The sequence below is a fragment of the Bradyrhizobium sp. CAR08 genome (assembly GCF_052871955.1).
In genome coordinates this window covers 212,570-319,638 of record NZ_JBIXJX010000004.1, presented here as the reverse complement: position 1 = coordinate 319,638, position 107,069 = coordinate 212,570, and the positions used below count along the sequence as shown (strand labels likewise).

The window sequence follows — 107,069 nt, the reverse complement described above, 5'->3', positions numbered from 1 at the left end:
TTCCGATTTCTCAACGGCTTAATCGCATGGCCTGCATAGACGGGTGAAGACCGGATTTCACTTCGTGGCCACCTTAGGGTCGGTTGCGGAATGGGTTTGGTTCGGACCTCGACACGCCGTGGGCTCTAATGGGCTCTCGGAGGGCAGGCTTTGAATTGTCGTCTTGCCCGGCGTGTCCGATGGGTTTGGCCCTGAGGTTCAGGTTTGGGCGGGACGATGGGTGCAACCCGGCGGTCCCGCTTTCGCGATGACCGCCAACCGGAAAGAGCTTGCTGTGGAACGAGCGGCAAAAAAGGAAGCGGTCGAACAGCTCAATGGGGTCTTCAAGACCACGAGCGTCGCGGTCGTTGCCCAATATTCCGGCCTGACCGTTGCCCAGATGCAGAAGCTGCGCTCGCAGATGAAGCAGGCTGGCGCCTCGGTGAAGGTCTCGAAGAACCGTCTCGCCAAAATTGCTCTTGAAGGCACTGACGTCGTTGCCATCGGCCCCATGCTGAAGGGACCGACCGTGATCGCCACTTCGGACGATCCGGTAGCGGCGCCAAAGGTCGCCGTCGAATTCGCCAAGGCGAACGAAAAGTTCGTCATCATTGGCGGCTCGATGGGAACGACCGTCCTGAATGTCGACGGCGTGAAGGCACTTGCCTCGCTGCCGTCGCTTGACGAACTGCGCGCCAAGATCGTCGGCCTGCTTGTGGCCCCGGCGACCAAGATCGCTCAGCTCGCCAACGCGCCCGCGGGCAAGCTCGCGCGTGTCATTCAGGCTTATGCCTCAAAGAGCGAAGCGGCCTGACGCCCTTCGCAAAACTCAAACCCGAACCAGACTTACATTCAAGGAAACTGAACAATGGCTGACCTGCAGAAGATCGTTGACGACCTCTCGAGCCTCACCGTGCTCGAAGCTGCCGAACTCGCGAAGCTCCTCGAAGAGAAGTGGGGCGTTTCGGCTGCCGCGGCTGTCGCCGTGGCCGGCCCGGCTGGTGGTGGCGCTGCCGCCGCTCCGGCCGAAGAGAAGACCGAGTTCACGGTCGTTCTTGCCGCCGCCGGCGACAAGAAGATCGAGGTCATCAAGGAAGTCCGCGCCATCACCGGCCTGGGCCTGAAGGAAGCAAAGGACCTCGTCGAGGGCGCGCCGAAGCCTGTCAAGGAAGGCGTGAACAAGGACGAAGCCGAGAAGCTCAAGGCCCAGCTCGAGAAGGCTGGCGCGAAGGTCGAGCTCAAGTAAGCAGCGCTTACTGGCACGAGATCCCGGTCAGCATCATCGCAACCGGGGTCTCGGTCCGCTCTCCGAAAGGGCGGGCCGGATGCAAAAGGCGTGCGACGGAACGACCCGACGCAGGCCGAACACGAAAAAGTGTGGGGATTTGAGGGTTTGTCCCTCGAATCTGCACTAATGTCGCCCCATATCGGGTCGGCAGCACGAAAGCGCGGTGGGCAGGGATGCCGCATTCCCTGTAAGCCGTTGGGAGAGCAAGCTATTTCGGGCTTTTGCAGTCCGTGAAGAGGTTGGTTGTGACGGGCGGGCGCGCTCCTGCGCCCCGCGCGTCGTTTTGCGTTTTGAAGGTCTGAAGAACAGATTCAGGACATTCCTGCCTGAAACTGAGTCTCCGGCCCCCAAGACGGGTTCGAAAAATTCAACCCGGGGAGCGGCGGTCGCCGCGTTCCGGAGGGCGCGCCCAAATCGGGCGACGAAAATGAGAGGCCACGATGGCGCAGCAGACATTCACCGGTCGCAAACGCGTTCGCAAGTTCTTCGGACACATCAAGGAAGTGGCCGAGATGCCGAACCTCATCGAGGTTCAGAAGGCGTCCTATGACCAGTTCCTGATGGTCGACGAGCCCCAGGGCGGTCGATCGGACGAGGGCTTGCAGGCGGTGTTCCGCTCGGTGTTCCCGATCTCCGACTTCTCGGGCACCTCGATGCTGGAATTCGTCCGCTACGAGTTCGAGCCGCCGAAATACGACGTCGACGAGTGCCGCCAGCGCGGCATGACCTTCGCGGCCCCCCTCAAGGTGACGCTACGCCTCATCGTGTTCGATATCGACGAGGAAACCGGCGCGAAGTCCGTCAAGGACATCAAGGAGCAGGACGTCTACATGGGCGACATCCCGCTCATGACGATGAACGGCACCTTCATCGTCAACGGCACCGAGCGCGTCATCGTCTCGCAGATGCACCGTTCGCCGGGCGTGTTCTTCGACCACGACAAGGGCAAGACCCATTCGTCGGGCAAGCTGCTGTTCGCCGCTCGCGTGATCCCGTATCGCGGCTCCTGGCTCGACATCGAGTTCGACGCCAAGGACATCGTCTATGCGCGTATCGACCGTCGCCGCAAGCTTCCGGTGACGTCGCTGATGTTCGCGCTTGGTCTCGACGGCGAGGCGATCCTCAGCACCTTCTACAAGAAGATCCAGTACAAGCGGATCAAGGAAGGCTGGCGCGTTCCGTTCGACGCCAATCGTTTCCGCGGCTACTCGACCATTAACGACCTGATCGATGCCGATACCGGCAAGGTCGTGCTCGAAGCCGGCAAGAAGCTCACCGTGCGCGGTGCGCGTCAGATGCAGGAGAAGGGGCTGAAGGCGCTGCGCCTCTCGGATGCTGAGCTCGTCGGCAACTACATCGCCGAGGACCTCGTCAATCCCAAGACCGGCGAGATCCACGCGGAAGCCGGTGAAGAGATCACCGACAAGTCGATCAAGGTTCTCAACGAGCACGGCTACAAGGAGCTGCCGCTGCTCGACATCGACCACGTCAATGTCGGCGCCTACATCCGCAACACCCTCGCGGCCGACAAGAACATGACGCGCGAGGACGCGCTGTTCGACATCTACCGCGTGATGCGTCCCGGCGAGCCGCCGACGCTGGATTCGGCGCAGGCAATGTTCCAGTCACTGTTCTTCGACGCCGAGCGCTACGACCTCTCGGCGGTCGGTCGCGTCAAGATGAACATGCGCCTCGACCTCGATGCGCCCGACACCCAGCGCACGCTACGCAAGGAAGACATCCTCTCCGTCATCAAGACGCTGGTGGATTTGCGCGACGGCAAGGGCGAGATCGACGACATCGACCATCTCGGCAACCGCCGTGTGCGTTCGGTCGGCGAGCTCATGGAGAACCAGTACCGCATCGGCTTGCTCCGCATGGAGCGCGCGATCAAGGAGCGCATGTCTTCGGTCGACATCGACACGGTCATGCCGCAGGACCTGATCAACGCCAAGCCGGCGGCCGCCGCCGTGCGCGAGTTCTTCGGCTCCTCGCAGCTCTCGCAGTTCATGGACCAGACCAACCCGCTGTCGGAGATCACCCACAAGCGCCGCCTGTCGGCACTTGGACCGGGCGGTCTGACCCGCGAGCGCGCCGGCTTCGAGGTCCGCGACGTGCATCCGACGCATTACGGCCGCATCTGCCCGATCGAGACGCCGGAAGGTCCGAACATCGGCCTGATCAACTCGCTCGCGACCTTCGCGCGCGTGAACAAGTACGGCTTCGTCGAGACGCCTTACCGCAAGGTCAAGGACGGCCGCGTCACCGACGAGGTCGTGTACCTCTCGGCGATGGAAGAGGGCCGCTATACGGTCGCGCAGGCCAACGTGCCGCTCGATCCGAAGGGCCGCTTCACCGAAGATCTCGTGGTCTGCCGTCACGCCGGCGAAGTCTTGCCGGTGACCCCGGACAAGGTCGACTACATGGACGTGTCGCCGAAGCAGCTCGTTTCGGTCGCGGCCGCGCTGATCCCGTTCCTCGAGAACGACGACGCCAACCGCGCGCTGATGGGCTCGAACATGCAGCGCCAGGCGGTGCCGCTGGTTCGCGCCGAAGCGCCGTTCGTCGGCACCGGCATGGAAGGCGTGGTTGCGCGTGACTCGGGTGCTGCGATCGCGGCGCGCCGTTCGGGCGTGATCGACCAGATCGACGCCACCCGCGTCGTGATCCGCGCCACGGAAGATCTCGATCCGACCAAGTCGGGCGTCGATATCTACCGGCTGATGAAGTACCAGCGCTCCAACCAGTCGACCTGCATCAACCAGCGTCCGCTGGTGAAGGTCGGCGACATCGTCAAGAAGGGCGACATCATCGCCGACGGTCCGTCGACCGATCTCGGCGAGCTCGCGCTCGGCCGGAACGTGCTCGTCGCGTTCATGCCGTGGAACGGCTACAACTTCGAAGACTCGATCCTGCTCTCCGAGCGGATCGTGAAGGAAGACGTGTTTACCTCAATTCATATCGAAGAATTCGAGGTGATGGCCCGCGACACCAAGCTCGGACCCGAGGAAATCACCCGCGACATTCCGAACGTCTCGGAAGAAGCGCTGAAGAACCTCGACGAAGCCGGCATCGTGTACATCGGCGCGGAAGTACGCGCCGGCGACATCCTGGTCGGCAAGATCACGCCGAAGGGCGAAAGCCCGATGACGCCGGAAGAAAAGCTCCTGCGCGCCATCTTCGGCGAGAAGGCTTCCGACGTCCGCGACACCTCGCTGCGCGTTCCTCCGGGCGTGCAGGGCACCATCGTCGAAGTGCGCGTGTTCAACCGGCACGGCGTCGACAAGGACGAGCGTGCGCTGGCGATCGAGCGGGAAGAGATCGAGCGTCTGGCCAAGGACCGCGACGACGAGCAGGCGATCCTGGACCGCAACGTCTACAACCGTCTTGCCGAGCTGCTCGAAGGACGGCAGGGCATCGCCGGTCCGAAGGGCTTCAAGAAGGACACCAAGATCACCCGTGCGGTGCTCGAGGAGTACCCGAAGTCGCAGTGGTGGCTGTTCGCTTCGCCGAACGACAAGCTGATGGCCGAGATCGAGGCCATGCGGAAGCAGTACGACGAGTCGAAGAAGGGGCTGGAACAGCGCTTCCTCGACAAGGTCGAAAAGCTTCAGCGCGGTGACGAATTGCCGCCCGGCGTGATGAAGATGGTCAAGGTCTTCGTCGCGGTGAAGCGCAAGATCCAGCCCGGCGACAAGATGGCCGGCCGCCACGGCAACAAGGGCGTGGTGTCGAAGATCGTGCCGATCGAGGACATGCCGTTCCTCGAAGACGGTACGCATGCCGACATCGTGCTCAATCCGCTCGGCGTGCCTTCGCGCATGAACGTCGGACAGATCCTCGAGACCCATCTTGGCTGGGCCTGCGCCGGCCTCGGCAAGCGTATCGGCCAGACAGTCGATGCCTATTTGTCGAAGCAGGACATCAGGCCGCTGAAGGAAACCTTGAAGAAGGTCTACGGCGAGGACGAGACGATCAAGTCGCTCAACGACAACGAATTGATCGAGCTCGGCCACAATCTGAGCCGCGGCGTTCCGATCGCGACGCCGGTGTTCGACGGCGCCAAGGAAGCCGACATCGAGGAGATGCTGAAGCTTGCCGGTCTCGACGCTTCGGGTCAGTCGACCGTCTATGACGGCCGCACCGGCGATGCCTTCGATCGCAAGGTGACGGTGGGCTACATCTACATGCTCAAGCTGCACCATCTCGTCGACGACAAGATCCACGCGCGTTCGATCGGTCCGTACTCGCTCGTTACCCAGCAACCGCTGGGTGGCAAGGCGCAGTTCGGCGGCCAGCGCTTCGGCGAAATGGAAGTGTGGGCGCTCGAGGCTTACGGCGCGGCGTACACGCTCCAGGAGATGCTGACCGTGAAGTCGGACGACGTCGCCGGCCGTACCAAGGTGTACGAGGCGATCGTGCGTGGCGACGACACCTTCGAGGCCGGTATTCCGGAATCGTTCAACGTGCTGGTCAAGGAAATGCGCTCGCTCGGCCTCAACGTCGATCTGCACAATTCCAAGGTCGGACCGGGGACGGCGGAAGCGGCCGAGTAATACGACCCTCATGCCCGGCCTGAATGGCCGGGCATCGGCGCCCAGTCCTGGAATCGCAAGGGCAGGGTGCCCCGCATAGTGATTTTCGAATTTGCTGCCGGAGGCGACCGGCACGCGAGGAGAAGACGATGAACCAAGAAATTATGAATCTCTTTAATCCGACGACGCCGGCTCAGGTCTTCGACCAGATCCGGATCTCGATCGCGAGCCCCGAGAAGATTCTGTCCTGGTCGTACGGCGAGATCAAGAAGCCGGAAACCATCAACTACCGTACCTTCAAGCCCGAGCGCGACGGCCTGTTCTGCGCCCGCATCTTCGGGCCGATCAAGGACTACGAGTGCTTGTGCGGCAAGTACAAGCGCATGAAGTACAAGGGCATCATCTGCGAGAAGTGCTCGGTCGAGGTCACGCTGTCGCGCGTCCGGCGCGAGCGCATGGGCCATATCGAGCTCGCGGCCCCCGTCGCCCACATCTGGTTCCTGAAGTCGCTGCCCTCGCGCATCGGCCTCCTGCTCGACATGACGTTGAAGGATCTCGAGCGGATCCTCTACTTCGAATATTACGTGGTGCTCGAGCCGGGCCTCACCGCGCTGAAGGACCGTCAGCTCTTGTCGGAAGACGAGTATCTGAAGGCGCAGGACGAATACGGCCAGGATTCCTTCACCGCCATGATCGGCGCGGAAGCGATTCGCGAGCTGCTCAAGGGCATGGACCTCGAGAAGCTCGAGCTGACCTTGCGTGCGGAGATGCAGGAGACCGACTCCGACATCAAGCACAAGAAGCTCGCCAAGCGCCTGAAGATCGTGGAAGCGTTCCGCCACTCCGGCAACAAGCCGGAATGGATGATCATGACGGTGGTTCCGGTGATTCCGCCGGACCTGCGTCCGCTGGTGCCGCTGGATGGCGGCCGCTTCGCGACCTCGGACCTCAACGATCTCTACCGCCGCGTCATTAACCGCAACAACCGCCTGAAGCGGCTGATGGAGCTGCGCGCGCCGGACATCATCATCCGCAACGAGAAGCGCATGCTTCAGGAGGCCGTCGACGCGCTGTTCGACAACGGCCGCCGCGGCCGCGTCATCACCGGTGCCAACAAGCGTCCGCTGAAGTCGCTCGCCGACATGCTCAAAGGCAAGCAGGGCCGGTTCCGTCAGAACCTGCTCGGCAAGCGCGTCGACTATTCGGGCCGTTCGGTGATCGTGGTCGGTCCCGAGCTGCGCCTGCATCAGTGCGGTCTGCCGAAGAAGATGGCGCTCGAACTGTTCAAGCCGTTCATCTACTCGCGGCTTGACGCCAAGGGCCTGTCCACCACCGTGAAGCAGGCCAAGAAGCTGGTCGAGAAGGAGCGGCCCGAGGTCTGGGACATCCTGGACGAGGTCATCCGCGAGCATCCCGTGCTGCTCAACCGCGCACCGACGCTGCATCGCCTCGGCATCCAGGCGTTCGAGCCCGTGCTGATCGAGGGCAAGGCGATCCAGCTCCACCCGCTGGTCTGCGCCGCGTTCAACGCCGACTTCGACGGCGACCAGATGGCCGTGCACGTTCCGCTGTCGCTGGAAGCGCAGCTGGAAGCGCGCGTCCTGATGATGTCGACCAACAACATCCTGCATCCGGCGAACGGCCAGCCGATCATCGTGCCGTCGCAGGACATCGTGCTCGGTCTCTACTACGTCTCCATCATGCGCGAAGGCCTGCCCGGCGAGGGCAAGATCTTCGGCGAGATGGCGGAGCTCGAGCACGCGCTGCACGCGAAGGTCATCCACCTCCACACCAAGATCAAGTACCGGTGGGAAGGCATCGACGAGACCGGCAAGATCTCCAGGCGCTGGATCGAGACCACCGCCGGCCGCGTAATGCTGGGCAATTTGCTGCCGAAGAACCCGCGCGTTCCGTACGAGATCATCAACAAGCTGATGACCAAGCGCGAGATCTCCGGCGTCATCGACCAGGTCTACCGCCACTGCGGCCAGAAGGAGACGGTGATCTTCTGCGACCGCATCATGGCGCTCGGCTTCTACAACGCGTTCAAGGCCGGCATCTCGTTCGGCAAGGACGACATGGTCGTGCCGCACTCCAAGTGGAAGATCGTCGACGCTACCCGTACGCTGGCGAAGGATTTCGAGCAGCAGTACAACGACGGTCTGATTACCCATGGCGAGAAGTACAACAAGGTCGTCGACGCCTGGTCGAAGGCCACGGAAGAAATCGCCAAGGCGATGATGAAGGAGATCTCCTCGACCAAGAAGACGGCGAGTGGGGCGGATGCCGACATCAACTCGATCTACATGATGGCTCACTCCGGTGCCCGCGGTTCGCCGGCCCAGATGCGCCAGCTCGCCGGCATGCGCGGCCTGATGGCCAAGCCGTCGGGCGAGATCATCGAGACGCCGATCATCTCGAACTTCAAGGAAGGCCTCTCGGTGCTCGAGTACTTCAACTCGACCCACGGCGCCCGCAAGGGCCTCGCGGACACCGCGTTGAAGACCGCGAACTCCGGCTATCTGACCCGTCGTCTCGTCGACGTCGCGCAGGATTGCATCATCACGCAGGACGATTGCGGCACCAAGCTCGGCATCAAGATGCGCGCCATCGTCGATGCCGGCACCGTGGTCGCTTCGCTCGGCTCGCGCATCCTCGGACGCACGGCCTGCGAAGACGTGCGTGACAGCACGGGCAAGGTGATCTTCAAGCGCGGTACGCTGATGGAAGAGAGCCATCTGGATGCCATCCATCAGGGCGGCGTCCAGGAGGTGAAGATCCGCTCGGCGCTGACCTGCGAGCTCGTCAACGGCATCTGCGGCAAGTGCTACGGCCGCGATCTCGCTCGCGGCACGCCGGTCAACCACGGCGAAGCGGTCGGGGTCATCGCGGCCCAGTCGATCGGCGAGCCGGGCACCCAGCTCACCATGCGCACCTTCCACATCGGCGGTGCGGCGCAGCTGAACGAGCAATCTTTCGTCGAATCCAACTTCGACGGCAAGATCGTGATCAGGAACAAGGCCATCGCCCGCAATAGCGAAGGCCACCTGGTCGCGATGGTTCGCAACATGGTGATCGCGATCGTCGATGCCGACGGCACCGAGCGTGCGACGCACCGTATTCAGTACGGTTCGCGCCTGCACGTCGACGAGGGCGACATGGTCAAGCGTGGCCAGCGTATCGTGGAATGGGATCCCTACACCCGTCCGCTCCTCACCGAGGTCGAAGGTACTATCGGCTTCGAGGATCTGGTCGAGGGACAGTCGATCTCGGAAACGCTCGACGAGGCCACCGGTATTGCCAAGCGCGTGGTCATCGACTGGCGCTCGATGCGCGGCGGCGGGGACCTGCGTCCCGCCATCGTGATCAAGGGCAAGGACGGCAAGGTGCTCAAGCTCGCCCGTGGCGGCGATGCCCGCTACATGCTGTCGGTCGATGCCATTCTGTCGGTCGATGTCGGCGCCAAGGTCCAGGCGGGCGACATTCTCGCCCGTGTCTCGACCGAAAGCGCCAAGACGCGCGACATCACCGGCGGTCTGCCGCGGGTGGCGGAACTGTTCGAGGCTCGGCGTCCGAAGGATGCGGCGATCATCGCCGAAATCGCGGGCACCATCCGGTTTGGGCGCGACTACAAGAACAAGCGTCGCATCTCGATCGAGCCGATGGACAAGACCGAAGAGGCGCGCGAGTACCTGATCCCGAAGGGCAAGCACATCCACCTTCAGGACGGCGACGTCGTCGAAAAGGGCGACTTCATCGTGGAAGGCAATCCGGCGCCGCACGACATTTTGGCGGTCAAGGGCATCGAGGAACTCGCGGCCTATCTGGTCAACGAGATCCAGGAGGTCTATCGGCTCCAGGGCGTGCTCATCAACGATAAGCACATCGAGGTGATCGTCCGTCAGATGCTCCAGAAGGTGGAAGTCACCGACCAGGGCGACACGGACATGATCTCGGGCGAGCAGATCGACAAGATCGAGTTCGACCAGATCAACGCGAAGGCCAAGGAAGAGGGCAAGAAGATCGCCACGGGGACGCCGGTTCTGCTCGGCATCACCAAGGCGAGCCTTCAGACCCGCTCCTTCTTCTCGGCGGCCTCGTTCCAGGAGACCACCCGCGTCCTCACGGAAGCGGCGGTCAACGGCAAGGTCGATCCGCTCGAAGGCCTCAAGGAGAACGTCATCGTCGGCCGGCTGATTCCGGCAGGCACCGGCGCCTCCATGGCGAAGATCCGCGAAGTCGCTGTGAAGCGCGACAAGATGATCCTCGACGAGCGCGAGAAGCAGGCGGCGGTCGTGCCGCCGGCGCCGGAAGTGGAGCCGATGGCGCTGCCACCTGCGGAATGATCGTTCATCCGTAGGAATACCGAGGACACTGAAAAGGCCGGCGAAAGCCGGCCTTTTTGCTGCTTTGTTTCCCTGTTGCGGTGCAGGATCAACCTTTGTTCATCTTTCCTTCAGGCGCAAAAGCGCTTCTGCTAGGAGAGCTTAGACCGGTGGTCCCGTGAAGGGGGCGGGCCGGAGACCACGGAATTCTCATGCTTGATCTCGCAATCGTAGGCGGCGGCCCCGGCGGGCTGATGAGCGCTTGGTATCTGAAGCGCAAGCTTGGCGACCTCTGCCGCGTCACCATCTACGAGGCATCCGACCGGCTCGGCGGCAAGATCGTCACGCGCAAATTCGATTCCGCGCCCGCGATGTACGAGGCCGGCGTTGCCGAGATCTACGACTACTCGATGACCGGGCCGGATCCGTTGCGCGAGTTGATCCAGCATTTCGGCCTGCAGACCATTCCGATGGATGCCGAGCAGGTGCAGTTCGGCGGTGAGCTCCTCAACGACGTCGCGGGCATGCGCCGCAAATACGGTGCCAAGACCGCAGCCGCAATCGAGGCGTTCCGTAAGCGCTGCGCCGAGGCGATGACGCCGATCGAGTACTACGAGGGTGTCGGCGCGCACGACAACGAGAATCCCTGGGCCTACAAGACCGCCGAACAGGTGCTCGACGAGGAGGTCGAGGACGAGACCGCAAAGCGATTCTTCAAGGTGATGGCGCGCTCGGACCTCGCGACCGAGAGCCACAACACCAACGGGCTCAACGCGCTCAAGAACTACCTGATGGATGTCGACGGCTATATCGGCCTCTATTCCATCCAGAACGGCAACGAGCAGCTCATCGAGTGCCTCCAGTCGGAGGTCAATGCCGACATCCAGCTCAATCACCGAATCCTCACGGTCGGCAAGGCGCCGACCGGCCGCTATCAACTCAAGATGATGAACGGCAAGGGGCCGGAGACGCGCGACTTCGACCTTGTGCTGGTCTGTCTGCCGCATTCCTGGCTCGGGACCGTCGGCTGGGAAGGCGAACAGCTCCGCAAGTCGATGGTCAAGCACGTCGCGTACTTCGACCGTCCTGCGCACTATTTGCGTGTCTCGATCCTGTTCGACACGCCGTTCTGGGGCGACAAGATCGCCGGCGCCTGGTTCATGTCGGAAGCCTTTGGCGGTTGCTGCGTCTATAACGAGGGCGCCCGCCATGATGTGGGCAAGCACGGCGTGCTGAACTGGCTGATTCCGGGCTCCGATGCGCTGGCCTTTGCGAATCTCTCCGACCGGGAGCTGATCGATGCCGCGCTGAAATCGCTTCCGGCATCGCTCGGCGATGCACGCGCGCATTTCATAGAAGGCAAGATCCACCGCTGGCTGTCCTCGGTGAACGCGATTCCGGGCGGCTTGCCCGTGCGCGACGTCATGACCAACCACCGGCCCGAGCCGAAGGAACATCCCGGAATCGTGGTGGTCGGCGACTATCTGTTCGACTCGACGCTGAACGGCCTGCTCGATTCCTCGGACGCGGCGACCGACATCATCTTGACCGAGATGATGCGCTTGCGCCGCGAGCGTTCGCAGGACGACAAGCCGCTCTCGGACAAGATCGATCGTGCCTATTTTGACAATTATCGCGGCCAGGGCCCCTACAGCGAGGTGTGGCAACACTTCACGGATCCCGACTATCTCACAAAACTGATCGGCATCGTCTGGGGCAAGGCCAAAGGCACGAAGCTCTTGATCGCGGGCTCGGCCAGCGGCGAGCTTGTCGGCGCGCTACGTGATCGCGGCATCGATGCCTTCGGTATCGAGAACAACCGCACCATTCACGCCAGAACGCCGAAGGCGCTGAGGAAGTACAACAAGCTCGGTTCGATCACCGACATGCCGTTCAAGGACGGTGCGTTCGACTTCGTGTTCGAGACCAGCCTCTGCCATGTTTCCCCGAAGCAGGTGGTCCGTGCGATCAGGGAGCTGAACCGTGTGGTCAAGACCGGGCTCGTGTTCGGCTCGATCACCTCGGACATGGCGCCGGCACTGATCGACCGCTACGACCTTCTGCGCGGCGTCAAGAAGCTCGGCACCTGGTGGGAATGGTCCGAACTGTTCTTCGGCAACGGCTTCGAGCTGTCGATGCACCGCAAGGACTGCACCGACGCGCTCTGGGAGACCACGCTCGCCGCCAACAAGGGCCCGGGCCAGTGGTACGCCGACGCCGATTCCTTGCGCTATTCCTTTTTCGACAAGGTCGAGGATGAGGAAGACGACTAGCCGCCTGAAGCGGGCGCCTTCGCCAATTGTTTTGCCGAATTCATCTTGATCGCATAGAATCGATGCAGTAGCGGTTGGCGCTATTTCCTGCTTTCTCTGCGGTCATGCCGGCCGTCAGCATCGGTTGGTTTCATGGCGTCCAAGCCCCTCCCGCCCGACAAACAGAAGCTCGCCGCGGAAGAGGCGGCCGAGCTCGACGACAAGCTTGTCCCTACCGCCAAGCCGGACCTTGAAGACGACGAGGACGATGAAGACGAGGAGGATGGCGGGCTGGAGCTCGATGACGACGATGAGGACGAGGACCTCGTCGTCTTTACCGCGCGCGAGGCCGCCGGCGCGCTCGCGACCATCCTGGGTTTCGTCAAACCCTTCCTGTTCAACTACAAGCAGATGCTGTCCTTCGTGGCGTTCGGCGTCTTCGTCGAGACGCTCTTCAACGTCATCATGCCGCTCAGCCTGAAGTACCTGATCGACGACGCGCTCGGCGAGGAGGATTTTCAGGCGCTGTACAAGATCCTCGGCGTGCTCGCGGTCGCGGGCATATTCACCTCGATCGTCGCGGTCTGGTACGAGCGCTGGGATGCGCGGCTCGCGGCGTGCATCATTTCCGACGTCCGCAAACGGCTGTTCGAGCACGTCCAGGACCTGCCGGCGGCCTATTTCGGCCGCACCAAGCGCGGCGAGATCCTGTCGCGCTTCTCAGTCGACCTCGCGGCCTTCGAGGGTTCGGTCAAGACCTTCGCCAACAGCGCGGCATTGCCGTTCCTGGAGCTGATCGCGGGCATCATCCTGATGGTGTTCCTGAACTGGCAGCTCGCGGCGGTTGCGCTGCTGGTGTTCCCGATCACGCTGATCGGTCCCCGCATGCTGACGCCGAAGGCTGTCCAGGCGAATTACGAGCAGAAGCTCAATGAATCTGCGCTGCTCGGCATGGTGCAGGAGAACGTGGCGGCGCAGGCCGTGATCAAGGCGTTCAGCCTGCAACGCCGGATGTTCGGCTTCTTCAAATTCCGCAACGACGAGACGCGAAACAGGATGGCCTCGGCGGCGTTCCTGTCGACCATGGTGGAGCGGACGGTCACCATCTCGGTGCTGCTCTTGCATCTCGTCGTGCTCGCGATCGGCGCATATCTGGCGACGAAGGGGCAGATTACCATCGGCACCTTCGTCACCTTCGAGAGTGCGTTCTGGGAGGTGTCCTACAACATCGCCCATGTGATGCATTTCATCCCCGTGTCGATCTCCGCGGCAGCCGCGATCCGTCATATGCAGGAGTTGCTCGACGAGCCCACGCGCAGCGCCGATCGTGCCGGCGCGCCCGATCTGCCCCGCATCACCAACGACATCACCTTCGACCACGTGACGTTCCAGTACGAAGGCAGCCAGACGCCGGTGCTGGACAATCTCAGCCTCAAGCTCAATGTCGGCAAGCGCATTGCCATCGTCGGTCCGTCCGGCTCCGGCAAGAGCACGCTGCTGAATCTGATCCTGCGGCTCTATGTGCCGGACGAGGGGCGCGTCACCATCGACGGCGTCGACGTCCGCAAGGTGACGCTGGACTCCCTGCGCCGGAGCATGGCGGTGGTGTTCCAGGAGAATATGCTGTTCAACATGTCGATCCGGGAGAACATTCGGCTCGGCAAGGAGGGCGCGACCGATGAGGAGGTGGAGGAGGCGGCCAGGAAAGCCGAGATCCACCGTTACATCATGAGCCTGCCGCAACGATACGACACGCCGGTGGGCGAGCGCGGCGATACCTTGTCGGGCGGCCAGCGCCAGCGCATCGCGATCGCGCGCGCGGTCATCCGTAATCCTTCCGTGCTGCTGCTCGACGAAGCCACTTCGGCGCTCGACCAGACCACGGAAGCTGCGATCAACCGCACGCTGCTGAAGGTCGCCAAGGGCCGCACCATGATCTGGTCGACCCACCGCCTGACCTCGGTGGTCGAGATGGACGAGATCATCGTGATTTCAGGGGGCAGGGCGATCGAGCGCGGCTCGCATGCCGAGCTGCTCGCCAAGAACGGCACCTATCGCAAGCTGTGGAACGACCAGATCCACCAACCGCATGGCGCGCCGGCTCACGTCGACGAGGACAGCGACGAAGACGACGAGGATGAAGACGACCTCGACGAGGACGATGAGGAGGAGTGACCGAGGAAGTTCGGCTCCAGATCGAAGGCTGCTCCAAGCGGCCGCAATAGTCCCTGAACCGACCAGGCAATGAAGCGTGCCCAGCGCTGCGCCGTCCAATAAGGGCTTGTCGCAATGGAGACTGAGCGGAAATCGAAGGCCTTCGCGGCCGACCAATCGTCGCACTCCCGCTTGACCGGGTCTGCGTAGAAGGCGGCGATCTTGCTTGTATCCATCCCGTCGGAGGCCAGCCACTGCGGGATATAGACGTTGCAGAGCCGCTCGACGTCGGTGAAGACCTTGTCGCACCCGGTGCCGGCGGCCGGGCAGGAGGTCGAGAAGGCATCGCCCACCAGCACGAGACCCGGCTGGCCGCTGGCATCGTTCACATAGAGATCGACCGGACGGATTTTCAGCTCACTGGGAATGTCGAATGGTCCGGTGATGTGCTTGAGCCGTGGCAGCGCAGCGTTCAACGTCTCGGCCGGCGCGCGGCGCAGCTCACGCAGCCAGGGATCGTCGAAGCTGCGATAGACGAACAGATTGGCGCGCATCCGCGTCCCGATCGGAAAAAGCGTGAGGTAGGGGATGCGGTCGCTCGGCCGTTCCGAGAAATAGGTCAGCGCAGGGAAGTCGAACGAGTCCCGTCCCGCGGGCACCACGTCGAACCCGATCGAAATCGAATGGCAGGCACTGACGACTTTTCGGGCGATTCCCAGCTGGTGGCGCAGGCCGACATTGAGTCCGTTGGCGAGCACGACCAGCCGGGCGGAGACCATCGCGTCGTTGGAGAGAGTGACCTTCTGCCGCTCCGCACTCGTCTCGACCGAGACAGCCTTGGCGCAGATGCGCTCGACGCCGGCAGGAATTTCGTCGCGGACAGCGTTGACGAGGGAATCGTAGAGGATGTTGAACTGCCGGCTCGGCGCCTTGTCGAGAAGGCGGCCGAAGCGCGCGATCCAGTTCTCACCCACAAAGGTCGCGCGGTGCAACACCGATTCGGCGATTCCCGTCTGCAGGAATCGCCCGACCTGCACGTGACCGCTGAGTTTTTCGACCCGAAAGTCCGCCGAATAGCTCTCATGCGGATCGATCAGGATGGTCGAAATGCCGCTACGGCCGAGCATCGCGGCGGCGGTCGAGCCGGACAATCCCCCGCCGATAATGGCAATGTCGGTGTACCGCATGGCGCTAATCTCTGCCCAAGGCGGCACATTGGCGCTCCAACAGGAAAGAAAGCCTTAGCCAATAGTTATAAAAGTATATTTAGCCCGGGTATAAATAGGTTTCGGAGGTGGCGGGACGCGCTCTTCATTTCTATCTCACGAAGGCGCAGCGAGCGGCCCAAGAAGCGATTTCGGCAGGTGCGGGAAGCGCTTCTGACTGACGTTTCGCCTTGACTTGACCGACTCCCACTTATAGAACCCCCTCACTTAACGACAGGCGGTGAGCATCGCCAACGTCGGAACGGGCCACCTGTTTGATCCCCTGGGATCACCAAGACAGGCACCAACCTCGACGAATGCCGCTCAAACGCTGTCGATCATAGCTAGGCAATGCCAGTGCGATTTTAGTTCTCTTGAGCATGTTCTCTCGAGATCGAATTCGGATGCATGACCTCGGTGCGCGGGCCGCAGCTTCAAGCTGACCGGTTCAACTACTGCGGTCCTCTGTGGCGTCGAAGCGCTTTCCGCCCGTTGATGGGTGGTTGGCGCGATTTCGCTTTGTGCGGATTGTTCCGCGGAAGGCGGCCTCGTCGGGCGGGTAGCTCGAAAGAATTTGCGGACCCGGTGACGGGCCGCGGCAGAACACAAAGGGTAATGCCAGGATGCCGACGATCAACCAGCTGATCGCTCAACCGCGGGAAGTGCAGAAGTCGCGCAAGAAGGTGCCGGCGCTGCAGCAGTCGCCGCAGAAGCGCGGTGTTTGCACGCGCGTTTACACCACGACCCCGAAGAAGCCGAACTCGGCGCTTCGTAAGGTTGCCAAGGTGCGCCTGACCAACGGCTTCGAGGTGATCGGCTACATCCCCGGTGAGGGCCATAACCTCCAGGAGCACTCGGTGGTCATGATCCGCGGCGGTCGCGTCAAGGACTTGCCCGGCGTGCGCTACCACATCCTCCGCGGCGTTCTGGATACCCAGGGCGTCAAGAACCGTAAGCAGCGCCGTTCGAAGTACGGCGCCAAGCGTCCGAAGTAAGCGGGAACCAGGTCCATGTCTCGTCGCCATTCTGCCGAAAAGCGCGAAGTCCTTCCCGATCCGAAGTTCGGGAATATCATCGTCACGAAGTTCATGAATTCGGTGATGTACGCCGGAAAGAAGTCGGTCGCCGAAGGCATCGTCTACGGCGCGTTCGGCCTCATCGAAAGCAAGACCAAGCAGAACCCGCTCGGCGTGTTCGAGCAGGCACTCGAGAACGTCATGCCGACGATCGAAGTGCGCTCCCGCCGCGTCGGCGGCGCGACCTATCAGGTTCCGGTCGAAGTTCGCTCGGTGCGCCGTCAGGCGCTGGGCATTCGCTGGCTGATCTCGGCTGCGCGCGATCGCAACGAGAAGACGATGACCGAGCGGCTCTCTGCGGAGCTCCTGGATGCGTCGAACAACCGGGGTAACGCCGTCAAGAAGCGCGAAGACGTGCACCGGATGGCGGAAGCCAACCGCGCCTTCTCGCACTATCGCTGGTAACGGCGACACACGGAATCTAAGGAACACTCCATGCCCCGCGTTCATGCCATAGAGAATTACCGCAACTTCGGTATCATGGCGCATATCGATGCCGGCAAGACCACGACCACCGAGCGCATCCTCTATTACACCGGCAAGAGCCACAAAATCGGCGAAGTGCACGAAGGTGCCGCGACGATGGACTGGATGGAGCAGGAGCAGGAGCGCGGCATTACGATTACGTCGGCCGCGACCACCGCGTTCTGGGAAGGCAAGCGTCTCAACATCATCGACACTCCCGGCCACGTCGACTTCACCATCGAAGTCGAGCGCAGCCTGCGCGTGCTCGACGGCGCCGTGTGCGTGCTCGACTCGAACCAGGGCGTCGAGCCCCAGACCGAGACGGTCTGGCGCCAGGGCGACAAGTACAAAGTTCCGCGCATCGTCTTCGCCAACAAGATGGATAAGACCGGCGCTGACTTCTACAAGTGCATGCAGGACATCGTCGACCGCCTCGGCGCAAAGCCGATCGCGATCCAGCTTCCGATCGGCTCCGAGAACAACTTCAAGGGCCTGGTTGACCTCGTTCGCATGAAGGGCGTGGTCTGGGAAGAAGAGAAGCTCGACGCCAAGTTCGTGGACATCGATATTCCCGAGGACATGGTCGAGAAGGCCAAGGAATATCGCGAGAAGTTGTTGGAAGCCGCCGTCGAGCTCGACGACGAAGTTCTCGCCGCTTACCTCGACGGCAAGGAGCCCGATGAGCCGACGTTGAAGCGCTTGATCCGCAAGGCCGTGCTGACTGGCGCGTTCTTCCCGGTATTGTGCGGCTCGGCGTTCAAGAACAAGGGCGTGCAGCCTCTGCTCGACGCGGTCGTGGATTATCTGCCGTCGCCGGTTGACGTGCCCGCCATCAAGGGCGTCGATGAAGACGGCAACGAGGTCGTTCGCCTGCCGGACGACAAGGAGCCGCTGGCTCTGTTGGCCTTCAAGATCATGGACGACCCGTTCGTCGGCACCATCACCTTCTGCCGCATCTATTCCGGCACGCTGCTGTCGGGCACCGGCGTCATCAATTCGACGCGCGACCGCAAGGAGCGCATCGGCCGCATGTTGCTGATGCATGCGAACAACCGCGAAGACATCAAGGAAGCCTATGCCGGCGACATCGTCGCACTGGCTGGCCTGAAGGAAGCGCGCACCGGTGACACGCTGTGCGATCCCGACAAGGCGGTGATCCTCGAAAAGATGGAATTCCCCGAGCCCGTCATCGAGATCGCGATCGAGCCCAAGTCCAAGGCCGACCAGGAAAAGCTGGGCGTGGCGCTGGCGAAGCTCGCCGCGGAGGATCCGTCCTTCCGCGTGTCGACCGATCAGGAGTCCGGCCAGACCATCCTCAAGGGCATGGGCGAGCTCCATCTCGACATCAAGGTCGACATTCTCCGCCGCACCTACAAGGTCGATGCCAACATCGGCGCGCCGCAGGTGGCGTTCCGTGAGCGCGTCACCAAGAGGTCCGAAGTCAAGTACACCCACAAGAAGCAGACCGGCGGTACCGGACAGTTCGCGGAAGTGTCGATCATCGTGGAGCCGAACGAGCCCGGCAAGGGCTACGAGTTCGAGTCCAAGGTCGTCGGCGGTGCGGTGCCGAAGGAATACATCCCCGGCGTCGAGAAGGGCATCAACAGCGTGCTGAGTTCCGGCGTGGTCGCGGGCTTCCCCGTGGTCGACGTCAAGGTTCAGCTCGTCGACGGCAAGTATCACGACGTCGATTCGTCGGCGCTCGCCTTCGAAATCGCATCGCGTGCTGCATTCCGCGAAGCCTTGCAGAAGGGCAAGTCCGTCCTGCTCGAGCCGATCATGAAGGTCGAAGTGGTGACCCCGGAAGATTACACCGGCTCCGTCATCGGCGACCTGAATTCGCGGCGCGGTCAGATCCAGGGTCAGGACATGCGCGGCAACGCCAACGTCATCAACGCGATGGTGCCGCTCATGAACATGTTCGGTTACGTGAATAACCTGCGCTCGATGAGCCAGGGTCGCGCAACCTTCACCATGCAGTTCGACCACTACGCAGAAGCGCCGGCCAACGTGTCGGCAGAAGTCCAGAAGAAGTTTGCCTGATTGTCGTCGGTCTCGAACTGACGATTGAACGGAGAGTCAAATGGCCAAAGCAAAGTTTGAACGTAACAAGCCGCACTGCAACATCGGCACCATCGGTCACGTCGACCATGGCAAGACGTCGCTGACCGCGGCGATCACCAAGGTCCTCGCCGAAGCCGGCGGCGCGACGTTCACCGCGTACGACCAGATCGACAAGGCGCCGGAAGAGAAGGCGCGCGGCATCACGATCTCGACGGCGCACGTCGAATACGAGACCAAGAACCGCCACTACGCGCACGTCGACTGCCCCGGCCACGCCGACTACGTGAAGAACATGATCACCGGCGCCGCCCAGATGGACGGTGCGATCCTGGTCGTGTCGGCCGCCGACGGTCCGATGCCGCAGACCCGCGAGCACATCCTGCTCGCCCGCCAGGTCGGCGTTCCCGCGCTCGTCGTGTTCCTCAACAAGTGCGACATGGTCGACGATCCGGAACTGCTCGAGCTCGTCGAGCTCGAGGTCCGCGAGCTGCTCTCGAAGTACGAATTCCCGGGCGACACCATCCCGATCATCAAGGGCTCGGCGCTTGCCGCCCTCGAAGATTCCGATAAGACGCTCGGCCATGACGCCATCCTCGAGCTGATGAAGCAGGTCGACGCTTACATTCCGCAGCCGGAGCGTCCGGTCGATCTGCCGTTCCTGATGCCGGTTGAAGACGTGTTCTCGATCTCGGGCCGCGGCACCGTCGTGACCGGCCGTGTCGAGCGCGGTATCGTCAAGGTCGGCGAGGAAATCGAGATCGTCGGTCTGCGCGCCACGCAGAAGACCACGGTCACCGGTGTCGAAATGTTCCGCAAGCTGCTCGATCAAGGCCAGGCCGGCGACAACATCGGTGCGCTGCTTCGCGGTACCAAGCGCGAGGACGTCGAGCGCGGCCAGGTGCTGTGCAAGCCGGGTTCGGTCAAGCCGCACACCAAGTTCAAGGCTGAGGCCTACATCCTCACCAAGGAAGAGGGCGGCCGCCACACTCCCTTCTTCACCAACTACCGTCCGCAGTTCTACTTCCGCACCACCGACGTGACCGGTGTCGTGCATCTGCCGGAAGGCACCGAGATGGTGATGCCGGGCGACAACATCGCGATGGAAGTGCACCTGATCGTGCCGATCGCGATGGAAGAGAAGCTCCGCTTCGCGATCCGCGAAGGTGGCCGCACCGTCGGCGCCGGCGTCGTCGCCTCGATCATCGAGTAATTACGAGAATAGGGATCGGCGAATAGCGAATGTGACATTCGCTATTCGCTATTCGCCACCCCATTGAAGAAAGACCACGGCAATGAACGGCCAAAACATTCGCATCCGTCTCAAGGCGTTCGACCATCGTATCCTCGATACGTCGACCCGCGAGATCGTGAACACGGCGAAGCGCACCGGCGCGCAGGTCCGCGGACCCATTCCGCTGCCCACCCGCATCGAGAAGTTCACCGTCAACCGTTCGCCGCACGTCGACAAGAAGAGCCGCGAGCAGTTCGAGATGCGCACTCACAAGCGCCTGCTCGACATCGTCGATCCGACCCCGCAGACCGTCGATGCTTTGATGAAGCTCGACTTGGCCGCCGGTGTCGACGTCGAGATCAAGCTCTAAGATTTTTGGATCACGTTCGCCACTAGCGGACAGAAAGAACAGGAAGCACGCCGATGCGCTCCGGAGTGATCGCACAAAAGGTCGGGATGACGCGGGTCTTTACAGAGGCCGGCGAACATATCCCCGTGACCGTGCTGAAGCTCGGCAATTGCCAGGTCGTAGGCCACCGCACCGAAGAGAAAAACGGTTATGTCGCGCTCCAGCTTGGTTCTGGCAGCCGCAAGACCGTGTACATGCCCAAGGCGGAGCGCGGCCAGTTCGCGGTCGCCAAGGTCGAGCCGAAGCGGCAGGTCGAGGAATTCCGCGTCTCCGCGGATCAGATGATCCCCGTCGGTGCAGAGATCCTGGCCGACCACTTTGTCGTCGGTCAGTTCGTCGACGTCACCGGTACTTCGGTCGGTAAGGGTTTTGCCGGCGGTATGAAGCGCTGGAACTTCGGCGGTCTGCGCGCCACTCACGGCGTCTCGGTCTCGCACCGTTCGATCGGTTCGACCGGTGGCCGTCAGGACCCGGGCAAGACCTGGAAGAACAAGAAGATGCCCGGTCACATGGGCGTCGACCGCATCACCACGCTCAACCTTCGGGTCGTCCAGCTCGATGTCGAACGCGGTCTGATCCTCGTCGAAGGCGCCGTTCCCGGCTCCAAGGGCGGCTGGATCCGCGTGCGCGACGCCGTCAAGAAGCCGCTGCCTAAGGAAGCTCCGAAGCCCGGCAAGTTCAAGGTTGCTGGCGAAGCGGACGCTGCTCCGGCTGCGCAGGAGGCGTGAGATGGAATTGAAGGTCACGACCCTCGAAGGTAAGGAAGCCGGCTCGGTCCAGCTTTCCGACACCATTTTCGGCCTCGAGCCGCGCCAGGACATCATTGCACGTTGCGTGCAGTGGCAACTCAACAAGCGCCAGGCCGGTACGCACAAGGCCAAGGGCCGCGCCGAGATCTGGCGCACCGGCAAGAAGATGTACAAGCAGAAGGGTACCGGTGGTGCTCGTCACGGCTCGGCCCGGGTGCCGCAGTTCCGCGGCGGTGGCCGTGCCTTCGGTCCGGTGGTGCGTTCGCACGCCACCGACCTGCCGAAGAAGGTCCGTGCGCTCGCCCTCAAGCATGCGCTCTCGGCCAAGGCCAAGGACGGCGATCTCATCGTGATCGACAAGGCCGCCCTGGAAGCTGCCAAGACCAAGGCGCTGCTCGGTCATTTCTCCGGTCTGGGTTTGACCAACGCGCTGATCATCGACGGCGCCGAGCTCAACAACGGCTTCGCCGCTGCGGCCCGCAACATCCCGAACATGGACGTGCTGCCGATCCAGGGCATCAACGTCTATGACATCCTGCGCCGTCGGAAGCTTGTTCTGACCAAGGCCGCCATCGATGCGCTGGAGGCGCGCTTCAAATGACGAAGAACATCGAGCCTCGCCACTACGACGTGATCCTGTCGCCGGTCGTGACCGAAAAGGCCACGATCGCCTCGGAGCACAACAAGGTGCTGTTCAAGGTGGCCGCGAAGGCGACCAAGCCGCAGATCAAGGAAGCGATCGAGAAGCTGTTCGACGTCAAGGTCAAGAGTGTCAACACGCTGGTCCGCAAGGGCAAGACCAAGATCTTCCGCGGCAATCTCGGCTCGCAGTCGAACTCCAAGCGCGCGATCGTGACTCTCGAAGAGGGTCACCGGATCGACGTGACCACCGGTCTGTAAGGTCGTACGACGATGGCACTGAAGACATTCAATCCCACGACGCCGGGCCAGCGCCAGCTGGTCATGGTCGATCGTTCGGCCCTCTACAAGGGCAAGCCGGTCAAGGCGCTCACCGAAGGCAAGCACTCCTCCGGCGGCCGTAACAACACCGGTCGCATCACCGTGCGCTTCCGCGGCGGTGGTCATAAGCGAACGTTGCGTACCGTCGATTTCAAGCGCGACAAGGTCGATGCGCCCGCGACGGTCGAGCGGCTGGAGTACGATCCGAACCGCACCGCATTCATCGCGTTGGTCAAGTACGAAGACGGCACCCAGGCCTATATCCTGGCGCCGCAGCGTTTGGCCGTCGGTGATTCCGTCGTCGCCGGCAACTATGTCGACGTGAAGCCGGGCAATGTCATGCCGCTCGGCAACATGCCGGTCGGCACGATCATCCACAACATCGAGGTCAAGATCGGGAAGGGCGGCCAGCTCGCCCGTTCCGCGGGCACCTATGCCCAGCTCGTCGGTCGCGACCAGGACTACGTGATCATCCGCCTGAACTCGGGCGAACAGCGCCTGGTGCACGGCCGTTGCCGCGGCACGATCGGCGCGGTGTCGAACCCGGATCACATGAACACGTCGATCGGCAAGGCCGGCCGCAACCGTTGGCTGGGCCGCAAGCCGCACAACCGCGGCGTTTCGATGAACCCGATCGACCATCCGCACGGCGGTGGTGAAGGTCGTACCTCGGGCGGCCGCCACCCGGTTACTCCGTGGGGCAAGCCGACCAAGGGCAAGAAGACCCGCTCCAACAAGTCGACCAACAAATTCATTCTCCTAAGCCGCCACAAGCGGAAGAAGTAAGGAACGCCGGACATGGTTCGTTCAGTCTGGAAAGGCCCGTTCGTCGAGGGTTCTCTGCTCAAGAAGGCAGATGCCGCGCGCTCGTCCGGCCGTCACGACGTCATCAAGATCTGGAGCCGTCGCTCGACGATCCTGCCGCAATTCGTCGGCCTGACCTTCGGCGTCTACAACGGTCAGAAGCACGTGCCGGTGGCCGTCAACGAGGAAATGGTCGGTCACAAGTTCGGCGAGTTCTCGCCGACCCGCACCTTCCATGGCCACTCCGGGGACAAGAAAGCCAAGAAGGCTTGAGGATTAAACGATGAGCAAACCTAAGCGCGAACGGAGCCTCGCCGAGAACGAGGCCAAGGCGGTCGCCCGGATGCTGCGGGTGAGCCCGCAGAAGCTCAACCTGGTCGCCCAGCTCATTCGCGGCCGGAAGGCGGCTGCTGCGCTCGCCGACCTGCAGTTTTCGCGCAAGCGGATCGCGGTTGACGTGAAGAAGTGCCTGGAATCGGCTATTGCCAACGCCGAGAACAACCACGACCTCGACGTCGACGATCTCGTCGTGGCGCAGGCCTTCGTCGGCAACGGCCTCGTGATGAAGCGCTTTGCCGCCCGCGGCCGTGGCCGTTCGGGCCGTGTCTACAAACCATTTTCACAGCTGACGATCATCGTTCGTCAGGTCGAAGCCGCAGCAGCGGCTTAAGGGACGCAGGAGAACACGATGGGTCAAAAGATCAATCCGATCGGTCTGCGTCTCGGCATCAACCGGACCTGGGATTCCCGCTGGTACGCCGGCAAGCAGGAATACGGCAAGCTGCTGCACGAGGACGTCAAGATTCGTGAGATCCTGCACAAGGAGCTCAAGCAGGCAGCCGTTGCCCGCATCGTGATCGAGCGTCCGCACAAGAAGTGCCGCGTCACCATCCACTCGGCTCGTCCGGGCGTGGTGATCGGCAAGAAGGGCGCCGACATCGACAAGTTGCGCAAGAAGGTCGCGGACATCACGGCGTCCGACGTGGTCATCAACATCGTCGAAATCCGCAAGCCGGAGCTCGATGCGACGCTGGTGGCCGAGTCGATCGCGCAGCAGCTGGAGCGCCGCGTGGCGTTCCGCCGCGCCATGAAGCGCGCCGTGCAGTCAGCGATGCGTCTCGGTGCGGAAGGCATCCGCATCAACTGCTCGGGACGTCTGGGCGGCGCGGAAATCGCGCGCATGGAGTGGTACCGCGAAGGTCGCGTGCCGCTGCACACGCTGCGCGCAGACATCGACTACGGGGTTGCGACCGCGTTCACGACCTTCGGCACCTGCGGTGTCAAGGTCTGGATCTTCAAGGGCGAGATCCTCGAGCACGATCCGATGGCCCAGGACAAGAGAATGGCCGAAGGTGAGACTGGTGGCGGCGGCGATCGCGGCGGCCGGCAGCGCCGGGACAACGCTGCAGCCTGACGCCAGCACAGAGAATTTGAGGGCTTGAAGCCATGATGCAACCTAAGAAAACGAAGTTCCGGAAGGCGCATAAGGGCCGTATCCACGGCGTTGCGTCTTCGGGCGCGACGTTGGCGTTCGGCCAGTTCGGTCTGAAGGCGACCGAGCCTGAGCGCGTCACCGCGCGCCAGATCGAAGCCGCTCGCCGCGCGCTGACCCGCCACATGAAGCGCGCCGGCCGCGTCTGGATCCGCATATTCCCCGACGTTCCCGTGTCGAAGAAGCCTGCCGAAGTCCGCATGGGTTCCGGCAAGGGCGCGCCGGAATTGTGGGTCGCGCGCGTCAAGCCGGGCCGGGTGCTGTTCGAGATCGACGGCGTCAACACCCAGACGGCGCGTGAAGCGCTGACCCTGGCGGCAGCCAAGCTGCCGATCAAGACGCGCTTCGTCGAGCGCATTGCGGAGTAATGGCCATGGCCCAGATGAAAATCGAAGACATCCGCGCGTTGAGCCCCGATCAGCAGGACGACGCCATCCTGAACCTGAAGAAGGAGCGCTTCAACCTGCGCTTCCAGCGCGCCACCGGGCAGCTCGAGAACACCTCGCGCCTGCGCGAAGCCCGCCGTGACATCGCCCGGATCAAGACCGTCGCCGCGCAGACGCGCGCGAAGAAGAAGTAAGAGGCTTACGAAGATGCCGAAACGTACTTTGCAGGGCGTGGTCGTCAGCGACAAGCAAGCCAAGACCATCGTGGTGCGCGTCGATCGCCGCTTTACGCACCCGATCTACAAGAAGACGATCCGCCGTTCGAAGAACTACCACGCGCACGACGAGAGCAACGAGTTCAAGCCGGGCGACATGGTGTGGATCGAGGAATCGAAGCCGATTTCGAAGTTGAAGCGCTGGGTCGTGATCCGGGGCGAACACAAGAAAAGCGCCTGATCTGTTGGCTTTAGCCGACTGACTTCAGGTTAATGTTGAGCGCCGGCTGGGCTGGCGCAAAGAGAAGAGGACGAGGTGCATCAATGATTCAGATGCAGACCAACCTCGACGTGGCCGATAATTCTGGCGCACGCCGTGTCATGTGTATCAAGGTGCTCGGGGGCTCCAAGCGCCGCTACGCCACGATCGGCGACATCATCGTTGTCTCGATCAAGGAAGCTATTCCGCGCGGCAAGGTGAAGAAGGGCGACGTGATGAAGGCCGTCGTGGTGCGCGTCCGCAAGGACATTCGCCGCGCCGACGGTTCGGTCATCCGCTTCGACCGCAACGCCGCCGTTCTGATCAACAATCAGTCCGAGCCGGTCGGTACCCGTATCTTCGGGCCCGTGCCGCGCGAGCTGCGCGCCAAGAACCACATGAAGATCATCTCGCTCGCGCCGGAGGTGCTGTGATGGCTGCGAAGATCCGCAAGGGCGACAAGGTCGTCGTGCTGACCGGCCGCGACAAAGGCCGCACCGGCGAGGTGTTCGAAGTGCGTCCCGACGCCGGTACGGCGCTGGTGCGCGGCATCAACATGGTCAAGCGTCACCAGAAGCAGACGCAGGCCCAGGAGGGCGGCATCATCTCGAAAGAGTCGCCGATCCAACTGTCCAACATCGCGTATGTCGGCAAGGACGGGAAGCCGACCCGCGTCGGATTCAAGATTCTGGCGGACGGCAAGAAGGTCCGCATCGCCAAGAGCTCGGGAGCTGAGATCGATGGCTGAGGCCGCTTACACACCGCGCCTGCGCGCGGAATACGACGCGAAGATCCGGACGGAAATGACCGAGAAGTTCGGTTATGAGAACGTCATGCAGGTTCCGCGCCTGGACAAGGTCGTGCTGAACATGGGCGTTGGCGATTCCGTCAACGACCGCAAGAAGGCCGAGAACGCCGCTGCGGAATTGACCCAGATCGCCGGCCAGAAGGCGATCGTGACCTATTCGCGGATCGCGATCGCGACCTTCAAGTTGCGTGAGAACCAGCCGATCGGCTGCAAGGTCACGCTGCGCAAGGCCCGTATGTACGAGTTCATCGATCGTCTGGTGACGGTCGCGCTGCCCCGCGTCCGCGACTTCCGCGGCTTGAACCCGAAGAGCTTCGATGGCCGCGGCAACTACTCGCTCGGCCTCAAGGAACACATCATTTTCCCCGAGATCGACTTCGACAAGGTCACGGAATCCCGCGGTATGGACATCACCGTCTGCACCACGGCCAAGACCGACGACGAGGCGAGGGCCTTGTTGACCGCATTCAATTTCCCGTTCCGGCAGTGAGACGCTGACCTAAAGCCTCTCAAACGCGGATACCCAGGAGCCAAGCATGGCAAAGAAGAGTTCAATCGAGAAGAACAACCGGCGCAAGCGGATGACGAAGAACGCCGCCCCGAAGCGCGAGCGGTTGAAGGCGATCATCGCCGACAAGACGTTGCCGATGGAGGAGCGGTTCGCTGCGACCCTGAAGCTGGCGGAAATGCCGCGCAACTCGTCGGCGACCCGCATCCGTCTGCGTTGCGAGCTGTCGGGCCGTTCGCGCTCGAACTATCGCTTGACCAAACTGTCCCGCATCGCAATGCGGGACCTTGGCTCCAAGGGCATGGTCCCGGGCCTCGTGAAGTCCAGCTGGTAAGGAGGGTCGTTTAGATGTCTACGCACGATCCAATCAGCGATCTGATCACCCGCATCCGTAACGCGCAGATGCGCTCCAAGAACAAGGTCTCCACGCCTGGCTCGAAGATGCGCGAGAACGTGCTCGAGGTGCTGAAGAGCGAAGGCTACATCCGCGGTTACGCGACGCTCGAGCATTCCTCGGGCCGCAGCGAGATCGAGATCGAGCTGAAGTATTTCGACGGCGAGCCCGTTATCCGTGAGATCGAGCGTGTCTCCAAGCCCGGACGTCGCGTGTACGCCTCGGTGAAGAACCTGCCGCGGGTCAATAACGGACTCGGCATTTCGGTGTTGTCGACGCCGAAGGGAATCATGGCTGACCACAGTGCGCGTGAAGCGAACGTGGGCGGCGAAGTTCTCTTCACGGTGTTCTGAGAAGGATTTTTGATCCATGTCACGTGTTGGCAAAAGACCGGTAGCGGTGCCGTCGGGTGTGACCGCGACCGTCGACGGGCAGACCGTCAAGATGAAGGGGCCGAAGGGCCAGCTTCAGTTCGTCGTCCATAACGACGTCGAGGTGAAGCTCGACAACGGCCAGGTCAAGGTGAACCCGCGGGTCGAGACCAACCGCGCGCGGGCCCTGTACGGGACCGCTCGCGCCCAGGTCGCGAATCTGGTCGAGGGTGTCACCAAGGGTTTCGAGAAGAAGCTCGAAATCACCGGCGTCGGTTACCGCGCCGCGCTGCAGGGCAAGAACCTGCAGCTCGCGCTCGGCTACAGCCACGATGTGGTCTACGCGATCCCGGAGGGGATCACGATCACCGTGCCGAAGCCGACCGAGATCACGGTGACCGGCAGCGACATTCAGCGCGTCGGCCAGGTCGCCGCCGAGATTCGCTCCTATCGTCCGCCGGAGCCCTACAAGGGCAAGGGCGTGAAGTATGTTGGCGAATTCATCTTCCGCAAGGAAGGCAAGAAGAAGTAACGGAGCCGGTCATGTCGAAAGCCAAGGTTACGAATGCCCGGCGCAAGCGCAGTGTACGACTGAAGCTGCGCCGCTCGGGTGGCGGCCGTCCGCGCCTGTCGGTGTTCCGCTCGTCCAAGCACATCTACGCCCAGGTCATCGACGACCTGAAGGGCGAGACGCTGGCCTCTGCCTCGTCGCTCGAGAAGTCGATGCGCGATGGCGGCAAGACCGGCGCCGACATCGATGCGGCGAAGGCGGTCGGCAAGCTGCTGGCCGAGCGCGCCGCCGAGAAGGGTGTCAAGGAAGTCGTGTTCGATCGCGGCAGCTATCTCTATCACGGGCGCGTCAAGGCTCTTGCCGACGCGGCGCGTGAAAGCGGGCTGAGCTTCTAACAGAATTTGAGGATTGAGGCGTAAGCCTCTGAAGGACTGGAAAAACCATGGCAGAACGCGAACAACGTGGTGGACGCGATCAACGCGGCGGCGGACGTGAACGCAGGGAAGAGCGCGACAGCGAGTTCGTTGACAAGCTCGTCCACATCAATCGCGTCGCCAAGGTCGTCAAGGGCGGCAAGCGCTTCGGTTTCGCAGCGCTGGTCGTGATCGGCGACCAGAAGGGCCGCGCCGGCTTCGGTCACGGCAAGGCGCGCGAAGTGCCCGAGGCGATCCGCAAGGCAACCGAATCCGCCAAGCGCAACCTGACCCGCGTGTCGTTGCGCGAGGGCCGCACGCTGCATCACGACATCGCCGGCCGTCATGGCGCGGGCCGTGTTTACCTGCGCGCAGCTCCGGCCGGTACCGGCATCATCGCCGGCGGTCCGATGCGCGCCGTGTTCGAGACGCTCGGCGTCCAGGACGTGGTTGCGAAGTCGATCGGCTCGTCGAACCCGTACAACATGGTTCGCGCGACCTTCGATGCGCTGAAGCATCAGGATTCGCCGCGCTCGGTCGCTGCCCGCCGCAACATCAAGGTGTCCACCCTCCAGTCCCGCCGCATCGGTGGTGACGCCGAGGCGGTTGCCGAATAACGGAAGCTTTTCGGAGTAGACGCCTATGGCCAAGAGTGCCGTTACGACCGCAAAGACGATCAAGCTCGAGCAGACCGGCAGCGCGATCCGCCGCCATCACTCGCAGCGTTCGACGCTGATCGGGCTCAAGCTCAACAAGATCGGCCGCATCAGCGAACTGCCGGACACCCCGGCGGTCCGCGGCATGATCTTGAAAGTTCACCATCTCGTTCGCATTGTCGACGAGAAGTAAGCAAAGGCGCACGATCCCGAAGCGGGACCCGTTTTCGGTGAAGGTCATGCGCAAGAAACAAGGAGCAGGGCGATGAAGCTCAGCGATATCGCCGACAATGCCGGCTCGCGCAAGAAGCGTATGCGCGTCGGCCGCGGCATTGGTTCGGGCAAGGGCAAGCAGGCCGGCCGCGGTGGCAAGGGCCAGACCGCGCGTTCGGGCGTGCGCATCAAGGGTTTCGAAGGCGGCCAGATGCCCTTGCATCGCCGTCTGCCCAAGCGCGGCTTCAACAACATCTTCCGCGTGGAGTTCGCCGAGATCAATCTCGACCGGCTCCAGGATGCGGTCGATGCCAAGAAGATCGACGCCGGCAGCGTCGTGAACGTCGAATCCCTGGTCAAGGCCGGCGTGCTGCGCCGCGCCAAGGGTGGCCTGCGGCTGCTCGGCCGCGGCGAGTTCAAGGCCAAGCTCAACATCGAAGTGCACGGCGCCTCGAAGACCGCGATCGCGGCAGTCGAGAAGGCCGGCGGCTCGGTGAAGATCCTCGCGCCTGCCAAGGAAGAAGGCGAGGCGGCGTAACAACTGCGTCATCGGCCCGCGGCTCGCGGGCCTTTACGCACGCGGGACGATGGACTTATCGAAGCCGTAGCCCCAGATAATGTCCGGTGTCCGGTATAATGTAGCCCGGCCGCGGGCATAACGGCGCAATAAGCGGCGGGAGAAAGTCCAAGATGGCCTCTGCAGCGGAACAACTGGCAGCCAATCTCAATTTCGGTGCGTTTGCCAAGGCCGACGAACTGAAGAAGCGCATCTGGTTCACCCTGGGCGCGCTGCTCGTTTATCGGCTCGGGACCTACATCCCGTTGCCCGGCATCGATCCCAACATCTGGGAGCAGGTGTTCCGCTCCCAGGCGGGCGGCATCCTCGGCATGTTCAATATGTTCGCTGGCGGCGGCATTCACCGCATGGCGATCTTTGCGCTGAACATCATGCCGTACATCTCCGCCTCCATCATCATCCAGCTCCTGACCACCGTCTCGCCGCAGCTCGAGGCGCTGAAGAAGGAAGGGGAGTCCGGCCGCAAGCTGCTGAACCAGTACACCCGTTATCTCACGGTGATCCTGGCCGCGTTCCAGTCCTACGGCATTGCGGTGGGCCTCGAAGGCGCTGGCAACGTCGTCAGCGACCCCGGCATGTTCTTCCGCCTGTCGACGGCGATCACGCTGACCGGCGGCACCATGTTCCTGATGTGGCTGGGCGAGCAGATCACGTCGCGCGGCATCGGCAACGGCATTTCCCTGATCATTCTCTCCGGCATCGTCGCCGAGCTGCCCGCGGCGCTCGCCAACATGCTCGAGCTCGGCCGTCAGGGTGCGATGTCGACCGGCCTGATTCTGGTCGTCATCATCATGGCGGTGGCCGTGATCGCCTTCATCGTGTTCGTGGAGCGCGCCCAGCGCCGGCTCTTGATCCAGTATCCGAAGCGCCAGGTCGGCAACAAGATGTTCGAGGGGCAGTCCTCGCATCTGCCGCTCAAGCTCAACACCTCGGGCGTGATCCCGCCGATCTTCGCGTCCTCGCTGCTGCTGCTGCCGACCACGGTCGCGAACTTCAACGCGGGCAGTGGGCCGGAATGGTTCCAGTGGATCAACACCCAGCTCGGCCACGGCCGTCCGCTGTTCCTGATCATGTATCTGGCGCTGATCGTGTTCTTCGCCTTCTTCTACACCGCGATCGTGTTCAATCCGACCGAGACCGCGGACAATCTGAAGAAGCACGGCGGCTTCATTCCGGGTATCCGCCCGGGCGAGCGTACCGCGGAATATATCGACTACGTGCTGTCGCGGATCACCGTGCTCGGCGCGGTCTATCTGGCGATCGTCTGCTTGATTCCGGAAATCCTGATCTCCTACGCCTCGGTGCCGTTCTACTTTGGCGGCACTTCGCTGCTGATCGTCGTCAGCGTCACCATGGACACGGTGGCGCAGGTGCAGGGCTATCTGCTGGCGCATCAGTACGAGGGCCTGATCCGGAAGTCGAAGCTGCGCGGCCGGCGCCGTTAAGCGCGGCGTCCTCTCAGGCGGCGCAATTGCGCCGCCGATTCGCCGCGCGAGTAACGCGCGGCGCCTGCGGGAGCGGCCAGCCATCGATCCGGTGGCATCGGCAGAGCCACTCGCACTGAAGCGCAATCACTGATCTCAAAGGCTTCTTGGCGTCCGGCCATTTGCTCCCCTATGATATGGGTAGCGGTGCGCCGCTGATTATGATTTGCACTGTAACTGGACTTCAAAACACAGGTGCGCGACGTATCGCACCAATCGGGGGGCGTACGCCGATGAGAATTATACTTCTGGGGCCGCCGGGATCGGGCAAGGGCACCCAGGCGCAGCTGCTGGTGCAGCGCTATGGCATCGTCCAACTCTCGACCGGCGAGATGTTGCGTGCGGCGGTGGCGGCCGGAACGCCGGTCGGTCTCAAGGCCAAGGAGATCATGGCCAGCGGCGGTCTTGTGCCCGACGATGTCGTGGTCGGAATCATCTCCGATCGGATCGATCAGCCGGATGCCAAAAACGGTTTCATCCTTGACGGTTTCCCGCGGACCGTGCCGCAGGCCGAGGCGCTGGATGAGCTGCTCAAGCACAAGCACCTCAAGCTCGATGCCGTGATCGAGCTCCGCGTCAACGAGAGCGCGCTCCTGAACCGCGTCGAGACTCGCGTCGCCCAGATGCGCGAGCGCGGGGAAGAGGTCCGACTCGACGACACCCCGGAGGTCCTGACCAAGCGACTCGCCAGCTACCGCAGCCAGACGGAACCGCTGATTCACTACTATTCCGAGCGGCGCAAGCTCTCGACCATCGACGGCATGATGGCCATCGACGAGGTCACCCGCGCCATCCATCGCCAGCTCCTGGCGCTCGGGGCGGTCGAGCCCAAGACGCATGGCAAGACGCATGCCCGGAGTGCCACAAAGGCGGCCCCGGCCAGAAAGGCCAAGGCGGCGAAGAAATCGGCCAAAAAGCCTGCGAAAGTGGCCAAAAAGGCCGCCAAATCCAGGAAAGCGGCCAAGAAGGCCACGAAGGCAGGCAAGAGAATCGTCAAGAAAGCCGCCAAGAAGGCGGGGAAGAAGAAGGCAGCCAAAAAGACCGTCAGGAAGGCTGTCAAGAAAGGTGCCAAAAAGGCCGCAAAAAAGGTCACGAAAAGGCGAGCTAAGCGCTAGCAGCGGTTGACGAAAGCCCCCTGAATCCCCTAATAAGCCCCGCATCCAAGTCGGATAGTTTCAAACGATGCCGGGCCCCAGGAAGACCAGGGGTGGGCGTCGTGTTCGCGTTTGTGAACACCTGCCCGAGAAACCAAGCACTTAAAGCCCGATTCCTGACGAGGGATTGGCGACAGGAGAGAAGGCCGTGGCCCGTATTGCCGGCGTGAACATCCCGACCAACAAGCGCGTGCTGATCGCGCTCCAGTACATCCATGGCATCGGTCAGAAGATCGCCGGTGAGATTCTGGAGAAGGTGAAGATCCCGGTGGATCGTCGCGTCAATCAGCTCAGCGACGCCGAAGTGCTCCAGATCCGCGAAGTGATCGACCGCGACTATATGGTCGAGGGCGATTTGCGTCGTGAGGTTGGCATCAACATCAAGCGTCTGATGGACCTCGGCTGCTATCGCGGCCTGCGCCATCGTCGCGGTCTGCCGGTGCGTGGCCAGCGTACCCACACCAACGCGCGTACGCGCAAGGGTCCGGCCAAGGCCATCGCCGGCAAGAAGAAGTAAGTTTTCGCATCCAATCACGGCGTGTGGCGACCCGGGGATGACCCGTTCGCCACGCGCCTTTCGTTCCACAGGTGTAGCCGCTGGCATTACGGCGGCGTTGAGATCTTCAGGAAAGGTAGTCTATGGGCAAGGAAGCCACCCGCGTTCGTCGTCGTGAGCGCAAGAACATCGCCTCCGGCGTCGCGCACGTGAACTCGTCGTTCAACAACACGACCATCACCATCACCGACGCGCAGGGCAACACGATTGCCTGGTCCTCCGCCGGCGCGATGGGCTTCAAGGGCTCGCGCAAGTCGACCCCGTATGCCGCACAGGTTGCCGCCGAGGACGTGTCGAAGAAGGCGCAGGAGCACGGCATGCGCACGCTGGAAGTCGAAGTCGCCGGTCCCGGTTCGGGCCGCGAATCGGCGCTCCGGGCGCTGCAGGCCGCGGGCTTCACCGTCACCTCGATCCGCGACGTGACCACGATCCCGCACAACGGTTGCCGTCCCCGTAAGCGTCGGCGCGTTTGATACCAGATTGCGGGCGCACTGGCGCCCGCGATGATTTTTTGCAAAGCCGTGGAAATGATCTGCGGCCTTTCTCCAACGCCAGTGCCTGCAACAGCAGTCTGACTGGCCTGTATGGGTGAAACAGTGACGATCCAGAAAAATTGGCAAGAACTCATTCGGCCGAACAAGCTGCAGGTACAGCCCGGCAGCGATCCGACCCGTTTCGCGACCATCGTCGCCGAACCGCTCGAGCGCGGCTTCGGCCAGACGCTCGGCAACGCGCTACGCCGCATCCTGCTGTCCTCGCTCCAGGGCGCGGCAGTGCAGTCGGTGCACATCGACGGCGTGCTGCACGAGTTCTCCTCGATCGCGGGCGTCCGTGAGGACGTCACCGACATCGTGCTCAACATCAAGGACATCTCGATCAAGATGCAGGGCGAAGGCCCCAAGCGCATGGTCGTCAAGAAGTCCGGACCGGGCGTCGTCACCGCCGGCGACATCCAGACCGTGGGCGACGTCGTCGTGCTCAATCCCGACCTGCAGATCTGCACGCTCGATGAGGGCGCCGAGATCCGTATGGAGTTCACGGTCGCAACCGGCAAGGGCTACGTTCCCGCCGAGCGCAACCGCCCCGAGGACGCACCGATCGGCCTGATCCCGGTCGACAGCCTGTACTCGCCGGTCCGCAAGGTCTCCTACAAGGTCGAGAACACCCGCGAGGGCCAGATCCTCGACTACGACAAGCTGACCATGACGATCGAGACCAACGGCGCGCTGACGCCGGATGATTCCGTGGCCTACGCGGCGCGCATCCTGCAGGATCAGCTCAACGTGTTCGTCAACTTCGAAGAGCCGCGCAAGGAAGTCGCCCAGGAGATCATCCCGGACCTCGCCTTCAACCCGGCCTTCCTCAAGAAGGTGGACGAGCTCGAGCTGTCGGTGCGTTCGGCCAACTGCTTGAAGAACGACAACATCGTCTACATCGGCGACCTCGTGCAGAAGAGCGAAGCGGAAATGCTCCGCACCCCCAACTTCGGCCGCAAGTCGCTGAACGAAATCAAGGAAGTGCTGGCCCAGATGGGGCTGCACCTCGGCATGGAAGTGCCGGGCTGGCCGCCGGAGAACATCGACGAGCTCGCCAAGCGCTTCGAGGATCACTACTGATCCGAGCGACAACAGGCTGAGGCGCGAATTCATCGCGCCTCAGCGGGCGAACGCAGGCAGCCCACCTGAGCAACTGGTCCGACGAACCGTCGCGACGAATGAAATTCAAGGAATAGATAAATGCGTCACGGCAAGGTTCATCGCAAGCTCAACCGCACCGCCGAGCATCGCCGCGCGATGTTCGCCAACATGTGCGCCGCGCTGATCAAGCACGAGCAGATCGTCACCACGCTGCCGAAGGCGAAGGAATTGCGTCCGATCGTCGAGAAGCTGATTACCCTCGGCAAGAAGGGCGGGCTGGCCATGCGCCGTCAGGCCATCTCGGAGATGCGTGACAAGGATCAGGTCAGGAAGCTGTTCGACACGCTCGCGCCCCGCTACAAGGATCGCCAGGGTGGCTACACCCGCATCATCAAGGCCGGCTTCCGCTACGGCGACAACGCCCCGATGGCCGTGATCGAGTTTGTCGATCGTGATGTCGATGCCAAGGGCCTGGATTCCGGTCCGGTGCAGGAAAAGGAAGCCGAGGCGGCATAAGCCGACCGGCAGAGAGTTTTCAGAAAGCGGCGCCTTCGGGCGCCGCTTTTTTATTGGCCGTCCTGTTGGTTACGTCCCGCTCCTCACGCGTCGGTGAGTGCCGATTGCTATCGTGCCGGCAGCGCCCAATATCTCCGCCAGCATCCACGGAGATCACGCATGAACATCGACCTGTCCGGAAAGACCGCCCTCGTCACCGGCTCGACTGCCGGCATCGGCCACGCCATCGCCAAGGGCCTTGCCGGCTCGGGTGCGAGCGTCGTGATCAACGGACGCGGCCAGGACAAAGTCGATGCGGCCGTGCGCAAGCTGGAAGGGGCGGGCGGAAAGTTCCGCGGCATCGCCGCCGACGTCTCGACCGCGGCGGGCTGCAAGGCGCTGGCCGCGGCGCTGCCAGACGTCGACATCCTCATCAACAATGCCGGCATCTTCGAGCCGAGGGACTTTTTCGACATTCCGGACGAAGACTGGAGTCGTTTTTTCGAAGTCAACGTGATGAGCGGCGTGCGTCTCTCGCGTGCGTATATGAAGGGCATGCTCAAGCGCAACTGGGGCCGCATCGTCTTCATCTCCTCGGAGTCCGGGCTCAACATTCCCGTCGAGATGATCCACTACGGCATGAGCAAGACGGCCCAGCTCTCGGTCGCGCGCGGCCTGGCGCAGCTCACAAGCGGCACCGGCGTCACCGTCAATTCCGTGCTGCCGGGCCCGACAATGTCGGAGGGCGTCGAGACGTTCGTGAAGGATCTTGCCAAGCAGAACGGCCAGTCGGTCGATGAGGCCGCGGCCAATTTCGTCAAACAGCATCGCCCAAGCTCGCTGCTCCAGCGCTTCGCCAGCGTCGACGAGATCGCCAACATGGTGGTGTATGCCGCTTCGAGGGAAGCCTCCGCGACCAACGGCGCAGCGTTGCGTGCCGAGGGCGGCATCATCAATACGATTGCCTGAGGCCTGCGGATGCCGGCCTATGTGATCTCCGAGGTCGAGGTACGCGACAGAGCCGCGATGGAAGCCTATCGCACCCTGGCCGCAGCAACCATCGCGCAATATGGCGGCCGCTATCTCGTGCGCGGCGGCGCCGCCGAATTGGTGGAGGGCGGCCCGCCGCCCAAGACCATTATCATCGTTGAGTTCCCATCGATGGCGCGGGCGCAGGAATGGTACGCGTCGGTGGAATATGCCGAGGCGCTGAAGCTGAGGCAGACGGCGTTGGAGCGTCGGCTGCTGTTTGTCGAGGGTGTGTTGCCGTCGTAGGCCAGCGCGCGAGCAGGACTAGAATATATCGGTTCTGACTGAATCAGAACCGACGCTCCAGATCCTTGTTTGACGCGTCTTCTTCACGCCAACCGGCCCCACTTCGCTCGAAGACGCTCTAGTCTTCCTTGATTCCCGCCGTCTGCGCGATCTGCTTCATCTCCGCGGTCTCCTTGTTGATCGCGGAGGCCCAGTCACTGTAGCGCGCGAAGCCCGGCTCGAATCCGACTTTGGTGAAGCGCTCGACCACGGTGGGGTTGTTGATGGTGGCTTCCAACGTGGCCGTCAGCTTGTCCCGTACGGCCGGCGGAAGTCCCTTCGGCGTGACGACGGCTCCCAGGACGCGAAATCGATGCCCGAATAGCCGAGCTCCGCGAGGGTCGGCGCATCGGGTAGGTAGGGCGTCCGCTTTGCCGAGAATACCGCGAGCACACGCACGGTGCCGGCGTCGAGCTGCGGCTTGACCGCGATCACGGTGTCGACGTGATACTGGATGTGCCTTGCCGATCAGATCGTTCATCGCGGGCGCGCTGCCCTTGTACGGCAGGTGCACCATCTTGATGCCTGCACTCGACTTGAACAGCTCGCCTGCGAAGTGCGACACCGTCGCGGCACCGAACGACGCGAGCGACAGCTTGTCCGGATTGGCCTTGGCTTCCGCGACAAGCGCGGTCAGATCCTTGATCGGATTGTCCTTGTAGGTGACCAGCACCAGGGTGATCTTGCCGACTTGCCCCAGCGGCTCGAAATCCTTGGCCGCATCGTAAGGCACGGTTTCCTTGACGGCCGCTGGCAGGGTGAAGGTCGAGTTGGAGCTGAAGAACAGGGTGTAGCCGTCGGGCGCGGCGCGGGCGACCTCCTTGCCCGCGATCGTGGTGCCGCCACCCGGACGGTTCATGACGATGACGGGCTTGCCCAGGCGGGCCTCGAGTTCGCCGGCGATGATGCGCGCGACGAGGTCGGAGGCGCCTCCAGGAGGAAACGGCACGACCAATTGCAGCGGCCTTTCGGGATAGTCGTCGGCAAGAGCCAGGTCTGCTCCGCCGAAAATCGCGGCAGCCGTGAATGCAGCCGCAAAAATCGTTGTTTTCATCCAGAAGCTCATTCAGCTCATCCCCGACAATCGTCGCCCGGCACAACGGGCGGCGGATCGTAACAGAGCGGGCCGGCCGCTAGGAGCGGCCGGGTGCTGAAAAACTACCACCCCTCCAGCACGATCTTGCCGCGCGACTTGCCGCTCTCGAGCAACGCATGGGCGCGCTTGAGATTGGCCGCGTTGATCGTGCCAAAGGTCTGGTCGAGCGTGGTACGCAAGACGCCCTTATCGATGAGGTCGGCGACGTCGTTGAGCAGATGATACTGCGCGATCATGTCGGCGGTCTGGAACGAGGAGCGCGTGAACATCGATTCCCAATGCACCGAGATCGCCTTGCCCTTGAACGCGGCAACCGTGAATTCCGGGGGATCGTCGATCAGGCCGAACTTGCCCTGCGGCGCCATGAAATCGGCGATGCTCTTGTAGTGCTGGTCGGTGAATGTGAGGCTCGCCACCAGCGCGACCGGCGGCAGCTTAAGCTTCTCGATCTGCTCCTTCATCGGTTGGCCGTGGTCGATCACCGCATGCGCGCCGAGGCCGAGGCACCATTTTTGCGACTCCGGCCGCGTCGCGGTCGCGAGCACCGTCAGCCCGGTGAGGCGGCGGGCGAGCTGGATCAGGATCGAGCCAACGCCGCCAGCGCCGCCCGTGATCAAGAGCGTGCGCGGATCGACACTCTTGCCGGGCACCGCACCGAGCCGATCGAACAACAGCTCCCAAGCGGTGATGGAGGTGAGGGGAAGGGCGGCGGCTTGCGCGAACGACAGGCTCTTCGGCTTGTTGCCGACGATGCGCTCGTCGACCAGGTGGAATTCGGAATTGGTACCCTGGCGCAGGATCGAGCCGGCGTAAAATACCTCGTCGCCTGGCTTGAACAGCGTGACGTCGGGACCGACGGCGTCGACAACGCCGGCCGCGTCATAGCCCAGAATCTTGGTCTCGCCCTCGGGCGGGGCTGCGCGCTTGCGCACCTTGTAATCGACCGGATTGGCCGAGATCGCCTTCACAGCCACGCGGATATCACGGCCCTTGGGTTCGGGCTTGGCGGTCTCGAAATCGAACAGCGCGTCCTGATCCTCGATCGGAAGCGACTTCCTGTAGCCGACGGCCTTCATGGCTTGTCTCCTTCAGATAGTGTTGCAGATGCCGGGTCCCGGGTTCGCGTTTTCGCGCGCCCCCGGGACGACAAGCGAGACCTAGAACGCGAACTGCGTCCGCATCGCGACCGCATCGAACTTCGAACCGACATCGGCGGTCGAGATCGGCGTGGCCTGCCTCGATACCATGCCATGCAGATAGTCCAGCATGAAACGGACGTTGCCGTTGACATACCAGTTCAGCGCTGCCGTGTAGACGGTCTGCCGGCCGCCTGCGATGCCGGTTGCGGTCCCGAGTTGATCGTTGAGGTCGATCGTGGAGAAGCGTCCCGCGACCTCCCACGCGCCCCAGCCGCCGCCCTCGAGGGAGAACGGGTGTGCCGGCTTGACGCCGCCATAGGCCGCATTCGCCGCATTATAGCTGCGACCCTCGCCCGTCAGCACGTAGCCGGCTTGCGCATAGCCGCCCTGGAATTTGAGGCTTGGCGCACCCAGCGGCGGCAGGCCGGTATTGGCGCTGCGATCGATGTTGTACCAGAAATACTCGCCTTGCAGGATCAGCGGTCCATAGGTGGCGGCCGCTTCGACGCTGTAGACCTGCGCGCCGGAGGCATTGGCGATTGCGCCGGTCGTAGCCAGCGCCGTGGGATCGATGCGCAGTTCCGGACGATCGCTCAGCGTCACCGTCTGTGCACCCGTCACCAGATTGCGCGTCGGCTGGATCAGCCATTCGGCATTGCCGCCGAGATGGACCGAGTAGTCTTTGCCGCTGACGACTTGGCCGGCGACACGCGCGACCGCGCCGTATTGTTCCGTGGTGCCGTTCGGCGCAACGCTCGACGCTGAGTGGATCGCACCGGTGGCGGGACCGGTGACATAGGCGCCAGCCCAGAGCACGTCGTTGTACCAGCGCGTGCCGACCGCCGAACGGAAGTCGCCCGCAGCGATGCTCGTGGCGACGATCCCCGCCGAGGCGCGTTCCATGAACATGATGTCGTTGGAGCTCGTGGCCTCATCGAGGGTGTAGGGCAGGTCCATGATGCCGCCTTCGATGGCCATCTTGCCGCCGAACGGTTTCAGGCCGGTATAGCTGAGATAGGCGTTCTCGATGCCGGAGACGCCGCCGCCGGGCAGCGAACCCGGAGCTGCGCCGCCAAAACCGTCGGAGGAGCCGCCGAAGTCGTAGACCAGGGCGAAATTCCAGTCGTTGAAGAACTTGCCGGCGAGACCGATGCGCGCGCGGCGGACGTTCTCGCCGCTGTCGAGCTTTTGCGGCACGGTTGCCGCCGTGTTGGGCCGATAGTCGTAGCCGCCGACATCCCAATGCACGCGGCCTGTGATTCCGACGCAGTTTGCTCCATCTGCAGTGCAGATGGTCGGCCGGTTGTTCGGCATTGTCACGACGACGCCGGATGCAGGCGCCGGTCCCTTGAGCGGGATCGCCGCGTTGGCGTTGGCGACGGCGGTCTTCGCTTCGGAACGCGCTTCGGCCTTCGCCGCCGCCTTCGCCTCAAGCCTGGCCTTCGCCGTGGCCGCGGTATTCGCGGCGGTCTGGCTCTGGAGCTTGTCGAGCTTCTGCTCCAGCATCTTCAACTGCTGCTTCAGGAGCGCGATCTCCTGGTCGCTGCTGCTCGCCGATTGGGCCTGGGCCTGCGAGGCTGCCAGTGCGGCGGCGAGACCAATCGCCGTGGCTGCAATTCTTGTCCTGCTCACGTCATGACTCCATCGTTTGACGAACTTCCCCAAGTCGTTGGCGGAGAGCCTAGGTGTGATCGATGACTGCCCCGCGACGCTGCGCCGGGTTGCACGGTTCCCACTGGTGTAAATTCGCCGCAACCGAATCCGCCTTGCACCACCATGCAAGATGACGCACATCATGCCAATCCACAGCCCCGGCAAATTGCTATTTCGCACGCACAGCTTGCAGGCCGGACACGCCAAAGGGGTCGAATATGCCGCCGGGCGCCCTTCTAATGGGGGGCGAACGCGCCTATATTCCGGCGTCTTTTCCAAGAGGTAGGAATGTTTCGATCGACCTGGACCGCCGTCGTCACGGCACTGTGCATAGCTTTTTCGGCCAACTTCAATCCGGCCGCCGCGCAGGACCGCCGTGTGCCGTCCTCGCCAGCCGAACTGCGGCTGTCCTATGCGCCGATCGTGCAGCGGGTGCAGCCGGCGGTTGTCAACGTCTACGCCGCCAAGGTGGTGCAGAACCGCAACCCGCTGCTCGACGACCCCATCTTCCGCCGCTTCTTCGGCGTGCCCGGCCAGCAGCAGGAGCAGGTGCAGCGCTCGCTCGGTTCGGGCGTGATCGTCGATGCGTCGGGGCTCGTTGTCACCAACGTCCACGTCATCGAAGGCGCCGACCAGGTCAAGGTGTCGCTGTCGGACAAGCGTGAGTTCGAGGCCGAGATCGTGTTGAAGGACTCTCGCAGCGATCTCGCGGTGCTGCGTCTGAAGGACACCAAGGAGAAGTTTCCGGCTCTCGAATTTACCAATTCGGACGAGCTGATGGTAGGCGACGTCGTGATGGCGATCGGCAATCCCTTCGGCGTCGGCCAGACCGTGACTCACGGCATCATCTCGGCCTTGGCGCGCACGCAGGTCGGTATCACCGACTACCAGTTCTTCATCCAGACCGACGCGGCGATCAATCCTGGCAATTCCGGCGGCGCGTTGGTCGACATGAACGGCAGGCTCGCGGGCATCAACACCGCGATCTATTCGCGCTCCGGCGGCTCGCAGGGCATCGGCTTCGCGATCCCCGCCAACATGGTGCGCGTCGTCGTCGCCTCCGCCAAGGGTGGCGGCAAGGCGGTGAAGCGGCCCTGGCTCGGGGCGAAGCTGCAGGCGGTGACGCCGGAGATCGCCGAGAGTCTCGGCCTGCGTTCGCCCACCGGTGCGCTGGTCGCAAGCGTTGTCCCGAACGGGCCGGCGGCCAAGGCCGGGCTGAAATCCTCCGACCTGATCGTCTCGATCGACGGCCAGACCGTGGATGATCCCAACGCTTTCGACTATCGCTTCGCCACACGGCCGCTCGGCGGCACCGCGCAGATCGACGTGCAGCGCGGCGGCAAGCCGGTCAAGCTGACGGTGGCGCTGGACGCCGCGCCCGATGCCGGCCGCAACGAGCTCGTCATCACCGCGCGCTCGCCTCTTCAGGGCGCGAAGGTCTCGACCATCACCCCGGCGCTCGCCGACGAGCTGCATCTGGACGCCGATACCGAAGGCGTGGTGGTCACCGATCTCGGCGGCGACAGTGCGGCCGCGAATGTCGGCTTCCAGAAGGGCGACGTCATCCTGGCGGTCAACAACCAAAAGATCAGCAAGACCAGCGATCTCGAAAAGGCGGCGGCCGAGCGCCAGCGCATCTGGCGCATCACGCTGGTGCGCGGCGGCCAGCAGATCAACGTCACGCTGGGCGGATGAGTCCGAAGCGACCACAGGAGACACCAACTCTCTTCGCCGCGGCGGGGCTCGATCACGAGGCTCCGCACCCGCTGCCGGATCGGCTGCGGCCGCGCGCGCTCTCGGAGGTCGTCGGCCAGGATCACATCCTGGGTCCCGACGGCGCGCTCACGCGCATGCTGGAGACGCGCACGCTGGGCTCGCTGGTGTTCTGGGGCCCGCCCGGCACCGGCAAGACCACGGTGGCGCGGCTGCTCGCGGACGCCACCGATCTGCATTTCGAGCAGATCTCCGCGGTGTTCTCCGGCGTTGCCGATTTGAAGAAGGCCTTTGAGGCCGCGCGTGCACGCCGCGAGATGGGCAAGGGCACGCTGCTGTTCGTCGACGAGGTGCATCGCTTCAACCGCGCCCAGCAGGATTCGTTTCTGCCGGTCATGGAAGACGGCACGGTGGTGATGGTCGGCGCCACCACCGAAAATCCGTCCTTCGAGCTCAACGCGGCGCTTCTGTCCCGCGCGCGTGTGCTGGTGTTTCGCTCGCTCGACGCGGCCGCGATCGAAAAGCTGTTTGCGCATGCCGAGGAGGTCGAGGGCCGCAAGCTGCCGCTCGACGAGGAAGCGCGCGCCGTGCTGGTGCGCATGGCCGATGGCGACGGCCGCGCGTCGCTGACGCTCGTCGAGGAAGTCTGGCGCGCCGCGCGCAAGGACGAGATTTTCGACGCCGCGCAATTGCAGGAGATATTGCAGCGCCGCGCGCCGATCTACGACAAGTCGGCAGACGGCCATTACAATTTGATCTCGGCGCTGCATAAGTCAGTGCGGGGCTCCGATCCCGATGCCGCGCTGTATTATCTCGCGCGCATGCTCGATGCCGGCGAGGATCCGCTGTTTCTGGCCCGCCGCGTCGTGCGCATGGCGGTCGAGGATATCGGGCTTGCCGATCCGCAGGCGCTCGTCATCGCCAACGCAGCCAAGGACGCTTTCGACTTCCTCGGTCATCCCGAGGGCGAGCTCGCGATCGCGCAGGCGGTGGTCTATCTCGCCACCGCGCCAAAATCGAACGCCGTCTACACCGCCTTCGGCAAGGCAATGCAGGTCGCAAAGCAGGCCGGCTCGCTGCTGCCGCCGAAACATATCCTCAACTCGCCGACCAAGCTGATGAAGTCGGAAGGCTACGGCGCATCTTACGAATACGACCACGACACGCCCGACGCCTTCTCCGGCCAGGATTATTTCCCGGAAGCCCTGGGCCGCCAGACCTTCTACGACCCGCCCGATCGCGGGTTCGAGCGGGAGATCAGGAAGCGGCTGGATTATTGGGCCAAGTTGCGCAAGGAGCGGGGTGGCTGAAGCCAAAATCGCCATTTCGCCGTGACGTGAGGCCGGTTTTGAGCTAGGCAGGCACCATGAGCCGCCGCATCAAAAGAACCGATCCAAAGCCCCGTTCGCGCGACGAGCGCAAGGAGGCGCGCCCGTTCAAGGCGCGCAGCGCGAAGCCTGCTGGGCTGCGGCCGGGCGGCAAGCCGGGCGCGAAGGCGCCGCGCTTTGCGAGCGAGCGCGTCGAGCGGCGCGCGCCCAAAGCTGAACCAGAAAAGGCTGCACCGGCAAAGCCCGTCGAGGCATTGCTGCCGACCAAGGTGCAGACCGTCAAGGTGACGGCCGACGAGAACAACATGCGCGTCGATCGCTTCCTTGAAGCGCACTTTCCCGGCCTGTCGTTCTCCCACATTCAGCGCGTCGTTCGCAAAGGCGAGCTGCGCGTCGACGGCAAGCGCGTCGACAGCAAGGATCGGCTGGAGGAGGGCCAGAGCGTCCGGATTCCGCCGCTGAAGCTCGACACGCCGAAGGCACCCAATCCGCAGTCGGAGGCAGCGCAAAAGACACTTGCGGCGCTGAAGGAGATGACGATTTACGAGGACGACGACGTTCTCGTGCTGAACAAGCCGGCCGGACTTGCCGTGCAGGGCGGTTCGGGCATGACCCGACACATCGACCAGATGCTGGAGGTGATGCGCGATTCGAAGGGCCAGAAGCCGCGCCTCGTGCACCGCATCGACAGGGAGACGTCGGGCTGTCTCCTGGTCGCCAAGACCCGCTTTGCCGCCTCGCATCTGACCGGCGCGTTCCGGTCGCGTTCGGCGCGAAAAACCTATTGGGCGCTGGTGCCCGGGCTACCGAAGCCGAAGCAGGGCCGCATCTCGACATTCCTTGCCAAGGAGGAGAGCGAGGACGACACCATCATGCGCATCGCCCAGCATGGCGACGAGGGCGCAAGCCACGCTGTCACGTACTATGCGGTGGTCGAGACCGCCGGCAACAAGCTGACCTGGGTGTCGCTGAAGCCGGTGACGGGGCGCACCCACCAGCTGCGCGCCCACATGGAACATATCGGCCACCCCATCGTCGGCGATCCCAAATATTTCAACATCGAGAACTGGCAACTGCCGGGCGGCCTGCAAAACCGGCTGCACCTGCTGGCGCGCCGCATTGTCATCCCGCATCCCCGCGGCGGCTTCATTGATGCGACCGCGCCGCTGCCGCAGCACATGCAGCAGTCATGGAACCTGCTCGGGCTCGATGCGAGCCGGTTTGATCCGATCGAGAACGCGCCGGAAGAGTAATTGAGTTTGCAATCGGGTTGCTTCGCTGCGCTCCGAATAATGAAGCCCGCTCAATTCCGAAACTGCTCTAGAAACGTCCGCAGGCTATCGTGCGGGCTCTCGACATCCGTGATCAACCAGCCCTCGGGCCCGCTGACCAGGATGAAGTTCAGAGTCACCGGCCGGCCGCGGTTGTCGAAATTCGCCGCGACATAGGTCTTGTCGTATTGCCTGCGAATGACCGCGATCGCGACCGGGCCGAGCTTCCAGCTCGGGCTCTGCACCAGGAAATCGTAGGGCTCGACCCGCGGCGCGGACCACACCTTGCGCAAAGAGGGGGCGAAGAATTGCCGGGCGGTGGCGCCATCCTGCGGCAGGCCTTTTGAGAGCTCCGGCGCGCCCTGGCCGTAATGAGCGTAGACGTTGCGGACCACCGATTCCGGAGTCCGAAAGCCGCCCTGCGCCGCGGCCGGCCAAAACCCGGCGACCAGAGCCACAATGCCCGCAAGTTCCCTCATACCTGCCGCTCGCTTTATCGGTCGTCGCTCTTACCTTACAAGCCTAGCATTGAGTGATCAGGGCCGAAAACCAGATGCGCGAATTGTTCGATGAAGCTGCGGGGCGATCCCCGCTTGATCCGCAGGAGTTGGTCCGCCAGGCCTCGCGCGTGCCGCTGCGCAAGCGCTTCTACAAGGAGGTGGGGGTCGCTGAGGCTGAGGGCGGCTTTGCCATCACGCTTGACGGCAAGGCGATCCGCACGCCGTCCGGCCGCCAGGTGATCATCCCTGCGCGCGTGCTAGCCGACGCAGTGGCTGCCGAGTGGGCGGATCAGAAAGAGACGATCAATCCCCTGACGATGCCGCTGACGCGGATCGCCAATAGCGTGGTCGAGGGCGTCGTCGACTGCGTCGATCTCGTCAGCGACGACCTCGCAAAGTATCTCCAGTCCGATCTGCTGTTCTATCGCGCCGGCCATCCCGAGGGGCTCGTCGCCCGCGAGGCCGCGCATTGGGACCCCGTGTTGTTCTGGGCCGCGGAGACGCTGGGAGCGCATTTCATCCTGTCGGAAGGCGTCATGCCTGTGACGCAGCCGGAGGCGGCCGTCCAGGCCGCGCGTGCGGCGCTGCCGGGGGATGCCTGGTCGGTCGCCGCCCTCCACGTGATCACCACCCTGACCGGCTCGGCCCTGCTGGCGCTGGCGCTGGCCCATGGCGTGCGCGATGCCGGCCAGGTCTGGGCGGCGGCTTATGTCGATGAGGACTGGAACGACGAGAAATGGGGCGTGGACGAGGAAGCGGCCGGCCGCCGCGCCGCCCGCCTCAGGGACTTTCAGGCCGCCGTGACGGTTTTGGTCGCTGTGAACCCGCCGGCGGCCAAAGGTCCTTAACGAGAGGTTTACGAGGGCGGCCTTAGGGTAGGGCCTACGCTCCCCGGGCCCCTCGCCATGCCGACGCCGATAAGCTCGATCGTTCCCGTCAGTGCCGCCAGCCCTGTTGCTGACGCGGTGACGCCCGATCTTGTGCTGCAGGCCGGCAGCATCGTCGACGCAAGAGTCGTCAGCGTGCTCGCCGATAATCTGGTGCGGATCGCGATCGCCAACCTGTCGATGGATGTGATGTCCGAGGTGGCGCTGGCACCAGGCCAGAATCTCCAGCTTGCGGTGTCGCAGAACGGCGGCACCATCCGGCTCGCCGTCATGGGCGGGGGAGGCGAGGCGACCGCCGATCAGGTCACGCTGACGCCGGCTGCGGCCTCGCTGGTTGACAGCCCGCCGATTGCTCCGTCGGCGAGCGCGGGACGCAACGTGCTGACGCCATCGGAGCAGGTCGCCGTTACCGCAGCTTCGGCCGAGGCGGTCACAAAGCAGGGCAGCCAGGCGCCGCTGTTCGCCAATCTGGCCGCGGTCGTCACCGGTAGCGATCTTCCGGCGGGGCTGAAGCAGGCGATGCTGGGCGTGCTGGCGCAGCAGACGCCGCTCAACACCGGGCTCGATGGCGGCGACATTGAATCCGCATTCCAAAAATCAGGCCTATTCCTCGAAGCCTCGCTCGCCGAGGGCGCGACGCCGTCCTCCGGCACGATGCCAGACCTGAAGGCGGCATTGCTGGTGCTGCGCCAAACGCTGACGACGCTCGAGGCGATTGCGCCACAGGCGCAAGGTGCCGCCCTTCCGGCTGGTACCGTGGCCACACCGCAGCTCACTGCCGCGGAGACGCAGGCCGCATTGCCGGCAACCGAACCCGAGATCGCCCAATCACCGCAAATGCCGCGCAGCGTCAATATCGCAGCCTCTGTGTTGGCGGACATCGCTGGCGGTGCTCCGCAGGCCGCGGTGCCGCGGGCCATGACCGCAGGCCTTGCCGCGACCCTCCTGCAAGAGATCACGCAAGGTCTGCCGCGAATGACGGGAAACGTGCCGGGCTCGAACAAGGCCGTACCCGACGGACATATTTTCGAAGCCGCCGCGCGCGCGACGCCACCACCGGTTCGCGGCGCGCTGCCGTCGCCGCAATTCATTGCCTCGCCGTCACTCGTACCGGATACGCCGCTCGCTGCGACCGTGCATCGCCTGCTCGATGACACCGATGCCGCTCTCGCGCGCCAGACGTTGCTCCAGGTTGCTTCGCTCCCCGATCGCACCGACGCCAGCGGTCACAAGATTGATCCGAGCGTGCCGCAGTGGAATTTCGAGATTCCATTCGCAACGCCGCAGGGCACGGCAATGGCGCAGTTCGAGATCTCACGCGACGGCGGCAATGAATCCGCCGATCCCGCCAGGCGCGCCTGGCGCGCGCGCTTCACGCTGAATGTCGAGCCGGCTGGCCCCGTGCACGCTTTGATTACGCTCAACGGTGACAAGACCTTCGTGCGGATGTGGGCGGAGCGGCCGACGACGGCACAGCAGCTTCGCGCCGGAATCGGCGAGCTCAACCAGGCACTGACCAGGGCCGAGCTCAAGCCCGGCGACATCCTGGTCCGCGATGGCACGCCGCCACAGCCCGCACCGGCCCGCGCCGGCCACTTTCTGGATCGCGCTACATGAGCGACCCGTCGAAGCTTGCGATTGCGCTGCATTACGAGAGGGGCAGCAACGCGCCGGTCGTCGTCGCCAAGGGCAAGGGCACGATCGGCGAAAAAATCGTCGAGATCGCCAAGGCCAACGACATCCCGATCGAGGAGAACGAGATCCTGGCCGGTGCGCTCTCCAAGGTCGAACTCGGCGAGGAGATCCCGCCGGACCTCTACAAGGCCGTCGCCGAGGTGCTGGTGTTCGTGCTGCGGCTGTCGGGCAGGCGGTAGCTGTCATCGTTTCACCACGTTAGCGGCTGCATGGTCGCGGCCATCTTCATCGCGTAACGGACATCGCCAGTGCTTACCCGCCGTTCCACTCTCGGCCTTCTCGCCGCAACCGCGATCCTGCCATCGCGTGCATTCGCTCACGTCGCGCCACCGCGAAATGAAATCCGTGACAGCCTCGCAAAGCGCTTCACTGACCTCGGCACGGCGGGGACGTTCGTCGGCTACAAGGTCGAGGACTATCTGGTCGTCGCCAGCGACAAGGAACGTTCGGGCGAGGCGAAGCTGCCGGCTTCGACCTTCAAGATTCCGAACTCGTTGATTGCGCTCGAAACCGGCGTGGTCACTGACCCCGACAAGGACGTATTTCCCTGGGACGGCGTGAAGCGTCCGATCGAGGCCTGGAACAAGGACCACACGCTGCGCAGCGCGATTCTCGTCAGCGCGGTGCCGGTCTATCAGGAGATCGCGCGCCGGATCGGGCAAGAACGCATGCAAAAGTACGTCGATCTGTTCGACTATGGCAATCGCGACATCGGCGGCGGCATCGACCAGTTCTGGCTCACCGGCGCCTTGCGCATCGATCCGGTCGAGCAGGTCGATTTCATCGACCGGCTGCGCCGCCGCGCACTGCCGATCTCGAAACGCAGCCAGGATCTCGTCGCTGACATCCTGCCGGTGACCAAGGTCGGCGATAGCGTCATTCGCGCCAAGTCCGGGCTGCTTGGCGCCGAGCGCGGCGAGCCATCGCTTGGCTGGATGGTGGGCTGGGCCGAGAAGGGCGAAGCGCACACCGTGTTCGCGCTCAACATGGACTGCAAGGAGCCGCGCCTGGTCGGAGAGCGCATGCCGCTGACGCAAGCCTGCCTTGCCGAGATCGGCGCTATCTAGCGATACCGCGCTGGCGCCGCTCGACTAGCGTCCCCCGGGTCAAGAAAAACCGGGAGGAGAACATGAACTCAACGCCACTCTGGCTGCCGTCGCTCACGCTTGCCGCCGCAGGCGGCTGGCTCGCCGCCACGATGTTTGCCGGTCCCGCCACCAGCAGGGAGCCGCGCTTTCCTCAGCTCACCATGGACCAGCTCGACGCCAAGCAGAAGCCCCTCGGCGAGCAGATCATGAAGGTCTCGAGCGTCGGGATCGGCGGTCCCTACAATCCGATGATCCGCAGCCCGGGGCTCGGCCAGCGCCTGTTCGACCTATTCCACTATCTGCGCTGGGAGACCTCGGTGCCGACAAAACTCAACGAGTTCGCGATCCTGATCATCGGGCGGCAATGGCGCTCGCAGGTGGAGTGGTACGCCCATGCGCCGCTCGCGGCGAAAGCGGGCCTGTCGCCCGACATCGTCGCGGAGCTGAAGGCCAATAAGCGGCCTGCGAACATGGCCGAGGACGAGGCCGTCGTCTACGACTTCGTCACCGAGCTCACCGCGACGAAGAAGGTCGGCGACGAAACCTTCGCGCGCGCGAAGAAGGTCTTCAACGACCAGCAGATCGTCGACCTCACCGCGGTCGCCGGCAATTACGTGATGGTCGCGATGTTGCTCGCAATGGCCGAAGAGACCGTGCCGCCGGACAAGCAGGAGCCGTTCAAGCCGGGCGAGCCGTAGCCTTCGTCATTGCGAGGAGCGAAGCGACGAAGCAATCCAGACTGCCTCGGCGGAAAGATTCTGGATTGCTTCGCTGCGCTCGCAATGACGGAACATGTCGCGCTGGCCTAACCCAGCTTGAACAGCGCCTGCAAAAACTCCTCAACGGCCTTGCGCGACTCGGCGGCAGTCGTTGGATTGCCGCCGACATGCGGATTGAGCTCGACGCAAGCGTCCTGGTAGGTGAACGGCGCTTTCGTATCGGCGTTCATCAGCACGCCGCCGTCGCCTTCGCGGATCTGGCAGTTGCGCACGGTCTGCGCACCCGTGGACACGGCAACCGTATTGACGCCGAGCAGCCCACTGTCAAAACCATGCGCGCTGTCGGGGTATTCGGTCAGCACCACGTCGCGGCCGGCCGTCTTGAGCCGCTCGATGAAAGCCTTGCAGCTCTTGACGGGATTGTAGTCGTCGGGCGTGCCGTGGAAGATGCGGATCGGGCGCGCGGCGATGTCCGTGTCGTTCTGATAGGTCGTCGAACAGTCGGGGTAGAAGGGAATGTAGGCGGCGAACTGGATGCCGGACTTGTTCCAGAGCTTGTGGAAGCGCTCGAGGCTCGCATAAAGCGTCGCCTGTCCGCCGCGTGAAAAGCCCATCAGCACGATGCGATCCGGATCGACGCGGGGATGCTTTGCAAGGATCTCCAACGAGCGGTAGATGTCGATGACGAGGTTGAGCCGACCGAGCAGGGCCTGGTTCGGCCCCACCACCGTCAGCCCGCGGCCGGTAAAGCCGTCGATCACGAAAGTCGAGATGCCCATGGCGTTGAACGCGTGCACCCAGGCTTCGGTCGTTGCGCCGACGCCGCTCGAGCCGTGCATCAGCACCACGACGGGGAGTTTTCCGCTGCCTTGCGCCACGCGCAGCTCGCCGGCGACCGTCACCGGCTTGCCGGCCGCGGCGTCGCCGCTGAGGAATTGCTGGTCGGAGAGGGTGAGCGAGGGGATCGGGTAGATCTCGGCGCGGGTGGCGACTTCCCGGGGAAGCGATTGTGCGTTGGCGCCCATGCCGACGAACAGCGTTGAAATGCAGAGCGCCATGGCGACGCGGAATGCCGTCGGCATCGGATCCTCCCCCGTGATTTTCAGTGAGTAGAACAACAGGCCCGCGCGCTGTCAAATTGACGCAAGCCGGCGGTTCGCCTCAGGCGGTGTCAGGCTTCTTCACCGTCAGCGCCTGGTCGATCGCAAAACCGCCAATCTCGCTCATCGCCTGCGAGATCACGTCGCCCTTGCGGGCAAAGCCGGCAGAGAGGACATCGAACTGGGTGCGCGCCAGCCGCAGCACCTCGATTGGCACGGAGATGACGGTCTCGTTGAAATTGTCGATCGAGGCGTGCAGCGTCTCCAGCTCGCGTGTGAGCTGGCCGATATGGCTCTCGGCGTGCTGCATCAGGCCGAGCAGCTTGCCGCGCTCGGCGTCGAATGCCGCGCGCTCGGCCGCCGCGGCCGCGGTGATTTCGGCAAGCTGGCTGCGCAGCCCGTCGATTTGCTTGACCATGGCGTCGGACGCCATCTCACCGGCCTCGCGCAGCTCGCTGTTGCGCGTGTTCTCTTCGTGCTCCCGGTGATAGAGGCGTTCCGCCGACATCGCCCGTTGCGCCAGCGACTCGATCAGCGCGGCGGCGCGCAGCAGCATTTCGCCGTTCCGCCCCGACACCATGCTGGCCATGCGCCGCAGGAAGTCGGTGGTTTCGGACGATGGGTTCGGCGGCAGGGGAACGACCGTCGCGGACATGGGGGTGATGCTTGCAGCCGGAAATGATGACCGCCGCCGTACCGACTGAGCTCACGCAACATTCGGCGCCTGATCGCAAGCCTGGAGCAAGCCTGAATCGCCGCGCCCGGTCAACCGGGCCAGGGCCAGATTTGCAACTGCGTCACGTATCCTTCTGCCGGCCGATCCGGCCGAGATGGGTGAAGCCGAACCCGGCCGAATATTTCAGGCCGCAGCCCAGTGCCCGATCGATGCCGATATGGGCGAGCCAGATCAAGGCGATGGACAGGGTGAGTGGCGAGGCGAGGCCGAATCCGAGCGTCAGCAGCGCGACCGGCGCCATGTAGCTGTGGGCGGCGTTGTAGACCATCGCGCCGAGTTTGGCGTCGGCAAGATAGGCGAGGAAGCTCAGATCGGGGACAAGGAAGAGCAGGGCAAAGACTGCCCAAGAGCCGTCCCAGGTCCAGTAGAGCATCACCATCCCCACAAATAGCGTCAGGCCCTCCAGCCGCAGCAGGATGTTGACGCCGCCCGTCGCCGCGCCGGTCTCCGCCGCTCCTTCGGTCATGCTCGTCTCCCAGGCAAAACTTTGAAATTCCTTGCGCTTTCCCGCTGCGGCAAGGCAGCCCTGCGAGACCGAAAGCCGCTTCCCGGCCCGCAAAATGCCGTGTTAGAACCCCCGGCAATCGCATTTAGGCTAAGAACTGGCGGGAGCAAATGAAGAATATCCTGGACGCCCTTGAAGACCGTCGCGCCGGCGCAAAGCTCGGCGGCGGCGAGAAGCGCATCGAGGCGCAGCACGCCCGCGGCAAGCTGACCGCACGTGAGCGCATCGAGCTCTTGCTCGACAAGGGATCGTTCGAGGAATTCGACATGTTCGTCGAGCACCGCTCCACCGAGTTCGGCATGGAGAAGAGCAAGGTGCCCGGCGACGGCGTCGTCACCGGCTGGGGCACCGTCAACGGCCGCAAGACGTTTGTCTTCGCCAAGGATTTCACGGTGTTCGGCGGCTCGCTGTCGGAAACGCACGCGCTGAAAATCACAAAGCTCCAGGACATGGCGATGAAGGCGCGTGCGCCCATCATCGGCCTGTATGACGCTGGCGGCGCCCGCATCCAGGAGGGTGTCGCCGCGCTCGCCGGCTATTCCTACGTGTTCCGCCGCAACGTGCTCGCCTCCGGCGTGATCCCGCAGATCTCTGTCATCATGGGTCCCTGCGCTGGCGGCGACGTCTATTCGCCGGCGATGACCGACTTCATCTTCATGGTGAAGAACACCAGCTACATGTTCGTCACCGGCCCCGACGTGGTGAAGACCGTCACCAACGAGGTCGTCACGGCGGAAGAGCTCGGCGGTGCCTCGGTGCACGCCACGCGCTCCTCGATCGCCGACGGCGCCTTCGAGAACGACGTCGAGACGCTCTTGCAGATGCGGCGCCTGATCGACTTCCTGCCGTCCAACAACACCGACGGCGTGCCGGAATGGCCGAGCTTCGACGACATCGGCCGCGTCGACATGTCGCTCGACACTCTGATCCCCGACAATCCGAACAAGCCCTACGACATGAAGGAGCTGATCCTGAAGGTCGTGGACGAGGGCGACTTCTTCGAGATCGCGGATGCTTTCGCCAAGAACATCGTCACCGGCTTCGGCCGCATCGCGGGCCGCACGGTGGGCTTCGTCGCCAACCAGCCCATGGTGCTCGCCGGCGTGCTCGACTCCGACGCTTCGCGCAAGGCGGCGCGCTTCGTGCGTTTCTGCGATGCCTTCAACATCCCGATCGTCACCTTCGTCGACGTGCCGGGCTTCCTGCCGGGTACCGCGCAGGAATATGGCGGCCTGATCAAGCACGGCGCCAAACTGCTGTTTGCGTACTCGCAGTGCACCGTGCCGCTGGTCACCATCATCACCCGCAAGGCCTATGGCGGCGCCTTCGATGTCATGGCCTCCAAGGAGATCGGCGCCGACATGAACTACGCCTGGCCGACCGCCCAGATCGCGGTGATGGGTGCCAAGGGCGCGGTCGAGATCATCTTCCGCGCCGACATCGGCGACCCCGACAAGATCGCCGCAAGAACCAAGGAATACGAAGACCGCTTCCTCTCCCCCTTCATCGCCGCCGAGCGCGGCTACATCGACGACGTCATCATGCCGCACTCGACCCGCAAGCGGATCGCGCGGGCGCTGTCGATGCTGAAGGACAAGAAGGTGGAAACGCCGGCGAAGAAGCACGACAATTTGCCGTTGTGACGCCTCGTAGCCCGGATGAGTGAAGCGACATCGGTTCTTCGTCAAGCTTCCCGCATGTCGCTTTGCTCATGCGGGCTACCGATTCTGTTTCTGTCTGAGTTGGCATCCTCGAGCCAAATCCAATGACCGAAGACGATCCGACCGACGAGATTTCAGACATCGAAGCGCGGATCGAGGCTTTGGCCGAGATCGCCGAGCGATGTCGGAAGTACATCCTGGCATCCAAGCTCGCGATCGGCGGCGGTGCTGCGCTGTTGCTGATCACGATCCTCGGCTTGCTCGGAATGGGCCAGACCGCCGCGCTCGGATCGATCGCTCTGGTGCTCGGCGGGATCGTCTCGCTCGGTTCGAACATCAGCACGCTGCGGCAGACGGAGAGCGCGATCGGGGATGCGGAGGCGCTTCGGTCTCAACTGATCAGCCGCATTGACCTTCGCGTGGTCGCCGATGCGCCGATGAAGCTGGTGTGACGCGGCGCTCGCAGGCCAATGTTACGCCGCAGCCCTGCGCGACAGCACCTGCAGCTCCTCGCGGCATTCGGCTGCGAACGCCTGAAGCTGCTCCGCGGTTTGCCGGTCGAGGATCGCCTTTGCCAGTCTTTCAGCGCGGGCAAGCTGGTCTCTGAGATATGCGATGCGGGCCATGTGTCACCTTCCGCAGGGATGATTTGATGGCCGTGACCCTACGGCCATCGCCGGATTCATTATGTGAGGCACGTCACATCTGACGCGGGCGCCGCGTCAGCGGGTCGCGTCCGCCGCAGCGAAATGCGCCATCTGGTCGGCGTGGGCCTTGGCGAAGGCCGGGCGGGCGGTGGCGCGCGCGACGTAGGCGCGGCAGGCGGGACTGTCCGCGAGCCCATCGAACTGATCGACGATGCGCAGCACGTCTGACATCAGGATGTCGGCGACGGAGAACGTGCCTGCCAGCCATTCGCGGTTGGCCAGCACCGCCTCCATGTGCTTGAGGCGGAGTTTTAGGAAGTCGTCGACAAATTTCCACGCGGCCGTACCGCTCGGATGACCCATGAACTTCGACATCGTCCAGGGCAGGCTCGCCATCTCCACCGAATTGAGCGCGGCGAACAGCCATTCCGTGGCTTGGTTGCGGCCGCGCGGATGTGATGGAATCAGCTTCGCGCTGAGGCCGCCGAGATGCAGCAGGATCGCGCCGCTCTCGAAGATCGAGAGATCGCCGTCGGTCAGCCACGGCACCTGCCCGAACGGCTGGTGCGCAAGATGCTCGGCGCCGCGCCCGTCGAACGGCGCGCTCGCGACGCGATAGGGCAATGCGGCCTCTTCGAGCGCCCAGCGCACCCGAAGGTCGCGCACGAAACCGCGCGGGGGCGGGGGAACCCAGTCGAAGGTGGTGAGCGTGAGGTCGGGCATGTGGTGTCTCCGTCTGCTGTTCAGGCATAGGACGGGTGAGAGATGCGCGTTCCGACACCGGTGCCGTCCTTTTTTGTCGTCGCCGACGTCATCGGCTAGTCTCACCCCAAACAACAGGAGGAAAATCCGATGCCGTCAGCCTTCTTCGTCGTCCGCGCCGTCGTCACCGATGCCGGCAAGCGCGCCGCCTTCGACAGGTGGTACGAGACCGAACATCTGCCCGACGCGATGAAGGCCTTCGGCGTGAGCAAGGCCTGGCGGTTCTGGAGCCTCGACGATCCCTCACTGCATCAGGCGATGTATCAGTTCGCGAGCGAGGCTGCGCTGCACGCCATGCTGAAGGGCGAAGCGCTGACGCAACTGGTGGCCGATTTCAACCGCGATTGGCCCGACGTGACGCGCACGCGCGAGTTGCTGGTGCTGGCGCAGGAGTTTGGCAAGTAGCGCCCGGCGGCGGGCTGTCACCGTCGGAGTCGCAGCGAAGCTGAACGCGCGATTCAGCTTCGGTTCATGTCGTCACCACGACACTCGCCTCTGCATCACTGGCACGACCATCCAAGAGGAAAGAAGTCATGGAGCGCCGGAACTTTTTAAAATTTGCAATCGGTGTCGCGGCCGGAGCTGCCGCGTTCACGACCGCCGCAAAGGCTGCGCCGCTGGCGCCGCAGCCGCTCGGTGACCCCCGCATGCCGCAAGGCAATCCCGACGCTCATCCCGCAGTCACCAGCAGCGAAGAAGCCGCGCAGTTGAAGCCGGAGCAGGTGCACTGGCACGGCCGCCATCGCCATTGGGGTTGGCGCCGCCGTCACTGGGGCTGGCATCGCCGGCGATGGCACCGCCGCCATTGGTAAGCTTCGCGCACCAGGCTTGAACGGGGACCGCGATCGCGGTCCCCGTTCTGATTCGAAACATCCCGGTGCGACGTCAGGCGCTCAAAAAGAAAATGGCCGCGCAGGCTTTCGCCGCGCGGCCATTTCGCAATGCGAAAAAAACGAGATCAGAACGGGCGGCAGCGGCCGGCGTACCAGCGGAAGCCGTAGGGGCACACGCGGGCGCGCGGCACGACCACGACAGGGGCTGGCGCAACCACGATCGGACCCGGGCGGACAACGACCGGACCGCGCATCGGGCGGCAGCCGCCATAGGCGCCGCGATACCAGCCGGGGCCGCAACCGCCGGCGGCGCTGGCCGCCTCGCTGAAACCAACGACCGCGCTGGCGAGCATCACGGCGGCAAACAGGTATTTCATTTGATCTTCCTTCTCGTCCTTGGGTGTAGGTTTTGGGGGCAGGTAGGAGGGCTTGGCGCTTTTCGGCGCACCATGAATCAAAAGACACGATTCGACACGTTAAAATCGCAACATGCCGACACGACGCCAGCCAAATCTGCCAATCATGACCTGAATGCGGCATGAACATTCCCAGCACGCGGATCCGGACGGCAGCAATGACGCTAGCGGCCGAGAAAGCCCAGGACTAGCTCCCTGTACTTCTCAGGCGCCTCGAGGAAGACGAGATGGCCGGTGTCCGGGATCACCTCGGCCCGCGCATTCGGCATCTTCGCCGCGAGTGCCTTCGCCAGCTCGGCGTTCTCTCCCATTTTCGCGCGCAGCGCCTCCGGTGCGCTCAGTCGGCCCGGCGCGTTGTGGTCGTCGGCGCCCATGATGAATAGCGTCGGCTCGGTGATCAGTGCGATCTCGTGCGCCACCGGCTCGCGATAGATCATCTGGCCGGAACTGACGAAGGCACGCAGCCAGCGCGGATAATCCGGGCTGCCCTTGATGTTGAAGCGGGCGTCGATGAACGGCGTGATCGCCTCAGCCGGCAGCTTGATGGCATAATTGGTCTGAAGCTGCTTGCGATAGCCTTCAGCCGTGAGCTTGTGCTCGGTCTCGATGATCTTCTCGGTCGGCGTCGGCGGCACATAGAGGCGGTAATCTTCCAGTCCGATCGGGGCCGTCAGAACAAGGTGGGCGACGCGATCGGGAAAGGCGCGGGCGATGCGGACGCCCAGCATGCCGCCGAGCGAATGGGCGACGATCTCGGCCTTGTCGATCTTCAGATAATCGAGCAGCGCGATGGTGTTGCGCGCCAGATTGTCGAAATGCAATTCGCCGATCGGCTTGGAAGATTTGCCGAAGCCGATCTGGTCCGGCACCACGACGCGGAAGCCGGCCTCGCTCAGCATCTTGATAACAGGTGCCCAGTAGCTCGACGGGAAGTTGCGCCCGTGCAGCAGCACGACGGTGCGGCCGTTCGGCTGCGCAGGCGGCACGTCCATGTAGGCCATGCTGAGCTGCTCGCCGTCATTGGTCAGAGGCAGCAGGTGTACGGGATAGGGATAGGCAAAGCCTTCGAGCGCGATGCCGTAGGGTTCGCGCGGGGCGGTGTCGGCGGCGTGGGATGTAAGAGGAGCGGCGAGAAGAGCCGTGCAAAGCACGGCCGGGAGGAGGCGGATCATTGAAGGCTCTGAGTCATGTTGGCGCTAGGAGACACATTCTCCGTCATGCCGGGCTTGGCCCGCCTGCGCGGCCGAAGCCGCTTCGGCGAGGCGAAGGCCCGGGCATCCACGTGGTGCCACGCAAACTGCACTAAAGACGTGGATGGCCGGGTCAAGCCCGGCCATGACGACGAGAGACGCTTACACGCGCTTGTGTTCAGTCCTTCGCAGTCCCGAACAACGCGGCAAACTGCTTCTCGCCGGTGCGCGTAAAATTCACCACGCGGCTGCCGGGCGTGGCGTCGCGGGCAGCCCATTTCAGCTCGGCGAAACGCTGCATCATGGCGGCGCCCAGCGTGCCCGCGAGATGGTGACGCCGCTCGCTCCAGTCGAGGCAGGCCTTGCAGACCGGCCGGCGGGGATGGGCGAGCATGTCGGGCGAGATCTGCAAATGCTTCGCCAGGAAGCGCTCGCCCTCGGCCGTCAGCTCGATCTCCTGCTTCTTCTGCCTGACCAGGTTTTGCGCGCGGAGGGTGTCGAGCATCTGCACGCCGAGATCGCCGGCGAGATGGTCGTAGCAGATCCGGGCACGCCGCAGCGCCGGATCCTTCGGCCCGGTGCGCACGCGCATATGGCCGGTCCGCGCGGCGAGGCCCGCAAGCCCCTCCAGCACCCCGGCGACATCGTCGTCAGTGAGGCGGTAGTAGCGGTGGCGGCCCTGCTTCTCCGGCTCGATCAGGCCACCGGCCTCGAGCTTGGAAAGATGCGAGCTCGCGGTCTGCGGCGTGATGCCGGCCTCCTGCGCCAGCTCGCTCGCGGTGAGCGCGCGGCCGTTCATCAGCGCCGTGAGCATGTTGGCGCGTGCGGGATCGCCGACGAGCGAGGCGATCATGGCGATGTCGGGACCTGATTTCATGCTTCGATGGTAGCCGAAGCATTGCGGTCGGGCAAGCGCGTAGCGTGGGGTTGTTCGTCATTGCGAGGCGCGAAGCGACGACGCAATCCAGGCTGCCTCCGCAGAGGGATTCCTGGATTGCTTCGCTGCGCTCGCAATGGCGGTGTGGAACCAGAGGAGCCCATCATGTCCGTCACCGTCTTCATCCGCTACCAGCTCGATCCCTTCAAGCGCGCGCAGTTCGAGGAGTATTCGAAGCGCTGGCTCACCATCATCCCGAAATGCGGCGGCGATCTGATCGGCTATTTCATGCCGCACGAGGGCACCAACAACATCGCGTTTGCGCTGATTACCTTCGAGAGTCTGGCTGCGTATGAGGCCTATCGCGCCCGGCTGCGTCAGGATACGGAAGGCATGGCCAACTTCCACTTCGCCGAGGAGCACAAATTCATCCTCGCGGAAGAGCGCACGTTTCTGCGCCAAGTGGTTTTGTAAGTGCTATCGTAGGCCATCAACGACAGGAGAGACGCCCATGATCGCCGTGATCTTCGAGGTCTGGCCGAAGCCGGAACACCGCCAGGATTATTTCGACCTCGCGGCCGACCTCAAGCCGATCCTGCAAACCATCGACGGCTTCATCTCGGTCGAGCGTTTCGAAAGCCTGACCGAGAAGGGCAAGATCTTATCGGTGTCGTTCTGGCGGGACGAGGCGGCCGTGCAAGCCTGGCGCAACACGATGGAGCATCGCCGCACCCAGGCCAAGGGCCGCGCGAAAATCTTCGCCGATTATCACTTGCGTATCGCCAGCGTCATCCGTGACTACAGCATGAATGATCGCGAGCAGGCGCCGAAGGACAGCCGCGCGGTGCACGACGCGCACTAGCGCTCGTGGCGGCACGTCCCCATCTCTGCGCGGCCAACAAGGGAGAGAAACATGCACGTGACAACTGCTGACAAGCGCGCGGCCTTCAGGAAGCTGCACGAGAGCGGCTGCTTCATCCTGCCCAATCCGGTCGACGTCGGCAGCGCGAAAGCGTTGCAGCATCTCGGTTTCAAGGCACTCGCGTCGTCGAGTGCGGGCTTTGCCTGGACCATCGGCAAAGCCGACAACCACGTCACCGTCGAGGACGTCTGTCAGCATCTGGCGGCATTGAGCACGTCCGTCGATATCCCGGTGAACGCGGATTTCGAGGGCGGCTTTGCGGTCGAGCCGGACAAGGTCGCGGAGAATGTCGAGCGCTGTGTGCGCACCGGCGTTGCCGGCCTGTCGATCGAGGATTCCACCGGCGACAAGGACAAGCCGATCTACGAGCGCGCGCTCGCAGTCGAGCGCATCAAGGCATCGCGCAAGGCGATCGGCGATAGCGGCGTGCTGCTGGTCGGCCGCTGCGAGGCCTATCTGTGGGGCGTGACCGACCTCAAGTTGGTCATCGACCGGCTGACGGCCTACGCAGATGCTGGCGCCGATTGCCTTTACGCGCCGGGCCTGAAGAGCCGCGAGGACATCGCCGCGGTGGTGAAGGCTGTTGCACCCAAACCGTTCAACCTGTTGATCGGCGGCTCCGGGCTGTCATTGCAGGAAGCTGCCGATCTTGGCGTGCGCCGGATCAGCGTCGGCGGTTCACTCGCTCGCGCCGCCTGGGGCGGCTTCATGCGGGCCGCGAAGGAAATGGCGGAGAAGGGGACCTTCGCGGAGCTGGCGAGCGGCTATCCCGGCGGCGAGCTCAACAAGATGTTCAGCTAAGACAAACGAAAGCGGCGGGATCTGAATCCCGCCGCTGTTGCATATTGTTGCAATTCGTTACTTCGCGCCGTCAGCGGGTGCCGGCGTATCCGGGGCCGCCTTGCTCGGCGCGGCGCCCGTGGTCACGCCCGGCCCGGTATTGGTGCGCGGCGTCACGTCGCGCATGCCGGGAGGTGCGGCCGGATTGGTGGCCGGTGCCTGCTGCGCTGTCTGCGTCGCCGGCGTGGTGCTGGCCTGGTTGCTGGTGCCGGTGTTGTTCAGGCCGTAGAATACGGCACCCAGCACCAAGGCGATTGCCACTGCGAACAGGGCTACTTTGCCGCTGGAGGCGGGGCCTTCGCCAAGCTCCGGGTCGACCTGAAGCTGGGCATCCCGTCGCGCCGCATTGCGATACTCATCATCGGCGAGATTCGGGCGGTACGGATCGTTGATAAAACGGTCGTCAGCCATCGATTGGTTCTCCTCGATTATTGCGGCGGGACAACCCGTGGATGCGAGATTCTGTTCCGCCCTCCTTAATGCTTTCGTCGCATGTTGCGCCCGCGGCGGGAATCGGGAACCTGTTCGCTGGGGAACCTGACGCGTAAGCTCCGCTGACGGAAGGGAACAAAGCGATGTGGAGCTTGCCGCCGAGCGATTATAGCGTGCTGCATCTGTTGTCGCTGGTTGCGGTCGCGGCGCAAGGCATGACCGCCGCGCTCGCTGCCGGCCGCCGCAGCATGGATTGGCTCGGCGTCTGCTTCCTCGGCTGCATCACGGCGCTCGGCGGCGGCACCTTGCGCGATCTCTTCCTGGGGCATTATCCGTTGGCCTGGGTGCAGAACCCCATCTACCTCGCACTGGCCGGAGGCGCCGCCTTCCTCACCATCCTGATGGCGCGCCTGGTGCACCGGCTGAAACTGGCCTTCATCGTGCTCGATGCCATCGGCCTCGTCGTCTTCACCATGACCGGCTGCGACATCGCCTGGCAGATGGATGCCACGCTGCCGATCGTCATCGTCTCCGGCATGGTGACCGGTTGCGCCGGCGGCGTGTTGCGCGACGTGCTCTGCAACGACGTGCCGCTGCTGTTCCGCTCCGAGCTCTACGCCAGCGTCTCGGTGGTGACGGGATTGTTCTATGCCACCGCGTTCGGTCTTAAGCTGAACGCCGAGCTCTGGACCATTTTGACATTCGTCCTCGGCATCAGCTTCCGCCTGCTGGCGGTGCGCTACAAATGGGAGATGCCGAAATTCGTCTTCACGGAAGAGGAGGAGCGGGAGCCTTGAGCTACGGCTCCTGCTTCCGCGCCCTCGCCACCTGCGCCGGCGTCACCAGCGGCGCGGCGTTGCCCCAGGAATTGCGGATGTAGTTCGTCACCGCCGCGATCTCTGCGTCGGACAGCTGGTTGGAATAGGCCGGCATCTCCCCGGTGTTGGGCGCGCGCGGGGTCGTCACGGTGTGGGCGCCGTCGAGGATGATGCGCAAGGTCGAGGACGGATTGACCGATTGCAGCAGCGCGTTGGCGGGCAGCGGCGGATAGATGCGCGGTGCGCCGGATCCGTCGGCCTCGTGGCAGGCGATGCAGAACTTGGCGTAGATGGCCTGGCCGGCCTTCATCTCGGCATCGTCAGGCGGCGTCACGATCGTCTCACGCCGTGCCGGCGGCAGGTTCTTCAGGTAAACCGCGATCGCGCGCACGTCGGCATCGCTCATCTTCGAAGTCGAATTGACGACCACCTCCGCCATCAGCCCGCTGGCATGGCTCCTGGCGTTGCGCCCGCTCTGAAGATATTCCGTGATGTCTTCGACACTCCACGATTTCAGCCCGGTGCGGGCGGCGCCATCGAGCCGTGGCGCGTACCAGCCGCCCACCTCGTTGCCCGCGAGGGCCTGCGCCTGCTTGTCCGCGCCAAAATAGTTCTTCGGCGTATGGCAGGCGCCGCAATGACCGAGCCCGGTGACGAGATAGCCGCCCCGATTCCACGCCGCGCTCTGGCTCTGGTCCGGTTCGAACAGGCCGGGTTTGAAATAGACCATGTTCCAGATCCGCATCAGGCCGCGATAGCCAAACGGCCAGCGTAGTTCCGGCGGCTTGTTGCGGCTGGTGACGGCCGCGAGCGTTCCGAGATAGGCCCGGATCGCCAGCGTGTCGTCCTTCGTCATCCGCGTGAAATAGGGGTAGGGGAACGCCGGGTAATAGTTGGAGCCGTCTGGGGCGACACCGGTGCGCACGGCGCGAGTGAAATCGGTGTCGGTCCAGGCGCCGATGCCGGTGTCGCGGTCCGGCGTCAGGTTCGGGGCATAGATCGCGCCGAATGGTGTGTCGATGCGCTTTCCGCCCGCGAACGGTTTGGCGGGATCGGCGGTGTGGCAGCCGGCACAGTCGCCGGCCTCCACCAGCGACTTGCCGTAGGCGATCAGCTCCGGTGACGGCTCGGCGGCGCCGGCCGCGCTCGCAACCGCACTGCACAACGCCAGGCCCACGAGAGCCAGGCCAGTGAGAATCGTCCGCATCGAAAGCCTCTCCTGCGACCCATCGACGCCGTCCCGGATGACGGGGCGTCAATTCGTTGCGCGACGGCGGGGGTATGGTGACACAAAATGAAAATCGGGGATGCCAATGCAGCCACGAAATTGCGATTTTTACCCGGCGCTCCCTTTGGTCCAGAATTGTGATGCGGAGCGTGAAATATCCGACATAGAGTGGCGGAAATGGTCGGCGCGCCCTAGCTAAAAACAACGGGCAGGCAACGGCTTAAGCAGCCAAGCGCTCAAAAGGGCGGAAGAGGACATAATGGGCATCAACCAGGGTCCGATCAGTCTCGATCAGAAATACACCCAGGACACCGGACATATTTTCACGACGGGCATTCAGGCCCTGGTCCGGCTGCCGATGGCCCAGATCCGGCGCGACCGTGCCGCGGGATTGAACACCGCCGGCTTCATCTCCGGCTATCGCGGCTCGCCGCTCGGCGGCTATGACCAGCAGCTCTTCGCCGCGCGCAAGCATCTCGAGCAGTACAACATCAAGTTCCAGCCCGGCGTGAACGAGGATCTGGCCGCGACCGCGGTCTGGGGCTCGCAGCAGCTCAACCTCTCGCCCGGCGCCAAGTATGACGGCGTGGTCGGCATCTGGTACGGCAAGGGCCCCGGCGTCGATCGCTGCGGCGACGTCTTCCGCCACGGCAATGCCGCGGGCTCCGCCAAGAACGGCGGCGTCTTGTGTCTCGCCGGCGACGACCACGGCGCAAAATCCTCGACGGTCCCGCATCAATCCGACCACGCCTTCATGTCGGCGCTGATGCCCTATCTCTACCCGTCGAGCGTACACGAGATGATCGAGATGGGTCTTCTGGGTATCGCGATGTCGCGCTACTCGGGCTGCTGGGTCGGCATGAAGGTGATCACGGAGACGGTGGAGACCACCGCCGAGATCGACCTCACCGACGAGATGACGCCGTTCGTGATCCCGACCGATTTCGAGATGCCCGAAGGCGGCCTCAATCTGCGCTGGCCCGACGACCGCTTCGCCCAGGACCGCCGCCTGCAGGACTACAAGGGCTTTGCCGCGATCGCCTTTGCACGCGCCAACAAGGTCAATCGCGTCACCATGGACTCGCCCAACGCCCGCTACGGCATCATGGCGTCCGGCAAGAGCTACGAGGATATCCGTCAGGCGCTGCGCGAGCTCGGGATCACGCCCGAGGTCGCCGCCAAGATCGGACTTCGATTGTACAAGATCGGCATGCCGTGGCCTCTGGAGCCGGAAGGCGTCAGGCAATTCGCTGTAGGACTCGAGGAAATCTTCATCATCGAAGAGCGCCGCGAGATCGTCGAGAACCAAGTGAAGCAGGAGCTGTTCAACTGGCGCGACGATGTCCGTCCCCGCATTATCGGCAAGATGGACGATCACGACAAGCGCTTCCTTCCCTTTGCCGAAGAACTCAGCGTCGCCTCGCTGGCGAGCTCGCTGACCGAGCGGCTGCTTCGACTTGATCTCAATCCCGAAATTGCAACGATGCTGCGCGCCAAGGCCGATTGGTTCAACGGCCGCCAGGCGTCGCAAATGCAGGCGACCGCGCCTGTCGCCCGCACCCCGTATTTCTGCTCCGGCTGCCCGCACAACACCTCGACCAAGGTGCCCGAAGGCAGTCGCGCCTTTGCCGGCATCGGGTGCCACTTCATGGCACTGTGGATGGATCGCTCCACCGAGACCTTCACCCACATGGGCGGCGAGGGTGTGCCGTGGGTCGGCGTTGCCCCCTTCACAAAGGAAGAGCACGTCTTCGCCAATCTCGGCGACGGCACGTATTTCCACTCCGGCAGCCTCGCGATCCGCCAGGCGATCGCCTCCGGCGCCAACATCACCTATAAGATCCTCTACAACGACGCGACCGCGATGACCGGCGGCCAGCATGTCGACGGGGAATTGTCGCCGCAGCAGATCACCTTCCAGCTACACAGCGAAGGCATCCGCGAGATCTATCTGGTCTCAGAAAATCCCGACGCCTATCCGGCGAACGAGATCGCGCCCGGCGTCAAGACCGCGCATCGTGACGAACTCGACGCGGTCCAGAAGACCCTGCGGAAGGTCAAGGGCGCGTCCGCGATCGTGTTCGTGCAGACTTGCGCCGCCGAGAAGCGGCGCCGCCGCAAGCGCGGCACGATGGAGGATCCGGCGCGCCGTGTGCTGATCAATCCTGCAGTGTGTGAAGGCTGCGGCGATTGCTCGGTGCAATCGAACTGCATTTCGGTCGAGCCGCTCGAGACCGAGTTCGGCCGCAAGCGCGCCATCAACCAGTCGACCTGCAACAAGGATTATTCCTGCGTCAAAGGCTTTTGCCCGTCCTTCGTCACCGTCGATGGCGGCAAGATGCGCAAGCGCGCGCCGGCGGGCGTCGGCGATATCGGCGATCTGCCTGAGCCGGCATCGCGCCCCAACCTGGACAAGCCCTACAACATCGCTGTCGGCGGCGTCGGCGGGACCGGCGTGCTGACGATCGGCGCGCTGCTCGGCATGGCCGCCCATATCGAGGGCAAGGCCTCGATGATCCTCGATATGTCGGGCCTGGCGCAAAAGGGTGGGGCGGTGCTGAGCCACGTCCGCCTGTCCGATCATCCGGCCGAGGTGACCTGCTCGCGCATCGTCACGGGCACGGCGGATGTCGTGCTCGCCGCCGATGAGGTGGTCGCGGTTGCCAAGGACACCATCTCACTCTGCGACAGCAGCCGCACCCGCGGCATCATCAACAGCCACGTCATTCCCACCGCCGACTTCGTCCTCAACCGCGATTTCAACTTCCAGACCCGCAAGCTGAACGGGTTGCTGGAAACCGCGCTGCACAAGGACTCGGTATTTTTCGACTTCACCAAGCCGGCCGAACAGCTGCTCGGCGACAGCATCGCCACCAACATGATGATGATGGGCTACGCCTATCAGAAGGGCCTCTTGCCGTTGTCAGCGGAGTCGATCGAGCAGGCGATCGAGGTCAACGGCGTCTCGATCAAGATGAACAAGGAAGCCTTCCGCCTCGGCCGCCTCGCGGTCGCCGATCCCGCACGGCTTGCCGGCATGCTGAAGGGAACGGATGAGGTCGTTGCGCCCAAGTCACTGGACGCAATGACGCTCGACGAGGTCATCGAGCATCGCACCAGGCATCTCACGGCGTACCAGAACGGCCGCCTCGCGAAACGCTACCGCAAGCTGGTCGATCAGGTCAGCGACGTCGCCAGGCAGGGCGGCTATGACGAGGCGCTGACCCGCGCCGTTGCGGTCAACTACGCCAAGCTGCTGGCCTACAAGGACGAATACGAGGTCGCGCGCCTCTACACCGATGGCGCCTTCGAAAAGCAGCTCCGCGACCAGTTCGAAGGCGACTTCAAGTTCAACTTCAACCTGGCCCCGCCCATTCTGAGCAGGGGCGTCGATGCGCTCGGCCGCCCGAAGAAGCGCGCCTTCGGCCCGTGGATGCTTCCGGTGTTCCGCGTGCTGGCAAAATTCAAGTTCCTGCGCGGCACGCCGCTCGACATCTTCGGTCGCAGTGCCGACCGCAAGCTCGAGCGCGATCTGATCGCCGGCTACGAGAAGGACGTCGCCACCGTGCTCGGCCTGCTGTCGCCGCTGACGATCGATACCGCGGTGGAGCTGCTCTCGCTGCCCGACCGCATCCGCGGCTACGGCCCGGTGAAGGAGAAGGCCGTAGCAGACGCCAAGGCCCGCTACGCCCAGCTCGCCGCCGACCTCGCGAACCCGCCGCCGGCGCCGAGGCAGATCGCGGCGGAGTAGAATTTTCGTGGGGTGGACTCGCTAATCCGCCCTGCAAATTCCTGTTTGAAATCAACCACCGTTCTACTGTGCATGGGGTTGTTTCCGCGAAAAAACATTTTTCGATAAAACGAAATCACTTGTGCCGTCGGGCAAAACAGCTTTAGGGTTCTGCCCGTCGTTCCCATCATTGCGAGCGCAGCGAAGCAATTCCAGAGTGCGTCCGCGGAAAGATTCCTGGATTGCTTCGCTGCGCTCGCAACGACGACTGCGGCAGCAGGGCCTTCCACCGCACCTCGGATGATGCGGCGGCCATTTGCGCCAGCCCGCTGCCCTCTCGCCCGACGGAATATTTCCGCGCTTGCCAACAGGGCGGCAGCGGTTCAGAAAAAACCGGAAGTGAGAAACGCCAGCGGAGACCTTATTTGACCATCAAGGGCAAGGCCTACATTGCCGGGATCTACGAACACCCGACCCGGCACGCGCCGGACAAATCCACCGCGCAACTCCATGCCGAGGTCGCCAAGGGCGCGATCGAGGATGCCGGGCTCAGCAAGGACGATGTCGACGGCTATTTCTGCGCGGGCGACGCCCCGGGCGGCGCCTGGCCGATGGTTGATTATCTCGGGCTGAACACCAAAAAACTCCGCCATGTCGATTCCACCGAGACCGGCGGCTGTTCCTACATCATCCATCTCGGCCATGCCGCTGAAGCGATCGCCGCGGGCAAGTGCTCGATCGCGCTGATCACGCTGGCCGGCAAGCCGCGCACCGGGGCGATGCCGCCGCGCGCGGCGGGCGCCGAGGCCGATTTCGAGACGGCTTACGGCGCGACCACGCACAATGCCTATGGCATGTGTGCCATGCGCCACATGCACGACTATGGCACCACCAGCGAGCAGCTCGCCTGGATCAAGGTCGCGGCCTCGCACCATGCGCAATACAATCCGCATGCGATGCTCAAGGACGTCGTGACCGTCGAGGACGTCCTGAACTCGCCGATGATCTCTGATCCCTTGCATCGCATGGATTGCTGCGTGGTCTCCGACGGCGGCGGCGCGCTGATCGTGACCACGCCTGAAATCGCCAAGAGCCTGAAGAAGCCTTTGGTCAAGCTGATCGGACATGGCGAGGCGATGAAGGGCCCGCGCGGCGGCAAGGATCTCGACCTCACATACTCCGCCGGCATCTGGTCCGGCCCGCGTGCCTTCGAGGAAGCCGGCATCACGCCGAAGGACATCAAATACGCCTCGATCTACGACAGCTTCACCATCACCGTCCTGATGCAGCTCGAAGACCTCGGCTTCTGCAAGAAAGGTGAGGGCGGCAAGTTCGTCGCCGACGGCAATTTGATCTCGGGCGTCGGCAAGCTGCCGTTCAACACCGATGGCGGTGGCCTCTGCAGCAACCATCCCGTCAATCGCGGCGGCATGACCAAGATCCTCGAGGCCGTGCGGCAGCTGCGCGGCGAGGCGCATCCGAAGGTGCAGGTCAAGAATTGCGATCTCGCCATCGCCCACGGCACCGGCGGGCTTTTGGGTGTTCGCCACGCCGCCTCGACGGCCATTCTGGAGCGCGTGTGATGAGCGAAGCCAAGAAATATCCGGCCCCGGTGACGAACCCTGAGACAGCCGCGTTCTGGGATGCGGCCAAAGAGGGCAGGTTCATGATCAAGCGCTGCACCGCGTGCGGCGAGGCGCACTATTTCCCGCGTGCGATCTGCCCGTTCTGCTACTCCGACAAGACGGTGTGGGAGGAGTCTTCGGGCGAGGGTACGATCTACACCTACAGCTTGATGCGGAAGTCGCCGACCGGCCCTTACGCGATCGGCTACGTCACGCTGAAGGAAGGCCCATCGCTCCAGACCAATTTCGTCGATTGCGATTTGACGACGTTGAAGATCGGCCAGAAGGTGAAGGTGGTGTTCAAGCCGACCGACGGCGCGCCATTGCCGTTCTTTACGCCGGCGTAGTCGCTTTCTTCCCTTCTCCCCTTGCGGGAGAAGGTGGCGCGAAGCGCCGGATGAGGGGTCTCTCTCCACCGAGAGATTGTTCGATGCGGAGCGAACCCCTCACCCAAACGAGTTTGTTGCGAGCACCTTGGAGCCCTCTCCCGCAAGGGGAGAGGGCGCATCAATGGGCGCCGCCATTCGCTGAAAGTGCCGGGAGGAAACAACAAAAATGTCCGCCAGATACGACGAACTCAAAGGCCTCAAAAACCTCGGCCAGAAATATGCCTACACCGACCGCGAAGTGATGCTCTATGCCTACGGCATTGGGCTTGGCGCCGATCCGATGGACGAGAACGAGCTCGCCTTCGTCAACGAGGGCACGCTGACGCCGCGACCGCTCAAGGTGGTGCCGACTTTTGCATCCGTCGCCGCCTGGGGCGCGGGGCCTGGCGAGATGAACCTCAACCGCGTGATGGTGGTGGACGGCGAGCGCGACATCACCTTCCACCAGCCACTGCCGGTCGCCGCGCACATCACCGCCGATTCCTCCGTGGTCGAAGTCTACGACAAGGGCAAGGACAAGGGCGTGGTCATCAGCCATCAGACCGTGCTCAAGAACGAGAAGGGCGAGAAGCTGGCAACTCTGGTCGCCTCCCGCTTCGCCCGCGGCGACGGCGGCTTTGGCGGGCCGAACCTGACCCAGCCGGATCCGCACAAGAGCCCGTCCCGCGCACCCGACACGACCATCGACATCGTGACGCGTCCCGACCAGGCGCTGGTCTATCGTCTCTGCGGCGATCGCAACCCGCTGCACTCCGACCCTGAGTTCGCGAAGAAGGCCGGCTTCCCACGTCCGATCCTGCACGGCATGTGCACGTACGGCATCACCTGCCGCGGCGTGCTCCAGACCTATGCCGATTACGACGCTTCCGCCTTCCGCCAGCACGTCGCGCGGTTCTCCTCGCCGGTCTATCCCGGCGAGACCGTGACCATGGACCTCTGGAAGGACGGCAGCGTGATCTCGTTCGAAGCCAAGGTGAAGTCGCGCGGCGTCACCGTGATCAAGAACGGCAAGACGGTGCTGGGGTGATGATGCCGCTCGACGCGCTCTGAGTTATTTCGCCATGCCCGGGCTTGTCCCGGGCATCCACGTTCTTCGCGCGGTTGGCGATCAAGTTCGTGGATGGCCGGGACAAGCCCGGCCATGACGGAGCAAAAGAACAAAACAGGGAGAGCCACCATGGGACTACTCGACGGCAAGGTTGCGCTGATCACCGGCGCGGGCGGGGGGCTCGGTGAGGCCTACGCAAAGCTGTTCGCGCGGGAAGGGGCCTCCGTCGTCGTCAACGACCTCGGTGGGCCCCGTGACGGCTCCGGCGCCGACACATCGATGGCGCAGCTCGTGGTGGATGCGATCAAGGCCGAAGGCGGCAAGGCGGTCGCCAACGGCGCCGACGTCTCCACCATGGAAGGCGGCCAGTCGGTGTTCGACGACGCCATCAAGCATTTCGGCCGCGCCGACATCCTCGTCAACAATGCCGGCATTCTGCGCGACCAGACCTTCGCCAAGGCGTCTGAGTCCGACTGGGACAAGGTCATCAAGGTGCATCTGAAGGGCACCTTTTGTTGCACCATGCCGGTATTTCGCTGGATGCGGGAAAACGGCGGCGGCGTCATCGTCAACACCTCGTCGACCTCGGGCCTGATCGGCAATTTCGGCCAGAGCAATTACGGCGCGGCCAAGGGCGGCATCTGGGGCCTGTCCAACGTGCTGGCAATCGAGGGCCGCAAATACAACATCCGGATCTGGACGCTTGCGCCGGGCGCGCTGACCCGCATGACCGCAGACCTGCCCCGCTATAAGGAGAACCCCGGCGCGGCGCTGGGTCCGGACGGCATCGCGCCGGCCGTGCTATATATGGTCAGCGACTTGTCCGGTGACCAGACCGGCAAGGTGCTGGGCGTGTCCGGGCCCCGCGGCGTGCGCGAGATGCGGATGATGGAAATGGACGGCTGGAAGCCGCCGCACACGGGCTGGAAGGCCCAGGACATCGCCGATCATGCCAAGGAGATATTCTTCTCCGAAGAGCAGATCAAGATGGGGGCGCGGCGGTTTTAGCCATCGACAGAGAGAAACAAGGACAACGATGAAACTTACCGCCGACGCCAAGGGCACCTTCGCAATCGCGCCGACGCCGTTCCACGATGACGGCCGGATCGACGAGCGCTCGATCGACCGCCTGACCGATTCCTACGAGGAGGTCGGCTGCGACGGCGTCACTGTGCTGGGCATCCTCGGTGAGGCCCCGAAGCTCGATGCCGCCGAGGCCGAACAGGTGGCGGTACGCTTCGTCAAGCGCGCCAAGAAGATGCAGGTGATCGTCGGCGTCTCCGCGCCGGGCTTTGCCACCATGCGCTCGCTGGCGAAGGCCTCGATGGAAGCGGGCGCGGCCGGCGTCATGATCGCGCCGCCGCCGTCGTTGCGGACCGACGACCAGATCGTCGGCTATTACAAGCAGGCGGCCGAGGCCATCGGCCCCGACGTGCCCTGGGTGCTCCAGGACTATCCGCTGACCTTGTCGGTGGTGTTCACCCCGGCCGTGATCCGCAAGATCGTCACCGACAATCCGAACTGCGTGATGCTCAAGCACGAGGACTGGCCGGGGCTGGAAAAGATCTCGACGCTGCGCAATTTCCAGAAGGACGGCTCGCTGCGGCCGCTTTCGATCCTCTGCGGCAATGGCGGGCTCTTTCTGGACTTCGAGATGGAGCGCGGCGCCGACGGCGCCATGACCGGCTATGCCTTCCCCGAACTCCTGATCGACGTCGTGCGGCTTTCGAAGGAAGGCAAGCGCGACGCCGCCCATGATCTGTTCGACGCGCATCTGCCGCTGATCCGCTACGAGCAGCAGCCCGGCGCGGGCCTTGCCGTGCGCAAATACGTGCTGCAGAAGCGCGGCATCATTGCCTCCAGCGCCCAGCGCAAGCCCGGCGCCACCATCACCCCGATGGCGAAGGCGGAGGTCGATTACCTGCTGTCGCGCGTCGCCCGCGTCGACAAGCGCGCCAATCTCGGCCCGCAATCCAGCGCCGCAGGTTAGTCGAATGGCCGAGGCATCAGCATCACGCCCTGCGTCGACGATCCTCCTGCTGCGCGACGGCGTGACGGTCGACGGCAAGAGCCGCGACGAAATCGAAGTCTTCATGATGGTTCGCCATCATCAGATCGAGTTCAATTCGGGCGCGCTGGTGTTTCCTGGTGGCAGCGTCGATGCCGGCGATCAGGAGATCGTCAAGCGCTCCGACCTGTATTCGGGCGGCGAGGGGCTGAGTGAAGCGGACCGCGGCTTTCGGATCGCCGCGATCCGCGAGACCTTTGAGGAAAGCGGCATCCTGCTGGCGCGCTCGAAGGACTCGGGCACGCCTGTTGATGCCAAGCGCGCCGGCGAAATCGCCGATGCGCATCGCGTCGCGCTCAACGAGCACAAGATCAGCTTCCTGAGCATTCTGGCCGACAACGGCCTCCAGCTCGCGCTCGATACGCTGGTGCCTTACGCACACTGGATCACGCCCGAGGGGATGCCAAAACGTTTCGACACCTGGTTCTTCCTTGCGGCAGCACCGCCCGACCAGCTCGGCGCGCATGATGGCCGGGAGTCGACCGACTCGATCTGGGTCTCGCCGCGCGAGGCGGTGGAGGGCGGCGAGAGCGGCCGCTTCAAGCTGCCGTTCCCGACAACGCGCAATTTGATCCGGCTCGCCAAGCAGGGCAGCGTGAGCGCAGCGCTCGAGCACGCCCGCGGCATGTCCGTCGTGACGGTGATGCCTGTCATGACCAAGACCGAAACCGGCCGTCAGCTCCGCATTCCCCGCGAGGCCGGCTATGACGGTGAGGTGTTCGAGGTCGGGGCCATCGGCTAGGACACTTCGATACAAAGCGAAGTATCGGCGAGGGCAGACGCGCTAGGTTCCGTCCCTGACAACGGGATCGAGCGCGCGACATGGACAACCGACAGGGCAATCGGCAGGACAACAACATCGCCGTCGAGCTGGCGCTGCTGCTGGCGCTCGCAACGCTCTGGGGCGGCTCCTACACCTTCATCAAGCTCGGCGTCGCCACCATTCCTCCGATCACGCTGATCGCGGCGCGCACCACGATTGCGGGCCTGCTGCTGCTCGCGATCATGTGGGCGCGGGGCATCAGGCTGCCGACGGATGCCGCGACCTGGCAACGCTTCGCCTTCCAGGCCGTGCTCAATAGCGTGATCCCCTGGACATTGATCGCCTGGGGCGAGCGCCACGTCGATGCCGCGCTTGCGACCATCCTCAACTCGGCCGGCCCGATCTTCACCTTCCTGCTCACGGCGGTCGTGACGCGTCACGAGGCGACGACACCGCGAAAGCTGGTCGGGGTGGTCGCTGGTATGGCCGGCATCCTGCTGATCGTCGGCGTCGATGCCTTCCATAATGTTGGAAGCGGCCTCGTCGCGGAGGCCGCGATCGTTGCCGCCACCATCTGCTACGCCTGCGCCGCGATCTTCGGTCGCGGCTTCAAGGGCCTCGATCCCATGGCGCCCGCGGCCGGCTCGTTGCTGGCGGGGGCGGCGGCGCTGCTCCCGGCCTCGCTCATCGTCGAGCAGCCCTGGACGCTGTCGCCCTCGCTGAGTTCCGTGCTGGCGCTGCTCGCGCTGGCGACCTTCTCGACGGCCGCGGCCTTCGTGATCTATTTCCGCCTGATCCAGACCCTGGGCTCGGTCGGCACCACCGCGCAGGCCTATCTCCGCGTGCCGATCGGGGTTGCCATCAGCGTCGCCTTCCTCGGCGAGAGCCTGAGCCGGACCGCCTGGATCGGCCTTGCCTGCGTCGTCCTCGGCGTCGCCGCCATGACCATCCCGGCCCGGCGGCCGGCCGGCGTCAAAACGTCATAAAACCGGGGCCAAGGAGGCCGGTAGGGCTTCAACATTAAGGATATTCGGCGGCCAGACGCATGTTCCCCCGGGACTGCAATACGTCGTATATTGGAGCTCCAATGGCCCGGTCCACACATCACCAATGTCCGCCGAATTGACGCCGACCCCTGAGAAAAAGCGAACTTTCTCGCTCTCCATCGGCCAGCTCACGTTCGGCAGCTTCCTTCTGGTGCTGGCGGTGATCATCGTCACTTCGACCGCGAGCGTGATTGCGATCCGGCACATCGACACGACCTTCGCCGAGCTGCAGCGGCTGCAGAGCGTCGGCGACCTCGCCGAGGACATCGACCGCCGCATGAACGAGCTGCGGCTCGCCGCGCGCGACTTCGTCACCGACCCTGGCGCCGGCATCCAGTTCAAGCAGGTGGGCGAGGCGGCATCGACGCTCAGTGACATCCTGAAGAAGACCCGCATCGAGCTCGTGCCCGAGCAGCAGGATATGATCGACGGCGTCAGCGAGCGGCTTGCGACCTATCGCAGCGGCCTGGAGCGGATCTCGACCTTGATCGACCGCCGCGCCCAGCTGCTTGCCGGGCTGCCGCCGCTCCGCGACCAGTTCGACGCAGCTGTCTCCGGCACTGCGGACCGAGAGCTGGCGTCCCGCCTGTCGGAAGCGCAGAGCCGGATCGCGCTTGGGTTGCTTGCGCGCAACCCGTCCGCGGCCGAGCAGGCGGCGCAGAGCATGCGGGCGATGGGCGTCACTGATCCCAAGCTCAGATCGGCGGTCAACGAGTACGCCGAGGCGATCATCGCGGTCGCGGTCCGTGAACGGCAGATCGCCGACATCGACCGCGAGGTGCTGGGAACCGAGGGTCGGCTGATCGGCCGCGTCACCGAATTGCTGCGCGAGGTCAGCGCTCGGCGCGGTCACGTGCTGTCGCGCGACTTTGCCCGCACGCTGACGGAGGCGCGCTGGCAGAGCATCGTGCTCGGTACCGTCGGTGTGCTGATCGGCATTCTCGCGGCCGGCTTCGTGGTGCGGCGGACGGTCCGTCCGCTCGCCCAGATCGCGCGGTCGATCCGCGCGCTCGCAGCCGGCGAGAAGAACACCTCGATCCCGTCCGCCGACCTCGACAACGAGATCGGCGACATCGCGCGGGCGGCCGAAGTGTTCCGCCGTGCGCTGGAGGAAGCCGACACGGCACGCGAGGCGGCGGTGCGCGCACTGACCGAGCAACGCCTTGCCGAAGAGAGCTACCGGAAACTGTTCGAGGGCTCGGTCGACGGCATCTATGTCACGACGCCGGCCGGCGACCTCCTCAACGCCAATCCGGCGCTGGCGCGGATGATGGGCTATGACAGCCCCAAAGACCTCATCGACAGCATCAACGACATCGCCCACACCATCTACGTCAATCCCGAGGCTCGCGTCGAATATCAGCGGCTGATGGCACGCGACGGCATGGTGCGCGAGTTCGAATACCAGGTGCGCCAGCGCGGCGGCGACATCCTGTGGCTGTCCGACAGTGCCACCGGCGTCCGCGACGAGGCGGGCAACATCGTCCGCTATGAGGGCACGCTGCGCGACATTACCGACCAGAAGCGCGCGGAAGACGCCATTGCCGAAGGACGGCGCCTGCTCCAGCAGGTCATCGACACCGTGCCAGCGGTCATCAACGTCAAGGACCGCGACCTGCGCTACGTGCTGATGAACCGTTACATGGCCGGCATCTTCGGAATCGAGCCCGGCGATGCGCTCGGCCGCACCACGGCCGACCTGATGTCGCGCTACGGCGCGGCCAAGTCCGACGAGAGCGACAAGCGCGTGCTGACGCTGCGAAAGGGCCTCGGCTTCTACGAAGAGGAGTACATTGATTCTTCCGGCCACATGCGGCAATGGCTCGTCAACAAGCTGCCGTTGCTCGATGCCGAAGGCGAGATCGAGCGGATCGTCACCGTGGCGCTCGACATCGGCGAGCGCAAGCGCGGCGAGCAGGAGATGCGGAAAGCCAAGGAATCCGCCGAGACCGCGCTGCGCAATCTGCGCGAGACCCAGGCCTCGCTGATCGAGGCGGAGAAGCTGGCGGCGCTCGGGCGCCTCGTCGCCGGCGTCGCGCACGAGGTCAACAATCCCGTCGGCATCAGCCTCACGGTCGCCTCCGCGCTGGAGCGCAAGACCGCGATGTTCACCGCCGAAGTCGAACGCGGCGAGCTGCGCCGCTCCACGCTCAACGACTTTCTCCATACCAGCCGCGACGCGTCCTCGCAGCTCGTCGCCAATCTCAATCGCGCCGCCGAGCTGATCCAGTCGTTCAAGCAGGTCGCCGCCGACCGCAACTATTCGGACCAGCGCAGCTTCGATCTCGGTGACCTCACCGAGCAGGTGGTGATGAGTCTGCGGCCCGGCCTTCGCAAGCACAATCTGACGCTCAACGTCGAGTGCCAGCCTGATCTGACCATGAACAGCTATCCCGGACCCTACGGCCAGGTGCTGACCAATCTGTTTCTCAACGCGGTGGCGCACGCCTTCCCGGACGGCCGGCCGGGGACCATCGACATCCAGGTGCGCGAGTCCGGCAAGGACAATGTCGAGATCATCTTCTCCGACAATGGCTGCGGCATGTCGCTCGACGTCCGCCGCCGTGCCTTCGATCCGTTCTTCACGACGCGGCGCGATCAGGGCGGCACCGGCCTCGGGCTGCACATCGTCTACAGCATCGTCACGAACAGGCTCGGCGGACGGCTCGATCTGGATTCCGAACCGGGCAGCGGCACACGTATCCAGATCATCCTGCCGCGCGTGGCGCCGCTCGAGCAGGCCGCCGAATAGCTAGCGGTTTTCGAGCGAAGTGGATGCCGTTCGCGTGATGAAAACGCGTCGAATCAACAATTGAGAGCTTTGGTTGATTCAATCAGAACCGAAGTCCTAGTCGACCTCCGCAAGCTTGTGCAGCGTCGCGCCGAAAATCTGGCTGGCCTTGCCGACCAGCGCGGTGCCCGTCATGTCCCCGCGCGTCTCCGTGAACGTGCCGCTGACGCCGATGCCGACCGCGGCAGGCCCGCCGAACAGCGGATTGTCGTCGCCCCGCGGCGAGGTGTGACGCTGGACCAGCACCTCACCCTTGAAGGTGTTGTCCTTCACCGTGTAGCTGCCGGTGTAATAGAGGTACGCATCGCCGCCAAGAATCTTGCCGTCGCGAAAAAGAATCACGCCGCTGCCCTTGCCGACCCGACCATCGAGCAGGTTCACGTGAATCGAATAGAGGCCGTTCTTCATAACGTCCCGAGGCCGGCCGCCATCGCCCAATGGCGTAACCGGTAGGGCATTTATGCCAAAGGGCATGCGGCCACGCAACGCGGCAGTTTGGCCGCCGACCTTGCGAGCTTGCCCGTGAGCCGTAATTGTCCCGGCTTGTCTATGACCCCGCCATGACGGTCTGATCATGAAGCGAGGCCAGTCGTTGCGAATCAAGTTGGCCCGCGAAATGCATAACCATTGTTGCACTGGCCGCGGGGTGCTGGAGCAAGACAAACGTGAGCAACTGGATCGATTCCGGCGGCGAGAAGCCGCGTCTGTACAGTGTGCGTCCCACGATTTGCGAAACACGACAACGGCGGATCGGCGGCGCAGCACGCTGGCGAACCGTGGCGAACCTAGCATGCGTCCTGGCCCTGATCGCACTCGCGGCCCCCTTCGGCCACGCGCGCGACCGCGGCCAGTTCGTCAACACCAATGCCGAATTGAAGGCCTGGTTCGACGGACTGCGAAGCGGCAAGGGGCCTTGTTGCTCCGATGCCGACGGCTCGGCGCTCTCGGACGCCGACTGGGACAGCAAGGACGGGCACTATCGGGTCCGCGTCCCGCGTTATGGCCACATGATCGACGGCCGACCGCAGGAGCTCGTCTGGGTCGACGTGCCCGAGGAGGCCGTGATCTCGGAGCCGAACCGGGTGGGGCGCACCATGGTCTGGCCGATCTATGGCTACATGGGCGTCGCCGTCCGCTGCTTCATGCCCGGCAGCATGACTTGAGGCACGCCGGGAGGCAACGTCGCCCGGTGAGCGGCGCGCGCCGTGTCAGGTATATTTCTTGTCGCGCTCGAGCAGCTCGATCGAGATGCCTTCGGGGCCGCGGATGAAGCAGATGCGCACGCCGGGGCGGATCGTGGTCGGTTCGCGCGTGAAAGTGACGCCCTTGGCCTTGAGCTCGGCGGCGACGGCGTCGATGTCCTTCACCGTGAGACCGAAATGGTCGAGGCCTTGATGCGGGTGCGGCGGCGGCGGGTTGACCGCATTGTCGCCCTCGAGGGGCGCAATGAAGATCCTTGCGCCGCCGAGATTCACGTCGATCCGTCCGGGCGCTTGCACGATCTCGCCACCGAGGATGTCCCGCAACCAGGCCGCCGTGGCCTCCGGATCGGGGCTGCGCAGATGGACGTGATCCCAAGTGACGACTGGCATTTCGTGTTCTCCCGACGGATCTTGATGTTGCAGCGCATGTTAGCGGGCTCGGCCCGTGACCGCCACCGCTCTTGCCGACTCGGCAGCTGCGCGGGAACCTTAGTTCGCCTTCCGGATTAAGTAAGGAGTGGCCGAATCCGTTGTCGAAACGTGCTTCCGCTGCGATCGGTGAGGCAACCATGAGCGCTGGGTTTGACCGCATCGGGTTAGGGCGTTTCGCCGGGACCGGCGAACGACTGGCGCGGGCGGTGACGATCGCGAGCGTTTCATTTGGGCGAGGCCTGCTGTGGCTGTTGGCGGCCATCATCGTCGGTTGCGGCATCTGGATGCTGCTCCCCGTCTCCAGAGGCAACAGTGCCGAACCGGTGAGGTCTGACGTGGCAGCCGTCGAGACGGCGCCTTCGCGCGATGCGGTCGCCGTGTCGCCGGCCTCCGAAGCTCAGATTCCGACAATGGCAGAACTCGGCCGGATCAGGATTTCATCTCAGACCTGGCGCCGCGGCGGCCTTGGATCGAAGGCGCTGGTGACGCTCACGCTGCGCAACGACAACGACTATGCCGTAAAGGATGTCGAGATCGTCTGCGCTTTTGCGCGGCGTGATGGCAGTCATCTCACCGACCGCACCCGCGTTCTGGCGGATCCGGTCAGCATGAAGAGCCGCAAGACTTTTGCGCGCATTCCTGTCGGCTTCGTCAACGTGAATGCCGATCAGGCGAAGTGTTCGCTTGTGGCAGCACGCCGGACCTAAGGCCGGCAGTGCCGGGTAGCGGAAAAGTTACTGTCCTGGGGGTTGGCCGAAAAACTTGGCGTCGCCATTTGAACCGAACGGCTGGGCCAGGAACTAATTAAATGATCGCCTGTTAAGGCGGAGAGCCCACGCGGGGATGCGGCGGGCGGAGCGTGGCCAATGCCCATCTTTCGGTATTTCTTCTTCGTCGGTGGAGCCTTGCTCGCACTGCTGTTCGCGGCGAACTACGTTCTGCCGACTTCGCCTGTGACGCAGGCTATCGCAACCGCAAGCAACGAACAGCCGTTGATTCGGATCCGGTCCGATCGCCACCTGCCGGAGCGTGTCGTACTCGACACCAGTCAGCCGACGCTTGCCGCCCCTGCGGCGAAGATCGCCGCCGTCGCGGCTCCCCAGCCGCCCGTGGAGAGCATGTCACCCGCTTTGGCCGAGATATCAGCCAAGGCGCGGGTCCGCGAGACGTTCGCCCAATTCACGCCGGCCGCGAAGGCCGATACCGCTGCGGTCAAGAAGACCGAGGCCAAGACGCAAATTCAGCCGCAAGTTCAGGCGCAGGCCCAGCCTCCTCAGACCCCGGCGCAGCAGCCCAAGCGCAAGGTCGCCAGAACGCATCCGGTGCCGCAGCAAGGGCGGCCGATGATGGTGATGGCGCAGCAGCCGCATTTCGGCTTCTTCAACAGCACCTGGTGAGGGCCGGTCTGACCCGTCCCGAATCGAGGCCGGAAGGGCTTTTTATTGGCCGGCCTCTCTGCTAATTCGAACCCATCCGAACGTCGCCCGGCCTGCTGGCTCGCCAGCAGCTATCTGGGGCGTCTCGGTTACGGTCCAAGATCTGGGCCAGGGCGCTCGTAGCTCAGCTGGATAGAGCATCGGATTTCGATTCCGAGGGCCGGAGGTTCGAATCCTTCCGAGCGCGCCATTCAAAGCACTGATCTTTAAGCACTTTTGGGAAACTCCCGTTTCTCGTTCCGAACGCGTTCCGGCGCCTCATTCCGAACGTTTGTCCCCTCTTCGTTCGCGAGGGACTTAGCTACGGCTTCAGCAATCACATGGGCGTGGCGTTTTTTGGTGGCCGAAAGCATGCGGGCCTGCGACCGCTTCGCATAACCTTGGTAAGATTTTTGGGTCTGGTGTAGCGATAGCGCGCGACCTTGGCCGTCGGTCAGTTGCGCCTCTTCCAATTCGGTCATGCCGCCATGCCGGCAGGCGTCGAGGGTAAAGTGCGCCGGCACGCCATCGACCTTCTTCCGGAGCCGGGCCACCGCGTGGTTAAGGGAGCTGTAGACCCACGGGATCGCACCTGCCTGTCCCCGTTCCTTCTTCGCCTTCCCGACCTGCCGCAGGATCATCTGCACCCCGAGTTTCGGCAGCTTGGCCAGCACCTCCTCGGCTTCGGCGTAGAAGCGGACTACGCCGGTCTCAGTCTCTTCCTCGAGGGGGTGAGGGGCGATCTTGTTGGTCTTGTGGTGAACCACCCGGATAGTCGAGGGCGCGCTCGGCGCTCGATAGTCGGACCACTTCATGTGGCCCATAACGACGTTCTCCGGTCGCTGGAGCCATTCGAAACAAATCACGGCCGTGGCAGCAATTTCCGGATATTCGTCGATGACCCCCCATGCGAATGTATAGACCTCGTCACGGGTAACAGCGGGCTTCTCGGCCTTGGCGCGCACCTTCATGGTGACGCCCAGCCACGGGTTCGGCACCTCGTTGTCGAATTCGGCCGGGAAGTAGCGATGAACGACCCGCCACGCCTTTCGGCATAGCCCTACCAGTTTCTCGGCCGTCCGCAGTCGCTCTTCGCCTTTCAGGCTCTTCTTGCCGGTCCCGGTCAGGAATTTTTTGTAGAGCTTGTCCACCGCGCGCGGCGAGAGGCGGCGGACGAGTTGGTCACCAGTACGTTCGCCCTTCTTCGTGCGGGTGTCGCAGACCTGGTCCATTGCCCACTCGTAGTCGGGCCTTGATCGTGGCGCGACTTTGAGCAGGTAGGCATCGCTGATCTTGTACTCGCGGAACAGCCAATCGACGGTGCCGTATGTGGGCATGATCTTGCCCTGCGCGGCCGGCAGGCCCTTGCGCGCCCGATCCCACTCGTCAAATTGCTCGTTGAGCACTTTGGCGCGCTCCGTCATCTTCGCGAAGTCTGCGCCAAGCGGCTCGTTCTCGACCGAGCATTCGAGCTTCCGGTACTTCGACGGGACGTCGTAATAGTAGGCGATCTGGCCGCTCTTCAGCCGCTTCGGTCTGACATGGCGAGGGAGCAGGTCCACGATCAATACTCGTCTGCGAGGTCGGATTCCCCCTCGTCCTCCGGGGCTATCGCCTTGTCCAGGTCGTCGATCAGCCATAGACGCCTCCGCCCCTCGTCAACACGGGGGAGAGGATAGTCCGTTCCGACCCGTTGCAGGAAGGCCTCAACGGTCCTCTCCCCGACATAGCCGGCCGCCAGGTCCGCCTGCATGCGTCGCGGCCAGGAACCAGGGGGAATGGTCGAGGGACGGGTGGTCATAATCCGACAGATACGCCTCCCTCGATGTGCCGGGAGCCCGCCAATTCGGCTTGGACGCGGTCATCACCGGCTTTTTGCGCTTTGACATGCTCGCCGCACCAATCCGTCGGCCGAACCGCAGGCCAGCCCCAGATCAGGGCCTCCTCGCGCACCCGGTTGCCGGCGGTCGCCGCGGTGTCGAACTTGCGCGGCAGCCGGACCGGCGGAGAACGCCGGCAGGTCTCGGCCGAGTAGAACTTGCAGGTCGTGCAGGAATGGATCATGTCGCTGGCCCGTTGACGACCGCCGGCGTTCCATCCTCCTCGATCTCGACACGCGTACCGTCGCGGAACTCGATCGCGCGCACCGGCTGATACCGTTGAGCAATTGGGTTCAGCGCATGGAATTCGGTTCGGCCGGCCACGAGATCTATTTGCATCATCGCGATCTCGCACGTCGCGACGATCTCTTTTTGACCGATCTCTATCCTGGCTCCGTACTTGATCGGCAAAATCTTGCTCAGATCCTCGCCGGTTGCTGCGTTCGTGATCTTGGTGCGCGCCGGACTGCCAGTCTCGTTGGTGAACTTGATCATTGCACTCAATCCGGCTTCTTGCAGAACGGGCTGTAGAGGCCCGAGCGGGCGGCCAGGTCGAACACATCAGACGCCAAGTCGCTATCGCCGGCACGCATAGCGTTAGAGGCGTACCGCGCGAGCACGCCTTGGGCATTTTCATCCCGCAGCTTGATCACGAAGAATTCGCTGTCGGTGCCGGCGAGGCCCCAATCGAGGATCCCCAGGCTTTCGAGAAGATCGATGGCGTCGCGCACCTGCCGCTCACGACGTAGCTTGACCATGCTGGCGTCATTGCTCTCGCCGTCCACGCGGGGCGGCACGATGATTTCGAGCAGCTTGCGATTGTTGATCAGGCCGTACTTGCCGCGCCCCGTGCCGTTGATGTTGCGATCCAGTTTCACCGTTTCAACCTCCTTAGTTCTGACGGCGAGCCGCCTCGCGCACCAGCTTGGCAAACGCCGGTTGATCTCCGGTCCAAATGACGACGCCTTGCTCGTCGGCGATGGCGAAATTCCTCGCTTCGCCTTCTTCAGGTCCCTCAGCGACCAAGCAGGTGCCCTTCTTCAATTGATCACCAAGCGCCATCGGAACAAATTCTTGCGCGATGGCCTTTTGCCAAGGAAATTTCATGCATGCTCCTTTGTTGCGAACAGCCACTGCGCAGCGCGAACTTCGCCCGGCCCTGCATTTTCGATGACGCCGTACGCCGCCACGGCGGCGAGGTAGACTCCGGTGGTGCTGGCGGTCGGGGAAAGCCCCATCCGTTCCGCGACAGCCTTGCGCGCGATCGATCGCGGATGGGCGCCATAGACCACGTCAAAAACCTTCTGTTCCTGAGGACCGAGCAGCGACAGCGCCATCTCACGCAGCTCGGCCGCGGTGCCGGCGCGAGGGACGATCGCCAGCCGATGGCCAGCGTCCGTCAAGGACACCTTGCCAGGCTCCGGGGACTGCACGAGTCCGCGCTTGGCGAGCTCGGCGAGATAGACGCCGAACGTGGAGGCCTTCGGGCTGAGCCTCGCGACCACGGCCGCCCGCGCGCGCTCGACCGGGTCGTGACCGATCTTGTGCCACCATGCGACCGCGTTGAGCGCGTTCTGAAGCGCCGGAGAAAGCGTGCCATCGCCGCTCGCCGCCGGCGATGGCGTGCGCTGGGCCGGGGCGTGCGGCGAGCGCGGAGGTGCTGTCGGCGTCGAGTGGGCACTCGCCGCGGCCGCCATCGCAGGATTACGAACTATCTGGAAACGCTGCTGGCGAAGTTGTTGCGCGATATTCTCCGCATGCTCGATCGCAAACTTGCGGGAAGCCTCCCATAGGACAAGACCCTGGCCCTCTGCTTCCGAAAAGCCGGCTTCGAAGCCGCGCGCGTACCCGCGCTGGTCGGCCGCGGCGACTGCCGCTGGATCGGATGCCGCCCCCGCGGACCTGCTCGCTTCCGCGGTCAGCCGCGCGATCTCTGCGCGCAGCCGCACGGGATCCTCGCTCGCCTCCTGCTTGGCGGCATCACCTATGATCGTCCGAAGCCTGTCGCGATCGACGGGGGCGGTCCTGACGTGCTGCTCGGCCATGTCGCCGGTCGGGGTCGCCGAATTATCGTATGTCGAGATCTTCGGAAAATGCACCAGTTCGGCGATCTGGGCCTCGCCACTGCAAATCCAGCCGGTACCAGTCTTGAGAGACGCGAGGGAGGTCGAGACCCGCTCGAAGGTCGCTTTGTCGACATTCGCCTTGAGCCATTTCTTCACAGGCTCCTGGTCCGCCGGCGCAGTGAGGCGGTGGGCGATCATGGTGTCGCAGCTGCCGAGCACGGCATTGTGCAGCGCCTGGGTACGCTGCGTCAGCACCATCATCCGGATGCCTTTGGACCGGCCCGCGGTGGCCAGCTTCTTGGCGTGGTGGATGGCCAAGTTCTCTGCGCCGATGCCGGCCCGCTCCTTCGGCGCAAACTCATGGGCCTCCTCAATGACGAGGTAGACGACCCCGCGCATCTTGCGCATCAACGCCGGGACGAAGTCGTTGAAGAACTCCTGCAGCCCGCCTGGCCGGAAGTCCGCCATGTCGATAATGGACAGCGGTAGCGCGCCGGTGGCGACTAGTTCGCCGATCGCCTTGCCGGCCGACTCGTGCAGTTGAACGTGCCCCCGCGGACCGCCGAGGATATAGAACGGCAGCCCGGCCTCACGACCGTCAGTGCTGGAGGTCAGGCCCCACCAATCGGACTTAAGCGGATCCAGCACGCAAACCCGCGCGCCGGGATCGTTGCGAACGATCTGCTCGACCGCGAGTTTAGCGGTGCTGGTCTTGCCGCTACCGGTCTTGCCAAGAAAGGCGCTGTGCTGGCCAAGCACCGCGGGCGGGATAGAATTCATCATGCTGGCACCCCCTTGAATTCGATGAGGGGCGTGTCGCCCCGGACGTAGAGCGGATGTTTAGGGGTGCCGCCGGCGTTCACTCCCAGGCAGTGGAGCGTGTGCCGGTCAGCGCGCAATGCCGATTCCGTGTCGACCGCAAGCGGCACCAGCCGAGGATGGAGCGTCCCCCATGCGCAAACGATACGCTGGGCATGTTTGGCGGTGTTGCGGATGAGGGCGAGATTGCCGTTGCTGCGCGGAACGACATCGGGCTTGAGCAAGTCGTCAGGATCTGTCGCCCGATAGTCCGCGATGTTCATGAGGACAAGTCCGTCAAATCCCCATTCCATCGAGAAGTCGATCATGCGGTTGGAACTAGGATCGTCCACATTCGCTTCAGCGAGCGAAGGGTTTTTGCAGATCCACAAGATGAAGTTGTGCGGCAGCCGGGTGTAGGCATTGAAGAGATTGATCCACTTCCGGGTCAGGACCAGCCGGTAGCAGTCGTTCGGGCCGGCGAATATGGCATCGCCGGCGACGCCGTCGGCCAGGCGTAGGCGGGTCCTGCCACCGGGATTGTGAGGAGCGTTCATGCCGGCGCTCCCGAGGTTTCAAAGACCGGACCCGGCGCGGCGAGCAGCACCACCTTGCGCGCGGCGGCGGCGCTGACGAGGGAGGCGTATTCCTCGGTACCGGGGATGATGCCGGCCGCAGCGAAGGCCTCCGCCTCGCCGTGCCACCAGTTCTCGAGATCGCGCACGGTCGCGGCCAGGGCGACACCGTCCACCCACTTCTTGATGCGGGCCTGCCGCTTGACCGCTGCACGGCGCTCCACCTCGAGGAGGAGGTTGTGACGCCAGTCCGGATTGGTCTCGGTCGCCTTGTTGAGGTACCAGTCGAGCCAGCCGTCGTCGGCCGCGGACAGCGGCTTGCCACTAAACTTGCCGAAGTCAAACTTGGTGAAGAACGGCGGTTCCGAGCTCCACGCGATCAACGTCTCGGCCGACTGGTGTTTCAGCAGTTCGATCACGAGCAGACCGCAGACATAGGCGTCGGGCAACGCCCGATGGGGCGGGAATGCCAGGACGGGATCCGCGGGCAGGCCGAGCTCGTAGCGGATCGACTGGAGCGAATGGGACTCGAGCCCCGGCCACTGCTTCAGCGCGCAGCGCCAGGTATCGATCCATCTCGCCTTGATGAGCGGGTCGAGCCACTGGCGCTCGAATCGCGCAAAGTGCGCGGCATAGACCACCTCGACGCCGGCCATGGGTAAATTGTGATTGTTGACCAGGCCGCGCCATGCCTCTGCCCATGGCAAGGACTCAGCGACATCATCGTCCGTGATGTGATGGATGGCCGATGCCGATGGGGGGATCGGACGTGCCGGCCGGACGAACTCGCGGTGACCGCTCGCGAGATCGAGATTGCCGTCGATGATGTCGTAGCGGCCGATCTCCAACACTTCGTCGGTCGGCTCTTTCCCAGAAGTCTCGATATCGCAGGGGCGAATGTACATCATCAAAATCCTTGAGGTTCATTGCGGTCTTGGCATCCGCAAGAATTGTGAACGAGCGCGCGCCCGCAATCTCCGCAAACCTCGGCCATTGGTTCGCCGCGCTTCGCCAAATCCTTCGGGTAGGCCGTGACGAATTCCGTCTCGTTCTCGTCGGAGAACATGATCTTGGCGTCCAAGACCATCAGCAGCTTGTCGCGCTTCCTTGTCGATCGGCCGACGACCGTAGCCGGGACGTCCTTCCTCGGCGGCTGGGCATCAGCATATTGATCTCGCCAATCCCAGACACCGACATCGACCCTCGTCCCGGGCGGGAAGTGCTCCGTAAACGGCAGATCGCATTTGATGCGCGCCGACGTGATGGGCTGCTTCCTCAGCGCCTTCATGATGTCGGCCTTGATCTCGCAGCCGACGCGGGCCGAGCAGCCGATGCAGGGACGATATGCAGTCATGCTGCGCTCCACTGCCCGCGGCTGACTCGAACGCCAGCGCCTTCTTGGAGCACCTGCCGGATCTTGGCTTGGTAGTTGGGGTTGCTGGCTGCCTTCGGGTGAGACGCGAAGGCGCGGTAGATGTCGGCGAGCGCGACCGGCCCGCGCTGGCGGTGCAGCCAGGAGCCGATGGCTTCGCGCCAGGTCGGCGTCAACGCGAGGACAACGACGCTCCGCGGCAGTTGCAGCGGCACGAAAGCCCCGTCGAGCCCGCACAGCGCGAGCACCTCGGCGTCGTCTTGGCCATAGGCGCAGAGGACCGAAGGCGCGCCGGCGTTGGCCGCGCCGCCGCTGGTTCGGCGCGCCGTGGCGCCGTCGGGGGTATGGAAATCGAGCCGGCCGCGCAGGAAGAGCAGGGCGGAGGCCTGCTCCCATACGTACCGGAAGAAAGCGGCCGTCTCGGTGCGCGCGAAGATCAGGGCGACGCCTCGGCCGTGGTCGGCCATCCTGGCCAGCCAAAGGCCGATGACGCTGCGGTGATACGGCGGGTTCAAGAAGACTCGTCCCCGCCAGGGCAACAGCAGGCCGTTGTCGTGCACGGTGTAGTGCTGGGCCGCCGTTGGCCACGGCCGCACTACCGGCGCGCAGGGATCGAGATCGAATGGGCCAAGGGCCGCCAGCACCGCCGGCGGGGTCAGCCACTCGTCGGTGCGACCGCGGCGCGGAGTCTGGTGGCCGCCGATGCCTGAAAAGACCGGAGCCGTCATCCGATGCGGCCCTCCCGCAGCGGCTGAAGCCGGGCCGATATGCTGTTGACCAGTTCGATGCGGGCTTCCTCCGGAACTTCCTTCACGTAGGCGGCGAGGATCGTCATGCAGGCAATGGCGATCTCCTTGGCATCGCAAGCGGCATCATCTTCACCGAAGTGCTTTTTGATGCCTTCGTTGAATATCACTGCGAGCTCGATCACCGACGCGCCACCGTCGTCTGGGACCGTCATCCACGGGTTCATGCAGCATTCCGCGATATAAGCCGGAATGTCGGGGCGGTCCGGCGGGCAACCGATCGAGACAATTCCTTCCCCGGAATCGTCGTCTACCATCAGCCACATATCGACCTTCCCGCCAGGCGCTGACGGATTGTCGATCGTCTTGTGGAAGATCGGACGCCATGTCAGGCGGGCGAGCCTTGCGACGAGCTTGTTGATCTTGCGCTTCTTCATGCCGACACCCGCTCAACGAAGACATCGGCAAGGAAACGGCAAATGCGCTGAGCCGCGACGTCCTTCACGCCGTCCCATGCGCCAGGATAGTCAGGCCCTTGTCCGCGCGCAGCTGTGTGGAATGAGACCTGACCGCGCAGGCGGGGGGTGTCGACGTAGAGCACCCAGTTGTGGAATTCCTGTTTCTCGTCGCGTTCCCAGCCCCAGACGATGCCCAGGGCGTCGCCATGTTCGCTCAGAACCTTGGCGAGGTTCTCCATCGACCATTGCTTCGTGTCGTATGCCGCGCCCTTGTATCGGCGGCCGCGATAGTTCTTGGCGCGGCCGGACGTCTTGCATGCGCGGAAGAGATTGATCGCGACGAGGCCGATCGGGCCCATGGTCTCGAGCTCGACGTACATCGCCTTCGTGGCTTCACCGTCGGAGCCTTCGTAGATGGCCAGGATCTGATTGAATGTCCGGCTCATCGCGAAATCTCCGGAGCAGCGGCACCAAGCTGTGCCAGCTCGCGGACCATGGCATCGCGCGATTTGAGCTTTACCTTGAGCAGGAAGCGGTGAAGCTCGGCCGCCTCGATGTCGTCCCACCGGTTTAGCGTCAATGCCGAGGCACCGCGCGTGCGATGGAATGTGCCAAGTTGGTCGCTGCGATCGTTCTGCGCAACAAGAGATATCCTGGTGGCATCTCGAAGCTTCTTGAGTTCGATCTCAGCACTCGCGATCGCTTCGTAGAGTTGGGCGGCGCGCTTGATCTGTGATGGCGTCAACATGGCTCAATCCAATCCGTCATCGTCATCGTATGAGTCGTCGAGCGAGTTTTCGAATTCGTCCATCTCGGCGGCGAGTTGCTCGTCTTCTTTCTTCACGCAGGCGCCGCAGACACGATAGATGCGCCCAGACATGCCTTCCTCGAAGTCGCGGCGATCGCGGAGATCATCGGCGGGGTTCTTGCACCACTCGCAGGTGCCCTTGCGGTGCTCGGCGGCCTCGGGCGACTTTTTCCAAGCGATGTGCCGATTGAGGCATTCCTGGCACATATCGATCATCTCGGAGCCCATTGAGTCAGTTTCGCCCTGGATGCGTGCGACCGCGGGCCGTCGGCGATGCTGGTCGCACTTCTGTCCTTTTGGAACGGAGTGGCTGGCACCAGGCAAAGTAGAGATCGGGCCGGTGACGTCAGCCATTGGAGTCTCCCCGGATAGCGGCGATGGTCTCGGCTGCCGTGCGTGCAACAGCCAGAGCCAGTCGTTCCGCCGGGCTGCCGTCAAGGTGCGCCTTGAGCGCGCGCTCTGCGACGCGTGCGCGTTCGAGATATTCGTTGTTGGCCTCGAGTAACTCTTGGACGCGTCGGTCGTGTTCAGCCTTTGGGACTACAGGTCCTTCGTGCAGATCGGCTCGCTTGCGCATGCGCTCCGTCGTGAGAGCGAGTGAGTCGATGAGATGCCGCTTGGGATAGAGTGATCCGCCAAGCTCGCGAACCCAAACGCGGAGGTACATCTCGGCGGCGCGACGCCATGCATCGAGTGTCTCCGGCTGGTCCTCTATCTTCGGGGTGGATACCCCCAGGGAATTCAGTTCCTTGTCGATGGCACGAAGCGCGTCATAGCCGGCTTCGATAATTGCTTGGCGAACGTAGTCCTCTGGAACAACCGTCTGCAGAACCTTGACGCGGGTGTCCTTTGTCAGAAGCCAGACCGGTTCCAGATAGCTGTCACGGGCGGCCTCAATGATTTGAGCCGCCGACTCGCGCTGGACAAGCAATTGGGAGACGCGTCCAAGACTATCGTGCTTCATGCTGCGTGCTCCCGCTGCTTCTTTTTGGCCTGGTGCCATTCCCGTACCATCGGATAGGTGACGCCGCGCAAGGCCTCTGCGGCCAGCTGGCACTGCTCGACGGTGAACATCCCGGTGTGGCAGCCGTCGCGGTCGAGCCCGAGTTTCTCCGCGAGATAGCCGTACAGCCGGCCGCGGGCAGCCTTCCGGATCTTGCCGGCATCTTCGATGGCGACGTCGCCATAGCCGCCGGTTTTGACCGCGTTCTTCCAGATCGGATCAAAGACGTGATCGTGCAGTTGCGATCGCGCGCGACGGGTTGCGGCGTTGGCTGGTACGCCGAGGCTCTTCGTCGTGTTGGGATGGCAGCCGCAATAAGATTTGCAGCGATCGCACTTGTAGATGGGCTTCGTCCGGAGATCCGGGCGATTGGGATAGATCTCGGCGCCGGTGGTGAGCCGGGCCGGGACGCCGCAGCAAAGGGGAGGAGTGTTGGTCATGCCGCCAGCGCCTCCGGAGAGTCGATGTTGGCCTTGATGACGCGGAAGATCGGAGCAACCACCCATGGATTCGCTTGCCACGACTCATCACCGTGCAGCGCCGTCCAGATATCCTGAAAGCCAAGGCGGCCGGAAAGTAAGTTGGAACAGCCGGGATCGGCGCTTAACTCGTCGCGCGTGACCCAGCCGTGACCAGGCGCGTAGAGCGCGCAGCCCTCGCGACGACCATCTTCCTCGCTGATGTTCTGAAGCGGCTCGATCTTAACGGCTGTGACGATCAGCGTAATGCGTGACGCCCAGCGCGGCATATGGATCGACGGCGCATAGTCGCGCTGGTAGTGGTGTGCCCAGGACACCATCGAGGCACACCGCGGGTCATCGCTCCGCAATATTATGACGGTACCATCTGCGTTATATCGCCAGAACCCCTCAGTCGACCGCGCGAGGCGCTCGCGCACGTACAACCTGTCGCCAACCCGATATGGTGAAAACATCGCGGCGGGGCAGTCACCATCCGAGGTTAGGTCAGGCGAGGCGTCGCCCCGCTCAACGCCCTTTTTGGTGAAGAACTTCAGTCGAGTGCAATACTCGTTGCGATAGGCCTCAGGCTGAGGGGCCAATATTCGGCGCGTGGTCGTCTTGCCATCAATGCAGCCGGGCTCATCGGCTTCGCGTAAAAGAGCCAGCACCATCGGCGCCGAAAAGATGATGGGAGTACCGGTCACCGCGGCCACCTCGATATGTGCCACGGCGCCGGAGGCGCATCGCTGGTCATGCGCGACACGGCAAACGCAGCGCCATAAGCGGAAGCGGTGATGATGAGGGCGGCGAGGAAGCGCATCAGTTTGCGCCCCCGTTCTCGGTTTTGAATTTCTGAAGGAGCGCCCAGGCTTCCGCGACAAACAGACAACCACGCTGGAAGGAGAAGGCGCCCGTTGCGAAGATTTCGCCATCGGCGTTGTACAATCGAAAGTGAAGGTTGCCGTGCTCGCAAATGCCCATACCCATGGAGTCTGCGGCCTGGGGTGAGTTCTGAGCACTCATGAGCCGGCTCCGAAGACGGCTTCGCAAACGGCGCGGCACTTTTGGAGGTCGAGCCGATCATCGGTCCGGACGCCGCTCTCCATGTCGATCCAATACCGCCCCGCCGTGTGCTCGAGCACCGACATCACGCCGGCTATGTTCTCCGGCGAGATGCCGCCGGCGTAGCCGACCAACCGCTCGCCGCCGGGATGCGCCGGCCAGGCCGTCGGTACCTCGCCGCGGCCGCCAGAACGATCGAAGAGCCAGTCGACTGAGGTATCGCGCGGGAATGCATCGGTGCGACACTGCGCGATACCTCGCTTGAATCCCCAGCCTCCTCTGAAGCCGATTATTCGTTCTGGTTTTGGGGTGGCGTGATTAACCTGGACGCGGTCGAAGTAGGAGAAATCGACCGGCGATCGCTTTATGTCGCTGCCTTCCATGATTGCATCGCTATAGGCTCCGCAAATGTGGGCAGATCGGCGCACATTGGCCCACATGATGCGAGATAGGCCGTCGCCGTCGGGATAACGCGGATCTGACCCTTGCCGTTTCGGCGAGAACAGAACGCCCCATTCGATGGGGTACTTCGCCGAGAGCGCCTGCATGCCGTCGATCGAGGTCCAGTCGTCGGCACCGGTGAAGGTGATGAACTCGGGCTTCATGCTGCGGCTCCTGGCATGTCATTGTGCTCGCGGTCGTCGAGAAGCCGACCAGCGGCTCTCTTGCCCACCCGCTCCATTGTCGCGATATCAATGCCTGGGCGCGGCTTCCGAGATCGATCTGACCACGGCGCCGGCCAAGTCTCGTCCCCATTCGCCGCCGGCTTGAGCCGCCACGCACCCCATTGCTTGAAGAAAAAAGCAGTGCGGGTAGCGACGCACTGGTCCCGGATCGCGCGCGGCCATGCCGGATGCATGGGGCGAGCGCCAGATCCGGATTCGCCTCCAACAATCACCCAGTCGAGCTTCGGAGCGTGGTGATGGAAATCGTCGGACTCGGCGTGGTCTCGCAAATAACCGCGCATGGTGATGCCGGCTTGGCCGGAGTAAAGCGGCGAAACGAGGTCGAGCGCGCCAAGCAGGGGTTCTGCGGAGATGAAGCGGATCGCCGCCGGTGTCTGGAGGAGATCTGGGATGCGCTCATCGGCTTCCGGCTGGCGCTCGGTTGAGACGCCTAGCCAAACATTGGGGAGCGGGAGAAGTCGCAGGTTTTCATACAGCCCTCCGAAAGCTTGAAACGCGTGCCAGAAACCGGCGTGACGCTCACTCATACGGGAACGCTGCTCGCAGTAATCGCGCATCCGCGCGCTGCGCTTTGTCAGCACTTGATAGGTGTGTTGGGGCGTCAGCGCCATGACTGCGAAGATCTGATCGATCCATTCGTCCGGCACGTTTTCGTGGAATAGATCCGACATCGAATTGACGAAGTACGTCGTCGGCTTCTTGCGGCGCATCGGTGCGAGCAGCACCTCCTGAGAGGCTTGACGCAGCACGCCTGTCCAAACCGGACCTGCCTTGGATGGCTCCGTCAATCCGGCATACAGAGACTGGCCCATCGCGGCCAAGCGCGCCGCCATCTTCATGGCGTAGCAGCGCTTACAACCAGGCGTGAGCACCGAACAGCCGGCAAGAGGATTCCATGTGTGCCCGGTCCATTCGATCTTTGATGCGGTCGCCATCGATCAAGCTCCGTGCTTCGGACAGCCGTGGGTGTAGTCTTGGCTGCGTCCGACCCTTGAGGCCGTCCAGCCAGCTTCCTTGCGCCGAGCAGTGAACTCGTCGAATGTCTCGCCTGGCTTGCTCTCGATCTCGAGCTCGCAACTGTCGCATTCGAGAACTGCGGTCCGGCCGCGCCATTTCAACATGATGCCGCGTCCCCTGCAGGCGGTTCGGCCGACTTCCATTCGGCATCGCGCTTATCGTTCTCGAGCTTTTTGGCGTAGGCTTCGCGGAATTCAGCGGCAGTGGCGAACTCCGGACTATCGCCAGCCTCGGTCTTCAGCGTGTAGACGGACTTCGATTTCCCGTGTTTCTTCCCAGTACCGACCCAAGTCGAGCAATAACCGATGACGTTCCCCGCCTGATCCAGCAGTTCGTCCCCATAGGTCGAACCACCGGCGGCGCGCAGATGCAGCACGCGTTTCGAGCGGATGACGGACTTCGTCTGCTGGTCGGGTGCCTCAGACATCAGAGAGCCAGACTTCACATGAACCGCCGTCGTACATCTCGCCCAGGAGATCCAGCAGCGCCGGGCGCAGCTTCTTGAAGGCGTGGTGGGCCGTGGTGTGGTCGCGACCACCGAACGCACGGCCGATCTGGCCGAGGCTGGCGCCGGTAAGCGTCCGCGCCATGCACATGGCGAACTGGCGGCCCTGCTGGAGGGCCTTCTGCCGGCCGGCAGAGATGAGCGCGCCGGAGTCGATCTTGAAGGCCACCGCGGCGGCATGGCGGATCATTGTCAACCGAGGTCCGCCAGGATCCGCCTTTACCGCGGCCAGGTAGGCAGCGACCGTGCGCCGGCGCGCGTATTGGAGCGCGTCGTCATTGAGTGCGCGCCCAGAGAACTCGACACAGCCGTGGCGGCGCGGGACGACGTCCCGGACGATGTGGGGTTCTGGGGCCGGTAGGAGCGGTGCCGTTACGCCGCTGAGCCGCGGAGCCCGCGTCAGCAAGGGGCTCGGCGCCAGGCGATCGATCACGTCGAGCGGCACCCATGCCTCGGCGAGGATTAGCTCGCGGCGCGCGGGCGGCAGCGCGGGCACCGTCTCCGGCGCGCCAAGCCGTGCCCTGACCGCGCGATAGTGGTTTGTCAGTTCTTGCGCGAACGACCGCTCGCGAACCAGTACAAGCGCTGTGCTCATGCCTGCCTCCGTGACTCGAATTTGCGACCCTGCGGGAACGACGACCGCCCCGGGATCTTGCGTTTCGGTTTCGATGGTTTGGGACGTGGCTTGCCCTTAGCCTTGGCTGCCATCGCGCCCTGATGGTCGTCGAAGGTGCGGCGGATGTTGCGCGTTCGCGCGCGCTCGCCGGAATCGGACCCGCGCGTCGTGATGCGCTTTGTGCCGCCGGGACCGTTGGTGCGCCGGTCGTGCTGCTCTACCGTGATGGCCTCGATGTGACCCGGGTCGTTCGCCGGCGGGACGGTGTCCCACATCGCTGTATCGAACTTCCTGGCCTCGAGCGGCGGCCGGTGATCGAAATGGGTGTCTTCGATCCGGCCGAGCTTCGTTTTGCAGACGGTGCTGCGGCCCTCTTGGTTGATCAGCACCTGCAGTTTGACCTTGCAGGGGATCGAGGGCCGCTTCCAGTCCGGAGGGGGACGATCAAGGATAGCCATCAGCCGATGATCCCTTCGGCCTGCTTCATGCAGCCTTCCATATCGATCTCGCCATTGAGCCGCCGGACGTGCGCGGCGTAGATCTCGGCGCGCTTCTTCTCAGCATCGCCGGTGAACTCGCCGTTCGCGGCCGTCCAGTTCTGGGCCATCTTGCCAAGCTTGGCGGGTCCGCCGCTGTTGATTGTGGCCAGCGCGCGGTTGTAGCCGCGCAGGTCGGGGGCGGGCTTTGTCTCGCCACGAGAGTCGCCCGCCCCCTCGGCCTGCCGTGCCGGCGGCTGGCCGCTGCTGTCGCGGGTGGTCGCTCCGGACAGCAGGTCAGGTTGGGGCGAGTCCTTGTGGGTGGAGGAACTCGCCCCGGCATCGGCTGGGGCTGGAGAGGCCGATGCCTGTTGGGATGTTTCGTTGGCCGGCGCTGCCCCGGCCTGGCTGTCCTGCTGCACAGCTGCAGATCGATTCTCGGCCGACGCGGTGCCATCAGCACGCTGATCTCCCTTGTCGGTGTTGTTGCTGCTTACTTCATGCTGAGGCCCTCCAGTGCTGATGGAATCTTTCGAGGCGGCACCCCTCACGAGAGGGTTGCGATCAGTGTCCTGCTCCCGCTCGCGCTCCTGCCGTGGGAAGATCTGCTCGACTGTCGCTTCCTCGTTCTTGAGGGCGGAGAGCATGCCGCGCAGTGTAACCAGATGGTCGAGGGTGATATCCTCCTCACCGGGGACGTCGAGCACCGCGAATATTTGTGCCGGAATGACGCCGAACCGCTGGAAGGCAGTGAGCGCTGCGCCGCGTCGGTTCGCCAGCGTCTGGAGGTCGCCCATCACAACCTGGCGCGCGGCATTGTAGGCCTTGCGCCAAACCGCTTTTGGAACGCCGGCAAGGATCACGTTGCGACGAGCGATGGAGATCGCCGCGTTCTTCGTGTTCATCACGCCGTCGACAGAATAGCGCTTGCCCTTCTTGGTGACGACGCGCCGTTCGACCTCCGTCGCCAGCGCAGCATTGGCCTCGAGATCATGGAACACCGCCTGGGCCACGACCGAGTCGTGCTCGTCGCGGACCGTCCGGCCGACCACGCGGCAATTCCCCCACTGGCTGAAAATGATCTCCGCGAAACGCGCCGACGGACCCTCGATCGTCTTTCCATCACGCGGCACGGAGTACATGCACTCTTCCGCGGTTTCTTCATCGAGCGTTGCAAGCTGGAGGATGTTGTCCGAAACGCGCTTGATGGACCGCGGCCATTTGTGCGCGGTCGCGATTTGCTGGTCGATCTCTGCCGTGGTGAGCCCCACGGCCAAGGTAATGTCGCTCGGCGACAAGACCTCAACCGGCGCGGACTCTTCGTCGATGTCGACTTTCGTATTCATTCGTCAGTTCCTTGTGGCAACGGTCAGATCAGGAAGCCAAGCTGGCGGGCGAAATCGATTGGATCTTTCGCGCCCTTGCGGGAGTTGCAGGGCTTGCAAAGAATCTGCAGGTTTCGGCGATCATTGGAGCCGCCGCGGACAAGAGCGTGGATGTGATCGACCGGATCGCTTGAGCCAAGGCGCGCCGGGCAATAGGCGCATCGACCTCGCTGAAGCCGCATGATGTCGCGAATATCGCTCAGCGTGTGCGCACCTGGTGCTGACCTCAGGCGAGCCCGCCGATTCCGCGTGCGGACGCGCCCCGCCTCGGGATTATCCGCCTGCCATTTCCGCTTGTATCCGCGGACCTTGTCGGCATTCTTTGATTGCCACCGTTTGACCGACAGCTTCGTCGAGGCCGGGTTTTGATGGTAACGACGAATCTTGGCAGCACTGCACTTATCGCGGTGAACGCGACTGTACATGATGCTGGCGGCTTCAACGCATGCCATGCAGTTGCGCGAAGCAACATTGCGTGTGGCAAGGTGCCCGTGCGGGCACGGCTTGCCCGTGAAATAATAGAGAAGGCCTGCTGCCTTCGCGTGGCGCCGCTTGATGACTTCCGTCACAGGAAGCTCCACGAATTGAAATCCGTATCGCCCCACAGCTGCGCGGGGATCTCACGAACCCATTCCTGGTCCGGACCAAACGCCTCCATGAAATGGCGGTACTCACCAATCGCGCGCTCGACGTCGACAACGGCTTGGCGGAAGATCATGCTGGTGAGGTCAAACTCGCCGACCACCGTTTGCGGGGCGCCGTTGGCCTTGATCATGACCCACACCCACTTCATCGCGTCATCGGCAGCGGGCGAGCGCTGCGCGGTCGCAAGCGATGCGAACACCTCGTCTAGGAAATCTTTCGGGTAGGGATTGTTGAAGACGCGGCCCTCGGCATGCAGCGCCGCCGCGGCCCGTAGCGCCTTGAGGTAGGCGCCAGCCTGGAGGTCATACCGCATGCGGCTGACCGCCTTCTTCGCGGCCTCGACGATGTTTTCCCGGTAGAAAGGTCGGAATGATTTCAAGTCGACGACGGCGTGCGCGAGAAGATGGTCTATCCGCGCTTTGAGGCGGACGCCATTCTCCGTGTAAAAGATGCTGACTTCGCTGGCGCCTGCGACGAACGTGCCGTCTTTCATGACAGGCGCGATCTTCTTTGACCGCTGCATCCAGCGCACAGCCTTCTCGATCTGGTCGAGCGCCGCGCGCGGCAGGATTTCTTTGCCGACGTTGTCGGCCTCAAACTTTGCTTGGATCTCGTCCCAGATCTGAACCGCCTTATCGAAGTCGCGAATGGCTGCGATTGCCTCCGCTTTAGTCTTGCCCGGCTTCACGCCGATCGTTTTGCAATGGCGCGTAAGATCCGCCATGGTAACCAGAGCACCTTTGTAGTCGGAGATTGCCGGCGCGATCGCGAACCGCTCCGCGAGCGAGAGCCGCCCTTCCAAGGCGCGGCAGTGGATCGCGTGGCCCCATTTGAGCGCCATGCTTTCCTTTTCTTCACCCGGGTTGAGCTTGTCGTCTTGGTACTCGACGGGATCGAGCACGAGCTCTTTGAGCGAGGTCGAACCCAAAGCTTCGTCGGCGTGGTAGGTGGTCTCGTCCAAGCCAAAATAGATTCCGTCATCGTGGCGGACGGTGTTGTTGCTGCGAGGGGCTGAGACGAGAGCATTCATTTCGGCGTTCCAATTCAGGGGAGGGATGCGGCCGTGCGAGTGGGGGCTCGCACGGCAATGTTGCTGTGTGGTCAGGCGGTCGGCGGCGTCGCGTCGGGCGCCGTAATGGTCGGCGCGTCGATAGACGGCAGGTCGGCATCGGGCTTGGCGTCGACGACCGGCGTGGTCGTGGCCGGCGGGGCGACGGTGGTCGCGCCCGGGACTGCAGCCGTCAGGGCGGCGGCATCGGCGGCCATCTTCGAGGTGATGGCGCCGATGTTCGCGATGGACTGCGAGATCAGCGCGGTATCGCCGCTCTGATTGGCAGCGGCGGCCGCGGCCAGTTGCGCCTGGACGGCGGTGTCGAGCGCTGCGAACCCCGACGTCAGGGCAATCACCGCGTTATTGAGGTCTTGGGCTTGGGACATGAGTAGTCGTTCTCCTCGTAGGACTTGGCTCAGCATGTGCTTCAGTTCATTCGCCCAGAGCGGAGCCGTCTCCCGGGGCGGATTCCAGAAAGTGCGCAGGAAGGATGCGAGCATGGGTTACTCCGCTGCTTGTCGCGCCGCGCCGCGGACGTGGCCGTCCTCGATGACGACTGCGGTGGGCCGGTCGGAATTCACCGTCTCGGCGATCACCATCAGGTTCTGTTCCTCGGCCAGACGGACGAGGGCCTGCCACGAGTCATCATCGAGCAACGCGGCGTTCTTGGTGGTGATGAACCGGAGGCGAGGTTGCAGCGCGACGGCGATCGCGATGGCGAGGCTGAGCTTCTGGGCCTGGCTGCCCTGGCTAAGCGGGTGGCCGTCGAGCAGGATGGCGCCGTCGCCGAAGGAAATGCCGGGGAAGGGCATCTTGGCTTCCGCGACCGCTTTTTCTTTGGCGGTGTCGCGGTCCTTGATCGCCCTCGACAGCGCCTCGGATTGCTTTTCGAGGACGGATGCTTCGGTCTCAAGCCGGGCCTTGTCCGCGCGCCCGCGTTCCGCAGCGTCGAACCGCGCGTTCGCCTGGCGCGCCGCATCGATCTTGGCCGCGAGATCGCCGGTGTCGACAGCGGTCGGACCATCGCCGGCCTCAGCAATCTCCATGCGGAGACGGGTGGCTTCGTCTTCCTTTGCACTGGCTTCGGCGTTGAGGCGCTCGATCTCCTGCTGGAGCGCGGCGACACGAGCCGTCAATTCCTCGGCGGCATGGTCGAGGGCATCCGCACGTTGCCCCTTCGAAGCTTGCTCGGCCCGGAATCGTACCGCCGCGGCGTTCTTCTCGCCGGCCGCGGCGAGCTCGGCGACCAGCGCCGCCTCATCCTGGCGGGCTGTCGGCGCGGCGATATCAAAAACGATGGCCTCGGCGCGCGTGCGCAGGGCCTTGGCGTCGCGGTTAACGTCGGTCCGGGTCTTGAAGTCGTCGTCATTGGCTTTGGCAATGGCATCGAAGTCGACGCCGGCAACGAATTTCTTGAGCAGATCGAACTGCTCTTTTGGCTTCATCGCGATGAAGTCCAGCGGATCGCAGCTGAGCGGCCCGATCATGTTGTTCAGCATCTTCTGCGGGTTTTCGAACCGGGCGCCGCCTTCACCCTGGATCATCAGGCTGGTGGAGTAGCCCTTGTCGTTGTCCGCCTTCTTGATCTTGCGTTTGACGCTGTATTTGACCCCGCTGTCATCGCCGATCCCGACGAGGATGTTTCCTTCCTCCGCGCCGTCATGGATCGGATCCGGCGGGATCATTTTCTCACCGCCAAACGCGCACCACAGCGCGTCAATAACCGACGACTTGCCTTGCCGGTTCTTACCGGTGAGCTCGACGACCTTGCCGTCAGGGCGGATGCGCACCGCGACCACCCGTAGGACGTTCTCAATATCGAGGCTGAGGATGCGGAGGGAGTCGTCAGACATGATCGGTCCTATTGCGCGGCTGCGTGCCGGATGAAGTCATTGGCGGGCGGCATCGTGCGGCGCACGATTGGCGGCGGCTCCTGGGGAAGTTCGGTGCCGTCCGGCTGGTCTGCGGCGATCTCGCGGACCTGGCGCGGCTGCTCTGGCGCGGCCGCGGCCACGGCGGCCGGCTGTGTAGTCTCGATTTCCCGCACCAGTTTTGCGAGCCGTTCGACCGGCGCGACGGGCGCCGAGACGCGGTCCCGCGTCGTACCATCACCGCGGACAGTGGCGTCCACGCGCTGACGGACTGCGGCCATCCCATGCTCGGCGTCCTGTGCGCGATCGGCGATCAGCATGATCTGCGCCTCGAGATAGGCATTCCGATCAAGCAGAAGCTTGTTATTGGCCAGCGCGGCGTCGAGATCGGCCTGGAGGTCTTCCCGACGCATGTTCGCGGTGTTGAGCAAGGTCGTTGTTGTCGACAACTCGGCCTCGACGGTCCGCAATGCGTCGACATCCGCCGCCCAAGCGGTCGAGAATTCCGTCATCGCGCCGGCAAGACGCGTCAACGTTTCTGGACTCATCATGGGCCGGTGCTGATCAACCATTAATCGAGACCTCAGAGATGCGGCGCCGTCGCGGTGACGACCGAAAACACGAACAGGACGATGGCCGTGAAGGCCGTGAACTCACGCACGAACGTCATTCAAACTCTTCCTCGTCTTCGTCTCCCCCGAACCAGAACGAGGCGACGGCGGCTAACCCGATCGCAATGACGAGAGCGACCACCGCAACGATAACAAGCGCAACGCCGACAGCGGTGCTCACGCCGAGCACCAGTCGTTGTTGATGCCGGCAAGACGGGAATCGAGCACGGTCTCGCGCGCCAGATCCTCGGCGGACGATCGGCGCATGTCGCAGCTGGCGGGCTCGGCAAGGAACGCCTCGACGATCGCGTAATATGCCTCGCGTTCCGGCGCCGGCGCAGCCTCGATCTCGGCGCGCGACGCAAACATCAGGCTGACGCCAAGCGGGCGCACGCATGGCTCTGCCACATTCATGGAGTCACCAATTCTGGACGCGGCAACGTCTCGGCTGCCGCCATCCGTAACGGAATGATGGTCGCGGACTCGCAACGGAACACGCGCGCGCGGTCGGCCGCGCAGATCTGGAGCTCAGCGAAGCTCTTGATGGTGTCTTCGAGCAGATCGCTGGCGTCCGAGGGGCCATTGCCAGCTTTTGCGGCCATCGCCTGCAAGCGCGCGATGTTCATCTGGATCGTTTTCTCGAGCCAGGCGGCACGGAATCCGAGGTCGTCAATGATCTTTTGGGTATCAAGTGCGATCATGCTGCCGCCACCTCCTCAACAATCGCGGTGGCGGGCTGAACCTCTTCGATATCGAAGGTGACGCCCTCAGTCTTGTGCAGGTGCGACGTCGAGATCGCCATCGACTTTCGTGCGTTGAGTTCGCCGGTTCTTGAGAATCCGGACATCGACCAAGCTTTGCCGCTCGCTAGCCGACCGCGCGCGAGCCAAGCATGAGTGCGCGCCGCGCTGCATCGGCTCGGTGAAGTAATCGTCTCTCCATTGCTGAAGGTCGCGATGTACTTGGTCATGAGGCGCCTCCGTTGCGGCGAGAGACTGCGATGTTGCGTATCTGGCGGCGATCGCGCTTAGCCTGGGCTGCTGCCTTCGCGTCGTCCGGGCTGAACCGCTTTTGGCCTTGGAAGACAACGACGCCTTCCTCGCGCACGGTTTGGTAGCGGTTCTTCAGCGCGACAAGCTCGCCGTCGGCGTCGCGCACATAGCGCACGACATAACCGGCCTCGTCGTCTGCCTCGATCACGTCCCGCATGGAGCGGCCATCTACCGTGACATCGAGGGTCATGAAGAACTTCATCCAGAGACGATCGCCGGAGGCTCGGATCAGCATTTGCTGTCCTCCAAAACCCGACGGCCAAGCGTCTTCATCGCCTGCTGCGCCGCATGGCGGTAGCCGTGGCAGAGGAGCGTGCGGCCGGCGTCATCGAGCGCGTTCTCGAGCTCGCCGCAGCGCTCCCGAAGAGCCTCCTTCTCGCTCGAATTGATCAGTCCGCAGATGAGGTAGCCGAAGCCTCCCGCGAGGAAGACGAAGACGGTACCGGTGACGAGGCTGATCATGGCGCGGCCCTCCGCAAGTGCCGACGCCGGATCTTCCCGGGTCGGGCGGGGGCCTTGAACGTCTTCACGGACTCCACGCGTCCGCTAAACTCGATGGAGGTACCGTCATCGGGGCTCTGGCGTCGGTCGAGCACGATGTCGACACGGACCCGCACCGTCTTGCCGGCGGCGATCCGCTTGGCCAACGCCGCTCGACCGGACCGAACGCCCAGAATGGCAAAGCGCGATGTGAAAGGGGCGGTCTTCAAGGTCAAGTCTCCCGTGGCGAGCGGAAGAATACCATTTTGGTATTTACTGTCAATACCAGTGTGGTATTATTTTTATTGCGACTGGCCCGGCGGAGGTTTACCCCTCAAATCGCGGGACGCTGGCGCGCTTCTCAGGGAATCATCACCATTGGCAGGTCGCGGCTACATCAAGCTTTATCGTTCGCTCTTCCGGCACGAGTTCTTCCGGCCGGCAGCTTTCTCGGAACGGGAGGCCTTCACCTGGATGATCGCTGAGGCGGCATGGAAGCCGCGACAGCGTCGCTTCGGTCAGTTCTTCGTCGACCTCGAGCGCGGCGAGCTTGCCGCTTCCCTTCGTTTTCTGGCCGAAACTTGGGGCTGGAGCGTAGGAGCGGTGAGGGGCTACTTGGGTCGATGCGAGAAAGAGGGAATGATCAGCACACGCTCTGACAAGGGTGTAACCGCAATAACAATCTGTAATTACGATATTTATCAGGGCGATGATCAGGCAGATGACACGGTCGACGACAAAGTGCCAGCACAGCCCCAGCACAGTCCCAGCACAGCGTCAGCACACGGCCAGCACAAAACAGAAGAAATAAAACATTCAAGAAAGGAAGAAGGGGAAGAGGATCAGGGCGCGCTCGGCCTTGCGGCCGAGCTTCCAGCCGAAGGTCCCCTCGTTCCAGCGGTGCGGAAGCCGACGAAGCGGCCACGACAGGAGAAAATACCCATTCCGTCGGATTGGTCGGCCGTCGGTGAGGACTGGCAATACGCGACCGAGCGCGGATTCAATTCGCAGACTATCCCGATCGAGGAGGAGAAGTTCCGGCTGCACTTCCTCAAGACCGGCGAGAAGCGGCCAGGCTGGAGCCTCTCGTGGAAGAGTTGGATCGTGAAATCCCTCGAGTTCAAAGCGGAGAGGGCAGCCCGCGGGGCTGGACCGAGCGGCAGTGCGCGGCCGAACCGTGCGGAGACTGCGGCGATTGGCATGCTGTCGGACCTGAAGGAGGAGGATTTCCATGGGCGATCTCGTTGAGTCCGGCGGTGGTGGGCTGCCGGAGGTCCGGACCTTTGAGCGCTTGGACAGAGCTTGGGGCGAGCTCGATGCGGTCCGCACTGCCGTGGCAACGGCGTACGAACCGACCGCGGGATTACTTGTCCAAATCGATCAGGCGCTGGCCACGTCTCGCCAGCACGCTTCCGAGATTGCGGACGCGGCGGAGCCTGTCCCCCGCGGCGTTCTGGCGCTGCATTTGACACTGCTGATGAGCGCCTACCCGAACTCGGGGCAGCAGAATGCGAAGGCCTATGGCCGCCTGTTGCGCGAAGACGTGCTTTCGCTCGAACCCGTTGCTGGAGCGATCGATCTGGCTTGCCGGCGGTGGCGACGGAAGTCGCGGTTTCTGCCGGCCATCGCCGAGATGATGGATGAGGTGCGCTCAGCGCAGTCTCAAATCGAGGGCGCGGTAGAATTCGTGCGGCGGCTGCCTGCGTTGCGCGCGGAGATGGCAAGCAAGATCAGTTCGCCTTGATTGGAAGCGGCAGCGCGCCGAAGGTGCCGTAGTTCGGGACGAGGGTGCACATCCAGCCGCCTGCATCGAGCCGCAGGCATGATGCCAAGATCTGGAGCGCCGGGTTTGGATCCGGGACGCGGATGTAGAACAGCTTGCGGTCGCCGGTGGTCTTTTCGCCGATGAGGCTGGTGTTGTGGTGGGCGAAGTAGGGCGCATATCGGGCGTTCATCGCGCGCTTCACGGAATCGAAATCGAGCGACGCCGATGCCGGTGCCGCGGCGACCTTGTCGAAGCAGGCGAGGCGTGCCTTCTCGTCTGCGATCACCTTGCAGTCTTCAGCCAGCGCGCCGGCGCCGCCAAGACTGATCAGGCATGCTGCTGCGAGGAGTGATCTCGACGTTGAAGCCGCGGCCGCCGACGCCGCGACAGCGCGAGCAGAACAGGTGAGCGCCAAGAGTCTCGACCGTCGTGTCTTCGGCGATGCCGTACAGCGCGAGATCGGCCCGAGTCCAGACCGCACCGTGCCCGCAATCGGAGCAGGAAATCTCGAGAAAAGGCTGTGATCCAACAGTTCGTATACTCGCTGCCCGCATTTACGCCGCCCATTTTTATCGTTGTGCGGCATCATTGAATCCGTTCTTGCGGGAGTCGAATCCATTGTTTTCTGGACCAATATATTGGGCTCAGTCGAACTCCACGCCCACGATCCGGTGGATACTGACGACGTCGCCAGCCGGAAATCGTATGACGCGATCTCGCCCCGGCGGTGGGTTTTCCTGCTCGAGCACCAGTTCCTTGCTCGAGAAGGAAATGAAGCGCTTTGCGTAGCCCTCGTTCACGCCCTCGACATCGGTCCGGATTTGCACAACGACCAGGTGCCCGCGCCGGTAGGGTCTGCTCGGATTGACGTAAAGCTTGTATCCTTCTTCGATCACCGGCGACATGGAGTCGCCGACGGCCTCAACGCAATAGGCCTCGACCACAGCCTCCAAACTCGGAGGCCGTAAGATCTCGCCAACTTTTTCCCCGTTCAAAACGAATTTTCCTTCGCGCCCTCCCGCGGCCCTGCCGTAAATCGGCAATGTTTTCCGGGGGTACCTCACCTCTCTCTTCCCGGGCGCGACATTCGGGGTAACGTTAACTTCGTCAAGACCAATATAAGTTGAGCTTGCGGGATGGTTACCGGAAGTCGTTCCGCCATCAGAGGGCGGCTTTAGGAGATCCTCTGGTTCCTTTTTAAGCGCAGACGCGATCTTCTTGAGCCAATCGATTGTCAGTTTTCTTTGACCATTCTCGAGACGATTGATCTGCGGTTGCGACGTCCCCACCAACCTAGCGAGTTCATGGTCGGGCATTCCGGCCGCTTCCCGATGGGCCGCCAAAAAGTTGGGTTTATGCTTCATCTTAGACTTTTGAGTTACCGGACTCATACCAATTTGGTAATCCACCGGAACCACGTTGTCTAAAACCAGTTTGGTATTATCGGCTTGCGACGTGAATACCATTATGGTATTCCGCTCTCATGAAGCTCAGCGACTGGATCACCCGCGAAGGTCTCAGCCACCAGGAGGTGGGTGATCGCATTGGAAAATCGCAAGCGGCTGTCAGCCGTTACGTCGCCGGCAAGCGGATGCCGGACGAGGAAACCCTCATCAAAATCTTCGAGGTGACCGGAGGCGAAGTCAGCCCCAATGACTTCGTAGCCCTTCCTGATCTGGCGGCGGCCGAAGGCGAGTCCGACGAACCGGTCGAGGGCTAAATCATGGCCCTCCCAACCGTCTATTTCGCGCGCGCCGGCCACGACGGACCGATCAAGATCGGATACACCGCCAGCGATCCGCTCGATCGTGTCGGTGATCTGCAGACTGGTTGTCCGTGGCGGATCACCCTTATCGGCGCCGTCTCCGGTACCACACAGGATGAGGCGCGGCTTCATGCGCTCTTTCCGCATTTGCGGCTCGAAGGCGAATGGTTCCGCCCAGAGCCCGAGCTCATTGCGGCGGTGGACTCTCTTCTCGCCGGAACATTCGAATGGCCCGCGGAAGTAGCCGAACCACGCGTGCTGCCTGAGCAACCGGACATCAGCGACATTATCTGGGCTGCCGGTGGTCCAAATAGGATCTCGGCGGCATCCGGCGGGCGAGTGACGCCCGACGCCATTCATAAGTGGAGGCGCAACGGCATTCGGGATTGGCACTGGGCATTGCTCATGTCGCTCTGCGACGTCTCGGTGGAGCAATTTTACAAGGCAAATCTCGCGGCCGCCCAGTCTGCTGCCGAACTGCGTGTGGCATGAGGCCGTCATGAGGGCAGCCTTCCGCATCCCGCGCGCAATGCCATCGCCTTGGCGGCCAGCCGCCCGGCTTGGTCAAGCAATTCCGGTGTCCGGACTGCCCAATGCGTGTCGGTACGGCCGGCAGCGTGCGCCAGGAGCTTTTCGGACAGGCGGTCGAGCATGACCGCCACACATCCCCTCGGTACAAGACCGGCATCAATCAGCATTTGCACGATCGCATCGAAGGATTCCTCCGCGATCAGCATGCGCGTTCCCGCCAGGGCGGCGCGCGCCCAGTCGTCGTCTTTCATCGCAACCGGCGTCGCCGGTGCGCACTCAAGTTGTTTCAGAGCATAGGAGGTGTTTGCCATGGGGGGAGCATCACTCAGCATCGCGGTGAGTGCAAACAGGGGTGCCGAACGATCGTGCAGCACCGATTGCACGAACGTGCGGTCCAAGAAATTCACCGCTGAAATCATTCGCATTTGTCAGAACGCGATCACCGGCGGGAGCTTCCGTAAGGTCCTCGCAGACCGTGCAAAGTGCTCCCTACGCACCATCGACAACTGGATTTCGAGCGATCGGACCATCCAGATGGAGCAGTTCTTTAACTTGCTCGAGGCTGCCGACGGCACTGCTTGCCTCGAGGCTCTTTGGGAGCACGTGCCAGAGCGCGTGCGTGACCGCTTCTTCGAAGCTGAAGCGCTTCGCCGCGCGATCGCCGAGAGGCAAAGACAGCGCGAAATCGAAGACCGCGAGCATCAGGCGCGCTTGCGCCAGCTCAACATGGATCTTTCTAAGAAGTGACGTACGCGCCGCGCGGCTCGCGGCTGTCCCCGATCTCATAGGCTTCTCGTGTTCGATTTCCTCGCCGACCTTGCAGTGCTCGCCGGCAAAGGCTGCATCAAGCGCTCTGAACATCACACAGCAAAGCGCGACGAGTGGATGACCAGCGCCGAATGGTGGTCGGACGTTGCTCGCTGGTGCAGGTTGAGAGGATCCAAAACGCTCGCTGATATCCGGGCTGAGAGGACATCGCGATGCCAGTCCTGACTTGGTCGGACGATCGCATCGAGCAACTGAAGAAGCTCTGGGAAGCCGGGTTGTCGGCCAGCCAGATCGCTGCTGAGCTCGGCGGCGGCATCAGCCGCAACGCGGCAATCGGCAAGATCCATCGCCTCGGGCTCAGCGGCCGCGCGAAAGGACACCCGGGGCCAAGCAAGCGCCAGACGAAGCCGCCGCGCCCGCTGCCAGGTCCGTCCCGACGCGTCGTCGCGCTCCGCAAAGCGATCGAGGAAGCGAGCAGCGACACCCACGCATCCAACCTCGAGGCCGCGGCCGAGTTCGACCCCTCGGTTATCTCGGTGTCGGATGCCGAAATTCCTGCCGAGCGGCGCGTCTCATCGATCCTCGATCTCGAGGAACATCACTGCCGCTGGCCGGTCGGTGAGGTGGGGACTCCGGGTTTCTTCTTCTGCGGCGGCAACAAGCTGGACGGGCTCCCGTACTGCGCGGGCCACTGTCGGGCTGCCTACCAAAGCCCGGCAGAACGCCGTGAGGGGTCGCGCAACGTCTCCGAGGAAGAGCGGGCGCGCCGTTCCGCACGCATGAAGCAGATGCACGCGACCAGGAGGGCAGCATCCGCATGAGCCAGGTCCTCCTCGACTACGCCCGCAAAGAGATCATCTGCTCTCTCGCCATCGTCGAGAATGCTGCCGGCAAGGAGATGGTCCATCTCATGGTCGAGGCGCATCTCCAGGCGCTGTCGACGTATCTGCGTGGTTCGATCGGTGCCGAAGCTGCATTCGAGGTTTTCTCGCGCTACGCCGACGAAATCATTCAGCCGGCGGTCGACGCCGGGGCGGTGCGGTCATGATGGGACTCACCGAGCGCCAGGCGGAATTGGTTGCTTTTGTCCGCGCGCAGGTCAAACACCGCGG

129 protein-coding genes, 1 tRNA gene and 1 pseudogene (1 of these 131 cut by a window edge) are annotated in these 107,069 nt (G+C 63.5%); 76 read left to right on the top strand and 55 right to left on the bottom strand.

Going from position 1 to position 107,069, the window contains the following annotated elements; translation table 11 throughout:
- The first annotated feature begins 274 nt into the window (after nt 1-274).
- From rplJ to ACIPUD_RS11670, 6 genes are all read left to right on the top strand, one after another.
- The gene (rplJ, locus tag ACIPUD_RS11695) at nt 275-793 is read left to right on the top strand and encodes a 50S ribosomal protein L10 (RefSeq protein WP_026233178.1); all 519 of its coding nucleotides are present in this window, start codon (nt 275-277) and stop codon (nt 791-793) included.
- Between the two features lie 54 nt (nt 794-847).
- Nucleotides 848-1,225, top strand: coding sequence for a 50S ribosomal protein L7/L12 (gene rplL / locus ACIPUD_RS11690; protein ID WP_007602994.1), 378 nt, complete (start codon nt 848-850; stop codon nt 1,223-1,225).
- Nucleotides 1,226-1,707: 482 nt separating this feature from the next.
- The gene (rpoB, locus tag ACIPUD_RS11685; RefSeq protein ID WP_018456447.1) at nt 1,708-5,823 is read left to right on the top strand and encodes a DNA-directed RNA polymerase subunit beta; all 4,116 of its coding nucleotides are present in this window, start codon (nt 1,708-1,710) and stop codon (nt 5,821-5,823) included.
- Nucleotides 5,824-5,951: 128 nt separating this feature from the next.
- On the top strand, nt 5,952-10,148 hold the full coding sequence (gene rpoC, locus ACIPUD_RS11680) for a DNA-directed RNA polymerase subunit beta' (protein ID WP_026233179.1): 4,197 nt from the start codon (nt 5,952-5,954) through the stop codon (nt 10,146-10,148).
- Between the two features lie 191 nt (nt 10,149-10,339).
- On the top strand, nt 10,340-12,400 hold the full coding sequence (locus ACIPUD_RS11675) for an FAD-dependent oxidoreductase (RefSeq protein WP_377787403.1): 2,061 nt from the start codon (nt 10,340-10,342) through the stop codon (nt 12,398-12,400).
- A gap of 132 nt (nt 12,401-12,532) precedes the next feature.
- The gene (locus ACIPUD_RS11670) at nt 12,533-14,554 is read left to right on the top strand and encodes an ABC transporter ATP-binding protein (protein ID WP_377787400.1); all 2,022 of its coding nucleotides are present in this window, start codon (nt 12,533-12,535) and stop codon (nt 14,552-14,554) included.
- On the opposite strand, the gene ACIPUD_RS11665 is transcribed toward ACIPUD_RS11670, so the two are convergent.
- Nucleotides 14,482-15,720 (bottom strand): FAD-dependent oxidoreductase, encoded by a 1,239-nt coding sequence (locus ACIPUD_RS11665; RefSeq protein ID WP_085351283.1) that lies wholly within the window; start codon nt 15,718-15,720, stop codon nt 14,482-14,484. The genes ACIPUD_RS11670 and ACIPUD_RS11665 overlap by 73 nt on opposite strands.
- Before the next feature lie 641 nt (nt 15,721-16,361).
- Here ACIPUD_RS11665 and rpsL point away from each other — a divergent pair.
- The 33 genes from rpsL (at nt 16,362) to ACIPUD_RS11500 (ending at nt 36,900) form a co-directional block, all read left to right on the top strand.
- Nucleotides 16,362-16,733: a 30S ribosomal protein S12 gene (rpsL, locus tag ACIPUD_RS11660; RefSeq protein ID WP_007603006.1), complete on the top strand. Its 372-nt coding sequence runs from the start codon at nt 16,362-16,364 to the stop codon at nt 16,731-16,733.
- A 15-nt stretch (nt 16,734-16,748) separates the two neighbouring features.
- Complete coding sequence (gene rpsG / locus ACIPUD_RS11655; RefSeq protein ID WP_007603009.1) at nt 16,749-17,219, top strand: 30S ribosomal protein S7; 471 nt, start codon at nt 16,749-16,751, stop codon at nt 17,217-17,219.
- A gap of 30 nt (nt 17,220-17,249) precedes the next feature.
- Nucleotides 17,250-19,322, top strand: a complete 2,073-nt coding sequence (gene fusA, locus ACIPUD_RS11650; protein ID WP_026233180.1) for an elongation factor G — start codon at nt 17,250-17,252, stop codon at nt 19,320-19,322.
- Between the two features lie 40 nt (nt 19,323-19,362).
- Nucleotides 19,363-20,553 (top strand): elongation factor Tu, encoded by a 1,191-nt coding sequence (gene tuf / locus ACIPUD_RS11645; protein WP_018456453.1) that lies wholly within the window; start codon nt 19,363-19,365, stop codon nt 20,551-20,553.
- A gap of 82 nt (nt 20,554-20,635) precedes the next feature.
- On the top strand, nt 20,636-20,944 hold the full coding sequence (gene rpsJ, locus ACIPUD_RS11640) for a 30S ribosomal protein S10 (RefSeq protein WP_002712302.1): 309 nt from the start codon (nt 20,636-20,638) through the stop codon (nt 20,942-20,944).
- A 53-nt stretch (nt 20,945-20,997) separates the two neighbouring features.
- Nucleotides 20,998-21,711: a 50S ribosomal protein L3 gene (rplC, locus tag ACIPUD_RS11635; protein ID WP_007603016.1), complete on the top strand. Its 714-nt coding sequence runs from the start codon at nt 20,998-21,000 to the stop codon at nt 21,709-21,711.
- A 1-nt stretch (nt 21,712) separates the two neighbouring features.
- Nucleotides 21,713-22,333 (top strand): 50S ribosomal protein L4, encoded by a 621-nt coding sequence (gene rplD, locus ACIPUD_RS11630; protein ID WP_007603018.1) that lies wholly within the window; start codon nt 21,713-21,715, stop codon nt 22,331-22,333.
- Nucleotides 22,330-22,632, top strand: coding sequence for a 50S ribosomal protein L23 (locus ACIPUD_RS11625; protein WP_007603019.1), 303 nt, complete (start codon nt 22,330-22,332; stop codon nt 22,630-22,632). The genes rplD and ACIPUD_RS11625 overlap by 4 nt, the downstream gene beginning before the upstream one ends.
- 12 nt (nt 22,633-22,644) lie before the next feature.
- Nucleotides 22,645-23,478: a 50S ribosomal protein L2 gene (rplB, locus tag ACIPUD_RS11620; protein WP_007611609.1), complete on the top strand. Its 834-nt coding sequence runs from the start codon at nt 22,645-22,647 to the stop codon at nt 23,476-23,478.
- Between the two features lie 12 nt (nt 23,479-23,490).
- Nucleotides 23,491-23,769 (top strand): 30S ribosomal protein S19, encoded by a 279-nt coding sequence (gene rpsS / locus ACIPUD_RS11615; RefSeq protein ID WP_007603021.1) that lies wholly within the window; start codon nt 23,491-23,493, stop codon nt 23,767-23,769.
- A 10-nt stretch (nt 23,770-23,779) separates the two neighbouring features.
- On the top strand, nt 23,780-24,166 hold the full coding sequence (gene rplV, locus ACIPUD_RS11610) for a 50S ribosomal protein L22 (protein ID WP_007603022.1): 387 nt from the start codon (nt 23,780-23,782) through the stop codon (nt 24,164-24,166).
- An 18-nt stretch (nt 24,167-24,184) separates the two neighbouring features.
- Entirely contained in the window at nt 24,185-24,910 is a 726-nt protein-coding gene (gene rpsC, locus ACIPUD_RS11605; RefSeq protein ID WP_007603023.1) for a 30S ribosomal protein S3, read from the top strand.
- Nucleotides 24,911-24,942: 32 nt separating this feature from the next.
- The gene (gene rplP / locus ACIPUD_RS11600; RefSeq protein ID WP_007603024.1) at nt 24,943-25,356 is read left to right on the top strand and encodes a 50S ribosomal protein L16; all 414 of its coding nucleotides are present in this window, start codon (nt 24,943-24,945) and stop codon (nt 25,354-25,356) included.
- A 5-nt stretch (nt 25,357-25,361) separates the two neighbouring features.
- A complete protein-coding gene (gene rpmC, locus ACIPUD_RS11595) occupies nt 25,362-25,568 on the top strand; it encodes a 50S ribosomal protein L29 (RefSeq protein WP_007603026.1) in 207 nt (68 codons plus the stop codon).
- A gap of 13 nt (nt 25,569-25,581) precedes the next feature.
- Entirely contained in the window at nt 25,582-25,830 is a 249-nt protein-coding gene (gene rpsQ / locus ACIPUD_RS11590; RefSeq protein ID WP_007603028.1) for a 30S ribosomal protein S17, read from the top strand.
- 83 nt (nt 25,831-25,913) lie between these two features.
- A complete protein-coding gene (gene rplN, locus ACIPUD_RS11585) occupies nt 25,914-26,282 on the top strand; it encodes a 50S ribosomal protein L14 (protein WP_007603030.1) in 369 nt (122 codons plus the stop codon).
- Nucleotides 26,282-26,596: a 50S ribosomal protein L24 gene (gene rplX, locus ACIPUD_RS11580; protein WP_007603031.1), complete on the top strand. Its 315-nt coding sequence runs from the start codon at nt 26,282-26,284 to the stop codon at nt 26,594-26,596. The genes rplN and rplX overlap by 1 nt, the downstream gene beginning before the upstream one ends.
- Nucleotides 26,589-27,146, top strand: a complete 558-nt coding sequence (rplE, locus tag ACIPUD_RS11575) for a 50S ribosomal protein L5 (protein WP_007603032.1) — start codon at nt 26,589-26,591, stop codon at nt 27,144-27,146. Before rplX ends, rplE begins: the two co-directional genes overlap by 8 nt.
- Nucleotides 27,147-27,192: 46 nt before the next feature.
- Nucleotides 27,193-27,498 (top strand): 30S ribosomal protein S14, encoded by a 306-nt coding sequence (rpsN, locus tag ACIPUD_RS11570; protein ID WP_007611604.1) that lies wholly within the window; start codon nt 27,193-27,195, stop codon nt 27,496-27,498.
- 14 nt (nt 27,499-27,512) lie between these two features.
- Nucleotides 27,513-27,911 carry a 30S ribosomal protein S8 gene (gene rpsH, locus ACIPUD_RS11565; RefSeq protein ID WP_007603034.1) on the top strand — a complete coding sequence of 133 codons (399 nt, stop codon included), beginning with the start codon at nt 27,513-27,515 and terminating at the stop codon, nt 27,909-27,911.
- 16 nt (nt 27,912-27,927) lie between these two features.
- On the top strand, nt 27,928-28,461 hold the full coding sequence (rplF, locus tag ACIPUD_RS11560; protein ID WP_007603035.1) for a 50S ribosomal protein L6: 534 nt from the start codon (nt 27,928-27,930) through the stop codon (nt 28,459-28,461).
- Between the two features lie 11 nt (nt 28,462-28,472).
- The gene (rplR, locus tag ACIPUD_RS11555) at nt 28,473-28,835 is read left to right on the top strand and encodes a 50S ribosomal protein L18 (protein WP_007603036.1); all 363 of its coding nucleotides are present in this window, start codon (nt 28,473-28,475) and stop codon (nt 28,833-28,835) included.
- Nucleotides 28,836-28,882: 47 nt separating this feature from the next.
- Nucleotides 28,883-29,470: a 30S ribosomal protein S5 gene (gene rpsE / locus ACIPUD_RS11550; protein ID WP_007603037.1), complete on the top strand. Its 588-nt coding sequence runs from the start codon at nt 28,883-28,885 to the stop codon at nt 29,468-29,470.
- Nucleotides 29,471-29,495: 25 nt separating this feature from the next.
- On the top strand, nt 29,496-29,702 hold the full coding sequence (gene rpmD / locus ACIPUD_RS11545; protein ID WP_018456457.1) for a 50S ribosomal protein L30: 207 nt from the start codon (nt 29,496-29,498) through the stop codon (nt 29,700-29,702).
- Nucleotides 29,703-29,774: 72 nt separating this feature from the next.
- The gene (rplO, locus tag ACIPUD_RS11540; protein WP_027518586.1) at nt 29,775-30,260 is read left to right on the top strand and encodes a 50S ribosomal protein L15; all 486 of its coding nucleotides are present in this window, start codon (nt 29,775-29,777) and stop codon (nt 30,258-30,260) included.
- A 152-nt stretch (nt 30,261-30,412) separates the two neighbouring features.
- Nucleotides 30,413-31,744, top strand: a complete 1,332-nt coding sequence (gene secY / locus ACIPUD_RS11535; RefSeq protein ID WP_007611601.1) for a preprotein translocase subunit SecY — start codon at nt 30,413-30,415, stop codon at nt 31,742-31,744.
- Nucleotides 31,745-32,016: 272 nt separating this feature from the next.
- Nucleotides 32,017-32,898, top strand: coding sequence for an adenylate kinase (locus ACIPUD_RS11530; protein ID WP_446480694.1), 882 nt, complete (start codon nt 32,017-32,019; stop codon nt 32,896-32,898).
- 187 nt (nt 32,899-33,085) lie between these two features.
- Nucleotides 33,086-33,454: a 30S ribosomal protein S13 gene (gene rpsM / locus ACIPUD_RS11525; RefSeq protein WP_018456460.1), complete on the top strand. Its 369-nt coding sequence runs from the start codon at nt 33,086-33,088 to the stop codon at nt 33,452-33,454.
- A 122-nt stretch (nt 33,455-33,576) separates the two neighbouring features.
- Nucleotides 33,577-33,966 carry a 30S ribosomal protein S11 gene (gene rpsK / locus ACIPUD_RS11520; RefSeq protein WP_446480693.1) on the top strand — a complete coding sequence of 130 codons (390 nt, stop codon included), beginning with the start codon at nt 33,577-33,579 and terminating at the stop codon, nt 33,964-33,966.
- A 111-nt stretch (nt 33,967-34,077) separates the two neighbouring features.
- Nucleotides 34,078-35,109: a DNA-directed RNA polymerase subunit alpha gene (locus tag ACIPUD_RS11515; RefSeq protein ID WP_007603046.1), complete on the top strand. Its 1,032-nt coding sequence runs from the start codon at nt 34,078-34,080 to the stop codon at nt 35,107-35,109.
- A 120-nt stretch (nt 35,110-35,229) separates the two neighbouring features.
- The gene (gene rplQ, locus ACIPUD_RS11510) at nt 35,230-35,646 is read left to right on the top strand and encodes a 50S ribosomal protein L17 (protein WP_018456461.1); all 417 of its coding nucleotides are present in this window, start codon (nt 35,230-35,232) and stop codon (nt 35,644-35,646) included.
- 159 nt (nt 35,647-35,805) lie between these two features.
- On the top strand, nt 35,806-36,594 hold the full coding sequence (locus ACIPUD_RS11505) for an SDR family NAD(P)-dependent oxidoreductase (protein WP_446480692.1): 789 nt from the start codon (nt 35,806-35,808) through the stop codon (nt 36,592-36,594).
- A gap of 9 nt (nt 36,595-36,603) precedes the next feature.
- Nucleotides 36,604-36,900 carry a DUF1330 domain-containing protein gene (locus ACIPUD_RS11500; protein WP_446480691.1) on the top strand — a complete coding sequence of 99 codons (297 nt, stop codon included), beginning with the start codon at nt 36,604-36,606 and terminating at the stop codon, nt 36,898-36,900.
- A 118-nt stretch (nt 36,901-37,018) separates the two neighbouring features.
- Here ACIPUD_RS11500 and ACIPUD_RS11495 read toward each other — a convergent pair whose 3' ends face one another.
- From ACIPUD_RS11495 to ACIPUD_RS11485, 3 genes are all read right to left on the bottom strand, one after another.
- Entirely contained in the window at nt 37,019-37,993 is a 975-nt protein-coding gene (locus ACIPUD_RS11495) for a Bug family tripartite tricarboxylate transporter substrate binding protein (protein ID WP_446480690.1), read from the bottom strand.
- 104 nt (nt 37,994-38,097) lie between these two features.
- Nucleotides 38,098-39,111, bottom strand: coding sequence for a zinc-binding alcohol dehydrogenase family protein (locus tag ACIPUD_RS11490; protein WP_446480689.1), 1,014 nt, complete (start codon nt 39,109-39,111; stop codon nt 38,098-38,100).
- Between the two features lie 81 nt (nt 39,112-39,192).
- Complete coding sequence (locus ACIPUD_RS11485; protein ID WP_446480688.1) at nt 39,193-40,806, bottom strand: OprO/OprP family phosphate-selective porin; 1,614 nt, start codon at nt 40,804-40,806, stop codon at nt 39,193-39,195.
- Between the two features lie 309 nt (nt 40,807-41,115).
- On the opposite strand from ACIPUD_RS11485, the gene ACIPUD_RS11480 reads away from it, so the two are divergent.
- Genes ACIPUD_RS11480 through ACIPUD_RS11470 form a run of 3 tightly spaced genes read left to right on the top strand, consistent with a single transcriptional unit; the run spans nt 41,116 to nt 45,121 of the window.
- On the top strand, nt 41,116-42,522 hold the full coding sequence (locus ACIPUD_RS11480; RefSeq protein WP_204511508.1) for a DegQ family serine endoprotease: 1,407 nt from the start codon (nt 41,116-41,118) through the stop codon (nt 42,520-42,522).
- Entirely contained in the window at nt 42,519-43,850 is a 1,332-nt protein-coding gene (locus ACIPUD_RS11475; RefSeq protein WP_446480687.1) for a replication-associated recombination protein A, read from the top strand. The genes ACIPUD_RS11480 and ACIPUD_RS11475 overlap by 4 nt, the downstream gene beginning before the upstream one ends.
- A gap of 56 nt (nt 43,851-43,906) precedes the next feature.
- Nucleotides 43,907-45,121 carry an RluA family pseudouridine synthase gene (locus tag ACIPUD_RS11470; RefSeq protein ID WP_085351292.1) on the top strand — a complete coding sequence of 405 codons (1,215 nt, stop codon included), beginning with the start codon at nt 43,907-43,909 and terminating at the stop codon, nt 45,119-45,121.
- A 50-nt stretch (nt 45,122-45,171) separates the two neighbouring features.
- Here the strand turns inward: ACIPUD_RS11470 and ACIPUD_RS11465 are convergent, their stop codons facing one another.
- Entirely contained in the window at nt 45,172-45,618 is a 447-nt protein-coding gene (locus ACIPUD_RS11465; RefSeq protein ID WP_085351293.1) for a hypothetical protein, read from the bottom strand.
- A gap of 74 nt (nt 45,619-45,692) precedes the next feature.
- On the opposite strand from ACIPUD_RS11465, the gene ACIPUD_RS11460 reads away from it, so the two are divergent.
- The 5 genes from ACIPUD_RS11460 (at nt 45,693) to ACIPUD_RS11440 (ending at nt 50,007) form a co-directional block, all read left to right on the top strand.
- Nucleotides 45,693-46,487, top strand: a complete 795-nt coding sequence (locus ACIPUD_RS11460; RefSeq protein ID WP_446480686.1) for an ATP12 family chaperone protein — start codon at nt 45,693-45,695, stop codon at nt 46,485-46,487.
- Nucleotides 46,488-46,544: 57 nt separating this feature from the next.
- Nucleotides 46,545-48,143, top strand: coding sequence for a flagellar hook-length control protein FliK (gene fliK / locus ACIPUD_RS11455; RefSeq protein ID WP_446480685.1), 1,599 nt, complete (start codon nt 46,545-46,547; stop codon nt 48,141-48,143).
- A complete protein-coding gene (locus ACIPUD_RS11450; RefSeq protein WP_085351295.1) occupies nt 48,140-48,400 on the top strand; it encodes an EscU/YscU/HrcU family type III secretion system export apparatus switch protein in 261 nt (86 codons plus the stop codon). Before fliK ends, ACIPUD_RS11450 begins: the two co-directional genes overlap by 4 nt.
- Nucleotides 48,401-48,469: 69 nt before the next feature.
- The gene (locus ACIPUD_RS11445; RefSeq protein ID WP_085364670.1) at nt 48,470-49,288 is read left to right on the top strand and encodes a penicillin-binding transpeptidase domain-containing protein; all 819 of its coding nucleotides are present in this window, start codon (nt 48,470-48,472) and stop codon (nt 49,286-49,288) included.
- A 62-nt stretch (nt 49,289-49,350) separates the two neighbouring features.
- Nucleotides 49,351-50,007: a carboxymuconolactone decarboxylase family protein gene (locus ACIPUD_RS11440; protein WP_446480684.1), complete on the top strand. Its 657-nt coding sequence runs from the start codon at nt 49,351-49,353 to the stop codon at nt 50,005-50,007.
- Nucleotides 50,008-50,114: 107 nt separating this feature from the next.
- Here ACIPUD_RS11440 and ACIPUD_RS11435 read toward each other — a convergent pair whose 3' ends face one another.
- The 3 genes from ACIPUD_RS11435 to ACIPUD_RS11425 form a co-directional block, all read right to left on the bottom strand.
- Complete coding sequence (locus tag ACIPUD_RS11435; protein WP_085384237.1) at nt 50,115-51,110, bottom strand: dienelactone hydrolase family protein; 996 nt, start codon at nt 51,108-51,110, stop codon at nt 50,115-50,117.
- A 79-nt stretch (nt 51,111-51,189) separates the two neighbouring features.
- Nucleotides 51,190-51,783 (bottom strand): hypothetical protein, encoded by a 594-nt coding sequence (locus ACIPUD_RS11430; protein WP_085395583.1) that lies wholly within the window; start codon nt 51,781-51,783, stop codon nt 51,190-51,192.
- Between the two features lie 142 nt (nt 51,784-51,925).
- Nucleotides 51,926-52,330, bottom strand: coding sequence for a DUF4260 domain-containing protein (locus tag ACIPUD_RS11425; RefSeq protein WP_247455495.1), 405 nt, complete (start codon nt 52,328-52,330; stop codon nt 51,926-51,928).
- A 149-nt stretch (nt 52,331-52,479) separates the two neighbouring features.
- Here ACIPUD_RS11425 and ACIPUD_RS11420 point away from each other — a divergent pair, with 149 nt between their 5' ends.
- Together ACIPUD_RS11420 and ACIPUD_RS11415 are read left to right on the top strand one after the other, a co-directional pair.
- On the top strand, nt 52,480-54,012 hold the full coding sequence (locus ACIPUD_RS11420) for an acyl-CoA carboxylase subunit beta (protein WP_085384238.1): 1,533 nt from the start codon (nt 52,480-52,482) through the stop codon (nt 54,010-54,012).
- Nucleotides 54,013-54,134: 122 nt separating this feature from the next.
- Nucleotides 54,135-54,482, top strand: coding sequence for a hypothetical protein (locus ACIPUD_RS11415; RefSeq protein ID WP_446480683.1), 348 nt, complete (start codon nt 54,135-54,137; stop codon nt 54,480-54,482).
- Between the two features lie 21 nt (nt 54,483-54,503).
- Here ACIPUD_RS11415 and ACIPUD_RS11410 read toward each other — a convergent pair whose 3' ends face one another.
- Nucleotides 54,504-54,656 (bottom strand): hypothetical protein, encoded by a 153-nt coding sequence (locus tag ACIPUD_RS11410; protein WP_018456483.1) that lies wholly within the window; start codon nt 54,654-54,656, stop codon nt 54,504-54,506.
- A gap of 96 nt (nt 54,657-54,752) precedes the next feature.
- On the bottom strand, nt 54,753-55,400 hold the full coding sequence (locus tag ACIPUD_RS11405; RefSeq protein WP_446480682.1) for a glutathione S-transferase family protein: 648 nt from the start codon (nt 55,398-55,400) through the stop codon (nt 54,753-54,755).
- Between the two features lie 129 nt (nt 55,401-55,529).
- Between ACIPUD_RS11405 and ACIPUD_RS11400 the strand changes: the two genes are divergently transcribed.
- Both ACIPUD_RS11400 and ACIPUD_RS11395 read left to right on the top strand, forming a co-directional pair.
- The gene (locus ACIPUD_RS11400) at nt 55,530-55,844 is read left to right on the top strand and encodes a hypothetical protein (protein WP_018456485.1); all 315 of its coding nucleotides are present in this window, start codon (nt 55,530-55,532) and stop codon (nt 55,842-55,844) included.
- A 128-nt stretch (nt 55,845-55,972) separates the two neighbouring features.
- Nucleotides 55,973-56,251, top strand: a complete 279-nt coding sequence (locus ACIPUD_RS11395) for a twin-arginine translocation signal domain-containing protein (protein ID WP_018456486.1) — start codon at nt 55,973-55,975, stop codon at nt 56,249-56,251.
- 146 nt (nt 56,252-56,397) lie between these two features.
- Here the strand turns inward: ACIPUD_RS11395 and ACIPUD_RS11390 are convergent, their stop codons facing one another.
- The 3 genes from ACIPUD_RS11390 to ACIPUD_RS11380 all read right to left on the bottom strand — a co-directional run bounded on the left by ACIPUD_RS11390 (nt 56,398) and on the right by ACIPUD_RS11380 (nt 58,755).
- Complete coding sequence (locus tag ACIPUD_RS11390; protein ID WP_007603074.1) at nt 56,398-56,649, bottom strand: GCG_CRPN prefix-to-repeats domain-containing protein; 252 nt, start codon at nt 56,647-56,649, stop codon at nt 56,398-56,400.
- A gap of 203 nt (nt 56,650-56,852) precedes the next feature.
- Nucleotides 56,853-57,860, bottom strand: a complete 1,008-nt coding sequence (locus tag ACIPUD_RS11385) for an alpha/beta fold hydrolase (RefSeq protein ID WP_446480681.1) — start codon at nt 57,858-57,860, stop codon at nt 56,853-56,855.
- Between the two features lie 196 nt (nt 57,861-58,056).
- A complete protein-coding gene (locus ACIPUD_RS11380; protein WP_018456488.1) occupies nt 58,057-58,755 on the bottom strand; it encodes a winged helix-turn-helix domain-containing protein in 699 nt (232 codons plus the stop codon).
- A gap of 165 nt (nt 58,756-58,920) precedes the next feature.
- Between ACIPUD_RS11380 and ACIPUD_RS11375 the strand changes: the two genes are divergently transcribed.
- From ACIPUD_RS11375 to ACIPUD_RS11365, 3 genes are read left to right on the top strand one after another with little or no spacing between them, the layout of a single operon-like run.
- Nucleotides 58,921-59,229 carry an NIPSNAP family protein gene (locus tag ACIPUD_RS11375; protein ID WP_007603076.1) on the top strand — a complete coding sequence of 103 codons (309 nt, stop codon included), beginning with the start codon at nt 58,921-58,923 and terminating at the stop codon, nt 59,227-59,229.
- 37 nt (nt 59,230-59,266) lie between these two features.
- Entirely contained in the window at nt 59,267-59,617 is a 351-nt protein-coding gene (locus ACIPUD_RS11370) for an antibiotic biosynthesis monooxygenase family protein (RefSeq protein ID WP_018456489.1), read from the top strand.
- A 51-nt stretch (nt 59,618-59,668) separates the two neighbouring features.
- Nucleotides 59,669-60,478: an isocitrate lyase/PEP mutase family protein gene (locus tag ACIPUD_RS11365; protein WP_085384241.1), complete on the top strand. Its 810-nt coding sequence runs from the start codon at nt 59,669-59,671 to the stop codon at nt 60,476-60,478.
- A 57-nt stretch (nt 60,479-60,535) separates the two neighbouring features.
- Here the strand turns inward: ACIPUD_RS11365 and ACIPUD_RS11360 are convergent, their stop codons facing one another.
- Entirely contained in the window at nt 60,536-60,928 is a 393-nt protein-coding gene (locus ACIPUD_RS11360; protein WP_018456491.1) for a hypothetical protein, read from the bottom strand.
- A 164-nt stretch (nt 60,929-61,092) separates the two neighbouring features.
- Between ACIPUD_RS11360 and ACIPUD_RS11355 the strand changes: the two genes are divergently transcribed.
- Nucleotides 61,093-61,746 (top strand): trimeric intracellular cation channel family protein, encoded by a 654-nt coding sequence (locus ACIPUD_RS11355; protein ID WP_085351305.1) that lies wholly within the window; start codon nt 61,093-61,095, stop codon nt 61,744-61,746.
- Nucleotide 61,747: 1 nt separating this feature from the next.
- On the opposite strand, the gene ACIPUD_RS11350 is transcribed toward ACIPUD_RS11355, so the two are convergent.
- A complete protein-coding gene (locus ACIPUD_RS11350) occupies nt 61,748-62,974 on the bottom strand; it encodes a c-type cytochrome (RefSeq protein WP_018456493.1) in 1,227 nt (408 codons plus the stop codon).
- A 280-nt stretch (nt 62,975-63,254) separates the two neighbouring features.
- Between ACIPUD_RS11350 and ACIPUD_RS11345 the strand changes: the two genes are divergently transcribed.
- From ACIPUD_RS11345 to ACIPUD_RS11305, 9 genes are all read left to right on the top strand, one after another.
- Nucleotides 63,255-66,746, top strand: coding sequence for an indolepyruvate ferredoxin oxidoreductase family protein (locus tag ACIPUD_RS11345; protein ID WP_085360841.1), 3,492 nt, complete (start codon nt 63,255-63,257; stop codon nt 66,744-66,746).
- Between the two features lie 404 nt (nt 66,747-67,150).
- Nucleotides 67,151-68,308, top strand: a complete 1,158-nt coding sequence (locus ACIPUD_RS11340) for a thiolase domain-containing protein (RefSeq protein WP_085360843.1) — start codon at nt 67,151-67,153, stop codon at nt 68,306-68,308.
- Nucleotides 68,308-68,697 (top strand): Zn-ribbon domain-containing OB-fold protein, encoded by a 390-nt coding sequence (locus ACIPUD_RS11335; RefSeq protein WP_085360844.1) that lies wholly within the window; start codon nt 68,308-68,310, stop codon nt 68,695-68,697. The genes ACIPUD_RS11340 and ACIPUD_RS11335 overlap by 1 nt, the downstream gene beginning before the upstream one ends.
- Nucleotides 68,698-68,905: 208 nt before the next feature.
- Nucleotides 68,906-69,766, top strand: coding sequence for a MaoC family dehydratase (locus tag ACIPUD_RS11330; protein ID WP_018456496.1), 861 nt, complete (start codon nt 68,906-68,908; stop codon nt 69,764-69,766).
- A gap of 150 nt (nt 69,767-69,916) precedes the next feature.
- Nucleotides 69,917-70,795 (top strand): SDR family oxidoreductase, encoded by an 879-nt coding sequence (locus tag ACIPUD_RS11325; RefSeq protein WP_446480680.1) that lies wholly within the window; start codon nt 69,917-69,919, stop codon nt 70,793-70,795.
- Nucleotides 70,796-70,823: 28 nt separating this feature from the next.
- Complete coding sequence (locus ACIPUD_RS11320; protein ID WP_446480679.1) at nt 70,824-71,777, top strand: dihydrodipicolinate synthase family protein; 954 nt, start codon at nt 70,824-70,826, stop codon at nt 71,775-71,777.
- 4 nt (nt 71,778-71,781) lie between these two features.
- Nucleotides 71,782-72,597: an NUDIX hydrolase gene (locus ACIPUD_RS11315; protein ID WP_204511498.1), complete on the top strand. Its 816-nt coding sequence runs from the start codon at nt 71,782-71,784 to the stop codon at nt 72,595-72,597.
- 80 nt (nt 72,598-72,677) lie between these two features.
- On the top strand, nt 72,678-73,604 hold the full coding sequence (locus tag ACIPUD_RS11310; protein ID WP_446480678.1) for a DMT family transporter: 927 nt from the start codon (nt 72,678-72,680) through the stop codon (nt 73,602-73,604).
- Between the two features lie 124 nt (nt 73,605-73,728).
- Nucleotides 73,729-76,416 carry a PAS domain S-box protein gene (locus tag ACIPUD_RS11305; protein WP_085395593.1) on the top strand — a complete coding sequence of 896 codons (2,688 nt, stop codon included), beginning with the start codon at nt 73,729-73,731 and terminating at the stop codon, nt 76,414-76,416.
- 96 nt (nt 76,417-76,512) lie between these two features.
- Here ACIPUD_RS11305 and ACIPUD_RS11300 read toward each other — a convergent pair whose 3' ends face one another.
- Nucleotides 76,513-76,863 (bottom strand): GrlR family regulatory protein, encoded by a 351-nt coding sequence (locus ACIPUD_RS11300; protein WP_018455289.1) that lies wholly within the window; start codon nt 76,861-76,863, stop codon nt 76,513-76,515.
- Between the two features lie 257 nt (nt 76,864-77,120).
- Here ACIPUD_RS11300 and ACIPUD_RS11295 point away from each other — a divergent pair, with 257 nt between their 5' ends.
- Nucleotides 77,121-77,618: a hypothetical protein gene (locus tag ACIPUD_RS11295; RefSeq protein WP_368507878.1), complete on the top strand. Its 498-nt coding sequence runs from the start codon at nt 77,121-77,123 to the stop codon at nt 77,616-77,618.
- Between the two features lie 45 nt (nt 77,619-77,663).
- Here ACIPUD_RS11295 and ACIPUD_RS11290 read toward each other — a convergent pair whose 3' ends face one another.
- On the bottom strand, nt 77,664-78,047 hold the full coding sequence (locus tag ACIPUD_RS11290; RefSeq protein ID WP_018455287.1) for a VOC family protein: 384 nt from the start codon (nt 78,045-78,047) through the stop codon (nt 77,664-77,666).
- A gap of 179 nt (nt 78,048-78,226) precedes the next feature.
- Here ACIPUD_RS11290 and ACIPUD_RS11285 point away from each other — a divergent pair, with 179 nt between their 5' ends.
- The 3 genes from ACIPUD_RS11285 (at nt 78,227) to ACIPUD_RS11275 (ending at nt 79,715) form a co-directional block, all read left to right on the top strand.
- Nucleotides 78,227-78,796: a hypothetical protein gene (locus ACIPUD_RS11285; protein ID WP_018455286.1), complete on the top strand. Its 570-nt coding sequence runs from the start codon at nt 78,227-78,229 to the stop codon at nt 78,794-78,796.
- 159 nt (nt 78,797-78,955) lie between these two features.
- Nucleotides 78,956-79,486 carry a hypothetical protein gene (locus ACIPUD_RS11280; RefSeq protein ID WP_085384250.1) on the top strand — a complete coding sequence of 177 codons (531 nt, stop codon included), beginning with the start codon at nt 78,956-78,958 and terminating at the stop codon, nt 79,484-79,486.
- A 152-nt stretch (nt 79,487-79,638) separates the two neighbouring features.
- A tRNA-Arg gene (locus tag ACIPUD_RS11275) sits at nt 79,639-79,715 on the top strand.
- Nucleotides 79,716-79,731: 16 nt separating this feature from the next.
- Here the strand turns inward: ACIPUD_RS11275 and ACIPUD_RS11270 are convergent.
- From ACIPUD_RS11270 to ACIPUD_RS11100, 35 genes are all read right to left on the bottom strand, one after another.
- The gene (locus ACIPUD_RS11270; RefSeq protein ID WP_446480677.1) at nt 79,732-81,066 is read right to left on the bottom strand and encodes a hypothetical protein; all 1,335 of its coding nucleotides are present in this window, start codon (nt 81,064-81,066) and stop codon (nt 79,732-79,734) included.
- Nucleotides 81,067-81,301: 235 nt separating this feature from the next.
- A complete protein-coding gene (locus ACIPUD_RS11265; RefSeq protein ID WP_446480676.1) occupies nt 81,302-81,568 on the bottom strand; it encodes a hypothetical protein in 267 nt (88 codons plus the stop codon).
- Nucleotides 81,565-81,879 (bottom strand): hypothetical protein, encoded by a 315-nt coding sequence (locus tag ACIPUD_RS11260; RefSeq protein ID WP_446480675.1) that lies wholly within the window; start codon nt 81,877-81,879, stop codon nt 81,565-81,567. Before ACIPUD_RS11260 ends, ACIPUD_RS11265 begins: the two co-directional genes overlap by 4 nt.
- Nucleotides 81,880-81,884: 5 nt before the next feature.
- Nucleotides 81,885-82,262 (bottom strand): hypothetical protein, encoded by a 378-nt coding sequence (locus tag ACIPUD_RS11255; protein ID WP_446480674.1) that lies wholly within the window; start codon nt 82,260-82,262, stop codon nt 81,885-81,887.
- A gap of 13 nt (nt 82,263-82,275) precedes the next feature.
- Complete coding sequence (locus ACIPUD_RS11250) at nt 82,276-82,491, bottom strand: hypothetical protein (RefSeq protein ID WP_446480673.1); 216 nt, start codon at nt 82,489-82,491, stop codon at nt 82,276-82,278.
- Nucleotides 82,488-84,233 (bottom strand): helicase HerA domain-containing protein, encoded by a 1,746-nt coding sequence (locus ACIPUD_RS11245; protein ID WP_446480672.1) that lies wholly within the window; start codon nt 84,231-84,233, stop codon nt 82,488-82,490. The genes ACIPUD_RS11250 and ACIPUD_RS11245 overlap by 4 nt, the downstream gene beginning before the upstream one ends.
- The gene (locus ACIPUD_RS11240) at nt 84,230-84,805 is read right to left on the bottom strand and encodes a DUF1643 domain-containing protein (RefSeq protein ID WP_446480671.1); all 576 of its coding nucleotides are present in this window, start codon (nt 84,803-84,805) and stop codon (nt 84,230-84,232) included. Before ACIPUD_RS11240 ends, ACIPUD_RS11245 begins: the two co-directional genes overlap by 4 nt.
- On the bottom strand, nt 84,802-85,728 hold the full coding sequence (locus tag ACIPUD_RS11235) for an exonuclease domain-containing protein (protein ID WP_446480670.1): 927 nt from the start codon (nt 85,726-85,728) through the stop codon (nt 84,802-84,804). Before ACIPUD_RS11235 ends, ACIPUD_RS11240 begins: the two co-directional genes overlap by 4 nt.
- A 2-nt stretch (nt 85,729-85,730) precedes the next feature.
- Nucleotides 85,731-86,177: a hypothetical protein gene (locus tag ACIPUD_RS11230; protein ID WP_446480669.1), complete on the bottom strand. Its 447-nt coding sequence runs from the start codon at nt 86,175-86,177 to the stop codon at nt 85,731-85,733.
- Nucleotides 86,174-86,923 carry a DNA N-6-adenine-methyltransferase gene (locus ACIPUD_RS11225; RefSeq protein ID WP_446480668.1) on the bottom strand — a complete coding sequence of 250 codons (750 nt, stop codon included), beginning with the start codon at nt 86,921-86,923 and terminating at the stop codon, nt 86,174-86,176. Before ACIPUD_RS11225 ends, ACIPUD_RS11230 begins: the two co-directional genes overlap by 4 nt.
- On the bottom strand, nt 86,920-87,378 hold the full coding sequence (locus tag ACIPUD_RS11220; RefSeq protein WP_446480667.1) for a hypothetical protein: 459 nt from the start codon (nt 87,376-87,378) through the stop codon (nt 86,920-86,922). Before ACIPUD_RS11220 ends, ACIPUD_RS11225 begins: the two co-directional genes overlap by 4 nt.
- Nucleotides 87,375-87,845 (bottom strand): hypothetical protein, encoded by a 471-nt coding sequence (locus ACIPUD_RS11215; protein WP_446480666.1) that lies wholly within the window; start codon nt 87,843-87,845, stop codon nt 87,375-87,377. Before ACIPUD_RS11215 ends, ACIPUD_RS11220 begins: the two co-directional genes overlap by 4 nt.
- Nucleotides 87,842-88,147 carry a hypothetical protein gene (locus ACIPUD_RS11210; RefSeq protein WP_446480665.1) on the bottom strand — a complete coding sequence of 102 codons (306 nt, stop codon included), beginning with the start codon at nt 88,145-88,147 and terminating at the stop codon, nt 87,842-87,844. Before ACIPUD_RS11210 ends, ACIPUD_RS11215 begins: the two co-directional genes overlap by 4 nt.
- A 3-nt stretch (nt 88,148-88,150) precedes the next feature.
- Nucleotides 88,151-88,561: a hypothetical protein gene (locus ACIPUD_RS11205; protein ID WP_446480664.1), complete on the bottom strand. Its 411-nt coding sequence runs from the start codon at nt 88,559-88,561 to the stop codon at nt 88,151-88,153.
- Nucleotides 88,554-89,171, bottom strand: coding sequence for a hypothetical protein (locus tag ACIPUD_RS11200; RefSeq protein WP_446480663.1), 618 nt, complete (start codon nt 89,169-89,171; stop codon nt 88,554-88,556). The genes ACIPUD_RS11205 and ACIPUD_RS11200 overlap by 8 nt, the downstream gene beginning before the upstream one ends.
- Nucleotides 89,168-89,650 (bottom strand): zinc-finger-containing protein, encoded by a 483-nt coding sequence (locus ACIPUD_RS11195; RefSeq protein WP_446480662.1) that lies wholly within the window; start codon nt 89,648-89,650, stop codon nt 89,168-89,170. The genes ACIPUD_RS11200 and ACIPUD_RS11195 overlap by 4 nt, the downstream gene beginning before the upstream one ends.
- Entirely contained in the window at nt 89,647-90,375 is a 729-nt protein-coding gene (locus tag ACIPUD_RS11190; protein WP_446480661.1) for a hypothetical protein, read from the bottom strand. The genes ACIPUD_RS11195 and ACIPUD_RS11190 overlap by 4 nt, the downstream gene beginning before the upstream one ends.
- A 115-nt stretch (nt 90,376-90,490) precedes the next feature.
- On the bottom strand, nt 90,491-90,694 hold the full coding sequence (locus tag ACIPUD_RS11185) for a hypothetical protein (protein WP_446480660.1): 204 nt from the start codon (nt 90,692-90,694) through the stop codon (nt 90,491-90,493).
- Entirely contained in the window at nt 90,691-91,338 is a 648-nt protein-coding gene (locus ACIPUD_RS11180; RefSeq protein ID WP_446480659.1) for a phosphoribosylanthranilate isomerase, read from the bottom strand. The genes ACIPUD_RS11185 and ACIPUD_RS11180 overlap by 4 nt, the downstream gene beginning before the upstream one ends.
- Nucleotides 91,335-92,354: a DUF5131 family protein gene (locus ACIPUD_RS11175; protein WP_446480658.1), complete on the bottom strand. Its 1,020-nt coding sequence runs from the start codon at nt 92,352-92,354 to the stop codon at nt 91,335-91,337. The genes ACIPUD_RS11180 and ACIPUD_RS11175 overlap by 4 nt, the downstream gene beginning before the upstream one ends.
- A 179-nt stretch (nt 92,355-92,533) precedes the next feature.
- Nucleotides 92,534-92,863 carry a hypothetical protein gene (locus ACIPUD_RS11170; RefSeq protein ID WP_446480657.1) on the bottom strand — a complete coding sequence of 110 codons (330 nt, stop codon included), beginning with the start codon at nt 92,861-92,863 and terminating at the stop codon, nt 92,534-92,536.
- A complete protein-coding gene (locus ACIPUD_RS11165) occupies nt 92,856-93,536 on the bottom strand; it encodes a helix-turn-helix domain-containing protein (RefSeq protein ID WP_446480656.1) in 681 nt (226 codons plus the stop codon). Before ACIPUD_RS11165 ends, ACIPUD_RS11170 begins: the two co-directional genes overlap by 8 nt.
- On the bottom strand, nt 93,533-94,015 hold the full coding sequence (locus ACIPUD_RS11160) for a hypothetical protein (protein WP_446480655.1): 483 nt from the start codon (nt 94,013-94,015) through the stop codon (nt 93,533-93,535). Before ACIPUD_RS11160 ends, ACIPUD_RS11165 begins: the two co-directional genes overlap by 4 nt.
- Nucleotides 94,015-95,379 carry a hypothetical protein gene (locus ACIPUD_RS11155; RefSeq protein ID WP_446480654.1) on the bottom strand — a complete coding sequence of 455 codons (1,365 nt, stop codon included), beginning with the start codon at nt 95,377-95,379 and terminating at the stop codon, nt 94,015-94,017. The genes ACIPUD_RS11160 and ACIPUD_RS11155 overlap by 1 nt, the downstream gene beginning before the upstream one ends.
- A gap of 23 nt (nt 95,380-95,402) precedes the next feature.
- Nucleotides 95,403-95,987, bottom strand: coding sequence for an HNH endonuclease (locus tag ACIPUD_RS11150; RefSeq protein ID WP_446480653.1), 585 nt, complete (start codon nt 95,985-95,987; stop codon nt 95,403-95,405).
- Complete coding sequence (locus ACIPUD_RS11145; protein ID WP_446480652.1) at nt 95,984-97,024, bottom strand: PD-(D/E)XK nuclease-like domain-containing protein; 1,041 nt, start codon at nt 97,022-97,024, stop codon at nt 95,984-95,986. The genes ACIPUD_RS11150 and ACIPUD_RS11145 overlap by 4 nt, the downstream gene beginning before the upstream one ends.
- A gap of 140 nt (nt 97,025-97,164) precedes the next feature.
- Nucleotides 97,165-97,500 carry a hypothetical protein gene (locus tag ACIPUD_RS11140; RefSeq protein WP_446480651.1) on the bottom strand — a complete coding sequence of 112 codons (336 nt, stop codon included), beginning with the start codon at nt 97,498-97,500 and terminating at the stop codon, nt 97,165-97,167.
- A gap of 117 nt (nt 97,501-97,617) precedes the next feature.
- Nucleotides 97,618-98,967, bottom strand: a complete 1,350-nt coding sequence (locus tag ACIPUD_RS11135; protein WP_446480650.1) for an AAA family ATPase — start codon at nt 98,965-98,967, stop codon at nt 97,618-97,620.
- Nucleotides 98,968-98,975: 8 nt separating this feature from the next.
- Nucleotides 98,976-99,536 (bottom strand): hypothetical protein, encoded by a 561-nt coding sequence (locus ACIPUD_RS11130; protein WP_446480649.1) that lies wholly within the window; start codon nt 99,534-99,536, stop codon nt 98,976-98,978.
- 115 nt (nt 99,537-99,651) lie between these two features.
- The gene (locus ACIPUD_RS11125) at nt 99,652-99,777 is read right to left on the bottom strand and encodes a hypothetical protein (RefSeq protein ID WP_446480648.1); all 126 of its coding nucleotides are present in this window, start codon (nt 99,775-99,777) and stop codon (nt 99,652-99,654) included.
- On the bottom strand, nt 99,774-99,989 hold the full coding sequence (locus tag ACIPUD_RS11120) for a hypothetical protein (protein WP_446480647.1): 216 nt from the start codon (nt 99,987-99,989) through the stop codon (nt 99,774-99,776). Before ACIPUD_RS11120 ends, ACIPUD_RS11125 begins: the two co-directional genes overlap by 4 nt.
- 17 nt (nt 99,990-100,006) lie before the next feature.
- The gene (locus ACIPUD_RS11115) at nt 100,007-100,297 is read right to left on the bottom strand and encodes a hypothetical protein (protein WP_446480646.1); all 291 of its coding nucleotides are present in this window, start codon (nt 100,295-100,297) and stop codon (nt 100,007-100,009) included.
- Nucleotides 100,294-100,566, bottom strand: coding sequence for a hypothetical protein (locus tag ACIPUD_RS11110; protein ID WP_446480645.1), 273 nt, complete (start codon nt 100,564-100,566; stop codon nt 100,294-100,296). Before ACIPUD_RS11110 ends, ACIPUD_RS11115 begins: the two co-directional genes overlap by 4 nt.
- Nucleotides 100,563-100,883 (bottom strand): hypothetical protein, encoded by a 321-nt coding sequence (locus tag ACIPUD_RS11105; RefSeq protein ID WP_446480644.1) that lies wholly within the window; start codon nt 100,881-100,883, stop codon nt 100,563-100,565. Before ACIPUD_RS11105 ends, ACIPUD_RS11110 begins: the two co-directional genes overlap by 4 nt.
- Nucleotides 100,877-101,110, bottom strand: a complete 234-nt coding sequence (locus ACIPUD_RS11100) for a hypothetical protein (RefSeq protein ID WP_446480643.1) — start codon at nt 101,108-101,110, stop codon at nt 100,877-100,879. The genes ACIPUD_RS11105 and ACIPUD_RS11100 overlap by 7 nt, the downstream gene beginning before the upstream one ends.
- Before the next feature lie 213 nt (nt 101,111-101,323).
- Here ACIPUD_RS11100 and ACIPUD_RS11095 point away from each other — a divergent pair, with 213 nt between their 5' ends.
- Together ACIPUD_RS11095 and ACIPUD_RS11090 are read left to right on the top strand one after the other, a co-directional pair.
- On the top strand, nt 101,324-102,376 hold the full coding sequence (locus ACIPUD_RS11095) for a hypothetical protein (RefSeq protein WP_446480642.1): 1,053 nt from the start codon (nt 101,324-101,326) through the stop codon (nt 102,374-102,376).
- The gene (locus ACIPUD_RS11090; RefSeq protein ID WP_446480641.1) at nt 102,360-102,872 is read left to right on the top strand and encodes a hypothetical protein; all 513 of its coding nucleotides are present in this window, start codon (nt 102,360-102,362) and stop codon (nt 102,870-102,872) included. Before ACIPUD_RS11095 ends, ACIPUD_RS11090 begins: the two co-directional genes overlap by 17 nt.
- On the opposite strand, the gene ACIPUD_RS11085 is transcribed toward ACIPUD_RS11090, so the two are convergent.
- Together ACIPUD_RS11085 and ACIPUD_RS11080 are read right to left on the bottom strand one after the other, a co-directional pair.
- Nucleotides 102,859-103,179, bottom strand: coding sequence for a hypothetical protein (locus tag ACIPUD_RS11085; protein ID WP_446480640.1), 321 nt, complete (start codon nt 103,177-103,179; stop codon nt 102,859-102,861). The genes ACIPUD_RS11090 and ACIPUD_RS11085 overlap by 14 nt on opposite strands.
- Before the next feature lie 358 nt (nt 103,180-103,537).
- Complete coding sequence (locus ACIPUD_RS11080; protein WP_446480639.1) at nt 103,538-104,359, bottom strand: XRE family transcriptional regulator; 822 nt, start codon at nt 104,357-104,359, stop codon at nt 103,538-103,540.
- A gap of 17 nt (nt 104,360-104,376) precedes the next feature.
- Here ACIPUD_RS11080 and ACIPUD_RS11075 point away from each other — a divergent pair, with 17 nt between their 5' ends.
- Both ACIPUD_RS11075 and ACIPUD_RS11070 read left to right on the top strand, forming a co-directional pair.
- Nucleotides 104,377-104,613, top strand: coding sequence for a helix-turn-helix domain-containing protein (locus tag ACIPUD_RS11075; RefSeq protein WP_446480638.1), 237 nt, complete (start codon nt 104,377-104,379; stop codon nt 104,611-104,613).
- Nucleotides 104,614-104,616: 3 nt separating this feature from the next.
- The gene (locus ACIPUD_RS11070; RefSeq protein WP_446480637.1) at nt 104,617-105,150 is read left to right on the top strand and encodes a GIY-YIG nuclease family protein; all 534 of its coding nucleotides are present in this window, start codon (nt 104,617-104,619) and stop codon (nt 105,148-105,150) included.
- A gap of 5 nt (nt 105,151-105,155) precedes the next feature.
- On the opposite strand, the gene ACIPUD_RS11065 is transcribed toward ACIPUD_RS11070, so the two are convergent.
- Nucleotides 105,156-105,587: a hypothetical protein gene (locus tag ACIPUD_RS11065; protein ID WP_446480636.1), complete on the bottom strand. Its 432-nt coding sequence runs from the start codon at nt 105,585-105,587 to the stop codon at nt 105,156-105,158.
- Between ACIPUD_RS11065 and ACIPUD_RS11060 the strand changes: the two genes are divergently transcribed.
- From ACIPUD_RS11060 to ACIPUD_RS11045, 4 genes and pseudogenes are all read left to right on the top strand, one after another.
- Nucleotides 105,577-105,936, top strand: coding sequence for a hypothetical protein (locus tag ACIPUD_RS11060; protein WP_446480635.1), 360 nt, complete (start codon nt 105,577-105,579; stop codon nt 105,934-105,936). The genes ACIPUD_RS11065 and ACIPUD_RS11060 overlap by 11 nt on opposite strands.
- A 233-nt stretch (nt 105,937-106,169) precedes the next feature.
- Nucleotides 106,170-106,685, top strand: a pseudogene (locus ACIPUD_RS11055) (GcrA family cell cycle regulator); the annotation flags it as partial.
- Between the two features lie 89 nt (nt 106,686-106,774).
- Nucleotides 106,775-107,005 (top strand): hypothetical protein, encoded by a 231-nt coding sequence (locus ACIPUD_RS11050; protein ID WP_446480634.1) that lies wholly within the window; start codon nt 106,775-106,777, stop codon nt 107,003-107,005.
- Nucleotides 107,002-107,069, top strand: the beginning of a protein-coding gene (locus ACIPUD_RS11045) for a LexA family protein (RefSeq protein WP_446480633.1). 289 nt of this gene lie beyond the right edge of the window; 68 of the gene's 357 nt are visible here — the first part of the coding sequence; the start codon lies at nt 107,002-107,004; its stop codon lies off the right edge, out of view. The genes ACIPUD_RS11050 and ACIPUD_RS11045 overlap by 4 nt, the downstream gene beginning before the upstream one ends.

Coding starts and splice junctions, on each gene's coding strand:
- rplL (WP_007602994.1), top strand. CDS start 848: ATGGCTGACCTGCAGAAGATCGTTGACGACCTCTCGAGCCTCACCGTG.
- rpsQ (WP_007603028.1), top strand. CDS start 25,582: ATGCCGAAACGTACTTTGCAGGGCGTGGTCGTCAGCGACAAGCAAGCC.
- ACIPUD_RS11420 (WP_085384238.1), top strand. CDS start 52,480: ATGAAGAATATCCTGGACGCCCTTGAAGACCGTCGCGCCGGCGCAAAG.
- ACIPUD_RS11440 (WP_446480684.1), top strand. CDS start 49,351: ATGAACTCAACGCCACTCTGGCTGCCGTCGCTCACGCTTGCCGCCGCA.
- ACIPUD_RS11405 (WP_446480682.1), bottom strand. CDS start 55,400: ATGCCCGACCTCACGCTCACCACCTTCGACTGGGTTCCCCCGCCCCCG.
- rpsJ (WP_002712302.1), top strand. CDS start 20,636: ATGAACGGCCAAAACATTCGCATCCGTCTCAAGGCGTTCGACCATCGT.
- ACIPUD_RS11500 (WP_446480691.1), top strand. CDS start 36,604: ATGCCGGCCTATGTGATCTCCGAGGTCGAGGTACGCGACAGAGCCGCG.
- ACIPUD_RS11430 (WP_085395583.1), bottom strand. CDS start 51,783: ATGTCCGCGACGGTCGTTCCCCTGCCGCCGAACCCATCGTCCGAAACC.
- ACIPUD_RS11300 (WP_018455289.1), bottom strand. CDS start 76,863: ATGAAGAACGGCCTCTATTCGATTCACGTGAACCTGCTCGATGGTCGG.
- ACIPUD_RS11325 (WP_446480680.1), top strand. CDS start 69,917: ATGGGACTACTCGACGGCAAGGTTGCGCTGATCACCGGCGCGGGCGGG.
- rpoC (WP_026233179.1), top strand. CDS start 5,952: ATGAACCAAGAAATTATGAATCTCTTTAATCCGACGACGCCGGCTCAG.
- rpsE (WP_007603037.1), top strand. CDS start 28,883: ATGGCAGAACGCGAACAACGTGGTGGACGCGATCAACGCGGCGGCGGA.
- rplR (WP_007603036.1), top strand. CDS start 28,473: ATGTCGAAAGCCAAGGTTACGAATGCCCGGCGCAAGCGCAGTGTACGA.
- ACIPUD_RS11450 (WP_085351295.1), top strand. CDS start 48,140: ATGAGCGACCCGTCGAAGCTTGCGATTGCGCTGCATTACGAGAGGGGC.
- rpsL (WP_007603006.1), top strand. CDS start 16,362: ATGCCGACGATCAACCAGCTGATCGCTCAACCGCGGGAAGTGCAGAAG.
- ACIPUD_RS11370 (WP_018456489.1), top strand. CDS start 59,267: ATGATCGCCGTGATCTTCGAGGTCTGGCCGAAGCCGGAACACCGCCAG.
- rplP (WP_007603024.1), top strand. CDS start 24,943: ATGATGCAACCTAAGAAAACGAAGTTCCGGAAGGCGCATAAGGGCCGT.
- ACIPUD_RS11265 (WP_446480676.1), bottom strand. CDS start 81,568: ATGATCCATTCCTGCACGACCTGCAAGTTCTACTCGGCCGAGACCTGC.
- ACIPUD_RS11435 (WP_085384237.1), bottom strand. CDS start 51,110: ATGCCGACGGCATTCCGCGTCGCCATGGCGCTCTGCATTTCAACGCTG.
- rplO (WP_027518586.1), top strand. CDS start 29,775: ATGAAGCTCAGCGATATCGCCGACAATGCCGGCTCGCGCAAGAAGCGT.
- ACIPUD_RS11335 (WP_085360844.1), top strand. CDS start 68,308: ATGAGCGAAGCCAAGAAATATCCGGCCCCGGTGACGAACCCTGAGACA.
- rplN (WP_007603030.1), top strand. CDS start 25,914: ATGATTCAGATGCAGACCAACCTCGACGTGGCCGATAATTCTGGCGCA.
- ACIPUD_RS11480 (WP_204511508.1), top strand. CDS start 41,116: ATGTTTCGATCGACCTGGACCGCCGTCGTCACGGCACTGTGCATAGCT.
- ACIPUD_RS11360 (WP_018456491.1), bottom strand. CDS start 60,928: ATGGCTGACGACCGTTTTATCAACGATCCGTACCGCCCGAATCTCGCC.
- fusA (WP_026233180.1), top strand. CDS start 17,250: ATGCCCCGCGTTCATGCCATAGAGAATTACCGCAACTTCGGTATCATG.
- rpsK (WP_446480693.1), top strand. CDS start 33,577: ATGGGCAAGGAAGCCACCCGCGTTCGTCGTCGTGAGCGCAAGAACATC.
- ACIPUD_RS11385 (WP_446480681.1), bottom strand. CDS start 57,860: ATGATCCGCCTCCTCCCGGCCGTGCTTTGCACGGCTCTTCTCGCCGCT.
- ACIPUD_RS11165 (WP_446480656.1), bottom strand. CDS start 93,536: ATGAGCACAGCGCTTGTACTGGTTCGCGAGCGGTCGTTCGCGCAAGAA.
- ACIPUD_RS11205 (WP_446480664.1), bottom strand. CDS start 88,561: ATGGCTGACGTCACCGGCCCGATCTCTACTTTGCCTGGTGCCAGCCAC.
- ACIPUD_RS11305 (WP_085395593.1), top strand. CDS start 73,729: ATGTCCGCCGAATTGACGCCGACCCCTGAGAAAAAGCGAACTTTCTCG.
- ACIPUD_RS11505 (WP_446480692.1), top strand. CDS start 35,806: ATGAACATCGACCTGTCCGGAAAGACCGCCCTCGTCACCGGCTCGACT.
- ACIPUD_RS11355 (WP_085351305.1), top strand. CDS start 61,093: ATGTGGAGCTTGCCGCCGAGCGATTATAGCGTGCTGCATCTGTTGTCG.
- rpmD (WP_018456457.1), top strand. CDS start 29,496: ATGGCCAAGAGTGCCGTTACGACCGCAAAGACGATCAAGCTCGAGCAG.
- rpsH (WP_007603034.1), top strand. CDS start 27,513: ATGTCTACGCACGATCCAATCAGCGATCTGATCACCCGCATCCGTAAC.
- rplE (WP_007603032.1), top strand. CDS start 26,589: ATGGCTGAGGCCGCTTACACACCGCGCCTGCGCGCGGAATACGACGCG.
- ACIPUD_RS11310 (WP_446480678.1), top strand. CDS start 72,678: ATGGACAACCGACAGGGCAATCGGCAGGACAACAACATCGCCGTCGAG.
- rpsC (WP_007603023.1), top strand. CDS start 24,185: ATGGGTCAAAAGATCAATCCGATCGGTCTGCGTCTCGGCATCAACCGG.
- ACIPUD_RS11175 (WP_446480658.1), bottom strand. CDS start 92,354: ATGGCGACCGCATCAAAGATCGAATGGACCGGGCACACATGGAATCCT.
- rpsS (WP_007603021.1), top strand. CDS start 23,491: ATGGTTCGTTCAGTCTGGAAAGGCCCGTTCGTCGAGGGTTCTCTGCTC.
- ACIPUD_RS11260 (WP_446480675.1), bottom strand. CDS start 81,879: ATGATCAAGTTCACCAACGAGACTGGCAGTCCGGCGCGCACCAAGATC.
- ACIPUD_RS11245 (WP_446480672.1), bottom strand. CDS start 84,233: ATGATGAATTCTATCCCGCCCGCGGTGCTTGGCCAGCACAGCGCCTTT.
- rplF (WP_007603035.1), top strand. CDS start 27,928: ATGTCACGTGTTGGCAAAAGACCGGTAGCGGTGCCGTCGGGTGTGACC.
- ACIPUD_RS11625 (WP_007603019.1), top strand. CDS start 22,330: ATGACGAAGAACATCGAGCCTCGCCACTACGACGTGATCCTGTCGCCG.
- tuf (WP_018456453.1), top strand. CDS start 19,363: ATGGCCAAAGCAAAGTTTGAACGTAACAAGCCGCACTGCAACATCGGC.
- ACIPUD_RS11390 (WP_007603074.1), bottom strand. CDS start 56,649: ATGAAATACCTGTTTGCCGCCGTGATGCTCGCCAGCGCGGTCGTTGGT.
- rpsG (WP_007603009.1), top strand. CDS start 16,749: ATGTCTCGTCGCCATTCTGCCGAAAAGCGCGAAGTCCTTCCCGATCCG.
- ACIPUD_RS11080 (WP_446480639.1), bottom strand. CDS start 104,359: ATGGTATTCACGTCGCAAGCCGATAATACCAAACTGGTTTTAGACAAC.
- rplB (WP_007611609.1), top strand. CDS start 22,645: ATGGCACTGAAGACATTCAATCCCACGACGCCGGGCCAGCGCCAGCTG.
- ACIPUD_RS11330 (WP_018456496.1), top strand. CDS start 68,906: ATGTCCGCCAGATACGACGAACTCAAAGGCCTCAAAAACCTCGGCCAG.
- ACIPUD_RS11530 (WP_446480694.1), top strand. CDS start 32,017: ATGAGAATTATACTTCTGGGGCCGCCGGGATCGGGCAAGGGCACCCAG.
- ACIPUD_RS11495 (WP_446480690.1), bottom strand. CDS start 37,993: ATGAAAACAACGATTTTTGCGGCTGCATTCACGGCTGCCGCGATTTTC.
- ACIPUD_RS11185 (WP_446480660.1), bottom strand. CDS start 90,694: ATGAGTGCTCAGAACTCACCCCAGGCCGCAGACTCCATGGGTATGGGC.
- ACIPUD_RS11465 (WP_085351293.1), bottom strand. CDS start 45,618: ATGAGGGAACTTGCGGGCATTGTGGCTCTGGTCGCCGGGTTTTGGCCG.
- ACIPUD_RS11315 (WP_204511498.1), top strand. CDS start 71,782: ATGGCCGAGGCATCAGCATCACGCCCTGCGTCGACGATCCTCCTGCTG.
- fliK (WP_446480685.1), top strand. CDS start 46,545: ATGCCGACGCCGATAAGCTCGATCGTTCCCGTCAGTGCCGCCAGCCCT.
- ACIPUD_RS11290 (WP_018455287.1), bottom strand. CDS start 78,047: ATGCCAGTCGTCACTTGGGATCACGTCCATCTGCGCAGCCCCGATCCG.
- ACIPUD_RS11115 (WP_446480646.1), bottom strand. CDS start 100,297: ATGATCGCACTTGATACCCAAAAGATCATTGACGACCTCGGATTCCGT.
- ACIPUD_RS11225 (WP_446480668.1), bottom strand. CDS start 86,923: ATGACGGCTCCGGTCTTTTCAGGCATCGGCGGCCACCAGACTCCGCGC.
- ACIPUD_RS11515 (WP_007603046.1), top strand. CDS start 34,078: ATGGGTGAAACAGTGACGATCCAGAAAAATTGGCAAGAACTCATTCGG.
- ACIPUD_RS11050 (WP_446480634.1), top strand. CDS start 106,775: ATGAGCCAGGTCCTCCTCGACTACGCCCGCAAAGAGATCATCTGCTCT.
- ACIPUD_RS11095 (WP_446480642.1), top strand. CDS start 101,324: ATGGCAAAGCGCGATGTGAAAGGGGCGGTCTTCAAGGTCAAGTCTCCC.
- ACIPUD_RS11350 (WP_018456493.1), bottom strand. CDS start 62,974: ATGCGGACGATTCTCACTGGCCTGGCTCTCGTGGGCCTGGCGTTGTGC.
- ACIPUD_RS11210 (WP_446480665.1), bottom strand. CDS start 88,147: ATGTTGACGCCATCACAGATCAAGCGCGCCGCCCAACTCTACGAAGCG.
- ACIPUD_RS11285 (WP_018455286.1), top strand. CDS start 78,227: ATGAGCGCTGGGTTTGACCGCATCGGGTTAGGGCGTTTCGCCGGGACC.
- ACIPUD_RS11375 (WP_007603076.1), top strand. CDS start 58,921: ATGTCCGTCACCGTCTTCATCCGCTACCAGCTCGATCCCTTCAAGCGC.
- ACIPUD_RS11140 (WP_446480651.1), bottom strand. CDS start 97,500: ATGTCCCAAGCCCAAGACCTCAATAACGCGGTGATTGCCCTGACGTCG.
- ACIPUD_RS11215 (WP_446480666.1), bottom strand. CDS start 87,845: ATGAGCCGGACATTCAATCAGATCCTGGCCATCTACGAAGGCTCCGAC.
- ACIPUD_RS11075 (WP_446480638.1), top strand. CDS start 104,377: ATGAAGCTCAGCGACTGGATCACCCGCGAAGGTCTCAGCCACCAGGAG.
- rplC (WP_007603016.1), top strand. CDS start 20,998: ATGCGCTCCGGAGTGATCGCACAAAAGGTCGGGATGACGCGGGTCTTT.
- ACIPUD_RS11345 (WP_085360841.1), top strand. CDS start 63,255: ATGGGCATCAACCAGGGTCCGATCAGTCTCGATCAGAAATACACCCAG.
- ACIPUD_RS11135 (WP_446480650.1), bottom strand. CDS start 98,967: ATGTCTGACGACTCCCTCCGCATCCTCAGCCTCGATATTGAGAACGTC.
- ACIPUD_RS11105 (WP_446480644.1), bottom strand. CDS start 100,883: ATGCTGATCCGAGCCTCCGGCGATCGTCTCTGGATGAAGTTCTTCATG.
- rpmC (WP_007603026.1), top strand. CDS start 25,362: ATGGCCCAGATGAAAATCGAAGACATCCGCGCGTTGAGCCCCGATCAG.
- ACIPUD_RS11170 (WP_446480657.1), bottom strand. CDS start 92,863: ATGTCTGAGGCACCCGACCAGCAGACGAAGTCCGTCATCCGCTCGAAA.
- ACIPUD_RS11460 (WP_446480686.1), top strand. CDS start 45,693: ATGCGCGAATTGTTCGATGAAGCTGCGGGGCGATCCCCGCTTGATCCG.
- ACIPUD_RS11090 (WP_446480641.1), top strand. CDS start 102,360: ATGGGCGATCTCGTTGAGTCCGGCGGTGGTGGGCTGCCGGAGGTCCGG.
- ACIPUD_RS11130 (WP_446480649.1), bottom strand. CDS start 99,536: ATGATGAGTCCAGAAACGTTGACGCGTCTTGCCGGCGCGATGACGGAA.
- ACIPUD_RS11670 (WP_377787400.1), top strand. CDS start 12,533: ATGGCGTCCAAGCCCCTCCCGCCCGACAAACAGAAGCTCGCCGCGGAA.
- ACIPUD_RS11070 (WP_446480637.1), top strand. CDS start 104,617: ATGGCCCTCCCAACCGTCTATTTCGCGCGCGCCGGCCACGACGGACCG.
- rplV (WP_007603022.1), top strand. CDS start 23,780: ATGAGCAAACCTAAGCGCGAACGGAGCCTCGCCGAGAACGAGGCCAAG.
- ACIPUD_RS11155 (WP_446480654.1), bottom strand. CDS start 95,379: ATGAATACGAAAGTCGACATCGACGAAGAGTCCGCGCCGGTTGAGGTC.
- ACIPUD_RS11490 (WP_446480689.1), bottom strand. CDS start 39,111: ATGAAGGCCGTCGGCTACAGGAAGTCGCTTCCGATCGAGGATCAGGAC.
- ACIPUD_RS11280 (WP_085384250.1), top strand. CDS start 78,956: ATGCCCATCTTTCGGTATTTCTTCTTCGTCGGTGGAGCCTTGCTCGCA.
- ACIPUD_RS11195 (WP_446480662.1), bottom strand. CDS start 89,650: ATGACCAACACTCCTCCCCTTTGCTGCGGCGTCCCGGCCCGGCTCACC.
- ACIPUD_RS11100 (WP_446480643.1), bottom strand. CDS start 101,110: ATGATCAGCCTCGTCACCGGTACCGTCTTCGTCTTCCTCGCGGGAGGC.
- rpsN (WP_007611604.1), top strand. CDS start 27,193: ATGGCAAAGAAGAGTTCAATCGAGAAGAACAACCGGCGCAAGCGGATG.
- ACIPUD_RS11395 (WP_018456486.1), top strand. CDS start 55,973: ATGGAGCGCCGGAACTTTTTAAAATTTGCAATCGGTGTCGCGGCCGGA.
- rplX (WP_007603031.1), top strand. CDS start 26,282: ATGGCTGCGAAGATCCGCAAGGGCGACAAGGTCGTCGTGCTGACCGGC.
- ACIPUD_RS11400 (WP_018456485.1), top strand. CDS start 55,530: ATGCCGTCAGCCTTCTTCGTCGTCCGCGCCGTCGTCACCGATGCCGGC.
- rplD (WP_007603018.1), top strand. CDS start 21,713: ATGGAATTGAAGGTCACGACCCTCGAAGGTAAGGAAGCCGGCTCGGTC.
- ACIPUD_RS11320 (WP_446480679.1), top strand. CDS start 70,824: ATGAAACTTACCGCCGACGCCAAGGGCACCTTCGCAATCGCGCCGACG.
- ACIPUD_RS11200 (WP_446480663.1), bottom strand. CDS start 89,171: ATGAAGCACGATAGTCTTGGACGCGTCTCCCAATTGCTTGTCCAGCGC.
- ACIPUD_RS11250 (WP_446480673.1), bottom strand. CDS start 82,491: ATGAAATTTCCTTGGCAAAAGGCCATCGCGCAAGAATTTGTTCCGATG.
- ACIPUD_RS11235 (WP_446480670.1), bottom strand. CDS start 85,728: ATGTACATTCGCCCCTGCGATATCGAGACTTCTGGGAAAGAGCCGACC.
- ACIPUD_RS11110 (WP_446480645.1), bottom strand. CDS start 100,566: ATGACCAAGTACATCGCGACCTTCAGCAATGGAGAGACGATTACTTCA.
- ACIPUD_RS11665 (WP_085351283.1), bottom strand. CDS start 15,720: ATGCGGTACACCGACATTGCCATTATCGGCGGGGGATTGTCCGGCTCG.
- secY (WP_007611601.1), top strand. CDS start 30,413: ATGGCCTCTGCAGCGGAACAACTGGCAGCCAATCTCAATTTCGGTGCG.
- ACIPUD_RS11365 (WP_085384241.1), top strand. CDS start 59,669: ATGCACGTGACAACTGCTGACAAGCGCGCGGCCTTCAGGAAGCTGCAC.
- ACIPUD_RS11470 (WP_085351292.1), top strand. CDS start 43,907: ATGAGCCGCCGCATCAAAAGAACCGATCCAAAGCCCCGTTCGCGCGAC.
- ACIPUD_RS11180 (WP_446480659.1), bottom strand. CDS start 91,338: ATGAAGCCCGAGTTCATCACCTTCACCGGTGCCGACGACTGGACCTCG.
- ACIPUD_RS11675 (WP_377787403.1), top strand. CDS start 10,340: ATGCTTGATCTCGCAATCGTAGGCGGCGGCCCCGGCGGGCTGATGAGC.
- ACIPUD_RS11425 (WP_247455495.1), bottom strand. CDS start 52,330: ATGACCGAAGGAGCGGCGGAGACCGGCGCGGCGACGGGCGGCGTCAAC.
- rpoB (WP_018456447.1), top strand. CDS start 1,708: ATGGCGCAGCAGACATTCACCGGTCGCAAACGCGTTCGCAAGTTCTTC.
- ACIPUD_RS11160 (WP_446480655.1), bottom strand. CDS start 94,015: ATGGCTATCCTTGATCGTCCCCCTCCGGACTGGAAGCGGCCCTCGATC.
- ACIPUD_RS11475 (WP_446480687.1), top strand. CDS start 42,519: ATGAGTCCGAAGCGACCACAGGAGACACCAACTCTCTTCGCCGCGGCG.
- ACIPUD_RS11415 (WP_446480683.1), top strand. CDS start 54,135: ATGACCGAAGACGATCCGACCGACGAGATTTCAGACATCGAAGCGCGG.
- ACIPUD_RS11240 (WP_446480671.1), bottom strand. CDS start 84,805: ATGAACGCTCCTCACAATCCCGGTGGCAGGACCCGCCTACGCCTGGCC.
- ACIPUD_RS11220 (WP_446480667.1), bottom strand. CDS start 87,378: ATGAAGAAGCGCAAGATCAACAAGCTCGTCGCAAGGCTCGCCCGCCTG.
- rplQ (WP_018456461.1), top strand. CDS start 35,230: ATGCGTCACGGCAAGGTTCATCGCAAGCTCAACCGCACCGCCGAGCAT.
- ACIPUD_RS11230 (WP_446480669.1), bottom strand. CDS start 86,177: ATGACTGCATATCGTCCCTGCATCGGCTGCTCGGCCCGCGTCGGCTGC.
- ACIPUD_RS11410 (WP_018456483.1), bottom strand. CDS start 54,656: ATGGCCCGCATCGCATATCTCAGAGACCAGCTTGCCCGCGCTGAAAGA.
- ACIPUD_RS11380 (WP_018456488.1), bottom strand. CDS start 58,755: ATGAAATCAGGTCCCGACATCGCCATGATCGCCTCGCTCGTCGGCGAT.